Origin of the sequence: Pseudomonas sp. CFBP13509 (assembly GCF_005233485.1) — a bacterium.
In the GTDB taxonomy this organism is placed as follows: Bacteria; Pseudomonadota; Gammaproteobacteria; order Pseudomonadales; family Pseudomonadaceae; genus Aquipseudomonas; species Aquipseudomonas marginalis.
On record NZ_QGAA01000019.1, the window covers coordinates 1 to 111,431 of the forward strand.

103 protein-coding genes, 8 tRNA genes and 2 pseudogenes are annotated in these 111,431 nt (G+C 60.8%); 61 read left to right on the forward strand and 52 right to left on the reverse strand.

Going from position 1 to position 111,431, the window contains the following annotated elements; translation table 11 throughout:
* Positions 1–147 precede the first annotated feature (147 nt).
* Entirely contained in the window at positions 148–753 is a 606-nt protein-coding gene (locus tag PspCFBP13509_RS25215) for a TetR/AcrR family transcriptional regulator (protein WP_065924481.1), read from the reverse strand.
* Between the two features lie 291 nt (positions 754–1,044).
* Here PspCFBP13509_RS25215 and PspCFBP13509_RS25220 point away from each other — a divergent pair, with 291 nt between their 5' ends.
* Complete coding sequence (locus PspCFBP13509_RS25220) at positions 1,045–1,959, forward strand: DUF808 domain-containing protein (RefSeq protein ID WP_065924482.1); 915 nt, start codon at positions 1,045–1,047, stop codon at positions 1,957–1,959.
* Between the two features lie 55 nt (positions 1,960–2,014).
* Here the strand turns inward: PspCFBP13509_RS25220 and PspCFBP13509_RS25225 are convergent, their stop codons facing one another.
* Both PspCFBP13509_RS25225 and PspCFBP13509_RS25230 read right to left on the reverse strand, forming a co-directional pair.
* Complete coding sequence (locus PspCFBP13509_RS25225; protein ID WP_027607049.1) at positions 2,015–2,803, reverse strand: MlaA family lipoprotein; 789 nt, start codon at positions 2,801–2,803, stop codon at positions 2,015–2,017.
* Positions 2,796–4,094 (reverse strand): serine/threonine protein kinase, encoded by a 1,299-nt coding sequence (locus tag PspCFBP13509_RS25230; RefSeq protein WP_027607050.1) that lies wholly within the window; start codon positions 4,092–4,094, stop codon positions 2,796–2,798. The genes PspCFBP13509_RS25225 and PspCFBP13509_RS25230 overlap by 8 nt, the downstream gene beginning before the upstream one ends.
* 236 nt (positions 4,095–4,330) lie before the next feature.
* On the opposite strand from PspCFBP13509_RS25230, the gene PspCFBP13509_RS25235 reads away from it, so the two are divergent.
* Positions 4,331–4,699: a hypothetical protein gene (locus PspCFBP13509_RS25235; protein WP_065924484.1), complete on the forward strand. Its 369-nt coding sequence runs from the start codon at positions 4,331–4,333 to the stop codon at positions 4,697–4,699.
* A gap of 35 nt (positions 4,700–4,734) precedes the next feature.
* Here the strand turns inward: PspCFBP13509_RS25235 and PspCFBP13509_RS25240 are convergent, their stop codons facing one another.
* Positions 4,735–6,288, reverse strand: coding sequence for a glycoside hydrolase family 17 protein (locus tag PspCFBP13509_RS25240; protein ID WP_137212850.1), 1,554 nt, complete (start codon positions 6,286–6,288; stop codon positions 4,735–4,737).
* Positions 6,289–6,620: 332 nt separating this feature from the next.
* Here PspCFBP13509_RS25240 and PspCFBP13509_RS25250 point away from each other — a divergent pair, with 332 nt between their 5' ends.
* From PspCFBP13509_RS25250 to PspCFBP13509_RS25260, 3 genes are all read left to right on the forward strand, one after another.
* A complete protein-coding gene (locus PspCFBP13509_RS25250) occupies positions 6,621–7,472 on the forward strand; it encodes a glycine betaine ABC transporter substrate-binding protein (protein ID WP_027607053.1) in 852 nt (283 codons plus the stop codon).
* A 263-nt stretch (positions 7,473–7,735) separates the two neighbouring features.
* Positions 7,736–8,047, forward strand: coding sequence for a DUF485 domain-containing protein (locus PspCFBP13509_RS25255; RefSeq protein ID WP_024074297.1), 312 nt, complete (start codon positions 7,736–7,738; stop codon positions 8,045–8,047).
* Entirely contained in the window at positions 8,044–9,702 is a 1,659-nt protein-coding gene (locus PspCFBP13509_RS25260; protein WP_065924486.1) for a cation acetate symporter, read from the forward strand. Before PspCFBP13509_RS25255 ends, PspCFBP13509_RS25260 begins: the two co-directional genes overlap by 4 nt.
* 179 nt (positions 9,703–9,881) lie before the next feature.
* Here the strand turns inward: PspCFBP13509_RS25260 and gltA are convergent, their stop codons facing one another.
* Entirely contained in the window at positions 9,882–11,171 is a 1,290-nt protein-coding gene (gltA, locus tag PspCFBP13509_RS25265) for a citrate synthase (protein ID WP_003222994.1), read from the reverse strand.
* 365 nt (positions 11,172–11,536) lie between these two features.
* On the opposite strand from gltA, the gene sdhC reads away from it, so the two are divergent.
* The 11 genes from sdhC (at position 11,537) to PspCFBP13509_RS25320 (ending at position 25,527) form a co-directional block, all read left to right on the forward strand.
* Positions 11,537–11,911 carry a succinate dehydrogenase, cytochrome b556 subunit gene (sdhC, locus tag PspCFBP13509_RS25270; protein WP_003172804.1) on the forward strand — a complete coding sequence of 125 codons (375 nt, stop codon included), beginning with the start codon at positions 11,537–11,539 and terminating at the stop codon, positions 11,909–11,911.
* Complete coding sequence (sdhD, locus tag PspCFBP13509_RS25275) at positions 11,905–12,273, forward strand: succinate dehydrogenase, hydrophobic membrane anchor protein (protein ID WP_003172805.1); 369 nt, start codon at positions 11,905–11,907, stop codon at positions 12,271–12,273. The genes sdhC and sdhD overlap by 7 nt, the downstream gene beginning before the upstream one ends.
* A gap of 3 nt (positions 12,274–12,276) precedes the next feature.
* On the forward strand, positions 12,277–14,049 hold the full coding sequence (gene sdhA, locus PspCFBP13509_RS25280; RefSeq protein WP_065924487.1) for a succinate dehydrogenase flavoprotein subunit: 1,773 nt from the start codon (positions 12,277–12,279) through the stop codon (positions 14,047–14,049).
* A gap of 11 nt (positions 14,050–14,060) precedes the next feature.
* A complete protein-coding gene (locus PspCFBP13509_RS25285; RefSeq protein ID WP_003172807.1) occupies positions 14,061–14,765 on the forward strand; it encodes a succinate dehydrogenase iron-sulfur subunit in 705 nt (234 codons plus the stop codon).
* A 261-nt stretch (positions 14,766–15,026) separates the two neighbouring features.
* Positions 15,027–17,858, forward strand: coding sequence for a 2-oxoglutarate dehydrogenase E1 component (locus PspCFBP13509_RS25290; protein WP_065924488.1), 2,832 nt, complete (start codon positions 15,027–15,029; stop codon positions 17,856–17,858).
* A gap of 44 nt (positions 17,859–17,902) precedes the next feature.
* Positions 17,903–19,126 carry a 2-oxoglutarate dehydrogenase complex dihydrolipoyllysine-residue succinyltransferase gene (gene odhB / locus PspCFBP13509_RS25295; protein ID WP_065924489.1) on the forward strand — a complete coding sequence of 408 codons (1,224 nt, stop codon included), beginning with the start codon at positions 17,903–17,905 and terminating at the stop codon, positions 19,124–19,126.
* Positions 19,127–19,227: 101 nt separating this feature from the next.
* Positions 19,228–20,664, forward strand: a complete 1,437-nt coding sequence (gene lpdA, locus PspCFBP13509_RS25300) for a dihydrolipoyl dehydrogenase (protein WP_065924490.1) — start codon at positions 19,228–19,230, stop codon at positions 20,662–20,664.
* Positions 20,665–20,868: 204 nt separating this feature from the next.
* Positions 20,869–22,035, forward strand: coding sequence for an ADP-forming succinate--CoA ligase subunit beta (gene sucC / locus PspCFBP13509_RS25305; protein ID WP_003233235.1), 1,167 nt, complete (start codon positions 20,869–20,871; stop codon positions 22,033–22,035).
* A complete protein-coding gene (gene sucD, locus PspCFBP13509_RS25310) occupies positions 22,035–22,916 on the forward strand; it encodes a succinate--CoA ligase subunit alpha (RefSeq protein WP_003172813.1) in 882 nt (293 codons plus the stop codon). Before sucC ends, sucD begins: the two co-directional genes overlap by 1 nt.
* Positions 22,917–23,332: 416 nt before the next feature.
* Complete coding sequence (gene brnQ / locus PspCFBP13509_RS25315; RefSeq protein ID WP_065924491.1) at positions 23,333–24,646, forward strand: branched-chain amino acid transport system II carrier protein; 1,314 nt, start codon at positions 23,333–23,335, stop codon at positions 24,644–24,646.
* Positions 24,647–24,789: 143 nt separating this feature from the next.
* A complete protein-coding gene (locus PspCFBP13509_RS25320; protein WP_027607062.1) occupies positions 24,790–25,527 on the forward strand; it encodes a DUF599 domain-containing protein in 738 nt (245 codons plus the stop codon).
* A 96-nt stretch (positions 25,528–25,623) separates the two neighbouring features.
* On the opposite strand, the gene PspCFBP13509_RS25325 is transcribed toward PspCFBP13509_RS25320, so the two are convergent.
* On the reverse strand, positions 25,624–25,875 hold the full coding sequence (locus PspCFBP13509_RS25325; protein WP_010211724.1) for a hypothetical protein: 252 nt from the start codon (positions 25,873–25,875) through the stop codon (positions 25,624–25,626).
* 158 nt (positions 25,876–26,033) lie between these two features.
* Here PspCFBP13509_RS25325 and PspCFBP13509_RS25330 point away from each other — a divergent pair, with 158 nt between their 5' ends.
* From PspCFBP13509_RS25330 to PspCFBP13509_RS25350, 4 genes are all read left to right on the forward strand, one after another.
* Positions 26,034–26,510 carry a PaaI family thioesterase gene (locus tag PspCFBP13509_RS25330; RefSeq protein ID WP_137212851.1) on the forward strand — a complete coding sequence of 159 codons (477 nt, stop codon included), beginning with the start codon at positions 26,034–26,036 and terminating at the stop codon, positions 26,508–26,510.
* On the forward strand, positions 26,507–26,959 hold the full coding sequence (locus tag PspCFBP13509_RS25335) for a PaaI family thioesterase (RefSeq protein WP_065924493.1): 453 nt from the start codon (positions 26,507–26,509) through the stop codon (positions 26,957–26,959). The genes PspCFBP13509_RS25330 and PspCFBP13509_RS25335 overlap by 4 nt, the downstream gene beginning before the upstream one ends.
* Before the next feature lie 89 nt (positions 26,960–27,048).
* The gene (gene htpG, locus PspCFBP13509_RS25340) at positions 27,049–28,953 is read left to right on the forward strand and encodes a molecular chaperone HtpG (protein ID WP_137212852.1); all 1,905 of its coding nucleotides are present in this window, start codon (positions 27,049–27,051) and stop codon (positions 28,951–28,953) included.
* Between the two features lie 179 nt (positions 28,954–29,132).
* Entirely contained in the window at positions 29,133–29,861 is a 729-nt protein-coding gene (locus PspCFBP13509_RS25350; protein WP_065924495.1) for a dienelactone hydrolase family protein, read from the forward strand.
* 46 nt (positions 29,862–29,907) lie between these two features.
* Here PspCFBP13509_RS25350 and PspCFBP13509_RS25355 read toward each other — a convergent pair whose 3' ends face one another.
* Entirely contained in the window at positions 29,908–30,774 is an 867-nt protein-coding gene (locus tag PspCFBP13509_RS25355; RefSeq protein ID WP_137212854.1) for a pirin family protein, read from the reverse strand.
* A 64-nt stretch (positions 30,775–30,838) separates the two neighbouring features.
* Entirely contained in the window at positions 30,839–31,255 is a 417-nt protein-coding gene (locus PspCFBP13509_RS25360; RefSeq protein ID WP_065924497.1) for an OsmC family protein, read from the reverse strand.
* A gap of 141 nt (positions 31,256–31,396) precedes the next feature.
* On the opposite strand from PspCFBP13509_RS25360, the gene PspCFBP13509_RS25365 reads away from it, so the two are divergent.
* The gene (locus tag PspCFBP13509_RS25365; protein WP_065924498.1) at positions 31,397–32,419 is read left to right on the forward strand and encodes an amidohydrolase family protein; all 1,023 of its coding nucleotides are present in this window, start codon (positions 31,397–31,399) and stop codon (positions 32,417–32,419) included.
* Positions 32,420–32,524: 105 nt separating this feature from the next.
* Here PspCFBP13509_RS25365 and fabB read toward each other — a convergent pair whose 3' ends face one another.
* The 5 genes from fabB to PspCFBP13509_RS25390 all read right to left on the reverse strand — a co-directional run bounded on the left by fabB (position 32,525) and on the right by PspCFBP13509_RS25390 (position 39,471).
* A complete protein-coding gene (gene fabB / locus PspCFBP13509_RS25370) occupies positions 32,525–33,745 on the reverse strand; it encodes a beta-ketoacyl-ACP synthase I (protein ID WP_027607070.1) in 1,221 nt (406 codons plus the stop codon).
* Between the two features lie 11 nt (positions 33,746–33,756).
* Entirely contained in the window at positions 33,757–34,272 is a 516-nt protein-coding gene (fabA, locus tag PspCFBP13509_RS25375; protein ID WP_003210552.1) for a 3-hydroxyacyl-[acyl-carrier-protein] dehydratase FabA, read from the reverse strand.
* Between the two features lie 249 nt (positions 34,273–34,521).
* A complete protein-coding gene (locus tag PspCFBP13509_RS25380) occupies positions 34,522–36,423 on the reverse strand; it encodes an ATP-binding protein (RefSeq protein ID WP_137212855.1) in 1,902 nt (633 codons plus the stop codon).
* On the reverse strand, positions 36,420–37,349 hold the full coding sequence (locus PspCFBP13509_RS25385) for an ABC transporter substrate-binding protein (RefSeq protein ID WP_137212856.1): 930 nt from the start codon (positions 37,347–37,349) through the stop codon (positions 36,420–36,422). The genes PspCFBP13509_RS25380 and PspCFBP13509_RS25385 overlap by 4 nt, the downstream gene beginning before the upstream one ends.
* Before the next feature lies 1 nt (position 37,350).
* On the reverse strand, positions 37,351–39,471 hold the full coding sequence (locus PspCFBP13509_RS25390) for a TonB-dependent receptor plug domain-containing protein (RefSeq protein ID WP_330215542.1): 2,121 nt from the start codon (positions 39,469–39,471) through the stop codon (positions 37,351–37,353).
* Positions 39,472–39,666: 195 nt separating this feature from the next.
* On the opposite strand from PspCFBP13509_RS25390, the gene PspCFBP13509_RS25395 reads away from it, so the two are divergent.
* The 8 genes from PspCFBP13509_RS25395 to PspCFBP13509_RS25430 all read left to right on the forward strand — a co-directional run bounded on the left by PspCFBP13509_RS25395 (position 39,667) and on the right by PspCFBP13509_RS25430 (position 45,864).
* Positions 39,667–40,692 carry an NAD(P)H-dependent glycerol-3-phosphate dehydrogenase gene (locus PspCFBP13509_RS25395; protein ID WP_065924502.1) on the forward strand — a complete coding sequence of 342 codons (1,026 nt, stop codon included), beginning with the start codon at positions 39,667–39,669 and terminating at the stop codon, positions 40,690–40,692.
* Positions 40,693–40,702: 10 nt separating this feature from the next.
* Positions 40,703–41,050 (forward strand): DUF4389 domain-containing protein, encoded by a 348-nt coding sequence (locus PspCFBP13509_RS25400; protein WP_065939916.1) that lies wholly within the window; start codon positions 40,703–40,705, stop codon positions 41,048–41,050.
* On the forward strand, positions 41,047–41,496 hold the full coding sequence (sixA, locus tag PspCFBP13509_RS25405) for a phosphohistidine phosphatase SixA (RefSeq protein WP_065924504.1): 450 nt from the start codon (positions 41,047–41,049) through the stop codon (positions 41,494–41,496). The genes PspCFBP13509_RS25400 and sixA overlap by 4 nt, the downstream gene beginning before the upstream one ends.
* Positions 41,497–41,614: 118 nt before the next feature.
* A complete protein-coding gene (locus PspCFBP13509_RS25410; protein ID WP_065924505.1) occupies positions 41,615–42,058 on the forward strand; it encodes a hotdog fold thioesterase in 444 nt (147 codons plus the stop codon).
* Positions 42,059–42,155: 97 nt separating this feature from the next.
* Positions 42,156–42,959: an alpha/beta fold hydrolase gene (locus PspCFBP13509_RS25415; RefSeq protein ID WP_027607078.1), complete on the forward strand. Its 804-nt coding sequence runs from the start codon at positions 42,156–42,158 to the stop codon at positions 42,957–42,959.
* Positions 42,956–43,810: an alpha/beta hydrolase gene (locus PspCFBP13509_RS25420; protein WP_065924506.1), complete on the forward strand. Its 855-nt coding sequence runs from the start codon at positions 42,956–42,958 to the stop codon at positions 43,808–43,810. Before PspCFBP13509_RS25415 ends, PspCFBP13509_RS25420 begins: the two co-directional genes overlap by 4 nt.
* Positions 43,811–43,912: 102 nt before the next feature.
* A complete protein-coding gene (locus PspCFBP13509_RS25425) occupies positions 43,913–44,731 on the forward strand; it encodes a DUF4892 domain-containing protein (protein ID WP_065924507.1) in 819 nt (272 codons plus the stop codon).
* Between the two features lie 71 nt (positions 44,732–44,802).
* A complete protein-coding gene (locus tag PspCFBP13509_RS25430) occupies positions 44,803–45,864 on the forward strand; it encodes an AI-2E family transporter (RefSeq protein ID WP_065947278.1) in 1,062 nt (353 codons plus the stop codon).
* Here PspCFBP13509_RS25430 and PspCFBP13509_RS25435 read toward each other — a convergent pair.
* Together PspCFBP13509_RS25435 and PspCFBP13509_RS25440 are read right to left on the reverse strand one after the other, a co-directional pair.
* Positions 45,861–46,898, reverse strand: a complete 1,038-nt coding sequence (locus PspCFBP13509_RS25435) for a sensor histidine kinase (protein WP_065924509.1) — start codon at positions 46,896–46,898, stop codon at positions 45,861–45,863. The genes PspCFBP13509_RS25430 and PspCFBP13509_RS25435 overlap by 4 nt on opposite strands.
* On the reverse strand, positions 46,898–47,662 hold the full coding sequence (locus PspCFBP13509_RS25440; protein ID WP_065924552.1) for a response regulator: 765 nt from the start codon (positions 47,660–47,662) through the stop codon (positions 46,898–46,900). Before PspCFBP13509_RS25440 ends, PspCFBP13509_RS25435 begins: the two co-directional genes overlap by 1 nt.
* A gap of 259 nt (positions 47,663–47,921) precedes the next feature.
* On the opposite strand from PspCFBP13509_RS25440, the gene pyrF reads away from it, so the two are divergent.
* Positions 47,922–48,620 (forward strand): orotidine-5'-phosphate decarboxylase, encoded by a 699-nt coding sequence (gene pyrF, locus PspCFBP13509_RS25445; RefSeq protein WP_065947279.1) that lies wholly within the window; start codon positions 47,922–47,924, stop codon positions 48,618–48,620.
* A gap of 49 nt (positions 48,621–48,669) precedes the next feature.
* On the opposite strand, the gene PspCFBP13509_RS25450 is transcribed toward pyrF, so the two are convergent.
* Positions 48,670–49,677, reverse strand: coding sequence for an NADP-dependent oxidoreductase (locus tag PspCFBP13509_RS25450; protein ID WP_065947280.1), 1,008 nt, complete (start codon positions 49,675–49,677; stop codon positions 48,670–48,672).
* 228 nt (positions 49,678–49,905) lie between these two features.
* On the opposite strand from PspCFBP13509_RS25450, the gene PspCFBP13509_RS25455 reads away from it, so the two are divergent.
* The 4 genes and pseudogenes from PspCFBP13509_RS25455 (at position 49,906) to PspCFBP13509_RS32280 (ending at position 54,365) form a co-directional block, all read left to right on the forward strand.
* The gene (locus tag PspCFBP13509_RS25455; protein WP_065924512.1) at positions 49,906–50,667 is read left to right on the forward strand and encodes an SDR family oxidoreductase; all 762 of its coding nucleotides are present in this window, start codon (positions 49,906–49,908) and stop codon (positions 50,665–50,667) included.
* Positions 50,668–50,869: 202 nt separating this feature from the next.
* Positions 50,870–52,282: an aminotransferase-like domain-containing protein gene (locus PspCFBP13509_RS25460; RefSeq protein ID WP_065924513.1), complete on the forward strand. Its 1,413-nt coding sequence runs from the start codon at positions 50,870–50,872 to the stop codon at positions 52,280–52,282.
* 1,024 nt (positions 52,283–53,306) lie between these two features.
* A pseudogene (locus tag PspCFBP13509_RS32275) lies at positions 53,307–53,504 on the forward strand (HAMP domain-containing protein); the annotation flags it as partial.
* 18 nt (positions 53,505–53,522) lie between these two features.
* A complete protein-coding gene (locus PspCFBP13509_RS32280) occupies positions 53,523–54,365 on the forward strand; it encodes a methyl-accepting chemotaxis protein (protein ID WP_370671245.1) in 843 nt (280 codons plus the stop codon).
* A 36-nt stretch (positions 54,366–54,401) separates the two neighbouring features.
* On the opposite strand, the gene PspCFBP13509_RS25470 is transcribed toward PspCFBP13509_RS32280, so the two are convergent.
* On the reverse strand, positions 54,402–55,214 hold the full coding sequence (locus tag PspCFBP13509_RS25470) for an alpha/beta fold hydrolase (protein ID WP_137212858.1): 813 nt from the start codon (positions 55,212–55,214) through the stop codon (positions 54,402–54,404).
* 126 nt (positions 55,215–55,340) lie between these two features.
* Complete coding sequence (locus PspCFBP13509_RS25475) at positions 55,341–56,111, reverse strand: hypothetical protein (protein ID WP_027607090.1); 771 nt, start codon at positions 56,109–56,111, stop codon at positions 55,341–55,343.
* Between the two features lie 359 nt (positions 56,112–56,470).
* On the opposite strand from PspCFBP13509_RS25475, the gene PspCFBP13509_RS25480 reads away from it, so the two are divergent.
* From PspCFBP13509_RS25480 to PspCFBP13509_RS25500, 5 genes are all read left to right on the forward strand, one after another.
* Positions 56,471–56,546, forward strand: a tRNA-Glu gene (locus PspCFBP13509_RS25480).
* A gap of 3 nt (positions 56,547–56,549) precedes the next feature.
* A tRNA-Gly gene (locus PspCFBP13509_RS25485) sits at positions 56,550–56,625 on the forward strand.
* A 105-nt stretch (positions 56,626–56,730) separates the two neighbouring features.
* Positions 56,731–56,806 (forward strand) — tRNA-Glu (locus tag PspCFBP13509_RS25490).
* Between the two features lie 3 nt (positions 56,807–56,809).
* Positions 56,810–56,885 (forward strand) — tRNA-Gly (locus PspCFBP13509_RS25495).
* Between the two features lie 144 nt (positions 56,886–57,029).
* Positions 57,030–57,767: a hypothetical protein gene (locus tag PspCFBP13509_RS25500; protein WP_065924516.1), complete on the forward strand. Its 738-nt coding sequence runs from the start codon at positions 57,030–57,032 to the stop codon at positions 57,765–57,767.
* Positions 57,768–57,831: 64 nt separating this feature from the next.
* Here PspCFBP13509_RS25500 and PspCFBP13509_RS25505 read toward each other — a convergent pair whose 3' ends face one another.
* The gene (locus PspCFBP13509_RS25505) at positions 57,832–59,571 is read right to left on the reverse strand and encodes a dipeptidase (RefSeq protein WP_137212859.1); all 1,740 of its coding nucleotides are present in this window, start codon (positions 59,569–59,571) and stop codon (positions 57,832–57,834) included.
* A gap of 145 nt (positions 59,572–59,716) precedes the next feature.
* Entirely contained in the window at positions 59,717–60,343 is a 627-nt protein-coding gene (locus tag PspCFBP13509_RS25510; protein WP_065924517.1) for a hypothetical protein, read from the reverse strand.
* An 89-nt stretch (positions 60,344–60,432) separates the two neighbouring features.
* On the opposite strand from PspCFBP13509_RS25510, the gene PspCFBP13509_RS25515 reads away from it, so the two are divergent.
* Positions 60,433–61,365 carry a LysR family transcriptional regulator gene (locus PspCFBP13509_RS25515; protein ID WP_065924554.1) on the forward strand — a complete coding sequence of 311 codons (933 nt, stop codon included), beginning with the start codon at positions 60,433–60,435 and terminating at the stop codon, positions 61,363–61,365.
* 69 nt (positions 61,366–61,434) lie between these two features.
* On the opposite strand, the gene PspCFBP13509_RS25520 is transcribed toward PspCFBP13509_RS25515, so the two are convergent.
* Both PspCFBP13509_RS25520 and PspCFBP13509_RS25525 read right to left on the reverse strand, forming a co-directional pair.
* Positions 61,435–61,842, reverse strand: coding sequence for a PA2817 family protein (locus tag PspCFBP13509_RS25520; RefSeq protein ID WP_010567536.1), 408 nt, complete (start codon positions 61,840–61,842; stop codon positions 61,435–61,437).
* A gap of 75 nt (positions 61,843–61,917) precedes the next feature.
* Positions 61,918–64,365: an acyl-CoA dehydrogenase gene (locus PspCFBP13509_RS25525; protein ID WP_137212860.1), complete on the reverse strand. Its 2,448-nt coding sequence runs from the start codon at positions 64,363–64,365 to the stop codon at positions 61,918–61,920.
* 191 nt (positions 64,366–64,556) lie between these two features.
* Here PspCFBP13509_RS25525 and PspCFBP13509_RS25530 point away from each other — a divergent pair, with 191 nt between their 5' ends.
* The 4 genes from PspCFBP13509_RS25530 (at position 64,557) to PspCFBP13509_RS25545 (ending at position 67,733) form a co-directional block, all read left to right on the forward strand.
* A complete protein-coding gene (locus PspCFBP13509_RS25530; protein WP_065924519.1) occupies positions 64,557–65,216 on the forward strand; it encodes a transglutaminase-like domain-containing protein in 660 nt (219 codons plus the stop codon).
* A 56-nt stretch (positions 65,217–65,272) separates the two neighbouring features.
* Positions 65,273–65,890, forward strand: coding sequence for a glutathione S-transferase family protein (locus PspCFBP13509_RS25535; RefSeq protein WP_137212861.1), 618 nt, complete (start codon positions 65,273–65,275; stop codon positions 65,888–65,890).
* A 134-nt stretch (positions 65,891–66,024) separates the two neighbouring features.
* Complete coding sequence (locus PspCFBP13509_RS25540) at positions 66,025–66,957, forward strand: ABC transporter ATP-binding protein (protein ID WP_027607098.1); 933 nt, start codon at positions 66,025–66,027, stop codon at positions 66,955–66,957.
* A complete protein-coding gene (locus PspCFBP13509_RS25545; protein WP_012723134.1) occupies positions 66,954–67,733 on the forward strand; it encodes an ABC transporter permease in 780 nt (259 codons plus the stop codon). The genes PspCFBP13509_RS25540 and PspCFBP13509_RS25545 overlap by 4 nt, the downstream gene beginning before the upstream one ends.
* Before the next feature lie 128 nt (positions 67,734–67,861).
* On the opposite strand, the gene PspCFBP13509_RS25550 is transcribed toward PspCFBP13509_RS25545, so the two are convergent.
* Positions 67,862–68,401 carry a TetR/AcrR family transcriptional regulator gene (locus tag PspCFBP13509_RS25550; RefSeq protein ID WP_065924520.1) on the reverse strand — a complete coding sequence of 180 codons (540 nt, stop codon included), beginning with the start codon at positions 68,399–68,401 and terminating at the stop codon, positions 67,862–67,864.
* A 91-nt stretch (positions 68,402–68,492) separates the two neighbouring features.
* Between PspCFBP13509_RS25550 and PspCFBP13509_RS25555 the strand changes: the two genes are divergently transcribed.
* The 3 genes from PspCFBP13509_RS25555 to PspCFBP13509_RS25565 all read left to right on the forward strand — a co-directional run bounded on the left by PspCFBP13509_RS25555 (position 68,493) and on the right by PspCFBP13509_RS25565 (position 72,861).
* Complete coding sequence (locus PspCFBP13509_RS25555; protein ID WP_065947284.1) at positions 68,493–69,692, forward strand: MFS transporter; 1,200 nt, start codon at positions 68,493–68,495, stop codon at positions 69,690–69,692.
* Between the two features lie 88 nt (positions 69,693–69,780).
* The gene (locus PspCFBP13509_RS25560; RefSeq protein WP_137212862.1) at positions 69,781–70,929 is read left to right on the forward strand and encodes a TDT family transporter; all 1,149 of its coding nucleotides are present in this window, start codon (positions 69,781–69,783) and stop codon (positions 70,927–70,929) included.
* 57 nt (positions 70,930–70,986) lie between these two features.
* Entirely contained in the window at positions 70,987–72,861 is a 1,875-nt protein-coding gene (locus PspCFBP13509_RS25565; protein ID WP_065924523.1) for an MFS transporter, read from the forward strand.
* Between the two features lie 56 nt (positions 72,862–72,917).
* Here the strand turns inward: PspCFBP13509_RS25565 and sugE are convergent, their stop codons facing one another.
* From sugE to rdgC, 3 genes are all read right to left on the reverse strand, one after another.
* Positions 72,918–73,232 (reverse strand): quaternary ammonium compound efflux SMR transporter SugE, encoded by a 315-nt coding sequence (gene sugE, locus PspCFBP13509_RS25570; RefSeq protein WP_027607103.1) that lies wholly within the window; start codon positions 73,230–73,232, stop codon positions 72,918–72,920.
* 107 nt (positions 73,233–73,339) lie between these two features.
* The gene (locus tag PspCFBP13509_RS25575; RefSeq protein WP_065924524.1) at positions 73,340–74,305 is read right to left on the reverse strand and encodes a bile acid:sodium symporter family protein; all 966 of its coding nucleotides are present in this window, start codon (positions 74,303–74,305) and stop codon (positions 73,340–73,342) included.
* A gap of 91 nt (positions 74,306–74,396) precedes the next feature.
* The gene (gene rdgC, locus PspCFBP13509_RS25580) at positions 74,397–75,317 is read right to left on the reverse strand and encodes a recombination-associated protein RdgC (RefSeq protein WP_065939896.1); all 921 of its coding nucleotides are present in this window, start codon (positions 75,315–75,317) and stop codon (positions 74,397–74,399) included.
* 159 nt (positions 75,318–75,476) lie between these two features.
* Between rdgC and PspCFBP13509_RS25585 the strand changes: the two genes are divergently transcribed.
* The 4 genes from PspCFBP13509_RS25585 to PspCFBP13509_RS25600 all read left to right on the forward strand — a co-directional run bounded on the left by PspCFBP13509_RS25585 (position 75,477) and on the right by PspCFBP13509_RS25600 (position 75,996).
* Positions 75,477–75,552 (forward strand) — tRNA-Val (locus PspCFBP13509_RS25585).
* Positions 75,553–75,571: 19 nt separating this feature from the next.
* Positions 75,572–75,648, forward strand: a tRNA-Asp gene (locus PspCFBP13509_RS25590).
* 176 nt (positions 75,649–75,824) lie between these two features.
* Positions 75,825–75,900, forward strand: a tRNA-Val gene (locus tag PspCFBP13509_RS25595).
* A gap of 19 nt (positions 75,901–75,919) precedes the next feature.
* A tRNA-Asp gene (locus PspCFBP13509_RS25600) sits at positions 75,920–75,996 on the forward strand.
* 337 nt (positions 75,997–76,333) lie between these two features.
* Here the strand turns inward: PspCFBP13509_RS25600 and PspCFBP13509_RS25605 are convergent.
* Complete coding sequence (locus PspCFBP13509_RS25605) at positions 76,334–77,500, reverse strand: catalase family protein (RefSeq protein ID WP_065924526.1); 1,167 nt, start codon at positions 77,498–77,500, stop codon at positions 76,334–76,336.
* The gene (locus tag PspCFBP13509_RS25610) at positions 77,497–79,305 is read right to left on the reverse strand and encodes a di-heme-cytochrome C peroxidase (RefSeq protein WP_065924527.1); all 1,809 of its coding nucleotides are present in this window, start codon (positions 79,303–79,305) and stop codon (positions 77,497–77,499) included. The genes PspCFBP13509_RS25605 and PspCFBP13509_RS25610 overlap by 4 nt, the downstream gene beginning before the upstream one ends.
* Positions 79,306–79,563: 258 nt before the next feature.
* Between PspCFBP13509_RS25610 and PspCFBP13509_RS25615 the strand changes: the two genes are divergently transcribed.
* The 4 genes from PspCFBP13509_RS25615 (at position 79,564) to PspCFBP13509_RS25630 (ending at position 81,866) form a co-directional block, all read left to right on the forward strand.
* On the forward strand, positions 79,564–80,295 hold the full coding sequence (locus PspCFBP13509_RS25615; protein WP_012723274.1) for an FKBP-type peptidyl-prolyl cis-trans isomerase: 732 nt from the start codon (positions 79,564–79,566) through the stop codon (positions 80,293–80,295).
* A 312-nt stretch (positions 80,296–80,607) separates the two neighbouring features.
* Positions 80,608–81,066, forward strand: coding sequence for a YkvA family protein (locus tag PspCFBP13509_RS25620; RefSeq protein ID WP_027607108.1), 459 nt, complete (start codon positions 80,608–80,610; stop codon positions 81,064–81,066).
* Between the two features lie 93 nt (positions 81,067–81,159).
* Complete coding sequence (locus tag PspCFBP13509_RS25625; protein WP_065924556.1) at positions 81,160–81,498, forward strand: helix-turn-helix domain-containing protein; 339 nt, start codon at positions 81,160–81,162, stop codon at positions 81,496–81,498.
* A complete protein-coding gene (locus PspCFBP13509_RS25630; RefSeq protein ID WP_005786715.1) occupies positions 81,495–81,866 on the forward strand; it encodes a hypothetical protein in 372 nt (123 codons plus the stop codon). Before PspCFBP13509_RS25625 ends, PspCFBP13509_RS25630 begins: the two co-directional genes overlap by 4 nt.
* On the opposite strand, the gene PspCFBP13509_RS25635 is transcribed toward PspCFBP13509_RS25630, so the two are convergent.
* Positions 81,863–83,632, reverse strand: coding sequence for a bifunctional diguanylate cyclase/phosphodiesterase (locus PspCFBP13509_RS25635; RefSeq protein WP_043293707.1), 1,770 nt, complete (start codon positions 83,630–83,632; stop codon positions 81,863–81,865). The two genes, PspCFBP13509_RS25630 and PspCFBP13509_RS25635, sit on opposite strands and share 4 nt — an antisense overlap.
* Positions 83,633–83,750: 118 nt before the next feature.
* Positions 83,751–85,832, reverse strand: a complete 2,082-nt coding sequence (locus PspCFBP13509_RS25640) for a carboxy terminal-processing peptidase (protein WP_174562728.1) — start codon at positions 85,830–85,832, stop codon at positions 83,751–83,753.
* A 138-nt stretch (positions 85,833–85,970) separates the two neighbouring features.
* Between PspCFBP13509_RS25640 and PspCFBP13509_RS25645 the strand changes: the two genes are divergently transcribed.
* A complete protein-coding gene (locus tag PspCFBP13509_RS25645; RefSeq protein ID WP_065924529.1) occupies positions 85,971–86,933 on the forward strand; it encodes a zinc-binding dehydrogenase in 963 nt (320 codons plus the stop codon).
* Positions 86,934–87,030: 97 nt separating this feature from the next.
* On the opposite strand, the gene PspCFBP13509_RS25650 is transcribed toward PspCFBP13509_RS25645, so the two are convergent.
* The 6 genes from PspCFBP13509_RS25650 to PspCFBP13509_RS25675 all read right to left on the reverse strand — a co-directional run bounded on the left by PspCFBP13509_RS25650 (position 87,031) and on the right by PspCFBP13509_RS25675 (position 92,506).
* Positions 87,031–87,684: an HAD family hydrolase gene (locus PspCFBP13509_RS25650; RefSeq protein ID WP_027607113.1), complete on the reverse strand. Its 654-nt coding sequence runs from the start codon at positions 87,682–87,684 to the stop codon at positions 87,031–87,033.
* Between the two features lie 30 nt (positions 87,685–87,714).
* A complete protein-coding gene (locus PspCFBP13509_RS25655) occupies positions 87,715–88,704 on the reverse strand; it encodes an ABC transporter ATP-binding protein (protein WP_065924530.1) in 990 nt (329 codons plus the stop codon).
* Entirely contained in the window at positions 88,701–89,501 is an 801-nt protein-coding gene (locus tag PspCFBP13509_RS25660; RefSeq protein WP_065924531.1) for an ABC transporter permease, read from the reverse strand. Before PspCFBP13509_RS25660 ends, PspCFBP13509_RS25655 begins: the two co-directional genes overlap by 4 nt.
* Complete coding sequence (locus PspCFBP13509_RS25665) at positions 89,488–90,333, reverse strand: ABC transporter permease (RefSeq protein ID WP_027607116.1); 846 nt, start codon at positions 90,331–90,333, stop codon at positions 89,488–89,490. Before PspCFBP13509_RS25665 ends, PspCFBP13509_RS25660 begins: the two co-directional genes overlap by 14 nt.
* Positions 90,330–91,136, reverse strand: coding sequence for an alkaline phosphatase family protein (locus tag PspCFBP13509_RS25670; protein ID WP_137212863.1), 807 nt, complete (start codon positions 91,134–91,136; stop codon positions 90,330–90,332). Before PspCFBP13509_RS25670 ends, PspCFBP13509_RS25665 begins: the two co-directional genes overlap by 4 nt.
* 293 nt (positions 91,137–91,429) lie before the next feature.
* Positions 91,430–92,506 (reverse strand): ABC transporter substrate-binding protein, encoded by a 1,077-nt coding sequence (locus PspCFBP13509_RS25675; RefSeq protein WP_027607118.1) that lies wholly within the window; start codon positions 92,504–92,506, stop codon positions 91,430–91,432.
* Between the two features lie 347 nt (positions 92,507–92,853).
* Between PspCFBP13509_RS25675 and PspCFBP13509_RS25680 the strand changes: the two genes are divergently transcribed.
* Entirely contained in the window at positions 92,854–93,567 is a 714-nt protein-coding gene (locus PspCFBP13509_RS25680; RefSeq protein WP_065924533.1) for a UTRA domain-containing protein, read from the forward strand.
* A 108-nt stretch (positions 93,568–93,675) separates the two neighbouring features.
* Here the strand turns inward: PspCFBP13509_RS25680 and PspCFBP13509_RS25685 are convergent, their stop codons facing one another.
* The 10 genes and pseudogenes from PspCFBP13509_RS25685 to soxR all read right to left on the reverse strand — a co-directional run.
* Complete coding sequence (locus tag PspCFBP13509_RS25685; protein WP_074845087.1) at positions 93,676–94,599, reverse strand: metal ABC transporter solute-binding protein, Zn/Mn family; 924 nt, start codon at positions 94,597–94,599, stop codon at positions 93,676–93,678.
* Positions 94,599–95,498, reverse strand: coding sequence for a metal ABC transporter permease (locus tag PspCFBP13509_RS25690; RefSeq protein WP_027607121.1), 900 nt, complete (start codon positions 95,496–95,498; stop codon positions 94,599–94,601). Before PspCFBP13509_RS25690 ends, PspCFBP13509_RS25685 begins: the two co-directional genes overlap by 1 nt.
* Positions 95,495–96,241 carry a metal ABC transporter ATP-binding protein gene (locus PspCFBP13509_RS25695; RefSeq protein WP_027607122.1) on the reverse strand — a complete coding sequence of 249 codons (747 nt, stop codon included), beginning with the start codon at positions 96,239–96,241 and terminating at the stop codon, positions 95,495–95,497. Before PspCFBP13509_RS25695 ends, PspCFBP13509_RS25690 begins: the two co-directional genes overlap by 4 nt.
* Positions 96,238–97,158: a metal ABC transporter substrate-binding protein gene (locus PspCFBP13509_RS25700; RefSeq protein WP_065924535.1), complete on the reverse strand. Its 921-nt coding sequence runs from the start codon at positions 97,156–97,158 to the stop codon at positions 96,238–96,240. The genes PspCFBP13509_RS25695 and PspCFBP13509_RS25700 overlap by 4 nt, the downstream gene beginning before the upstream one ends.
* A 19-nt stretch (positions 97,159–97,177) precedes the next feature.
* Positions 97,178–97,738 carry a DUF6162 family protein gene (locus tag PspCFBP13509_RS25705; protein ID WP_137212864.1) on the reverse strand — a complete coding sequence of 187 codons (561 nt, stop codon included), beginning with the start codon at positions 97,736–97,738 and terminating at the stop codon, positions 97,178–97,180.
* Positions 97,735–98,058: a hypothetical protein gene (locus PspCFBP13509_RS25710; protein ID WP_065924537.1), complete on the reverse strand. Its 324-nt coding sequence runs from the start codon at positions 98,056–98,058 to the stop codon at positions 97,735–97,737. Before PspCFBP13509_RS25710 ends, PspCFBP13509_RS25705 begins: the two co-directional genes overlap by 4 nt.
* A complete protein-coding gene (locus tag PspCFBP13509_RS25715; RefSeq protein WP_137212865.1) occupies positions 98,055–98,594 on the reverse strand; it encodes a thiamine pyrophosphate-binding protein in 540 nt (179 codons plus the stop codon). Before PspCFBP13509_RS25715 ends, PspCFBP13509_RS25710 begins: the two co-directional genes overlap by 4 nt.
* Entirely contained in the window at positions 98,591–99,793 is a 1,203-nt protein-coding gene (locus tag PspCFBP13509_RS25720; protein ID WP_065924538.1) for a PepSY-associated TM helix domain-containing protein, read from the reverse strand. The genes PspCFBP13509_RS25715 and PspCFBP13509_RS25720 overlap by 4 nt, the downstream gene beginning before the upstream one ends.
* A 220-nt stretch (positions 99,794–100,013) precedes the next feature.
* Positions 100,014–100,472, reverse strand: coding sequence for a VOC family protein (locus PspCFBP13509_RS25725; RefSeq protein WP_074845093.1), 459 nt, complete (start codon positions 100,470–100,472; stop codon positions 100,014–100,016).
* Positions 100,473–100,567: 95 nt separating this feature from the next.
* Positions 100,568–101,002: pseudogene (soxR, locus tag PspCFBP13509_RS25730) on the reverse strand (redox-sensitive transcriptional activator SoxR); the annotation flags it as partial.
* 99 nt (positions 101,003–101,101) lie between these two features.
* On the opposite strand from soxR, the gene PspCFBP13509_RS25735 reads away from it, so the two are divergent.
* Positions 101,102–101,467 (forward strand): antibiotic biosynthesis monooxygenase, encoded by a 366-nt coding sequence (locus PspCFBP13509_RS25735; protein WP_065924540.1) that lies wholly within the window; start codon positions 101,102–101,104, stop codon positions 101,465–101,467.
* Here PspCFBP13509_RS25735 and PspCFBP13509_RS25740 read toward each other — a convergent pair.
* Genes PspCFBP13509_RS25740 through msuE form a run of 4 tightly spaced genes read right to left on the reverse strand, consistent with a single transcriptional unit; the run spans position 101,456 to position 105,527 of the window.
* Positions 101,456–102,559, reverse strand: coding sequence for a sigma-54 interaction domain-containing protein (locus tag PspCFBP13509_RS25740; RefSeq protein WP_065924541.1), 1,104 nt, complete (start codon positions 102,557–102,559; stop codon positions 101,456–101,458). The genes PspCFBP13509_RS25735 and PspCFBP13509_RS25740 overlap by 12 nt on opposite strands.
* A 12-nt stretch (positions 102,560–102,571) precedes the next feature.
* Positions 102,572–103,759: an acyl-CoA dehydrogenase family protein gene (locus PspCFBP13509_RS25745; protein ID WP_065924542.1), complete on the reverse strand. Its 1,188-nt coding sequence runs from the start codon at positions 103,757–103,759 to the stop codon at positions 102,572–102,574.
* A gap of 55 nt (positions 103,760–103,814) precedes the next feature.
* A complete protein-coding gene (ssuD, locus tag PspCFBP13509_RS25750; RefSeq protein WP_027607133.1) occupies positions 103,815–104,954 on the reverse strand; it encodes an FMNH2-dependent alkanesulfonate monooxygenase in 1,140 nt (379 codons plus the stop codon).
* A 9-nt stretch (positions 104,955–104,963) separates the two neighbouring features.
* Positions 104,964–105,527 carry an FMN reductase gene (gene msuE, locus PspCFBP13509_RS25755; protein ID WP_027607134.1) on the reverse strand — a complete coding sequence of 188 codons (564 nt, stop codon included), beginning with the start codon at positions 105,525–105,527 and terminating at the stop codon, positions 104,964–104,966.
* A 396-nt stretch (positions 105,528–105,923) separates the two neighbouring features.
* Here msuE and PspCFBP13509_RS25760 point away from each other — a divergent pair, with 396 nt between their 5' ends.
* From PspCFBP13509_RS25760 to PspCFBP13509_RS25770, 3 genes are all read left to right on the forward strand, one after another.
* Positions 105,924–106,193, forward strand: coding sequence for a hypothetical protein (locus PspCFBP13509_RS25760; protein ID WP_065924558.1), 270 nt, complete (start codon positions 105,924–105,926; stop codon positions 106,191–106,193).
* A 234-nt stretch (positions 106,194–106,427) separates the two neighbouring features.
* Positions 106,428–107,588 carry a cysteine desulfurase family protein gene (locus PspCFBP13509_RS25765; RefSeq protein WP_065924545.1) on the forward strand — a complete coding sequence of 387 codons (1,161 nt, stop codon included), beginning with the start codon at positions 106,428–106,430 and terminating at the stop codon, positions 107,586–107,588.
* Positions 107,589–107,627: 39 nt separating this feature from the next.
* Positions 107,628–109,436 carry an aminopeptidase P family protein gene (locus PspCFBP13509_RS25770; RefSeq protein WP_137212866.1) on the forward strand — a complete coding sequence of 603 codons (1,809 nt, stop codon included), beginning with the start codon at positions 107,628–107,630 and terminating at the stop codon, positions 109,434–109,436.
* A gap of 106 nt (positions 109,437–109,542) precedes the next feature.
* Here the strand turns inward: PspCFBP13509_RS25770 and PspCFBP13509_RS25775 are convergent, their stop codons facing one another.
* Positions 109,543–109,824 carry a hypothetical protein gene (locus PspCFBP13509_RS25775; protein ID WP_027607138.1) on the reverse strand — a complete coding sequence of 94 codons (282 nt, stop codon included), beginning with the start codon at positions 109,822–109,824 and terminating at the stop codon, positions 109,543–109,545.
* A 164-nt stretch (positions 109,825–109,988) separates the two neighbouring features.
* The gene (gene rhtA, locus PspCFBP13509_RS25780; RefSeq protein ID WP_137212867.1) at positions 109,989–110,876 is read right to left on the reverse strand and encodes a threonine/homoserine exporter RhtA; all 888 of its coding nucleotides are present in this window, start codon (positions 110,874–110,876) and stop codon (positions 109,989–109,991) included.
* Positions 110,877–111,431 lie beyond the last annotated feature (555 nt).

Genomic DNA, 111,431 nt, shown 5'->3' on the forward strand with positions numbered 1-111,431 from the left:
CGTAGCAGCTGTCGAGCCTTGGCGAGGCTGCGTCGGCGGTGTGTCAGACGCGCCGCAAACGCAGCCTCGCCAAGGCTCGACAGCTGCTACGCGTTATCCTACTGAAGTTGTGTAGATACTTATGCTCATCGGGGGCACCTCAGTGTGTCAGTCGGGTTCACAGCCCTTGAGCACCAACCGGATAATCGTCTGCGCCGCCGCTTCATAATCGGCCTCATCCAGCTTGGCTTTGCCGGTCACCGCGGAAATCTGCCAGTCGAAATCCGCATAGGTCTGCGTCGCCGCCCAGATGCTGAACATCAGGTGATGAGGGTCGATAGCTGCAATCAACCCGCGATCCACCCAGCTCTGGATGCAGTCGATATTGTGCTTGGCCTGGGCGTTGAGTTGTTGGACCTGCTCGGCACTCAGGTGCGGTGCGCCATGCATGATTTCGCTGGCGAACACCTTGGAGGCGAAGGGCAGGTCGCGGGAGATGCGGATTTTCGAGCGGATGTAGTTGCTCAGCACCGCTGAAGGCTCGCCCTCGGGGTTGAACGGCGTGGACGCCGCCAGGATCGGCTCGATAATGCTTTCGAGCACCTCGCGGTAGAGGTTGTCCTTGGACTTGAAGTAGTAATAGACGTTGGGCTTGGGCAGCCCGGCCTTGGCGGCGATGTCGCTGGTTTTGGTCGCGGCGAAGCCCTTGTCGGCAAACTCCTCGCTCGCCGCCCGCAGGATCTTTTCTTTGTTGCGCTCGCGAATGGTGCTCATAAAGTGCTCAGTCTCACAGATACTGTTTCTTTTTGACGGCGTCTGTTGCCGCCATTCTGCGTCGCCGCTCCTCCCCATAGCGAGCGATGAGTCGTCGCGGCTCCTTGCCTGACGACAACAGCCACTCGCCAAAAGAGAAACGTATCTATGAAACTGAGCACGGGGAGTTTCCTTGCCAGGACAGGCGGTTGCGCATGGTAGCACCGGCTATCCGCGGGCCTCAACAATGTGCCCGCAAAGCCCTGCGCCGCGTTATGCTCCGCCCATCCCTCTCTTAAGGAAGCCCGATTCATGGCAGGAAGCAGCTTGTTGGTGTTGATCGACGACATCGCCGCAGTACTCGATGACGTTGCCCTGATGACAAAAGTAGCGGCAAAAAAAACCGCCGGAGTGCTCGGCGATGACCTGGCGCTCAACGCCCAGCAGGTTTCCGGCGTGCGTGCCGAGCGGGAAATCCCGGTGGTATGGGCCGTTGCCAAGGGGTCCTTCATCAACAAGTTGATCCTGGTGCCCACTGCGCTGTTGATCAGCGCCTTTGCCCCTTGGGCCGTCACACCGTTGTTGATGCTCGGCGGCGCCTACCTGTGTTTCGAAGGCTTCGAGAAGCTCGCGCATAAATTCCTGCACAGCAAGGCTGAAGTCCAGGCCGACCATGCGCAGCTGGTTGAAGCGGTGGCTAACCCGGCTACTGATCTGGTGGCCTTTGAAAAGGACAAGATCAAAGGCGCTATTCGTACCGACTTCATCCTCTCTGCGGAAATCATCGCCATCACCCTCGGCACCGTGGCCGATGCGCCGTTGATGCAGCAAGTGATTGTCCTGTCGGGCATCGCCATCGTCATGACCATCGGCGTCTACGGGCTGGTGGCCGGTATCGTCAAGCTGGATGACCTGGGCCTGTGGCTTACCCAGAAGCCTGGCCAGATGGCTCGCAGTATCGGTGGCGGCATCCTGCGCGCGGCGCCGTACATGATGAAGAGCCTGTCGGTGATCGGCACGGCGGCGATGTTCATGGTCGGCGGTGGCATCCTTACCCATGGCGTGCCGGTGGTGCATCATTGGATCGAGGGTGTGAGCCAGAGCACAGGTGCATTGGCGTGGTTGATGCCGACGTTACTGAATGCGGTGGCGGGGATTATTGCCGGGGCGGTGGTATTGGCAGTGGTCAGCGTGGTGGGCAAGAGCTGGAAAGCGCTCAGGGCATAAATCGCCGCCACAAAAAAAGGCCATTCAATCGAATGGCCTTTTTTACGGGCGTTATTTACTCGGCAATCTGCAACTTGCGTGATTCCGTATAGATATACCGCACCTTCTCATACTCGAACGGCGAGTTCATCTGACCGTAGCGGAAGCTGGTCTGGTAGCGCTTGTCCACCGCACGCAGGGCCCAGATTTCCGGGTGGTTGGAGCTGACTTCGGAGACGTTGAGGAAGTTGATCTGGGACTCGGCGGTGTAGTCCACCAGCAAGCCGCCGGTGTCGCGCAGGTTCGACGGACCGAAGATCGGCAGTACCAGGTAGGCACCGCCGGGCACGCCGTAGAAGCCCAGGGTCTGGCCGAAGTCTTCGCTCTGGCGCGGCAGGCCCATGGCGGTCGCCGGGTCCCACAGGCCGGCGATGCCGACGGTGGTGTTGAGCAGCAGGCGCCCGGTGGTTTCCAGGGAACGGTGGCCCTTGAGTTGCAAGAGGCTGTTCAACAGGTTGGGCACGTCGCCCAGGTTGTTGAAGAAGTTGCTCACGCCGGTGCGCAGGAAGCTTGGCGTGACGTAGCGGTAACCGTCGACCACCGGCAGGAACACCCATTGGTCAAAGCGATAGTTGAAGTGGTACACGCGGCGGTTCCACGATTCGAGCGGGTCATACACGTTGAGGGCGTTGACCGACGAGCGTTCGAATTCACGCTGGTCCAGGCCTGGGTTGAACTTGAGTTTGCTCAACGGCTCCTTGAAACCGTCGGAGTCCATCACCACAGGCGCGTGAGCCTTGCTGTTGTCGGCATTGGCAACGCCTGCGCACATCAGGGCGGCAAGCAGCAGAAGATATTTAGCCACGGAAGAACTCCAGCATGGCGTCGGCGTTGACGCGGTAATTGAGGTTGCCGCAGTGGCCGCCCAAGGGGTAGACGGTCAAGCGATCGCCGAAGGTCTTGCGCAGGAAGCCGAGGTCGCCCGGGCCGAGGATCACGTCGTCGGCGTTGTGCATGACGGCGATTTTCGGGCTGGCGTGCAGGTAGTCCTTGAGGGCGTACAGGCTGACCTGGTCAACCAGTTGCAACAGGCTGCCGCCGTCGGAGCGGGCGCGCCACATCGGGATTACCTGTTCGGTGAGGTAGCAATCGAAGTCGCATTGCAGCGCACGCTTGAGGAACGGCGTGAGGCTGGTGCCTTCGCTGATCGGGTACTTCGGCGGGATGATCAGGCCGCGGCGGTTGATCAGGTCCGAAGTAAAGGCGATGTCGGCCGCCGAGAAGCGGAACGAGGTGCCGATCAGCATGGCCATCTGTTCGTTGGTCAGGTGCTGCTTGGATTGCTGGAAGTCGTAGAGCAGGGCGTCGTTGAGGTCGATGTAGCCCTTTTGCTGGAAGTAACGGGTCAGCTTGTTCAACACCAGTTCATAGAAGGTGGTGGTGTTGTTGATGCCCTTGACCTCGGTCTGTACCAGCTTGTCGAGGTTGGTGATCGAGGTGTAGAGGTTGACCGGCGGGTTGAGCAGCAGCACTTTCTTGAAGTTGAAGCTGCGGCGGGTCTCGTCGAGCTTGCTGACAAACGCCGCATCCAGCGCGCCGAGGCTGTAGCCGGTGAGGTAGAAGTCGGTCACCGGCAGCGAGGCATTCTGGGCACGCACGGCCTGCATCACGCGGTACATGTCTTCGGCATCTTCCTGGCTGATGCCGGGGGTGGCGAAGCGCGAAGCCGAGGCGATGAAGTCGAAGCTGGTGGGCGACGACAGTTGCACCACGTGGTAGCCGGCCTGGTAATACAGTTTTTTCAGGTATTCGTTGATGCTGCTGTCAAACCGCGCACCGGTGCCTGCGATCAGGAAGATCAGCGGCGCGGCGCGATCCTGCTTGGCGATGCGGTAAGTGAGTTTCTTCACTGCCCAGAAGTTGTCCGGCAGGCTGAACTCGCGCTCGGGGCGCATGTTCAGGGTGTAGTCGGACTGGTTGATCTCGTCATCGGTCGGCAATGTAGGCCGAAGGTCAGGCGGTGTGGTGGCGATGGTCGCTTCGAATGGGTTGGTCAAAGGGTAGCCATAGCTGGCTTGGTCGATATCGACGGCCAGTGCTGACGCACTCAAAAAAAGGCTGCCCAGTAAGGCAGCACAGCGCAAGGAACGGAGCATGACTTAATCCCTAAGAGGAAACGTGCTTAATGAAGTTCGCAGGCTATGACCACCGCGTTGCCACCGAAGTGCCAGCTCTCGGCACGAAAAGTCGGAAAATAACGTCGGAATCGGGGTAATAGTAGCGAGACGATACACTTTGCCATGCATTAGTGAACACTAATTGTGTGTACGCACCTTGCTAACGGCCGCCGGCGCATTAAGCTGAGCGCCGTTTTTGCCTATCGGAGTGCTCCATGTCCCGCCGCTTGCCGTTGATTTTGCTGCTTATTGCCCTGCCGTTATGGCTGGCTGCCAGTTATGGCGCGCGTTACGGCTTTATGGAAGATGGCCAGTGGGTCGGCATCTGTGCCGACGAGGCCAGCCGCTGGGAATGCCAGGTACGTTCGAACCTGGGTTTGATGATTCACTTCAAAGTGCTGGGCTGGGCCGCGCTGGTGACCTCGGTGCTGGCGTTTTTCGTGCCGGGCCGTGCGGGATGGGGCTTGGCGGTACTGGGGCTGGTGTTCGGGCTGCCGGCCCTGGCGTTGTACAACACCTCGTTTGCGGTGTTTGCGGTGGTGATTGCGGGGTTGCGGTTGGTCAGGCAGTCGCGGCGCGCCTGATAAGGCCAATCGGGGGCTTGCCCCCGATGGCGCTTTTAAGCCTTGCGCATCCGCAAGCACCGCCACAAAGCCGCAACCATTAACCCGCTTACCAATGCCCAACCCCATGCCTGCTGGTTCAGCAGACCTTCACGGTAAAGCTGTGGCGCGATGCCGGCCCCGATGATAAAGGTCAGCAAGGCAATCTCCCGGCGTGGCCCGGTCACCGGACGAACCAGGTACACCAACGCCGGCAGCAGCAGCGCCGCACTCGGGAAGCTGCGGTAGCGTGGGTCAAACACCAGTGCCAGCATCATCACGGCGCCCGCGAACCCGGCGATTGCCACCAGCCAGCCAGCACGGTGTTCCAGCCAGTTGAACAGGCGTTCGCGCCAGCCTTCACGGGCACTCAAGGCCAGTGCAGCGTGGGCCAGCACCAGCACGTTCAGCGCCACGAGCAAACCGGCCCATGCCCATTCATCGTTGAAGCGCGCAGTCACGCGGGTCAGTTCAGCCCAGGTGCCGATGGAACAGGCCGCCACTGCACCCAGCAGCGGCAGGGCCATCGCGGCACGAGTGCTGCGAACGCGGCCACCGAGCACCAGCGTGCCCAGCAGGATAATCCCGCCGACCCCCAGCCAGAGCGGCCAGTGCGGCACATTGGTCACCGGCCCGGCGAGGATGCCCTTGTCCTGGCGGTCGGCATCGAACAGGCCCCAGTAGCCGCCCACGGTACCTTCACTGGCGCGCTTCCACGGCTGGTCAAACGCTTCGATCAGGTTGTAGTGCCAGCCATTGGCTTCGGCCATGGCCACGAAACCGCGCATGAACCTGGCTTCATTGACCCGGCTTGGCACTGCGGTTTCGCGCTGGCGACCTTCGCTGGGCCAGCCGGTCTCGCCGATCAATATGTCCTTGGGCGCGAATTTGTTGCCAAAGGTCTGGCGTACATCGCCCACATGCTTGAGGGCCTGGTCGATGCCGGAGGGGTCATCTTCCCAGTAGGGCAGCAGGTGGATGGTCAGGAAGTCCACCGCCGGAGCGATTTCCGGGTGCTGCAGCCAAAACTCCCAGACGTCGGCGTAGGTGACCGGCTGCTTGATCTGGCTTTTGACTTTATGGATCAGCGTCACCAGCTGTTTGGCGGTGACTTCCTTGCGCAGCAGCGCTTCGTTGCCGACGATCACCGAGGTGACCACATCGGGGTTGGCGTTAGCCGAGGCGATCAGTTGGTCGACTTCTTTTTCGGTCGCGACCGGGTCGCTGCTGACCCAGGCGCCCGCCATCACCTTTAACCCATGCTTGCGCGCCAGGTCCGGCAAGGCTTCCAGGCCGGTCATGGAGTAGGTGCGGATGCATTCGAAGCGGGTGGCCAGCAGGGCCAGGTCGGCGTCCATGCGTGCGGGGCGCAGTGTGAACGGTTGGTCGAAGGGCGATTGGTCCTTGTCGAACGGTGTGTACGACGCACATTGCAGCTTGTGACTGGCACTGGCCACATCCGGCAGCACCACCGGGCGGCCGAGGCCATACCAGTAGCCGACAAGGGCCAGCAGGCCGAGGATCAAAGCGAAGCAATAGGGCAGGGCAGGGAAGCGGGCAGTGGCGGGCATGGTCGGCTTATCTGGGGGAGCAAAGGCGCGCATCTTACCCGGATTTGCGCTATCCCAGTGGGGCTGCATAATTTTGACATGCAAAGTTCAGGCGGGATCGTGGGGTTAAGTCCTACAAAAAGTCCTACTGGCGATGTGATGTCGTTTCTTGCTTGCATGAGGTCGCTGACAGAGCAGGTCGAAGGCTGCGGCAGGTTGATGATCGACGTGTCAGCACTCCACTGATGTCGCAGCAGCCGGATCGATGCGCGTGAAGGGGGCGCGGCGCACCACATAACAACAGGTTGACGTCGCTCGACATCCGTCGGGCGCAGCACTTTCGGGGAAGTACGATGAAGATGCGACGACTCTTGGGCGCAGCTGCCACTCTGGTAGTTGCGATGAGCTCCACACTGGCCAGCGCCGACAGCAAAACCCTGAGCATCGGTTATGTAGATGGTTGGTCCGACAGCGTTGCCACCACGCATGTGGCGGCAGAGGTGATCAGGGAAAAGCTCGGTTATGACGTCAAACTGCAAGCGGTCGCCACCGGGATCATGTGGCAGGGCGTGGCCACCGGCAAGCTCGATGCCATGCTCTCCGCCTGGCTGCCGGTAACCCATGGCGAGTATTGGACCAAGAACAAGGACAAGGTGGTCGACTACGGCCCCAACTTCAAGGATGCGAAGATCGGCTTGATCGTGCCGGAGTACGTCAAGGCCAAGTCCATCGAAGACCTCAAGACCGACACCACCTTCAAGAACAAGATCGTCGGCATCGACGCCGGTTCAGGCGTGATGCTCAAGACCGACGAAGCCATCAAGCAGTACGGCCTCGACTACAAACTGCAAGCCAGTTCGGGTGCGGCGATGATCGCCGAGCTGACCCGTGCCGAAGACAAACAGGAATCCATTGCGGTCACCGGCTGGGTGCCACACTGGATGTTCGCCAAGTGGAAACTGCGTTTCCTGGACGATCCAAAAGGGATTTATGGTGCTGCTGAAACCGTCAACAGCATCGGCAGCAAGGGCCTGGAGAAGAAAGCGCCGGAAGTCGCGGCGTTCCTGAAGAAATTCCAGTGGGCCTCCAAGGATGAGATCGGCGAAGTCATGCTCGCTATCCAGGAAGGCGCCAAGCCTGATGCAGCGGCCAAGGACTGGGTTGCCAAGCACCCTGAGCGCGTAGCCGAGTGGACCGGTAAATAACCCCCCCAATGCCTTGATACAACCCCTGTGGGAGGGGGCTTGCTCGCGATTGCGGTGTGTCAGTCGTCAATGATCTGACTGGTTCACCGCTATCGAGAGCAAGCCCCCTCCCACATTATTTTCGTCACCCGCAAATGTTTCTGCGCCCTCTCAATCCCTCGCTACACTCCGTCTAATACTAAGGTCGTCTGGAACCTGTTCCGCAGCCGCATACAGTGGATACGTTCCAATAATAAAAAAGCTGTGCTGCGAGGATAAAAACAATGAACGACAGCATTTACCTCTCGATTCAAAACAGCCCACGTTTCAAGGAGCTGGTGAGAAAAAGGGAAAGGTTCGCCTGGATTCTCTCGGCGATCATGCTAGGGCTGTACTCCGGCTTCATCCTGTTGATCGCCTACGGGCCACAAATACTGGGGGCCAAACTCAGCCCCGGCTCATCCATCACCTGGGGCATCCCCATCGGTGTCGGGCTGATTGTCTCGGCCTTTGTCCTCACCGGCATCTATGTGCGACGCGCCAACGGCGAATTCGACGACCTGAACAATGCGATTCTCAAGGAGGCTGCGCAATGATCCGTCGTCTATTGGCTGTATTCGGCGCTTCGGTCTTTGCACCCGCTGTTTGGGCGGCGGATGCATTGACCGGTGAAGTGCACAAACAACCGCTGAATATCGCAGCGATCCTGATGTTCGTGGCCTTTGTCGGCGCGACGTTGTGCATTACCTACTGGGCGTCCAAGCGCAACAAGTCGGCGGCCGACTACTATGCGGCCGGCGGCAAGATCACCGGTTTCCAGAACGGCCTGGCGATTGCCGGCGACTACATGTCGGCCGCATCCTTCCTGGGTATTTCCGCGCTGGTGTTCACTTCTGGCTACGACGGCCTGATCTACTCGATCGGCTTCCTGGTGGGCTGGCCGATCATTCTGTTCCTGATCGCCGAGCGCCTGCGTAACCTGGGCAAGTACACCTTTGCCGACGTGGCGTCCTATCGCCTCGGGCAAACCCAGATCCGCAGCCTGTCGGCCTGTGGTTCCCTGGTCGTGGTGGCGTTCTACCTGATCGCGCAAATGGTGGGGGCGGGCAAGCTGATCCAGCTACTGTTCGGCCTCGACTACCACGTGGCGGTGATCCTGGTCGGGATCCTGATGTGCATGTACGTGCTGTTCGGCGGCATGCTGGCGACCACTTGGGTGCAGATCATCAAGGCGGTGCTGTTGCTGTCCGGTGCCTCGTTCATGGCGCTGATGGTGATGAAGCACGTCAACTTCGACTTCAACATGCTGTTCTCCGAGGCGATCAAGGTTCACCCTAAAGGTGAAGCGATCATGAGCCCCGGCGGCCTGGTGAAAGACCCGATCTCCGCGTTCTCCCTGGGCCTGGCACTGATGTTCGGTACCGCCGGCCTGCCGCACATCCTGATGCGCTTCTTCACTGTAAGTGACGCCAAGGAAGCGCGTAAGAGCGTGCTATATGCCACGGGCTTCATCGGCTACTTCTACATCCTGACCTTTATCATCGGCTTCGGCGCGATCCTGCTGGTCAGCACCAACCCGGCGTTCAAGGATGCTGCAGGCGCCTTGCTGGGCGGTAACAACATGGCGGCGGTGCACCTGGCCAACGCGGTGGGCGGCAGCATCTTCCTGGGCTTCATCTCGGCTGTGGCCTTCGCCACCATCCTGGCAGTGGTTGCCGGCTTGACCCTGGCCGGTGCTTCGGCGGTGTCCCATGACCTGTACGCCAGCGTGATCAAGAAAGGCAAGGCCAACGAAAAGGATGAGATTCGCGTATCGAAGATCACCACTATCGCCCTGGCAGTGCTGGCGATTGGCCTGGGCATCCTGTTCGAAAGCCAGAACATCGCGTTCATGGTCGGCCTGGCGTTCTCGATTGCCGCCAGCTGTAACTTCCCGGTGTTGCTGCTTTCCATGTACTGGAAAAACCTCACCACCCGTGGCGCGATGATTGGCGGCTGGCTGGGCCTGATCAGTGCCGTTGGCCTGATGATCCTGGGTCCGACCATCTGGGTCTCGATCCTGCATCATGAAAAAGCCATCTTCCCGTACGAATACCCGGCGCTGTTCTCGATGATCATTGCGTTCATCGGTATCTGGTTCTTCTCCATCACCGACAAGTCGGCGGCGGCAGAGAAAGAGCGTGCGCTGTACTTCCCGCAGTTTGTGCGTTCGCAGACTGGCCTGGGGGCGAGTGGGGCGGTTAATCACTAAGGTTGTAGCTGGATAAAGAAATGCCCCGGTCGAAAGGCCGGGGTATTTTTTTGCCTGGGGTTTATGGGGGGCTGCTACTGGCCTCATCGGGGGCAAGCCGCCGATGGTGGTAGATCAGTCGACACAAATAAAAACGGCCTCCACTGAGGGAGGCCGTTTTCGGTGCTGCTGAAAGGTGCTTACTTGCGATCTTCCAGCTTGGTAATGTCACGCGACTCGTAGCCGGTGTACAGCTGGCGCGGGCGGCCAATCTTGTACGGGCTGGAGAGCATTTCTTTCCAGTGGGAGATCCAGCCCACGGTCCGTGCCAGGGCGAAGATCACGGTGAACATGCTGGTTGGAATGCCGATCGCCTTGAGGATGATCCCCGAGTAGAAGTCGACGTTCGGGTACAGCGAGCGTTCGATGAAGTACGGGTCGGTCAGGGCGATCTCTTCCAGGCGCATGGCCAGTTCGAGTTGCGGATCGTTGTTGATGCCCAGTTCCTTCAGCACTTCGTCGCAGGTCTGCTTCATGACGGTGGCGCGTGGGTCGCGGTTCTTGTAGACCCGGTGACCGAAGCCCATCAACTTGAACGGATCGTTCTTGTCCTTGGCCTTGGCAATGAACTTGTCGATGTTGGACACATCGCCGATTTCATCGAGCATGGTCAATACGGCTTCGTTCGCACCGCCGTGGGCAGGGCCCCACAGCGCGGCGATGCCGGCGGCGATACAGGCGAACGGGTTGGCACCCGAAGAGCCTGCCAGGCGCACGGTGGAGGTGGAGGCGTTTTGCTCGTGGTCGGCGTGGAGGATGAAGATCCGGTCCATTGCCTTGGCCAGCACCGGGCTGATCGGTTTGATCTCGCACGGGGTGTTGAACATCATGTGCAGGAAGTTTTCCGCGTACGTCAGGTCGTTGCGCGGGTACATCATGGGTTGGCCCATGGAGTACTTGTAAACCATTGCGGCCAGGGTCGGCATCTTGGCAACCAGGCGGATCGCGGAAATTTCGCGATGCTGCGGGTTATTGATGTCGAGGGAGTCGTGATAGAAGGCCGACAGGGCGCCGACCACGCCGCACATGACGGCCATCGGGTGGGCGTCGCGACGGAAGCCGTTGAAGAAGGTCTTCAACTGCTCGTGAACCATGGTGTGGTTCTTCACGGTGCTGACGAACTGGGCTTTTTGCTCGGCTGTTGGCAATTCGCCATTTAGCAGCAGGTAGCAGGTTTCCAGGTAGTCCGATTTTTCCGCCAGTTGCTCGATCGGGTAGCCCCGGTGCAGCAGGATGCCATTGTCGCCGTCGATATAGGTGATCTTCGACTCGCAAGAGGCGGTCGACATGAAGCCTGGGTCGAAAGTGAAACGGCCCGTGGCCGTCAGGCCCCGTACGTCGATAACATCGGGACCAACGGTGCCGGTTAAAATGGGCAGCTCGACGGGGGCTGCGCCCTCGATGATCAACTGCGCTTTTTTGTCAGCCATGTGGCCTCCTATTTATGCTTCAAATCATCAGACAGACCCCCCACGCAGGGCCCGCACCACTATAGTGAGATAAATTCAGATGTCAATTTGCCTAAAGTCTTGCCCCAGAAGGCTTTAACCGTACTTTTTCCTCGAAATTGCCCGCCATTTACGCCTTTTATCCCGCCAGCGCAATCCGCTATTAGGGTGAGGTGCGCGCGTTGTCATTAGTAACCTAACTGTCTATACTCGGCCACCGACCGCCAAGGGCTTTTGGGCTTGCTTTCATTGGGGGTCGCACTCCCTGGGTGGTGCTTACCTGACCAGTCGCACTCCCCAACAACTTTGCCCTGATTGTTAGGGGCTCTTCAGTGTGAAAAAAAGCCGTGAATAGCCAACGACCTGTAAACCTAGACCTAAGGACCATCAAACTCCCCATCACCGGCGTTACGTCGTTCCTGCACCGTGTTTCCGGCATCATCCTGTTCCTGGGCTTGGGCATCATGCTTTATGCATTGAGCAAATCCCTGGGTTCCGAGGAAGGATACGCCGAGGTGAAGGCATGCTTGACCAGCCCGCTGGCCAAGTTCGTAGCATGGGGCCTCCTGTCCGCTCTGCTGTATCACCTGGTAGCCGGTGTGCGCCACTTGATCATGGACATGGGCATCGGTGAGACGCTGGAAGGCGGCCGCCTGGGCTCGAAAATCATCATCGCCATTTCCGTGGTGCTGATCGTTCTGGCAGGAGTTTGGATATGGTAACCAGCGTTACGAACCTATCGCGTTCGGGCCTCTATGACTGGATGGCGCAGCGTGTGTCTGCGGTCGTTCTCGCGGCTTATTTCATTTTCCTGATCGGATACCTCGTCGCAAACCCGGGCATCGGCTACGAGCAATGGCACGGGCTGTTTTCCCACAATGCGATGCGAATCTTCAGCCTGCTGGCCCTTGTAGCCCTGGGCGCTCACGCCTGGGTCGGCATGTGGACCATCGCGACCGACTACCTGACGCCGATGGCGCTGGGCAAGTCCGCGACCGCAGTCCGTTTCCTCTTCCAGGCAGTATGCGGCGTCGCGATGTTCGCTTACTTCGTCTGGGGTGTGCAGATTCTTTGGGGTATCTGATTCATGGCTAACATTCCAACTATTTCCTTCGACGCCATCATCATTGGTGGCGGCGGTGCCGGCATGCGCGCAGCGCTGCAGCTGGCCCAGGGCGGTCACAAGACTGCCGTGATCACCAAGGTATTCCCGACGCGCTCCCACACCGTGTCGGCCCAGGGTGGCATCACCTGCGCCATCGCGTCCGCCGACCCGAACGATGACTGGCGCTGGCACATGTACGATACCGTCAAGGGTTCCGACTACATCGGTGACCAGGACGCTATCGAATACATGTGTCAGGAAGGCCCGGCCGCGGTGTTCGAGCTGGACCACATGGGCCTGCCGTTCTCCCGTACCGAACAAGGTCGTATCTACCAGCGTCCATTCGGCGGCCAGTCGAAGGACTACGGTAAAGGCGGCCAGGCTGCCCGTACCTGCGCTGCGTCCGACCGTACCGGTCACGCGCTGCTGCACACCCTTTATCAGGGCAACCTGAAAGCCGGCACCACGTTCCTGAACGAATACTACGCAGTGGATCTGGTGAAGAACGCCGACGGTGCATTCGTTGGCGTGATCGCCATCTGCATCGAAACCGGTGAAACCACCTACATCCGCGCCAAGGCTACCGTTCTGGCGACCGGCGGTGCAGGTCGTATCTACGCTTCCACCACCAATGCCCTGATCAACACCGGTGACGGCGTCGGCATGGCACTGCGTGCCGGCGTGCCGGTGCAGGACATCGAAATGTGGCAGTTCCACCCGACCGGCATCGCCGGCGCCGGTGTACTGGTCACCGAAGGTTGCCGTGGTGAAGGTGGTTACCTGATCAACAAGCACGGCGAGCGTTTCATGGAGCGTTATGCTCCGAACGCGAAAGACCTGGCGGGTCGTGACGTCGTTGCCCGTTCGATGGTCAAGGAAATCATCGCCGGTAACGGCTGTGGCCCGAATGGCGACCACGTACTGCTGAAGCTCGATCACCTGGGCGAAGAAGTGCTGCACAGCCGCCTGCCGGGTATCTGTGAGCTGTCCAAGACCTTTGCCCACGTTGACCCGGTTGTTGCTCCGGTTCCGGTTGTCCCAACCTGCCACTACATGATGGGCGGTGTTCCGACCAACATTCATGGCCAGGCGATCACCCAGAACGCCGAAGGCGTGGACGAGATCATCCACGGTCTGTTCGCGGTAGGCGAAGTGGCCTGCGTATCGGTACACGGTGCCAACCGTCTGGGCGGCAACTCGCTGCTCGACCTGGTGGTATTCGGCCGCGCGGCTGGCCTGCACCTGGAAAAAGCCCTGACCGACGGCATCGAATACGATGACGCCACCGACGCCAACATCGAGGCCGCCCTGTCGCGCCTGAACGCTCTGAACGAGCGCACTGATGGCGAAGACGTGGCAACCCTGCGTCGCGAGCTGCAAAGCTGCATGCAGAACTACTTCGGTGTATTCCGTACCGGCGAATACATGCAGAAGGGTATTGCCCAGCTGGCCGATCTGCGCAAGCGCATCGCCAACGTCAAGATCAACGATAAGAGCCAGGCGTTCAACACCGCTCGTATCGAAGCCCTTGAACTGCAAAACCTGCTGGAAGTGGCTGAAGCGACTGCGATCGCCGCCGAGGTTCGTAAGGAATCCCGTGGTGCCCACGCTCGTGAAGACTTTGAAGATCGCGATGACGAAAACTGGTTGTGCCACACCCTGTACTTCCCGGGTGACAAGCGCGTAACCAAGCGTGCCGTGAACTTCTCGCCGAAGACGGTTCCGACGTTTGAACCGAAGATTCGGACTTACTAAGGGTGGCTGCCATGTTGAAAGTCAGTGTTTATCGCTACAACCCTGATCAGGACGCTGCGCCGTTCATGCAGGAGTTCCAGGTCGATACCGGTGGTAAAGACCTGATGGTGCTGGATGTATTGGCACTGATCAAAGAGCAGGACGAGGGTTTCTCCTATCGTCGCTCTTGCCGTGAAGGTGTTTGCGGTTCCGACGGCATGAACATCAACGGCAAAAACGGCCTGGCGTGCATCACGCCGCTGTCCGCTGTTGTCAAAGGCAACAAGCTGATCGTTCGTCCTCTGCCAGGTTTGCCGGTTATCCGTGACCTGGTCGTCGATATGAGCATCTTCTACAAGCAATACGAGAAAGTTAAGCCGTTCCTGCAGAACGACACGCCGGCTCCGGCCATCGAGCGTCTGCAGTCCCCGGAAGAGCGTGAAAAGCTCGACGGTCTGTACGAGTGCATCCTGTGCGCCTGCTGCTCGACCTCGTGCCCGTCCTTCTGGTGGAACCCGGACAAGTTCCTGGGCCCAGCTGCCCTGCTGCAAGCGTATCGCTTCCTGGCAGACAGCCGTGACACCAAGACGTCCGAGCGCCTGGCTTCGCTGGATGACCCGTTCAGCGTATTCCGCTGCCGCGGGATCATGAACTGCGTCAACGTATGTCCCAAAGGCCTGAACCCGACTAAGGCCATTGGTCACATCCGTAACATGCTGCTGCAAAGCGGCGTGTAACTGACGTTGTAACAAGGCAGGACCGTTGTGCCCGTAAATGCTACGGCGCAGGCTTCAACCGGCGCCGTAGTTTTAACTTGAGCAGCGACTTACAAAGCCGCGGCTCTTATTTTGAAGAAATGAGACAAGCAGGGGCATTCGGGTTGGTACCCGAACTATCAGCGTGATCCTAAGTGGCTTGTTTTGGTCGCTGCACTTGGCCTTTTGCAAGCAAACTCGGTGTTTTCGCCGGTGGTGTCCCCAAATCGAGGGTGACCAAGCATGCAAGAAAGCGTGATGCAGCGCATGTGGAACAGCGGCTATCTTTCAGGTGGTAACGCTGCCTATGTGGAAGAGCTTTATGAGCTCTACCTGCACGACCCTAACGCTGTGCCAGAAGAATGGCGCACCAAATTTCAGACGTTGTCTTCAGACGGCAACGCTGCCACCGATGTATCGCACGCAACAATTCGCGATCAGTTCGTGCTGCTGGCAAAGAACCAGCGCCGCGCCCAGCCGGTTTCCGCCGGCAGCGTGAGCAGTGAGCACGAGAAGAAGCAAGTTGAAGTACTGCGACTGATCCAGGCCTACCGGATGCGTGGCCACCAGGCGGCCCAGCTTGACCCGCTGGGGCTCTGGCAGCGTCCTGCACCTGCAGACCTGTCGATCAATCATTACGGCTTGACCAATGCCGATCTTGATACGACCTTCCGTGCCGGCGACCTGTTCATCGGCAAAGAGGAAGCGAGCCTACGCGAAATTCACGAAGCGTTGCAGCAGACATATTGCCGCACCATCGGCGCCGAGTTCACGCACATCACCGATTCCGAGCAACGCCACTGGTTCCAGCATCGCCTGGAAGGCGTGCGTGGCCGTCCGGTATTGTCCGCCGACGTGCGCAGCCACCTGCTTGAGCGCGTGACCGCAGCCGAGGGCCTGGAAAAATACCTGGGTACCAAATACCCGGGCACCAAGCGTTTCGGCCTGGAAGGCGGCGAGAGCCTGATTCCGATGCTCGACGAGCTGATCCAGCGTTCCGGTTCCTACGGCACCAAGGAAATCGTGATCGGCATGGCCCACCGTGGTCGCCTGAACGTGTTGGTCAACACCTTCGGCAAGAACCCGCGTGAGCTGTTCGACGAGTTCGAAGGCAAGAAGAAGGTCGAGCTGGGTTCCGGTGACGTTAAATACCACCAGGGCTTCTCGTCCAACGTGATGACCACCGGCGGTGAAGTTCACCTGGCCATGGCGTTCAACCCATCCCACCTGGAAATCGTTTCTCCAGTGGTCGAGGGTTCGGTCCGTGCTCGCCAGGATCGTCGTAACGACACTACCGGTGAAAAGGTCCTGCCGATTTCCATCCACGGTGACGCGGCATTCGCCGGTCAAGGCGTGGTCCTGGAAACGTTCCAGATGTCGCAGACCCGCGGCTTCAAGACCGGCGGTACCGTTCACATCGTCATCAACAACCAGGTTGGCTTCACCATCAGCAACCCGTTGGATGCGCGTTCCACCGAGTACGCCACCGACGTTGCCAAGATGATCCAGGCGCCGATCCTCCATGTGAATGGCGATGATCCGGAAGCCGTGCTGTTCGTGACCCAACTGGCTGTCGACTACCGCATGCAGTTCAAGCGTGACGTGGTGATCGACCTGGTTTGCTACCGCCGTCGCGGTCACAACGAAGCCGACGAGCCAAGCGGCACCCAGCCGTTGATGTACCAGCAGATCACCAAGCAGCGCACCACCCGTGAGCTGTATGCCGAAAGCCTGACCAAGGCCGGTATCGTTGACGATGAACGGGTTCAGGCGAAGATCGATGAATACCGCAACGCGCTGGACAATGGTCTGCATGTCGTAAAAAGCCTGGTCAAGGAGCCGAACAAAGAGCTGTTCGTTGACTGGCGTCCGTACCTGGGTCACACCTGGACGGCGCGTCACGACACCTCGTTCGATCTGAAGACCCTGCAGGAACTGTCCGCCAAGCTGCTGGAAATCCCGGATGGCTTCGTGGTGCAGCGCCAGGTTGCGAAGATCTACGAAGACCGTCAGAAGATGCAAGCCGGCGGCCTGCCGATCAACTGGGGTTATGCCGAAACCATGGCGTACGCGACCCTGGCGTTCGAAGGTCACCCGATCCGCATGACCGGCCAGGACATCGGCCGTGGTACGTTCTCGCACCGTCACGCGGTACTGCACAACCAGAAAGACGCGGGCACCTACATCCCGCTGCAGAACCTGTACGAAGGCCAGCCGCGTTTCGACCTGTACGATTCGTTCCTGTCCGAAGAAGCCGTACTGGCGTTCGAATACGGTTACTCGACCACCACGCCGCAGGCGCTGGTGATCTGGGAAGCCCAGTTCGGCGACTTCGCCAACGGTGCCCAGGTGGTTATCGACCAGTTCATCACCAGCGGCGAGCACAAGTGGGGCCGTCTGTGCGGTCTGACCATGCTGCTGCCACACGGTTATGAAGGTCAGGGGCCGGAGCACTCCTCGGCCCGTCTGGAGCGTTACCTGCAGCTGTGCGCCGAGCACAACATCCAGGTGTGCGTGCCGACCACCCCGGCGCAGATCTACCACTTGCTGCGTCGCCAGGTGATCCGCCCGCTGCGCAAGCCGCTGGTAGTGCTGACCCCGAAATCGCTGCTGCGTCACAAATTGGCCATCTCGACCCTGGAAGATCTGGCGGATGGTTCGTTCCAGACCGTGATTCCAGAGATCGATACGCTGGACGCGGCCAAGGTCACTCGCCTGATCCTGTGCAGCGGCAAGGTCTACTACGACCTGCTGGAAAAACGCCGTGCCGAAGGCCGCGAAGACATCGCCATCGTGCGTATCGAGCAGCTTTACCCGTTCCCGGAAGATGACCTCATGGAGATCATCGCGCCTTACACCAACCTCACCAATGTGGTGTGGTGTCAGGAAGAACCGATGAACCAGGGCGCTTGGTACAGCAGCCAGCATCACCTGCGCCGCAGCATCGGTAACCACAACAAGGCCCTGGGCCTGGAATACGCCGGCCGTGATGCTTCCGCTGCACCTGCGTGTGGTTATGCGTCGATGCACGCCGAGCAGCAGGAAAAACTGCTGCAAGATGCTTTCACTGTTTAACGCCTTCGCGCTGACTGAAACCGAATTTTAAGGACCCACAGATAATGGCTATCGAAATCAAAGCCCCGTCATTCCCGGAATCGGTTGCCGATGGCACCGTTGCCACCTGGCACAAGAAACCAGGTGAGGCCGTCAAGCGTGACGACCTGATCGTCGACATCGAGACCGACAAAGTCGTGCTGGAAGTGTTGGCCGAAGCTGACGGCGTGCTGGGCGCAATCGTTGCCGAAGAGGGCGCTACAGTTCTGTCGAACCAGGTACTCGGCTCGATCGAAGAGGGCAGCGCTGCCGCTGCTCCTGCTGCCGCTGCTGCACCGGCCGCTGCCTCGGCACCTGCTGCCGCTCCGGCTGCGGGTGGCGAAGATCCAATCGCTGCACCGGCTGCTCGCCAGTTGGCCGAAGAAAACGGCATCAACCTGGCTTCCATCAAAGGCACCGGCAAAGACGGCCGTGTGACCAAGGAAGATGTGGTAGCTGCTGTTGAAGCCAAGAAAAACGCTCCGGCTGCCGCGCCTGCCAAGGCTGCTGCCCCGGCTGCCGCTGCGCCTGTGTTCGCTGCCGGCGACCGCACCGAGAAGCGTGTACCGATGACCCGCGTGCGTGCCACCGTGGCCAAGCGCCTGGTTGAAGCACAGTCGAACATGGCGATGCTGACCACTTTCAACGAAGTCGACATGACCGAAGTCATGGCCCTGCGTTCGAAGTACAAGGATCTGTTCGAGAAGTCCCACAACGGCGTGCGCCTGGGCTTCATGTCGTTCTTCGTGAAAGCGGCCACCGAAGCGCTGAAACGCTTCCCGGCAGTCAACGCTTCCATCGACGGCGGCGACATCGTTTACCACGGTTATGCAGACGTCGGCGTTGCCGTGTCCAGCGACCGTGGCCTGGTGGTTCCGGTCCTGCGTAACGCCGAACTGATGAGCCTGGCCGAAATCGAAGGCGGCATCGCCGGCTTCGGCAAGAAAGCCCGTGACGGCAAGCTGACCATCGACGAGATGACCGGTGGTACCTTCACCATCACCAACGGTGGTACCTTCGGTTCGATGATGTCGACGCCGATCGTTAACCCGCCACAAGCCGCGATCCTGGGCATGCACAACATCATCCAGCGTCCGATGGCCATCAACGGCCAAGTCGTGATCCGCCCAATGATGTACCTGGCGCTGTCTTACGATCACCGCCTGATCGATGGTAAAGAAGCCGTGACTTTCCTGGTGACCATCAAGAACCTGCTGGAAGACCCGGCTCGTCTGCTGCTGGATATCTGATAGAAGCAGCTGCAGGTCTCAAGTGACAGATTGCCGGATAAGGCAGTTGGGCTTGGGGCTTGCGGCTTGAAAGCTTGCTGCTAAATAGAGGAACTATTTTCATGTCGCAGAAATTTGACGTTGTAGTGATTGGTGCGGGTCCTGGCGGCTACGTTGCCGCCATCAAGGCCGCACAACTGGGCCTCTCGACTGCTTGCATTGAAAAATACACCGACAAGGAAGGCAAACTGGCACTGGGCGGTACTTGCCTGAACGTCGGTTGCATTCCTTCCAAGGCGCTGCTGGACAGCTCCTGGAAATTCCACGAAGCCCAGGACGGCTTCGCGATCCACGGCATCAACCATGCCGGCGTGACCATGGACGTGCCAGCAATGGTCGGCCGTAAAGCCAACATCGTTAAAGGCCTGACTTCCGGCGTTGCGACCTTGTTCAAGGCCAACGGCGTGACTTCCCTGCAAGGCCACGGCAAACTGCTGGCCGGCAAGAAAGTTGAAATCACCAAGCCGGACGGCTCGGTAGAAATCATCGAAGCCGAGAACGTGATCCTGGCCCCAGGTTCGCGTCCAATCGACATTCCACCGGCTCCGGTTGACCAGAACGTGATCGTTGATTCGACCGGCGCCCTGGAATTCCAGGCCGTGCCTAAGCGCCTGGGCGTGATCGGCGCTGGCGTCATCGGCCTGGAACTGGGTTCGGTCTGGTCCCGCCTGGGTTCCGAAGTGACCGTGCTGGAAGCCCTGGACACGTTCCTGCTGGCTGCCGACACCGCGGTGTCCAAAGAAGCGCTGAAAACCCTGACCAAACAAGGTCTGGACATCAAGCTGGGCGCTCGCGTGACCGGCTCTAAGGTCAATGGCGAAGAAGTCGTCGTGACCTACACCGACAAGGATGGCGAACAGACCATCACGTTCGACAAGCTGATCGTGGCCGTTGGTCGCCGTCCAGTGACCACCGACCTGCTGGCTTCCGACAGCGGCGTGAACATCGACGAGCGTGGCTTCATCCACGTTGACGATCACTGCGCTACCACCGTTCCGGGCGTCTACGCCATTGGCGACGTGGTTCGCGGCATGATGCTCGCGCACAAGGCTTCCGAAGAAGGCATCATGGTTGTCGAGCGCATCAAGGGTCACAAGACCCAGATGAACTACGACCTGATCCCATCGGTTATCTACACCCACCCGGAAATTGCATGGGTCGGCAAGAACGAACAGCAGTTGAAAGCTGAAGGCGTTGAAGTTAACGTCGGCACCTTCCCGTTCGCCGCTTCTGGCCGTGCCATGGCAGCCAACGACACCGGTGGTTTTGTCAAAGTCATCGCTGATGCCAAGACTGACCGCGTATTGGGCGTCCACGTGATTGGCCCAGGCGCAGCAGAACTGGTTCAGCAGGGCGCGATCGGTATGGAATTCGGCACCAGTGCCGAGGACATCGGCATGATGGTCTTCTCCCATCCGACCCTGTCCGAAGCGCTGCACGAAGCCGCGTTGGCAGTGAATGGCCATGCCATCCACATCGCCAACAAGAAGAAGCGCTAAGCGAGATAATAAGAAACCACGGCGGAGTTGCCCGTCGTGAGCCTTGCGCGCAAGACTCACCGCGGAATATCCGCTGGACGCAGTCTTGCGCAGCTTTACGGGCCTTGAGCCCCGCAAGTTGCGCAAGCAGCAGTCACAGGTGGCGCGGCACTCATAATGAGCGCAGCGCCGAATGCGCAGTACCTAACGAAGACGGTAAAAAGCATGAATCTTCACGAGTATCAGGGTAAGCAGCTGTTCGCTGAATACGGCCTGCCAGTTTCCAAGGGCTACGCAGTAGACACCCCGGAAGCAGCAGCAGAAGCTTGCGACAAAATCGGCGGCACCGAGTGGGTTGTCAAAGCCCAGGTCCACGCTGGTGGTCGCGGTAAAGCGGGCGGCGTTAAGCTGGTTCGCAGCAAAGAAGACGCCAAGGCCTTCGCACAGCAGTGGCTGGGCAAGCGTCTGGTGACTTACCAGACTGATGCCAATGGCCAGCCAGTCACCAAGATCCTGGTTGAATCGTGCACTGATATCGCTAAAGAGCTGTACCTGGGCGCTGTCGTTGACCGTTCGAGCCGTCGCATCGTGTTCATGGCTTCCACCGAAGGTGGCGTGGACATCGAGAAGATCGCTCACGAAACCCCAGAAAAAATTCTGAAAGCCACTATCGACCCACTGGTTGGCGCCCAGCCATTCCAGGGTCGCGAGCTGGCTTTCCAGCTGGGCCTGGAAGGCAAGCAAGTTGCCCAGTTCGCCAAGATCTTCGTAGGTCTGGCCAAACTGTTCCAGGATCACGATCTGGCCCTGCTGGAAGTGAACCCGCTGGTGATCAAGGCTGACGGCGATCTGCACTGCCTCGACGCCAAGATCAACATCGACGCCAACGCCATGTACCGTCAGCCTAAGCTGAAGACTTTCCACGATCCGTCGCAAGACGATCCGCGCGAAGCGCACGCTGCCAAGTTCGAACTGAACTACGTAGCCCTGGAAGGTAACATCGGTTGCATGGTCAACGGTGCCGGCCTGGCCATGGGTACCATGGACATCGTCAACCTGCATGGCGGCAAACCAGCCAACTTCCTCGACGTGGGCGGTGGTGCTACCAAGGAACGCGTAACCGAAGCCTTCAAGATCATCCTGTCCGACTCCAACGTCGCTGCAGTACTGGTCAACATCTTCGGCGGCATCGTTCGTTGCGACATGATTGCCGAAGGCATCATCGGCGCAGTGAAAGAAGTCGGCGTTAAAATCCCGGTTGTTGTTCGCCTTGAAGGCAACAACGCTGAACTGGGCGCTAAAGTACTGGCAGAAAGCGGTTTGAACATCATCGCGGCTACCAGCCTGACCGACGCTGCTCAACAAGTTGTCAAAGCTGCGGAGGGCAAATAATGAGCGTCCTGATCAATAAAGACACCAAAGTTATCTGCCAGGGTATTACCGGTTCGCAAGGTAGTTTCCACACCCAGCAAGCCATCGAATACGGCACCAAGATGGTTGGCGGCGTAACCCCGGGCAAAGGCGGCACCGAGCACCTGGGCCTGCCAGTGTTCAACACCGTGAAAGACGCTGTAGCTGCCACTGGCGCCACCGCCAGCGTGATCTACGTTCCAGCTCCTTTCTGCAAGGACTCGATCCTGGAAGCGGCATTCGGCGGCATCAAGCTGATCGTGTGCATCACCGAAGGCATTCCTACCCTGGACATGCTGGACGCTAAAGTTAAGTGCGACGAGCTGGGCGTAGTCCTGATCGGCCCTAACTGCCCAGGCGTGATCACTCCAGGCGAATGCAAGATCGGCATCATGCCAGGTCACATTCACTTGCCAGGTAAAGTCGGTATCGTTTCCCGTTCCGGCACCCTGACCTACGAAGCTGTGAAGCAAACTACTGACGCCGGTTTCGGTCAGTCGACTTGCGTCGGCATCGGCGGTGACCCGATCCCGGGCTCCAACTTCATCGATATCCTGAAGCTGTTCCAGGAAGACCCGAAGACCGAAGCGATCGTGATGATCGGTGAGATCGGCGGTTCGGCTGAAGAAGAAGCGGCTGCCTACATCAAGGCACACGTGACCAAGCCGGTTGTTTCCTACATCGCTGGTGTGACTGCCCCTGCGGGCAAGCGCATGGGCCATGCTGGCGCAATCATCTCTGGCGGCAAAGGCACTGCAGACGAGAAATTCGCTGCACTGCAAGACGCAGGCGTTAAAACCGTGCGTTCGCTGGCAGACATCGGCAAGGCCTTGGCCGAGCTGACCGGTTGGGCTGTCAAGTAAGCCTCGCGCTTAGCTGACGCTTTACCAGCAAAGGCCACCTTCGGGTGGCCTTTGTGCATTCTGCAGATTGTTGACGATTCAAATGTGGGAGGGGGCTTGCCCCGATTGCAGTGCATCAGCCAGCTGATGTGGGACTGACGCACCGCTATCGGGAGCAAGCCCCCTCCCACAATTTTGTTTGTATTGCCAAATTAAGTATGAAAACGCGACATCGAGATGTCGCTTATCGGACAGTGCGCCCCGCAACAGTGCGTTTGTCAGGCTAATTCTGTACCCTAGCCGCCTCTTTATGCGTCCGCCTCCCAAAAGGAAGCTGCGCGCTAGACCGGTCGGTGCCCATAAGGGCCGGCAGCATTTCCCTCATCCATAGGGAATCCCTCTCTAAATTCCGATTCAGTAGTGTGGTATTTCCTCAAATGAAAGTGTTGAAAAGCCAGGACATCCTGGCGTTGGGCTTCATGACCTTCGCCCTGTTCGTGGGCGCCGGCAACATCATCTTCCCGCCTATCGTTGGTTTGCAGTCCGGGCCTCATGTCTGGATGGCGGCGCTGGGCTTCCTGATCACCGCCGTTGGCCTGCCGGTGGTCACCGTGATCGCCCTGGCCAAGGTCGGTGGCGGCATGGACGCGCTGAGCAGCCCGATCGGCAAGATCGCCGGTGGCCTGCTCGCGGCGGCGGCGTATCTGGCGGTAGGGCCGCTGTTCGCCACCCCGCGTACCGCGACCGTGTCGTTTGAAGTGGGCCTGGCGCCGCTGACCGGCGAAAGCCCGCTGGCGCTGTTCCTCTACAGCTCGGTGTATTTCCTGGTGGTGTTCTTTGTCTCCCTGTACCCAGGCCGACTGCTGGACACCGTGGGTCGCTTCCTGGCGCCGCTGAAGATCATCGCCCTGGCCATCCTCGGCATTGCCGCGTTTGCCCTGCCGGCAGGTGAGGTGGGTGTCGCCACCCCGGAATACGTCGCCGCACCGTTTTCCCAGGGCTTTATCAATGGCTACCTGACCATGGATACCCTGGGGGCGCTGGTGTTTGGCATTGTGATCGTCAATGCGATCCGTTCCCGTGGTGTCGAATCGCCCAAGCTGATCACCCGCTACGCGATCATTGCCGGGTTGATTGCCGGCGTCGGTTTGGCGCTGGTGTATGTCAGCCTGTTCCGCCTCGGGTCGGGCAGCCATGAAGTCGCTGCCGGCGCTGCCAATGGCGCCGCAGTGCTGCACGCTTATGTTCAGCACACCTTCGGTTCCCTGGGCAGTGGGTTCCTGGCTGTATTGATCTCCCTGGCATGCCTGGTCACTGCCGTCGGCCTGACCTGCGCATGTGCCGAGTACTTCAGCAAAATCCTGCCGCTGTCCTACAAGACCCTGGTAGTGATCCTGGCGCTGTTCTCGCTGTTCGTGTCGAACCTTGGCCTGACCAAGCTGATTGCGTTCTCGATCCCGGTACTCACCGCGATCTACCCGCCGTGCATCGTGCTGGTGGCCTTGAGCTTCTGCAAAGACTTCTGGCAGGAACAGGGCCGTATCGTCGGGCCGGTGATGCTGGTGTCGTTCATCTTTGGTTGCATCGACGCGCTCAAGGGCGCAGGCCTGGCAGGCTGGATGCCTTCGCAGCTGGCGAACCTGCCGCTGAGCGAGCAAGGCCTGGCGTGGCTGGTGCCGTCGGTGATGACGCTGGTTGTGGCGGTCGTCATTGATCGCATGCTGGGTAAGCGCAGCGAAGCCATCGCATAACAAGCGGGTTTCATGCAGTACGGAAATGCCTCGTATCAATCGATACGGGGCATTTTTTTTGAGCGCAAGGCAGTGTCTTTTTCTTTGCGCTAACGTCGAACAGACGCAAAAAGTTTCTCAATCTTCTTTCTGCAAGGACCCGCATGTCGTTCGTCGAAGCCAATCAGATCCACCTGCTTGCCGCCCTCTGGTTCATCCTGTGCTGGGGCGGCTACACCCGTTATGCCACCTGGAAAGCCCGAGACACCGCGTGCCTGGCCAGCGTGCTGCATTTGTATCGCGAGGACTGGATGCGCCGCATGCTGCTGCGTGACAACCGCATCGCCGATGCCAGCGTGATCGGCAACCTGGAGCGTAATGCCTCATTCTTCGCCTCCAGCACCTTGATCATCCTCGCCGGCATTCTCACGGTGCTGGGGGCTTCCGAGCGGGCGGTGTCATTGCTGGCGGACATACCCATGGTGCAGCAGGCCTCCCAGGGCATGTCGGAGATCAAGCTGCTCTGCCTGGCGCTGGTCTTCGTGTATGCCTTCTTCACCTTCAGTTGGTGCATGCGCCAGTACAACTTTGCCGCGGTGCTGGTCGGGTCGGCACCGATGATCGGTGAACGGCATGTGTCGGAGCAGGAGCGCAAGGCGTTTGCCCTGCGTGCGGCGCGGGTGATCTCCATGGCCGCCAACCAGTTCAACTTTGGCCTGCGTTCTTATTACTTCGGCATGACCATGCTGGCGTGGTTCGTCAGCCCCTGGTTGTTCATGTTGATGAGTGCCGGGGTGGTGTTTGTGTTGTATCGCCGGGAGTTTCATTCCGACGTACTGCAAGTGATGGTGTATACGCAGACGGATACACCGATGCCTGAGCCCGCCAAAGAGGAGATTTAATGCGTGACGCGCTGAGTTAAAACAACAGGCAAAGTAAAGCCCGCTCTATAAGCGGGCTTTCTTTTTATTGCAGCGAAGCTATTTCATGCAGCGGTATCAGGAACCGGTGGCAGGAGTAGCTGGTGCTGCTTCTTTTGCGGCGGCTTCGTTCGATTCAGCCTGAGCTTTGGCAGCATCGGCGTTTTCTTTCGCAGCGTCGTTCACTTTATCCTGAGCTTTCGCCATGTCTTTTTGAGCTTGCTCAGAATGCGCTGCGGCATCTTGGGCTTTGTCTTCGGATTTCTTGTCGCAAGCAGCGAGACCGAGGGCAGCGGCCAACATCATGGAAATAGCTAAAGTCTTACGCATGGGGTGTTTCTCCTTAGTGAAGATATCTACTGGCCTTTCGAGCATGGCCGTTCAGCATTAGTTCCTTTTATTCCACAGATATATAAACAACGACCTCAAAGGAACTTTCGCCCGCACCGTCTATTTCGCCCATCAACACTAATAAGAGTCTGCAACGAATGACCGAAAATCCCTTGTTAGAGCGCGCGACGCGCTTTGTCTCGGCCTTGCGCCATTGTCAGGTGCTGGGTATCAGCGTTCATCATGCCAGCGAGGAGGGCATCACGTTGGCCATGCCTTACGCCCCGCAGTTGGTGGGTGACCCCCAGACCGGCGTGATCCATGGTGGCGCTTTGATATCCTTGATGGACACTGCCTGCGGCATGGCCACCCTGTGTGTCCTGCCGGAGTTCGAGGTGTGCCCGACCCTGGACCTGCGTGTCGACTATATGCATCCCGCCGAGCCGCATAAGCCGGTATATGGTTTCGCCCAATGCTACCGGGTGACCACCGATGTGATCTTCACCCGTGGTTTTGCCTACCAGGACGATCCGCAACAACCCATCGCCCATGTGGTGGGCACTTTCATGCGCATGGGCAAGCGTCTCAAGGGCACCCACGGGTTGGCGCGCGCGATCAAGGGAGAGCAGGCATGACCCATCGATTCAAGACCCGCCTGGAACAGGCTCATCAGCGCGGCAACTACGAGGCGCTGCTGGACCTGATCCCCTACGCCAAACTGATCGGTATCGAATGCACCCGGCTGGGGGATGAATTGCTGTTTCGCCTGCCGGCCCACAAGGACAATATTGGTAACCCCATATTGCCGGCGCTTCACGGCGGGGTGATTGCCGGCTTCATGGAACTGGCAGCGGCGTTGCACCTGCTGGTGTTTACCGGAGCGCCGGGCCTCCCGAAAATCATCGATTTCTCCCTCGATTACCTGCGCGCCGGCCAGTTTCGCGACACTTACGCCAAATGCCAGGTATGGCGCCAGGGCCGACGGGTGGCGAATGTGGCGATCACCGCCTGGCAAACCACCGCCGCCGAGCCCATCGCCACCGCCCGTGCGCATTTCAAGATCGAGGACGTGGTCCGCCCTTGAAATCCTGCTCTTAGCCCCCAACTTTGATGACAACCCGCCGCCAACCCTTCAGGGCGCGGCCACTGCCATCCAATTGGAGTTTGATGACCATGAGTGTGGAAACTCAAAAGGAAACCCTGGGCTTCCAGACCGAGGTGAAGCAACTGCTGCACCTCATGATCCATTCGCTGTATTCCAACAAGGAAATCTTCCTTCGCGAATTGATCTCGAACGCCTCTGACGCTGTCGACAAATTACGTTTCGAAGCCCTGTCCAAGCCTGAACTGCTGGAAGGCGGCGCGGAACTGAAAATCCGTGTGAGCTTCGACAAAGACGCCAATACCGTCACCCTCGAAGATAACGGTATCGGCATGAGCCGTGACGATGCGATCACCCACCTGGGGACCATCGCCAAATCCGGCACCGCCGACTTCATGAAAAACCTGTCTGGCGACCAGAAGAAAGATTCGCACCTGATCGGCCAGTTCGGTGTGGGCTTCTACTCGGCCTTCATCGTGGCCGACAAGGTTGAAGTGTTCAGCCGTCGTGCCGGCCTTGACGCCAGCGAAGGCGTGCACTGGGCTTCCAAGGGCGAGGGCGAATTTGAAATCGCCACCATCGACAAGGCTGACCGTGGTACCCGCATCGTCCTGCACCTCAAATCCGGTGAAGACGAGTTCGCCGACGGCTGGCGCCTGCGCAATATCATCAAGAAGTACTCCGACCATATTGCCTTGCCGATCGAGCTGCCGAAAGAACAAGCGGCTGCCGAAGGTGAAGAGAAGCCTGCCCAGGAATGGGAAACCGTCAACCGCGCCAGTGCCCTGTGGACCCGTCCGCGTACCGAGATCAAGGACGAGGAATACCAGGAGTTCTACAAGCATATCGGCCACGACTACGAAAACCCGCTGAGCTGGAGCCATAACAAGGTCGAAGGCAAGCTGGAATACAGCTCGCTGCTCTACGTGCCGGCCCGTGCGCCGTTCGACCTGTACCAGCGTGAAGCGCCAAAAGGCCTGAAGCTCTACGTGCAGCGCGTGTTCGTGATGGACCAGGCGGAGTCGTTCCTGCCGCTGTACCTGCGCTTTATCAAGGGTGTGGTCGACTCCAATGACCTGTCGCTGAACGTGTCGCGGGAAATCCTGCAAAAAGACCCGATCATCGATTCCATGAAGTCGGCGCTGACCAAGCGCGTACTCGACATGCTGGAAAAACTGGCGAAGAACGAGCCAGAGCAATACAAGGGTTTCTGGAAAAACTTCGGCCAGGTCATGAAAGAAGGCCCGGCGGAAGATTTTGCCAACAAGGAAAAAATCGCCGGTCTGCTGCGCTTTGCTTCCACCCAGGGCGAAGAGGGCGAGCAGGTGGTGTCCCTGGCCGAGTACCTGGCACGTGCCAAGGAAGGCCAGGACAAGATTTACTACCTGACCGGCGAAACCTACGCACAGGTCAAGAACAGCCCGCACCTGGAAGTCTTCCGTAAGAAAGGCATCGAAGTGCTGCTGCTGACCGACCGTATCGATGAGTGGCTGATGAGCTACCTCAACGAGTTCGACGGCAAATCCTTTGTCGACGTGGCCCGTGGCGACCTGGACCTGGGTAACCTGGACTCCGAGGAAGAGAAGAAAGAAGCCGAGGAGGTCGCCAAGGCCAAAGAAGGCCTGGTTGAGCGGATCAAGGCGTCCCTGGGCGATGCCGTCAGCGAAGTGCGGGTTTCCCACCGTCTGACCGATTCCCCGGCGATCCTGGCCATCGGCGAGCAGGACCTGGGCATGCAGATGCGCCAGATCCTCGAAGCCAGCGGCCAGAAGGTCCCGGACTCCAAGCCGATCTTCGAATTCAACCCGGCTCACCCGTTGATCGAGAAACTCGACGGCGAGCAGAGCGAAGAGCGCTTTGGCGACCTGTCCCACATCCTTTTCGACCAGGCGGCCCTGGCCGCTGGCGACAGCCTCAAGGACCCGGCCGCCTACGTGCGCCGACTGAACAAGCTGTTGGTTGAACTGTCGGTTTGATACCGTTGTAGAAAAACCCGCTTCGGCGGGTTTTTTCGTTTGTAGGAGCGAGCTTGCTCGCGAAAAAACTGCGGGCGGCGCTGGGTGTCAGGTTGCCCGCGTGATCGTTGAGGTTCTTCGCGAGCAAGCTCGCACCTACAGCCTATTTCCGTTCTAGTGATCTTCAACTGGAGAAAATGATGAGCCAAGTCACTGTGCGTTCCGTGGTCTATCAGATTGATGGCCAGTCTTATGAAAGCCGCCTGGCGTTCGATGCCAGCCAAAAGAACCCGCTGCCCGGCCTGCTGATGGCGCCGAACTGGATGGGGGTGAGTGCGGGTGCCGAGGAGATCGCCAAGAGCGTTGCCGCCAAGGGCTACGTGGTGCTGATCGCCGACCTCTACGGGCAAACCGTGCGCCCGTCGAATGGCGATGAAGCCGGCGCCGCAATGATGCCGTTGAAGAATGATCGCCCGTTGCTGAACAAACGCATGCAGGCTGCCCTTGAGCAGCTGCAGGGCCAGACCGAAGCGGCAGTGGACACCTCGAAGCTGGCCACCTTTGGTTTCTGCTTCGGCGGTTGCTGCTCCCTGGAGCTGGCACGTACCGGTGCGCCATTGAAGGCTGCCGTATCGTTCCACGGCACCCTCGACACGCCGAACCCGGCAGACGCGAAAAACATCAAGGGTCCAGTGCTGGTACTGCACGGTGCTTCCGACCCGTTGGTGCCGAAAGAGCAACTGCCGGCGTTCGAAGATGAAATGAACGCGGCCGGCGTGGATTGGCAATTGCTGAGTTACGGCGGTGCGGTGCATTCCTTCACTGACCCGGATGCCAATGTGCCGGGCAAGATGATGTATGACGCCAAGACCGCTGCACGGGCGTTCCGGTCGATGCATAACTTGCTGGATGAAGTGTTCAAGGGCTGAATCTTCAGCGCCTGTTCCGGCGTCATCGGGGGCTTGCCCCCGATAGCTATCTCACCGGCAACTCAATTCTTTCAGTTTCACCCGGCACCGTCGGCCAATCCCCAGCGGCCCAGCGCTGCCTGGCCTGCTCGATCTTCAACGGATCGCTCGCGACAAAATTCCAATTGATCCGCCGTGGCCCATCCAGCGGTGCTCCGCCAAACACCACCAACTGGCAATCGCTCTCGGCGAACAGGGTCATTGCCTGCCCGGCCGGCAATACCACCAGGCTGTGCACCTCAAGCCGCTCACCCTCCAACTGGGCTTCACCCTCCAGCACATACACCGCGCGTTCCTCGTGCTCGTCAGGAATCAGCAGGGTCGTGGCCGTTTGCATGTGTACATCTGCATACAACGTAGGCGACAGCACCGGCACCGGTGATTTGAGGCAGAAGCCACTGCCGGCGATCAGGCGAATCCGCACGCCCAGATTGTCACTCACCGGCAGGCTCGCTGCAGGGTGATGGCTGTAGTGTCCCGGCCCCGCTTCGTGGTCCTTGGGCGACGCCAGCCACACTTGCAGGCCATGCATGCTGAAACCGTGGGCCTTGAGTGCCTCGGGTGTGCGCTCGACATGGGCGATTGCACCGCCTGCAGTCATCCAGCTGACATCGCCGGCCTCTACCACTTGATCCGACCCCAGGCTGTCCTTGTGCTGCAGTGCGCCTTTGAACAGATAGGTGAGGGTGGACAGGCCGATATGCGGGTGCTGGCGGATGTTCATGCCGCTGCCCGGTGCATAGCGGGTCGGCAGCATATGGTCGAAAAACACAAAGGGCCCGACGCTGCGACATTCCCGCGAGGGCAGCGGGCGCAGGATCGGCTGGCCTTCGACATCTTCGGGGCGTGGGCGGATCACGGTGAGGGTGGTCATGGTGCGTCCCAGTCTGAGCGGGTTGTAGGGTAATGAGCATAACCCGCTCGACGGGAGGTTGCCGCTATTGGCTGAACGCGCCTTCAGAGAGGCGGGTTTCGATGGTGACCTCGGCGGTGGTCATCAGCTTGTGTACCGGGCAGCGATCGGCCACACGGTGCAGCTCGTCGCGCTGTTCGTCGGTGAGTACGCCCTTGAGCGTCAGCTTGACGTTGAGCCTGTATTTGCCCTTTTGCTCTTCGCTGGCGTCGTGGGTGACTTCCACGGTCACGCCGGTCAGGGGGATGTCTTTTTTCTGGGCATAGAGCTTGACGGTCAGCGCCTTGCACGATGCCAGCGCGGCGTCGAAGTAATCGTGGGGGGAGGGCGCCGAGTCGTCACCACCCAGGCTCTTGGGCAGGTCGGTAAACAGCTCGTGGTTATTGATATTGACGCTGTGGCGGAAGTTGTCGGCGTTCAGCGTATTGACGGTAACAGGCATGGCAAACCTCACGGGTTGGCAGAAGGAAGGTCATGCAGTTATAGAGCATGCTGGCACGGGGGTGTTCCACATTTTTTTGCCGGCTGAACCCCGGTACGACACGCAAGGTCTACCGGTATTCGCCCTTATCGAGGTTATACCGTGCCCTGGACCCGCTTGAGTCTCGCCCTGTTGCTCGCCGCCAACAGTCTTGCCGCGCAGGCTCGCGACTATGCCTACAGCGATGCCCACCTGCATTACGTGGATTTCTTCCAGGAAACGGCGGGGATGGACACGTTGCTCAAGGCGATGGCAGAAAATCGCATCGAGCATGTCATGATTTCCGGCATTCCCGTCGCAAAGAAATGGCACGAAGACGAGCCCAAGCGCCCGCGCTACTACACCGGTGATGACGCTGATGCCTATTGGTACAGCGCCACGGACGTGATTGTTGCCGCAGCGGTAAATAAACTGACACCTGAACAGCGCCAGCACTTTCATCCATTTCTGTCCGGCTTCAACCCCAATGACAAGAATTCGGATGCCCATATCCAGCGCATGCTCGACCTCAACCCGGGGCTGTGGCAGGGCATCGGTGAAGTGTTTACCCGTCACGACGACCTTACCGCCCTCACATCGGGGGATACCCCGCGCGCCAACAACGAGGCCATGACGCGTATCTATCACCTGGCGGCGGAAAACGACTTGCCGGTGATGCTGCACTCCAACATCACCTCCAAGCGCGAGCGTAACCCGCTGTACCTCGCCGAAGTGGAAGAGCCGCTGCGCAACCACCCGCACACCCGCTTTATCTGGGCTCACGCCGGCACCAGCAAGGAAATTCACCGCCACCAGGTGCAAATGGACTTTTTGCTACCCACCTTGAACCGTATGCTCGAGGCTTACCCCAACCTGTATATCGACCTGTCCTGGAGCATGCTCACGCCGTACTTGCTGGATGATGGGGGCAAGCCTCGGCCGGAGTGGGTAACGCTGGTGGAGCGCTTCCCGGAGCGCTTTATGCTGGGTTCGGATGTCGTCGGGCGTTTCAACAAGCTGGGTGAGGAAATGCACCGCTTTGATGTCTTCCTGGATGCATTGCCTGAAGACGTTGCCCGCAAAGTGGCGAGGGACAACTTCCTGGCCATCCTGCCTAAACCTCGCGGCGATGAGGGTGCGCGTTGATATTGCGTTTTCGTCTCACGCAAATGCGGTTGCGGTCTCAAATCCCGTCGCCCATAAAAAAGCCCCGAACCAGTCGGGGCTTTTCATGTGATCAACCTGCGGGGCTCACTTACCCTGCCAGCGTTTCAGCACCAGGGTGGCGTTAGTGCCACCGAAGCCGAAGCTGTTGCTCATCACGGTGTCGACTTTGACGTTTTCAACCGTCTTGGTCAGGATCGGCATATCGGCGACGACCGGGTCGATCTCGTCGATGTTGGCCGAACCGGCCATGAAGTTGCCTTCCATCATCAGCAGGCAGTAGATCGCTTCGTGAACGCCGGCGGCGCCCAGGGAGTGACCCGACAGGCTCTTGGTGGAGCTGATGGCTGGGGCTTTGTCGCCGAATACCGCGCGTACACCTTCCATTTCCTTGGCGTCGCCGACCGGAGTCGAGGTGCCGTGGGTGTTCAGGTAGTCGATCGGGGTATCCACGGTGGACATGGCCATCTGCATGCAACGGATGGCGCCTTCACCGCTTGGCGCAACCATGTCGTAGCCATCGGAAGTGGCGCCGTAGCCGACGATTTCCGCGTAGATCTTGGCGCCACGGGCCAGGGCGTGCTCCAGCTCCTCGACCACCACCATGCCGCCACCGCCGGCGATGACGAAACCGTCACGCTTGGCATCGTAGGCGCGGGAGGCCTTTTCCGGGGTTTCGTTGTACTGGGTGGACAGGGCGCCCATGGCGTCGAACAGGAACGACTGGCTCCAATGTTCTTCTTCGCCGCCGCCGGCGAACACGATGTCCTGCTTGCCCAGTTGGATCTGCTCGACGGCGGTACCGATGCAGTGTGCACTGGTGGCGCATGCGGAGGAGATCGAGTAGTTCACGCCCTTGATCTGGAACGGCGTGGCCAGGCAGGCCGAAACGGTGCTGCCCATGGTCCGCGTGACACGGTACGGGCCAACGCGCTTCACGCCTTTTTCGCGCAGGATGTCCAGCGCTTCCATCTGGTTGAGGGTCGATGCGCCGCCGGAGCCGGCGATCAGGCCGGTGCGTACGTTCGATACCTGGTCTTCGCTCAGGCCGGAGTCGGCGATGGCGTCTTTCATGGCCAGGTAGGCATAGGCGGCAGCGTGGCCCACGAAGCGATAGATCTTGCGATCGATCAGTTCTTCGAGGGGCAGGTCGATGGAGCCGGAAACCTGGCTACGCAGACCCATTTCGGCATATTCCGGGTTGAAGCGGATGCCAGGGCGACTTGCACGCAGGTTAGCGGTGACGGTCTCTTTGTCATTGCCCAGGCAAGAAACGATGCCCAGACCAGTGATAACGACGCGGCGCATGCGGATAACCCTTAAAAGTTGTCAGTGGAAGTAAATACGCCGACCCGAAGGCCTTCGGCAGTATAGATCTCGCGACCGTCGACAGTCACCGAACCGTCGGCGATGGCCAGGTTCAGCTTGCCCTTGAGGACGCGCTTGATTTGAATGTTGTAGGTGACTTTCTTGGCGGTCGGCAGGACCTGGCCGAAGAACTTCACTTCGCCCGAACCCAGGGCGCGGCCACGGCCTGGCAGGCCTTGCCAGCCCAGGTAGAAGCCGACCAGTTGCCACATGGCGTCGAGGCCCAGGCAGCCAGGCATGACAGGGTCACCTTCGAAGTGACAGGCGAAGAACCACAGGTCCGGGGTGATATCCAGCTCGGCGACCAATTCACCTTTGCCGTACTTGCCACCCTCTTCGCTGATATGGGTGATGCGATCCACCATCAGCATGTTCGGGGCGGGCAGTTGCGCGTTACCTGGGCCGAACAGCTCACCGCGACTGCAGCGCAGCAGGTCTTCCCGAGTAAAGGCGTTTTGTTTGGTCATGCGAGCTCCTCAATAATCCCATGCGGCAGGGTAGGGCAAATCTTCCCGAACCGAATGAAGCGTTCATGCCTCATGTCGGCAGCCTACACATAGACTATTGCGTTGTAGTGAAAGTCACAGCGGCAAGGTACTGAATGTACACTTGTTCACTGAAATTTTAAACCGAGCCTGTTTATGGGCCCGTTCGGGTGCCTAAGACTGCCGCACTTTCGTCTTTCACGCCAGTCGGAGTTGGCTAGTGGCGCGCCGCTATTGCACCCAGCGCTGCAGGATTTGCTGCAGATCCGTGCGTTTGAACGGCTTGGCCAGGTAATCGTTCATTCCAGCCGCAAGGCAGGCTTCCCGGTCGCCCTGCAATGCGTTGGCCGTCAGGGCGATGATCGGCAGGTCGGCGCAGCCGGGCAGTTGGCGAATCTGCCGGGTGGCTTCATAACCGTCGATCAAGGGCAGGCGACAATCCATCAGGATCGCGGTGAATATCAGGCTCTCGGCACTGCGGATCGCCTCGGCGCCATCGGTGGCCAGGCTGACTTCAAAGCCCAGGCTGCGCAGCATGGCTTCGACCACGGCGCGGTTGACCGGATTGTCCTCCACCAGCAACACATGGCGACCCTCGCCGGCGCTGTGCTTGCCCTCGGCATCCAGGGCGATCGACGGCTGGCTGTGGGGGTCGATGGCCAGCGGGATCTCCAGGGTAAACACCGAGCCACGGCCTTCTTCGCTCTGCGCGCGCAGCGTGCCACCCATGCGTTCGGCCAGGGTACGGGCGATGGGCAGCCCGAGACCGGTACCGCCGTAACGTCTTGAAATGGAACTGTCGGCCTGCTGGAACGCATCGAACATCAATTCCAGGCGCTCGGCGGAAATCCCGATGCCGCTGTCACGCACGGTGCAGGTGAACCACACCAACTCATGGTCGAGCACCTGCCAATGGGGCTCGACGCTGACGGTGCCGTATTCGGTGAACTTCAAGGCATTGCCGATCAGGTTCACCAGGATCTGGCGGATCCGCGTCGGATCGCCCTGTACCCGCAGTGCGTCCATGCCGGGCGGGATCGGCAGCTTGAGCGCCAGCCCGCGCTGCTGGGCGCTGTGCTGGAAGGCCTGGGCGCAACTGTTGATCAGGTCGGCCAGGTTGAAGGGGATATGTTCCAGCTCCAGGGCCGCGCGTTCGATGCGCGAGAAGTCGAGAATGTCGTTGATCACCTTGAGCAAATGCTCGGTGGATTCGGAGGCCAGCGCCGCGTATTCGGTCTGTTCCTCGGTCATGTCGGTGGTTTCCAGCAGTTGTAGCATGCCCAGTACACCGTTCATCGGCGTGCGCAGTTCGTGGCTCATCATGGCCAGGAAGTCTGACTTGGCGTTGTTGGCCCGTTCGGCCTCTTCGCGGGTCTGGATCAACTGGGCCATGGCCTGCTGTTGTTCGCGGCTGGCCTGGTTGAGGCCTTCGGCGAGGTTGTTGATATGCCGCGACAGGTCGCCCAGCTCCGAGTCATCCACAATCGGCAGCGGCGTCTTGTAGTCGCCCTGCTGGATGGCCTTGACCGCATTGCCCATGGCGCTGATCGGTTGCGACAGGCTCGCCGCCAGGCGCCGGGCGAGCAGGAACGTAAACAGCAGGGCGAACAGCGCGAGGATACCGGCCTTGAACAGGATCTCCTGCTGGCGCTGGCTGAAGGCGTCATTGGACATGCCGACGATCACCCGGCCCAGATAGTCCGCGCGGGGGGCCTTGGGTTCGTTAAGGTTGTCCTGGAAAAAGTCGTTGCCCAACTGGATATGCTGCAGGCGGATCGGCGCCTGGAACACTTTGACCGACAGCGCGCGGTCGTGTTTCTCCGCGGGTTGCTCGACGTACACCAGGATATTTTCGCTGCTGTCCTGAATCTCCAGGAAGCGCACATGGGGCGTGGCCAGCGTGGCGCGCAGCAGGCTGTCGAGCACATCGTTGTTGCCCGAGATCACCCCATATTCGGTGGCGGGTGCCAGTTGGTTGGCGATCAATTGGCCGGTGTGGTCCAGTTCCTGGCGCAGGTCCTGGATACGCACGAAGGTGAAGAAGCTGATCAACAGCAACGTCAGCAACAGCGCCGGGCCCAGGGTTATGAGCTGGGTGCGGGTATTGATGTCCCAACGACGACGCAAGGTCATGGGCGTTTTTCTCCTTCGGCCATTCGGGCGGCGACGCTGGCTTCGTCCACCTGTTCGATGCCCAGTGAGCGTGCGACCTGCGCGTTGCCCACGACTTTGAAGTGGTCGGGGTACAGCGCGCGTGGCCAAGCGGCCGGCGGCTGGTCGAGCAAACGATCGAGTACCGCCAGCCAATCGTCCTGGTCGCTGTAGGTGCTGGCGAGGCTGCCGGCGCGCACAAACCCTGCATTGGGCCCGAACAGCGGCAATTGCTGGGCGTAGCTGCTCAGCAGCAGGTTTTTAGCGGTCTTCGGGTTGTACAGCTGCGGGTCATCGAGGCCGAGCAGCACGTCGCTGTTCCTGAACAGGGTTTGCAGCGGGCGACTGTCGTTAGTGTTGTCCCAGCGCTGCGGCACGATCTCCAACTCCAGGGCCGCCGCGTGCTGGCGCAATTCGGGCAGCAGGAATTCACTGTCGGTGCCGTAGAGCACACCGATGCGCCGTGCCTGGGGCAGGACGCTGCTGATCAGGCGCAGCTGCCGCTCCAGCGGCGGGTCGCTCCACAACAGGCTGACCCGCGCGTGCCGTGAGGCCTCCGGGCGCTGATGGGCTTGTAGCCGACTGATGCGCAGTACCAGCGTCGGCGGCCCTTGGGTATCCCGCAGGCGCCAGTCGAGGCCGGGCAGGTCGAGCAGGATCAGGCGCGTGCCGGCGGGCAGGTGGCTGGGTGCCGGCAAGGCCGCAAGGGACGTGAAGGTGACGCGGTCTTCGGGGCGTTGCCGGGCCAGCGCCTGGGTAAAGGCCTGCACCCCGGCGCCGTCTTCGGCGGCGGTCAGCAGGATCTCGGCGCTCCACGCCGGTGCGCACAGCAACAGGCCGGCCAGCAGCCCGGCAAGTCGCCGCAACTTATAGATAAAGAAGGAGGTCATCCGTGACGAGTCGCCCATCTCAGAACTCCAGCTCCGCGCTGAAGTAGAGTACGTGACGATGGTCGTAAGTGTTGTCGGCCCAGGTGGTGGGCTGGTTATCGAGGCGTTGTTGCAACATGCCGGCCAGCTCCACGTTGGCTTTGCCCAGGGCAATGCGCTTGGCCACCCGCAGGTCGACCCGTTCGAAACGATATTGGTTGAGTGCGTCGTCGCCATAGTAGAACAGCGCGCTGGACCAACCTTGGCCCCATTCGCGCAACCAGCCGGCCGAGCCACTGTTACGCGCGGTCTGTGCTTTGTCCAGTGGGTTGCTGGTGGTGGCGTCGACATACGCGTAAGTCAGCCGCAGGCGGTCGGCGTTGCTCACGCGCCAGTCGAACTGGGACTCGGCGCCGGTGAAGCGTGAGCTGTTGGCGTTGCTGGCAATGTACTGGTTATTGCGCAGCGGCGAGCTGATCATGTCGGTGATTTCGTCGTAGAACACCTTCACGTCCATGTTCAGCCCGATGTCGGCAAAGAAGCCGTTGTAGCCCAGTTCCCGCGAGCGCATCAGTTCTTTGTCGAGGTTGCCCGGGCCCCGCGTCTTCACGAAGTACTGTCCGGAACTCTGCCCATAGGTCGGTGAGCTGAGGTTGGTGACGCGGTAGCTCCAGTTGACATTGTTCTCGAACATGTCCGGCGAACGGATGGCTTCCGAGTACACCGCGCGCAAGCCGTGGCGCGGGTTGATCAAATAGTTGACCGCCACCCTTGGCGTCAGCGAATGGCCGCTCAGGTGCGTGTCTTCGAACATGGCGCCGCCTTGCAGCAGCCAATGTTCACTGGCGCGCCATTCCAACTGGCCGAACAGGCGCCAGGTGGTGTCGTCCAGGGTGCCGTTGAAGTAGGTATCGGAGTCGGCGCGGTCGTAGCGGTAATTCATGCCGCTGACCAGGCGCAGGCTGTCGGACAGGCTGAGGGTGTCCTGGATTTCCACATCGTAGCGGCTTTCGCGGGTGCTCTGGTCGATGTCGCCGCATACGCTCTGGTTGGCGCCGTTGCGCCACTGGTCCAGTACCTGGTTGGCCAAGGCTTGTTCGGCGGCGCTGCCCGGTGGCGCGGTGCCCTGGCTGTAGGTGTCCATATGCCGGGCCAGCCGTTCGGCATAGTTGGGGTTGAGCTGCCACAACTGGGTCAGCTCGGGGCTGAACGAGACCTTGGCGTCACAGGCCTTCCAGATTTGCCGGCGGTCCCACTGCTGGGCCGAGCCTTGGATATACAGGCTGTGGTCTGGGTTGAAATCAAAGTTCCAGCGCAGGGAACCGGCGTAGTCCTTGGCCGTGACATCGGAATTGTCGCCGCCCTCGGTAATCCCGGCGAATACGGGGGTGTAGGTGTAAGGGCGCTGGTTGGTGCCTTCCTTGGCATTCAGTTGCCAGTCGATACTCTGTTGCGCGTTCAAGGTCTGGCTCACTGCCAGGCTGAAGCGGTTGAGGCGACGGCCGTCTCGGCGGTCGGCGCCAACGGCATCGCTGTCAAAGCCATCGTCCTGTTGCCCGGACAGCGACAGGCGCAGATCGCCGGTTTCCCAGCCCACGCCCTGGCTGGCATAAAAGTCATTGATACCGCGCTCACCGCGAATCACCTTCACCCGTGAGCCATGGCTGTTGGCCGGTGAGCGCGTGAGGATATTGACCACCGCCATCAAGGCATTCGCCCCGTAGCTGACGGTGTTGGGGCCGCGGAAGACCTCGATGCGCTCGATGTCTTCCATCGCCACCGGAATGTCGCTCCAGTCCACCGTGGCCAGGCCGGCGCGGTACACCGAACGCCCGTCGATCAACACCTGCATGCGTCGCGCATCGCTGGCGCTGGTGCCGTGGTAGTTCACCGCCGCCTGGTTGCCGGTGGTGTAGCCGACCATCATCCCCGGCACCAGGCGCAGCAGCTCGCTGATATCCCTTGCGCCGCTGGCCTTGATCAACTCGCTGTCGATCACGGTCATGCTGCCCGGCACGGCGGCGGCCGATTGCTTGAGGCGCGTGGCGGTCAAGACCTGCGGCAGCGGCTGGCTGTCGAGGAACAGGTCGTCAGCCAGCGCAGGTGCACTGCACAACAGCATAAGCAGTAGAGATGAACGGGAAGGAGGGCCCAAATACACGACATGGCCTTGATAGTGACGGATAGCCGCCCATGTTAACCGAGGCGAGGCTATTTGCCAGTCGCCGCCCTTGCAATTCCGTCCCACAGGCATGGCATTTCCCGACAGGCCCACGATTTGATACGGGGGCTGGCCGCAAGCGGGTCGCCCCGTATAATGCCGCCATCGCCACTGGTATGGATTAACGGATTGCATATGACTGAACAGCGCCCTATTGCGGTCCTGGGAGGCGGAAGTTTTGGTACCGCCGTGGCTAACCTGCTGGCCGAGAACGGTCATGCGGTGCGCCAGTGGATGCGCGATCCCGAGCAGGCCGAGGCCATTCGCGTACACCGCGAAAACCCGCGTTACCTTAAAGGCATCAAGATTCATCCGGCGGTCGAGCCGGTCACCGACCTGTTGGCCACCCTGGCGGACTGCGACCTGTGCTTTGTTGCGCTGCCTTCCAGCGCCTTGCGCGCGGTGCTGGCGCCCCATGCCGAGCGCCTGGCGGGCAAGCTGCTGGTCAGCCTGACCAAGGGCATCGAGGCGCAGACCTTCAAGTTGATGAGCGAAATCCTCGCCGAGATCGCCCCCCAGGCGCGCATTGGCGTGCTGTCCGGGCCGAACCTGGCGCGGGAAGTCGCCGAGCACGCGCTGACCGCCACGGTGATCGCCAGCGAGGATGAGGCGTTGTGCGAGCGCGTCCAGGCGGTGCTGCATGGCCGGACCTTCCGCGTGTACGCCAGTGGCGACCGCTTTGGCGTGGAACTGGGCGGGGCGCTGAAAAACGTCTACGCGATCATCGCCGGCATGGCGGTGGCGCTGGGCATGGGCGAAAACACCAAGAGCATGCTGATTACCCGTGCCCTGGCGGAAATGACCCGCTTCGCGGTGAACCAGGGCGCCAACCCCATGACCTTCCTGGGCCTGGCCGGCGTGGGCGACTTGATCGTCACCTGCTCGTCGCCGAAAAGCCGCAACTACCAGGTGGGTTTCGCCCTGGGCCAGGGCCTGAGCCTGGAAGACGCCGTGACGCGCCTGGGTGAAGTGGCCGAAGGGGTCAACACCCTCAAGGTGCTCAAGGCCAAGGCCCAGGAAGTCGGCGTGTACATGCCGCTGGTCGCCGGGCTGCACGCGATCCTGTTTGAAGGGCGCACCTTGAACCAGGTCATCGAGTTGCTGATGCGGGCCGAGCCCAAAACCGACGTCGACTTTATTTCCACCAGTGGTTTCAACTGAGGAACGCGCCATGAACGATCCAAAAGCAGCCCCCAAGTACGAGTCCATTGTCCTGCGCATCCTGTGGATGCTGGTGTTTGCCCTGGTGTGGCAGGTGGCGCAGTTCCTGCTCGGCGCATTGGTGGTGGTGCAGTTGATCTACCGCCTGGTCTACAGCGCGCCGAACCTGGGCCTGATGAACTTCGGCGACAGCCTCAGCCAGTTCCTTGCCCAGATCGGCCGCTTTGGCAGCTTCCACACCGAGCAGAAGCCCTGGCCGTTCGCCGACTGGCCAACCCCGCGCGCTCCCGAGGGCGAAGCCGCCCACAGCGTGCCGCCGGCGCCGCACCCGGTGCGGGATGAGGAGCCGAAGCTATGAAGGTGTGGGTCTTGCGTCACGGTGAGGCCGAGGCGCATGCCCGCACGGATGCCGAGCGCAACCTCACCGAACATGGCCGCGCCGAGGTGTTGCGCAGTGCGGCGCACCTGATCGGCCAGCCGCTCAGCGCGATCATTGCCAGCCCGTACGTGCGCGCGCAGCAGACGGCACAGCTGGTGCGGGACGCGTTGGGTTTTGCGCCGGACATCCGCACGGTGCCTTGGCTCACGCCGGAGGGCAATCCGCTGGAGGTCCTGAGCAAGCTCGACAGTGATGACAACGTGCTGCTGGTCAGTCATCAGCCCCTGGTCGGCAGCTTGATCAGTTTTCTGCAGCATGGCCATCAGCGCCAGCCGCAGCCGATGTCCACCGCCAGCCTGGCAGAGCTTGAGGGCGACTTCCCGCTGGCGGGGTTGATGAGCCTGGTCAGCGTGAAGAATCCGTAGGCTACCGCCAGGCCACAGAGGATCGGGTCTTATGTCCGTCGCTTTTCGTTGGAGCGAGCGCAGCGAGGCAGTTGTGTGGCAGGATTAGGGCCGTAATAAAACCAATAAGGACAATTCCATGAGCTTGTGGCGCACCCAACCGAATATCGAGCAACTCAATGCCGGCCAGAAAAACACCATCGGTGAACTGCTGGACATCCGTTTTGAAAGCTTCGACGAGGAATCCCTCACCGCCAGCATGGTGGTCGACCACCGCACTCACCAGCCCTACGGCCTGCTGCATGGCGGTGCGTCGGTGGTTCTGGCCGAGAGCGTCGGCTCCGTGGCGGCCTATTTGTGCATCGACCCGAGCAAGTTCTATTGCGTGGGCCTGGAGGTCAACGCCAATCACCTGCGCGGTGTGCGCAGCGGGCGGGTGACGGCGGTGGCCAAGGCGATCCATATCGGCCGCACCACCCAGGTCTGGGACATTCGCCTGACCACCGATGACGGCAAGTGCAACTGTGTCTCACGGCTGACCATGGCCGTGGTGCCTTTGGGCGAAACCCCTCCGGCGCGATAGGTGTGGCGTGAGTGTCATCATTCCTGGCAGTTACAGTCATTGCTGTGGGGCTTGGGCCTGGTGACAATCAATCTCGGTTTTTGCAGATGGATCCGCTATGTCGCAGCACGTGTTTTTTGCCCACGCCAATGGCTTCCCCTCGGCCACCTACGGCAAGCTGTTTGCCGCCCTGGCCCCGGAGTATGCGGTGGCTCACTTGCCGCAACACGGTCACGACCCCAGGTTTCCAGTGGACGATAACTGGCAGAACCTGGTGGACGAGTTGATCCATCATCTGGAGCAGCAACCGCAGCCCGTCTGGGGCGTGGGCCACTCCCTGGGTGGCGTGCTGCATTTGCACGCGGCCCTGCGCTGCCCGCAGCTGTATCGCGGGGTAGTGATGCTCGATTCGCCGGTATTGACCCGCGCCGACCGTTGGGTGATCCGCGCCGCCAAGCGCTTCGGTTTTATCGACCGCCTCACGCCGGCCGGCCGTACCCTGGGCCGTCGTGAGGAATTCAGCGACCTGGACGCCGCGCGCAGCTACTTCGCCGGCAAGACCCTGTTCCGAGGCTTCGACCCGGAATGCTTCGACGCCTACCTGCAACACGGCCTGTACCAGGCGGGTGATCGCCTGCGCCTGCGTTTCGACCCGGCCACCGAAATCAGCATCTACCGGGGCGTGCCCCACACCAGTCCCGGCCAGGTGCGCCAATTGAAAGTGCCGCTGGCGGTGGTGCGCGGTCGCCAGAGCCGCGTGGTGATGCGTCACCACGCCAGCGGCGTCGACCGTCTGCCCATGGGCGAAATGCTCACCATGCCCGGCGGCCATATGTTTCCCCTCGAACGCCCCCAGGACACCGCGACCTTGATCAAGACCCTGTTCGCCCGCTGGGAAGCCCGGGAGCGCAGCTGCGCATGAGCACACCCGTCGAAGAGGTTCGCCTGAGCCTGCCGCACATTGAGTTGGCGGCCCATCTGTTTGGCCCCGAGGACGGTTTGCCGGTGATCGCCCTGCATGGCTGGCTGGACAATGCCAACAGCTTTGCACGCCTGGCGCCGAAGCTTGCGGGTTTGCGTATCGTGGCGCTGGACATGGCCGGCCATGGGCATTCGGCGCATCGTCCTACAGGTGCCGGTTATGCCTTGTGGGATTACGTCCACGACGTGCTGCACGTTGCCGAGCAACTTGGCTGGAAACGTTTTGCATTACTCGGCCACTCCCTCGGCGCCATCGTGTCCCTGGTGCTGGCCGGTGCCTTGCCGGAACGGGTGACGCACCTGGGTTTGATTGACGGCGTGATCCCGCCCACGGCCAGCGGTGAGAACGCCGCCGAGCGCCTGGGCATGGCCTTGCAGGCGCAATTGAACCTGCAGGATAAGCGCAAGCCGGTCTACACCACCCTCGACCGGGCGGTTGAGGCGCGTATGAAAGGTTTGGTCGCCGTGAGCCGTGAAGCCGCAGAACTGCTGGCCCAGCGCGGTTTGATGCCGGTGCCGGGCGGTTATACCTGGCGCTCGGACAGTCGCCTGACCCTGGCATCGCCGATGCGCCTGACCGATGAGCAGGCGATGGCTTTCGTGCGCCGCGTGGGTTGCCCTACGCAGTTGGTGGTCGCCGCCGATGGCATGTTGGCGAAACATCCCGAATTGCTTTCCCAGCTACCCTTTACGGTAACCACGTTGCCGGGTGGCCATCATTTACACCTGAATGATGAGCCTGGTGCGGTCCTTGTTGCAGACTGTTTCAATCGGTTCTTCTCCGCGCCTTGACTTGGGGCGGTCAACTGCCGAGGCTGGGCGGATTGAAAGGGAGTCAACCATGAACCAACTCAACACTGCTGCGACCTCCGATGGCCAGGGCTCACCGATCCGATGAGCCTGCGTAAAGGATGTATACGTGCCCTCGGACTGTGCTGTTTCAGCCCCTTGGTGTTCGCCGCCGATGTGCCGGGAAGCCAGGACCTGCCTGCCGTGGCCCGTCAGGTCGACGCACAGATCGTCGATTACCGTCCCGCTGAAGAAAAGGAACGCATCTACCCCATGGGGGCGATCCGCAAGATCAGTGGCCAGTTGCGTTATGAGGGCCAGGCCACCGCCCGTGGGCAAGCCACAGCGATTACCTACGAGCTGCCTGCCGAACACACCTCCAGTGCTGCGTTCACGTCGACGCGCGAAGCGTTGCAGGCCAACGGCGCGCAGTTGTTGTTCTGGTGCCAGGCCCGCGATTGCGGTGAAAGCAGCCTGTGGGCCAACGAAGTGTTCGGTAATGCCAAGCTGGTAGGTGCCGACGGCCAGCAGGAATACCTGCTGCTGCGTCTCGCCGCCCCGCAGGAAAACTCCCTGGTGGCCATCTACGGCATCACCCGAGGCAACCGTCGTGCCTACCTGCATGTGGAGCAGTTGGATGCCGGCGCACCGCTGGGCGACCTGCTGCCCACCTCGGCCACCTTGTTGCGCGAGCTGAAAAGCACCGGTGAGCTGGATTTCCCCGCGCTTGGCGGCGACCCCGACGACACCTGGCTGACCCTGATTTCCCGGGGCTTGAACCTCGATACGACCTTGCGCGTCAGCCTGACCGGCCCGAAAGCCGAAGCCTGGCGCCAGGCTTTGGTCGACAAAGGCGTGCGCGCCGCGCGCCTGGAAACCGGCAGCACTGAAACCAAAGGCCTGCACCTGCATCTGATACGCTGACCGCAACAGGGCGAACGGACCCGTGCCGTTCGCCTAAGCTCTCTTCCTACAGCCTTTTCTAGAGATACCCCATGCTCAATAACGATCGCCTGCTGGTGCAAATCCTGCTGCTGGTGCTGTTTGGTGCCAGCTTCTGGGTGATGGCGCCGTTCTGGTCGGCGCTGTTCTGGGGGGCGGTGCTGGCGTTTGCCAGTTGGCCGCTGATGGTGCTGCTGACCCGCGCGCTGGGTGGCCGTGAATCCCTGGCCGCCGGCATCCTGACCCTGGGCTGGATGTTGCTGGTGGCGGTGCCGCTGGTATGGCTGGGGTTCAATCTCGCGGACCATGTGCGCGATGCCGTGGCGTTGATCAAGGATATTCAGGTCGATGGGCTGCCCGAGGCGCCAGCCTGGTTGGGGGCGATTCCCTTTGTGGGGGAACGCCTGGTCGGCATGTGGAACAGCATCGACGAGCAGGGCGCGGCGCTGATGGTCAGCCTCAAGCCGTACCTGGGGCAGGTGGGCAATTGGCTGTTGGCGCGCAGTGCGCAGATCGGCGGCGGCATCCTCGAACTGACCCTGAGCCTGGTGTTCGTGTTCTTTTTTTATCGTGATGGGCCGCGTCTGGCGATGTTCGTGCATCGCTTGCTGGAACGACTGATCGGTGACCGTGCCGGTTACTACATCGAACTGGTGGCCGGTACGGTGCAGCGGGTGGTCAACGGTGTGATCGGCACTGCCGCCGCCCAGGCCCTGCTGGCACTGATCGGCTTCCTGATCGCCGGCGTGCCGGGTGCGTTGGTGCTGGGGATCGTGACGTTCCTGCTCAGCCTGATCCCGATGGGCCCGCCGCTGGTATGGATCCCGGCCACGGCCTGGCTGGCGTGGAAAGGCGACTACACCTATGCGGTGTTCCTTGGCGTGTGGGGGACGTTCATCATCAGCGGCGTGGACAACGTGCTCAAGCCCTACCTGATCAGCCGTGGCGGCAACCTGCCGCTGGTGATCGTGTTGCTCGGGGTCTTCGGCGGCTTGATTGCCTTTGGCTTTATCGGCCTGTTTATCGGCCCGACCCTGCTGGCCGTGGCCTACAGCCTGCTGATGGATTGGAGCGCAACCCAGGCCCAGGTTCGGCGTGAAGACAAGCCCCTTTAAGCCCTGGGCAACCACATCACGGCGGTCAAGCCGCCGCCTGGGGTCTCTTCCAGGCTCAGGCGGCCGCCCAGGCGCTCCGCGGCTTCCTTGGAAATGGTCATGCCCAGGCCAACGCCGCCGGAATTGCGGTTACGCGAGCCTTCCAGCCGATAGAACGGCTCGAACACCGCCTCACGCTTATCGGGCGCAATCCCCGGCCCGTGGTCGATCACACGGATGACCAGCGCTTCGCGGCTGTCCTCCAGCTCCACGCGGGCGGTGCCGGCATAACGCAAGGCGTTGTCGATCAGGTTGTTGAGGCATGAGCGCAGGGCCATCGGTTGCACCTGCAAGGGCAGGCAGCTGCCCGCACATTGCACATCGGAGCCTTGGTCCTGGGCGTTTTCACTCATGGACTCCACCAGCGCCTGCACATCCAGCCAATGCCGGGTTTCACTGGTGCGCTGTTCGTGCAGGTAGCTCAGGGTGGCGTCGAGCATGTCGATCATGTCGTTCAGGTCCTGGCGCATCTGGCCCTGCAGCCGGGTGTCCTCGATCTGCTCCAGGCGCAGCTTGAGGCGTGACAGCGGGGTGCGCAGGTCATGGGAGACGGCGCCGAGCATGCGCGCGCGTTGGCTGACCTGCTCGCGAATACGCCTTTGCATCAGGTTGAAGGTCGAGGCGGCCTGCCGTGCTTCCCTCGGGCCGGATTCATCGAGGGGTGGGCTGTCGAGGTCCAGGCTCAAGCGTTCCGCCGCTTCACTCAGGCGCTGTATCGGCCGGCTCAGCAGTTTGGCACCGTACCAGGCCGCGATAATCAACGAGACGAATTGAAAGGTCAGGGGCACCACCGGGCCGCCAAACCAGGGGCGTGGGTGCTTGTCGCGCATCGGCGCCAGGGTCCCGTCCGGCTGCTCGATAAATCGCTCAGGAGGGGGCGGCGGCGGTTGGCCGTAGTGGTGAAACCAGAAGAACGCCAGCCCATGGGCCAGCACAATCGCCACCAGTAACACGCCGAACAGCCGACCGAACAGCGTGTTGAAGGGCGCGCGCATCAGCCAATATCCCGGGCGTCGAACAGGTAGCCTTCGCCGCGCACGGTCTTGATCAACTGCGGTGCCTTGGGGTCATCCCCGAGTTTTTGCCGCAGGCGTGACACCAGCAAGTCGATACTGCGATCAAAGGCCTCTATCGAGCGGCCACGGGCGGCATCAAGCAGCTGCTCACGGCTCAGCACCCGGCGCGGGCGTTCGATAAACACCCACAACAGGCGGAATTCCGCGTTGGACAGCGGCACCACCAGGCCATCGTCGGCCACCAATTGACGCAACACGCTGTTGAGGCGCCAGTTGTCGAAGCGGATATTCGCGCGCTGTTCGGTGCGGTCATCGCGTACCCGGCGCAGGATGGTCTGGATGCGAGCTACCAGTTCACGGGGTTCGAAGGGCTTGGACATATAGTCGTCGGCCCCCAGTTCCAGGCCGATGATGCGGTCGGTGGGCTCGCAGCGGGCGGTGAGCATCAGGATCGGGATATCCGATTCGGCGCGCAGCCAGCGGCACAGGGTCAGGCCGTCTTCCCCCGGCAGCATCAGGTCGAGTACCACCACATCATAGGTTTCGGCTTGCATGGCCAGGCGCATCGCGGCGCCGTCGGTCACGCCGGTGGCGAGGATATTGAAGCGTGCCAGGTAGTCGATCAGCAATTCGCGGATCGGCACATCGTCGTCGACGATCAGCGCACGGGTGTTCCAGCGCTTGTCATCGGCGACCACCGCGCCTTTTTGCTCGTCGTTTACGGGGACGGAAGGGGTATGCATAGTGCGATCATCTGCCTGGTTGTTACGGTCAGCATAGGCGCCCAGCCCCATGGCTGGTAGTGCTGGTCGGTGGGTCGTGCGGGCGAGGCTAGCGGCAGGGAGTGTTGTGGGCATGTCATGAATGTATCAGCTTTGAAATAATCATCTGGAATGCCTGGCTGATGGCGGTTGGTCAGTATTTACCGATCATCGGATCCCGCAACGGCGCTGCTTGCGCTACAATCCGCGCCGATTTCGACTTGCCTGAGAGCCCATTCCAATGTCCGCCTGCCAGACTCCTATCATCGTCGCCCTGGATTACCCCACCCGTGACGCCGCACTGAAGCTGGCTGACCAGTTGGACCCCAGGCTTTGCCGGGTCAAGGTCGGCAAGGAACTGTTCACCAGCTGCGCCGCGGAAATCGTCGGCACCCTGCGTGACAAAGGCTTCGAGGTGTTCCTCGACCTGAAATTCCACGACATCCCCAACACCACCGCCATGGCGGTCAAGGCTGCGGCCGAGATGGGCGTGTGGATGGTCAACGTACACTGCTCCGGCGGCCTGCGCATGATGACCGCCTGCCGCGAAGTGCTGGAACAGCGCAGCGGCCCCAAGCCGTTGCTGATCGGCGTGACCGTGCTGACCAGCATGGAGCGCGAGGACCTGGCGGGCATTGGCCTGGATATCGAGCCTCAGGAGCAGGTGCTGCGCCTGGCCGCCCTGGCGCAGAAAGCCGGCCTTGATGGCCTGGTGTGCTCGGCGCTGGAAGCCCAGGCCTTGAAAACTGCCCATCCGTCGTTGCAATTGGTGACCCCGGGGATTCGCCCTGCGGGCAGTGCCCAGGACGACCAGCGCCGCATCCTGACCCCGCGCCAGGCACTGGACGCGGGTTCCGACTACCTGGTGATCGGTCGTCCGATCAGCCAGGCGGCGGATCCGGCCAAGGCGTTGGCGGCGGTAGTCGCCGAGATCGCCTGATCGATGCGCGTTCCCACGTTCGCGTGGGAACGCGCGGATCTGCCGTGTATCAGCTGACCTTGAGCACCAATTTGCCAAAGTTTTCGCCGTTGAACAGCTTCATCAGCGTCTCCGGGAACGTCTCCAGCCCCTCGACGATATCCTCCTTGCTCTTGAGCTTGCCCTGGGCCATCCAGCCGGCCATTTCCTGCCCGGCGGCGGCAAAGTTCGCCGCGTGATCCATCACCACAAAGCCTTCCATCCTTGCGCGGTTGACCAGCAGTGAGAGGTAGTTGGCCGGGCCTTTCACCGCTTCCTTGTTGTTGTACTGGCTGATGGCCCCGCAAATCACCACGCGGGCTTTCAACGCCAGCCGACTGAGCACCGCGTCAAGAATGTCGCCGCCGACGTTATCGAAATACACATCCACGCCTTTAGGGCACTCGCGCTTCAGGGCGGCGGGCACGTCTTCGTTCTTGTAGTCGATGGCGGCGTCGAAGCCCAGCTCATCCACCAGGAACTTGCACTTGTCGGCGCCGCCGGCAATGCCGACCACGCGGCAGCCTTTGAGCTTGGCGATCTGCCCGGCAATGCTGCCCACGGCACCGGCCGCGCCGGAGATCACCACGGTTTCACCGGCCTTGGGCGCGCCGGTGTCCAGCAGTGCGAAGTAGGCGGTCATGCCGGTCATGCCCAGCGCAGACAGGTAGCGGGGCAGGGGCGCCAGATTGGGGTCGACCTTGTAGAAGCCGCGCGGTTCGCCCAGGAAGTAATCCTGCACGCCCAGGGCGCCATTCACGTAGTCCCCGACGGCGAATTTCGGGTTATTCGAGGCAATCACCTTGCCTACACCCAGCGCGCGCATGACCTCGCCGAGGCCTACGGGCGGAATGTAGGACTTGCCTTCATTCATCCAGCCACGCATGGCCGGGTCGAGGGACAGGTATTCGTTGTGCACCAGCACCTGCCCGTCCCCGGGCGTGCCCACCGGCACGACCTGGTAAGTGAAGGTTTCCCGCGTGGCCGCGCCGACCGGGCGTTTGGCGAGCAGGAATTGGCGGTTGGTCTGGGCGGTCATGGCAAGGACTCTTTAGAAGTGAAGCATGATTGATAGACCTTGGACGGCCCGGGGGCAAGGTCAGCCTAGGGTGCGAATGCTCATCGATAGGTGCCATTGATAGTGAGCCCGGTTGCCTTATCACTATGACTCATGCAGCACTAACCGGACTTCTGATAGTGCTGACGTGTGCGTCTGGGCGTTGGCTAGACTCGTGCCACTGCCATTAATCCCAATAGGACATCCTCCATGAGCATGACGTTTTCCGGCCAGGTCGCCCTGGTGACTGGCGCCGCCGCCGGTATTGGTCGCGCCACTGCGCTGGCGTTCGCCGCCGAAGGCTTGAAGGTCGTGGTCGCCGACCTGGACGTAGCTGGCGGCGAGGGTACGGTCGCGCTGATCCACCAGGCCGGGGGCGAGGCGCTGTTCGTGCGCTGCAACGTCACCCAGGAGGCGGATGTGCAGCAGTTGATGGCACAGACCATCGGCGCCTATGGTCGCCTGGACTATGCGTTCAATAACGCCGGCATCGAGATCGAGAAGGGCAGGCTGGCGGACGGCAGCCTGGATGAGTTCGACGCGATCATGGGCGTCAACGTCAAGGGTGTTTGGTTGTGCATGAAGTACCAGTTGCCGCTGCTGCTGGCCCAGGGCGGTGGGGCGATCGTCAACACCGCGTCGGTGGCGGGGTTGGGCGCGGCGCCGAAGATGAGTATCTACGCGGCCTCAAAGCACGCGGTGATCGGCCTGACCAAGTCGGCAGCCATCGAGTACGCGAAGAAGAAAATCCGCGTCAACGCCGTCTGCCCGGCGGTGATCGATACCGATATGTTCCGGCGCGCCTATGAAGCCGACCCCCGCAAGGCCGAATTCGCCGCCGCCATGCACCCGGTCGGGCGTATCGGCAAGGTGGAGGAAATCGCCAGCGCAGTGCTGTACCTGTGCAGCGATGGAGCGGCGTTCACCACCGGCCACGCCTTGGCCGTGGACGGTGGCGCGACGGCTATCTAGGACCTGGCGCCGGCCCCTTGTTCGAAAACGTCTGGGCGCGCGTGGGGCTTTTCCAAAGCTGGCAAAACGCTGTGACCGAATATGTGTCAGTAGGTAAATAAGTCAATAAAATCAATAATTTAATAAATTTATGCGGCCGGCAACCTGCTGCTTCTGTGCTTAACTCTCCGGGTTGATAACAGACAGTTGAAGTGAGTGGCTCATGGATTTAGGGATTGATCGACAGGCCCTTGTACCGGTAGTGCAGCAAATCGTCAGTGCAGTGGTGCAATGGATTCGCAAGGACGGCGTGAGCCCCGGAACGCGCTTGCCGTCCGTCCGCCAGTTGGCCCTGGATAACCTGCTCAGCCAATCCAGCGTGATCGAAGCATTCGAACGGATGGTCGCCCAAGGGGTGCTGGCGCCCCGGCAGGGCTCGGGATTTGTGGTGGCCCAGCCGGCTGCCTGCCACGAAGGCAATTGGTATGAGGGGGCGGAGCGCGAGTGGGGCGCCTTTGCCGACAATCCGTTGGGCGAGTTGAAGCTGGGCTGTGGCTGGTTGCCCGATGCCTGGCGCGAAAGCGATGACATCAGTTACGCGATTCGTGAAGTCACCCGCACCGACACGGCCGGCCTGTTCAACTACAGCACCCCTCTGGGTCTGCCTGCGCTGCGCGAGCAACTGCTCAAGCGCCTGACCCAGATTCACATCGCCACCAGCCTGGAGCGCATCCTGACCACCGCAGGTGCCAGCCATGCCCAGGACCTGCTGATACGTACGCTGCTCAAGGCCGGCGACAGCGTGGTGGTCGAAACCCCCGGGTATGCCAACCTCTATCGGCAGCTGGCGTTCCAGGGCGTGCAACTGCTGGAAGTACCGCGTACCCGAGGGGGCCCCGACCTCCCGGCGCTTGAAGCGCTGCTGCAGCACCATCATCCCAAGTGCCTGTTCATCCACAGCCTCTATCACAATCCCACGGGCACCAGCCTGTGCCGGCTGGTGGCCGAGCGCTTGCTGGAACTGGCACACCGCAAGAACTTCCTGATCATCGAGGAAGATGTCTACGGCGATCTGCAACAGGCCAGTTGCACGCGGCTTTCTGCATTGCCCCATGATGATCGGGTGATCTACGTCGCGAGTTTTTCCAAGACCCTGAGCAGCGCCTTGCGCGTGGGCTACCTCTGCGCCAGCAGCGCAATCATCACGCAACTGGCCAGCCTCAAGACCTTGAGCGGCTTCGGCACCTCCCGGTTTGCTGAAGCGGTGGTCGCCACGTTGCTGGCCAATGGCACGTATCGCAAGTGGGTGCAGCGCCTGCGCAAGCGGTTGAGCAGTGAAATGGCCGTGACCCTGCAAGTGCTGGAGGACGAAGAGTGGGAGGTGTTCGCCGTACCCACCGGCGGTATGTTCCTGTGGGCACGCCCGGGGACGGCGCAGCCTTCGCGGTTGCAGGCGTGCGCCCGGCAGTTGGGGGTGTTGTTGTCGCCCGGGGCGTTGTTCAGTCCCACCGGCGGGCACAGTGAGTGGCTACGCCTTAATGTCGCCTATGCTACTGATCAACGTGCCTTGGCGTTGTTCCGTGCGATGGGGCCCGCCAGATCGACCTCGACCATTCTGAAAACGACGAGTGTGTAGCTTTTTGCCATTATTGTGGCGCCAGTGCCTTGTGCTCAGTGCCTTTTGATTGCGAATCTCGTTGCTTGTCCATCGGACTTGATGGCGTCCGCCATTGCAAGAGGATTCAAGTGCAATGATTTCAGGCGTGCAACGACGTTTCGCCAACCTGGGTATGGCGAAAAAACTGGGCTTGGGCTTCACCCTGGTGCTGCTGCTGACGGCGTTGGTCGCGGCTATCGGCGTGTGGTCCCTGCAAACCGTTGGCCAGCGTTTTGAAGGCCTCAAAGCCATGTCGTCGCTCAACAGCGGCTTGCTCAAGGTGCGCCTGATCGAACAGGACTACGCGCTGCACGCCGACCCCAAGGCCGTCGACGCCTTGCATGAAAGTCTCGATGCCCTGGCGGCCCAGGCGGCCGGCCTCAAGGCCCAGTCTGCGGCGAATGTGCCGGTGATGGCCGAGGTCGAGCAGGCTCTGGCAGCCTACCGGAAGGCGTTCGATGAGTTCGTCGAGCTGACGCAGACCAAGGATCTGGCGCTGGAAATGGCCAGTTGGTCGGTGTCCAGCGTGGCGAATAACCTGGATGTATTGCAGGCCGGGCTGGCGGACGACGGCGCCTATGGCCTCAAGGAAAGCCAAGGTAAGGAGGGGGCCGAGTTTATCGAGCAGGCAGGCCAGATCAGTCAGGTTTCCCGCTTGATGTTGCAGGCCATGAACGAAGCCCATGTGCGCCTGGACCAGAGCCGCAAGGCGGATGCTGACGACGCCGAGCAAGGCAAGATCGAGCAGGCCGACCAGGCCCTGGCCCAGGTCGAGCAATTGAAAACGTCGGTCAAGGACCCTGGTTATCAGACGGTGCTCAACGAAGTTTCCGGGCATATCGCCGCCTTCAGCGAAAAGCTGGGGGAATACACCGGCCTGCTGGCCCAGGAAAAAGTCGTCTACAAACAACTGCATGATCGAGCTGACCAAGTCGTCAGCCGGGTCAACCAGGCCTATGACGCTGAAGACCTGTCGATGCAGGCGCAACTGAAGAAAAGCGCGATGTTGATCATTGGCTCATCGGCCCTGGCCTTGCTGGTGGGGTTGATTGCGGCCTGGGTGATTACCCGCTTGATTGTCGCGCCGCTGCGCAGTGTGATCGCGGTAGCCCGACAGATTGCCGCCGGGGATCTGAGCGGGCGCATGGAGGTCAGCCGCCGTGATGAAATCGGCCAGTTGATGCAGGCGATGCAACAGATGGGCGGCGGCCTTAGCCAGATGGTCAGCGGCCTGCAGGCCGGTATCGAACAATTGGCCAGCTCGGCGCAGTCGCTGTCCAGCGTGACCGAGCAGACCAATGTCGAGGTCAGCAGCCAGAAGGAAGAAACCGAGCAGGTCGCTACCGCGATGAACCAGATGACCGCCACCGTGCACGATGTGGCACGCAACGCCGAGCAGGCCGCACAAGCCGCGCAGACGGCGGATGAAAAAGTCGACAGCGGCCAGCAGGTGGTGCGCCAGAGTTTGCAGCGTATCGAATTGTTGGCCACGTCCAGTACACGCGCGAGCACCAGCATCGAGAGCCTCAGTGCCGAAATCCAGAATATCGGCACCGTGCTGAGCGTGATCAAAAGCGTCGCCGAACAGACCAACCTGCTGGCCCTGAACGCAGCCATCGAAGCCGCCCGCGCAGGCGAACAGGGCCGGGGTTTTGCGGTGGTGGCCGATGAAGTACGGGCACTGGCCAAGCGCACCCAGCAGTCGACCGAAGAAATCGAGCGGCTGGTCAGTACCTTGCGCAGCGCGGCGCAATCATCGGTGCAGCAGATCCAGCAAAGTGGCGAACTGGTCAAGCTGGCGGTCAGCGATGCGCTGGAAACCGAAAGTGCCCTGGGCAGCATTGCGGTAGCGGTGTCGTTGATCCAGCAGATGAACCAGCAGATTGCCGCTGCGGCTGAGGAGCAGAGCTCGGTGGCCGAAGAGATCAACCGTAGTGTCACCAGTATTCGTGCGAGTGCCGATCAATCGGCGTTGAGCATGCAGGGCAATGCGGCGTCGAGCATCCAGCTGGCGCAGTTGGGGGCGGAGCTCAAGGGGATGGTGGGGCACTTCCGCCTTTGATCGCCGCCCCGAGGCGGCGATCAAAAGGGAGGGCGATCAGGCGTGGTTGGCGAGGAAGGTCAGCAGCGCTTCGTTGACGAAATCCGGGTTCTCCCGGCTGGAGATATGCCCGGCGTCTGGAATCAGGATCAGGGCACAGCCAATCAGTTCGGCCATTTCCTCGGATTCGGCGGGTGGCCGAGGCTTGTCCTGTTCGCCACACATCACCAATGTGGTATCGGCGTCCAGCCGCGGTAGTTGCTCCAGTACATCTTCGCGGCTGAAGATCAATCGACCCAGGGGGACGATGCTGTGCAGCAGGCGTTGCCGGGGAAAGTCCTGCAGTGACTTGCGAAAATCCTGGTAGAGCGCCGATTCGCGGTCGATGTCGGGGCGAAAGAAGATCGGCGCGATCACATCCAGCAACGGCTCAGGAATGGCGCCGGCATCTTCAATCATCTTGAACAACGAGAAGTAATACTGGCGCGTGGCCTCTGGCTCGGCACCGAGGTAGGTGTCCATCAGCACCAGGCTGTTGATCCGCTCGGGGGCCTGCAATGCCAGGCGTGCGCCCCACATGCCGCCCACCGACAGGCCTGCCAGGTTGATCTGTGCGATCTCCAAATGGTCAAGCAGGGCCAGGACCTGGCGCGCAAGGTCGTCGAGGGTGTGGGTGGGGGCGGGGAGTTGGCCCGATTCGCCGTGGCCCCACAGTTCGGGCACGATGACCCGGTACTGTTGTGACAGGGCTTCGATCTGCGGGGCCCACATGTTGCGGTCCCACAGGTAGCTTGAGCCGAGCAGGACGACAGGGCCGGTGCCCTGGTCGACGTAATGCAGCGGTTGTCCATCAATGACGGCGATAGGCATAGCGGGCCTCTGACTTCACGGAGTGAGGGGCACTTTTTTACGCTAGTCGGGGGCGGGGCGATAGATGCAAATTGATGGCATGTTGGGGCGAGCGGGCAGCCCGCTCACCCCAGGGGAGTGGGCAGATCAGTCGTAGATGACTTTCTTTTTCCACTCGGCATCGGCGTCGACTTCTTTCATGCCTTCGGTCAATTCGTTGACTTCCTCCGCCGCCTGTTTGCTGTTAGCCAGCACGGTCGAGTTGGCGCGGGCCAGTTGACCTTCCAGCAATTGCAGCTGTGCACTGTAGAGCACCGGTTCAGGCTGCTTGCGCAGGTACTGCACGCCACGCTCGAAGGCCAGGCGCGCCTGGCCAGGCTGGCCCTGCTGCAAGGCGTGCTGGCCGAGGTTGTTGAAGAACTCTATGTGCAACAGCACCAGGATATGACGGATTTCCTTGATCCAGTGCTTGGCTTCGTTGGTCGGCAGGAACCCGTCCTGGGCGGCGCGGGTGACCTGGCCATGCAGGGCTTCCAGCAGGAAGCGCACGTCCTTGGCCTTGGCTTCGGTCTGGATCGGCGCCGGCGGGTTGTTCACCGGGATGGACTCGCCCTGGGCCACCAGCGTGTTCAGCTCGGTGATACGGGCCTTGAGCGGTGCACTGGTCTTGTTGAGGTTCAACAGGCGCTGATTGACGTTGAGCTCCAGGCGGGCCAATAACAGCTTGAGCGCCGGGGTCATCAGTTGGCCAGGGAAGGTCTCGGTGATCTCACCGCAACGGCGCAGGCGATCATTAAGCTCGATCTCGGTGCGCTTCTTTTCCAGCTTGTTGTTTTCCACCACGTGGTTCATGTAGCCAATGGCGATCAGTATTACGATCCCGGCAATTACCAGCAGGGTGATCATGAGTGGTGTCACCGGTGTGACCTCTTTGATAGGGTTTACAGTGGAGTGTAGTGACTGGGCTTGTCGACGGATAGGACTGATCGACCAGTTACCCAGGTAGTTCTTCTATATAAGTAGCCGCTCCCTGCGTAGATGCACATTGCCATCACTTGCTGGAACGAACTATAGCGCCTTGTCGGACGCCAGAATATAGGCGTCAAGGCCTGGACGGGCAGAATGCCCCGCGCGGGCCGGTAAACACGGGCGAAGTCATTGATTTAAATAAATTTATCCTTGGGGGTTGACGACCTTTCAATCCATCCATAGAATGCGCGCCACTTACAGCGTAAAGCACACAGCGAAACGCGGTAGGGAGTGAATGTTGTACGTGTGTCCCCTTCGTCTAGTGGCCTAGGACACCGCCCTTTCACGGCGGTAACAGGGGTTCGAGTCCCCTAGGGGACGCCATATGCGGGAATAGCTCAGTTGGTAGAGCACGACCTTGCCAAGGTCGGGGTCGCGAGTTCGAGTCTCGTTTCCCGCTCCAATTTACAAGCAGTGTGGCTTTCGGGCGGCACTGAGTGAAACCAGGACCAAGTCTTCGGACGAGGCCTCTGGGCACTGAAATACACACCATGTGTTTCAGTAGCGTGTCCCCTTCGTCTAGTGGCCTAGGACACCGCCCTTTCACGGCGGTAACAGGGGTTCGAGTCCCCTAGGGGACGCCATTTGCGGGAATAGCTCAGTTGGTAGAGCACGACCTTGCCAAGGTCGGGGTCGCGAGTTCGAGTCTCGTTTCCCGCTCCATATTCAACAAAAACGCCGATCAGTGATGATCGGCGTTTTTGTTTGTGCGTTATTTGTTCATCTGCCTGAACCTGTCATCTTCCTGACTCAGTTCCTGGCGTGTTCGAGATATAGTCTGGCGTTTGAGTTCAAGGAGCACGCGTGATGGCAGAAACTTCTCAATCGTCCGGTGAAACCAAGGTCGCCCCATTGGGTATCAGCGCCTTGGAAAAAGCATGGGATTTCCATTGGGCAATGCGCTTTGTCAGCGTTGTGCTGTTTCTCGATATCGCTTTGCTAATCCGTACCCGGACGCCCTTGGTGGAGTGGACGACCAGCAGCGATGCATTGCTCGCTGACTTGGGGTTCCTGGCGGTCACCGCGGCCTCTTTTGCGCTGGTGGTGTCTTTCGTTCTGCCGCTGTTGACGGAAATCGTTCGTGGGATCGGCACAAGGTTGCGAATGGCCTTTCCAAAGCTCTTGGGTGATGCCTATACACCTCCTTCAAGGGGGATCGGTTATGTGTGGGCCAACGACCTTCTGGACCTGGCACTGAAGGAAAACAGTGATTTCCTGCTTAGCTGGTATCAGCGGCATGTGCAGTTGCGAGAACAGCACCGGTTGATGATGAACAAAGTCGCGCACTTGGTGTTTGGTTGTTTGGTGCTGTCCGTCGTGGATTGGGCGGTGCCATATTTTGGATTCGGCACTGGTTCGCTGATTTTCTCGGCCATGCATGTACTGGGTGATACGGGGCTGTTTCTGGCCAGCATGGTCGTGGTAGCGGGCGGGGTAATGTTGGCGTCGGCATGGTTTGCCATCGAGTCTTCCCTGTATATCTACTACCCACCCCTGGACATGTTGCAGCGGGAGCAGGAGCGCAAGCGATACCAGGGCGCATGAAGAACCTGAGTAAAAATGCCGATCATCACTGATCGGCGTTTTTTTGCGCACACTTCAATCGCTGTCAGAGCTTCGGCAACTGTCCGATACGCCCCATCATTTCGGTGACGATCTGCAGATCCAGCAAGAACTGGTCGACCGTCTTGAACTCATTGTCGGTGTGCCCGGTGTATTTCACTTCCGGCCGCGCCAGGCCGAATTGCACGCCATTGGGCAGTTCATGCACGGACGTCGCGCCGGCCGAGGTGCCGAATTTGTGCTCCATACCGAGGTTTTCGCTGGCCACGGCCAACAAGGCCTTCACCCACTCACCTTCCGGGTTGCGGTACATCGATTCGGCGACCGAGTAGGTGAAGTCCACGTTGACCTTGGTTTGCTTGTCCCAGGCGCTCAACTTGTCGGAAATCTCGGCTTTCAGTTTCTCCGGCGATTTGCCCTTTGGTACACGCAGGTTCACCGCCAGCTTGAAGGCTTTGTCATCCAGGCCGACAAAGGTCAGCGAGGTGGTCAGCGGCCCCATGAAATCATCGGAGAAACCCACGCCCAATTTGCCGCCCAGATAATCCAGACCCCAGTTGTCCGAGGCATAACGGGCCGCGTCGGTGATGTGGTTGTGCTTGAGGGCGATCTTGCCGTCGATGCTGTGGATCAGCTCCAGCATGCGCGACACCGGGTTGATACCGGATTCGGGCTCGGAGGAGTGCGCGGAAACCCCGGTCACTGTCAGCTTGACCTCTTTGCCAACCACCTTGGCTGTTACTTCGAAGTCACCGCCGTTGCGTTTGGCATACTCCGTACCGGCTTTTTGCAGGCTGGCGGCCAGTTCGGCAGGCGTGTCGCTGATCAACGTGGCAACCGAGGCCGAGGGAATCTGGTTGGTGGCCATGCCGCCGGTCATAGCGATGATTTCCGCGCCTTGGCCTTCCCCTTTGCGGCGCGGGAAGGTGGCCATGACAGTGCCATAACCTTTTTCGGCAATCACCACCGGGTAGCCGCCATCCAGCGCCAGGTTGTACTGCGGCGTCGGGTTGCGTTCGAAGTAATAGGGGATCGCGTCGCCGGAAGTTTCTTCGGTGGTGTCCACCAGCAGCTTGAAATTGCGCGCCAGCGGCAACTTCTCTTCCTTGATCACCTTCATGGCGTACATCGCCACCACGATGCCGTTTTTGTCATCCTCGGTGCCACGGCCATACATGCGGTCGCCGATCAGCGTGACCTTGAACGGGTCGAGCCTGGTGCCGTCTTTCAACACCCAGTTCTCCGGCGTCACCGGCACCACGTCGGCGTGGGCGTGGATACCCACCACTTCGTCGCCGTTGCCTTCCAGGGAAATCTCGTACACGCGGTTGTCGACGTTGCGGAAGTTCAGGTTGAAGGTCTTGGCCAGGGCCTGGATCTTGGCGGCAATCCGGATGAATTCCGGATTTTTGTACTGCGGCATGCCGTCCACGTTGAAGGTCGGAATTTCCACCAGTTCGCGCAAGGTATCGAGGGCGGCTTTGCCGTATTTCACTCGGGTGTAAATACCCAAAAGGCGATGGATTTCGTTCTGCTGGTCGGCGGTCAGGGTTTTGTTATCGAGGAAGGCACCGATCGCCGGGCCTACGTCGTTGGCCTTGCCCAGGTCGCCTTTGGCCAGGGTGCCGAGGAAACCACGGAAATCCGTGACCGACGTTTCGCTGAAGCTCGTCAGGATCGCCGTGCTTTGCTCTGGGGTGATGTTGGCAAAGGCAGGTGTGGTCATCACCGAAAGGCCGGCCGCGAACAGGGTGGCAGCCGCTAATTGCTTGAGTCGAAAGTGCATGGTCAGGGGCATTCCTTTGCAAAGGGAAATGGGGGATTCCTGATCAATATGTCAGAAATATTTCGACACACTACCACTGCCAAGGTGTGCCCGGGAGACCACTGGGAGGCTTATCTAAAAACTCGATAGCACCCGACTCTGCTCTCTAGTCCAGGCTGTAACGCACCGACAACGCACCCTTTTTCTCCGAAAGCGCCAGGATCGTTACCTGACCCAACTCGCCCAGCGTTTGCACATGGGTACCGCCGCAAGCGTAGGTGGGCAGATCACCGAAGCCCACTTCGCGGGTGCCGTCGTCCAGGGCCATATGGCGCGGGTAGTCGGCGGCGATCCATTGGTTGATCTGCTGTTGAATGATCTCGGCGTCCATGGCTTGCGCGGTTTCGCCACGGATAAAAGTGATCTTGCCTTCACCTGGCCAGTGGTGCGCCTTGATCGGCATCCAACCCAGGGTTTCGCCAGCGTTGCCGATCAAATGCCCGGCGGAGTGCAGGCGGGTGTGCAGGGCGCGGCGTGGTTCGTCGACCCGCGCGGTGATGGGGCCCGGTTCCACCGGTTGGTTGACATAGTGCACCACGCGATCGGTTTCCTGGGTGACTCGCAGCACCTGGCTGTCGCCCAGCCAGCCGGTATCGAACGGCTGGCCACCGCCTTGGGGATGGAAAATCGTCGACTGCAAAACGACCGCAAACTGGCCCTCGCAGGGGGTGCAACTGAGTACTTCAAGCTCGGCGGTCAGGTGGTCATGGGTGAAAAACAGGCGCTCGGTCATTTTCTACATCCGCATCAGGGTTCTGCGGGCAGTATAAATAGTGCCTGGATAGGTGATAATCCGCTCAAATATCAATGGACCTGTGCGTCATGAGCATCAATCTTCCTTTGCCGCTGCTGGGCGAAATGGCGATTTTCGTCAAGGTAGTAGAGACCGGCAGCTTCTCCGAAGCGGCGCGGCAGTTGAGTGTTTCGCCGTCGGCGGTAAGCCGCAGTATTTCGCGCCTGGAAAAGGCCCTGTCCACCCGTTTGCTGCAACGCACCACGCGCAAATTGCGCCTGAGTGAAGCCGGTGAGGAGGTTTTCAAGCGCTGCCAGGAAATGGTCAGCGCGGCGCGCTCAGTGATGGAAATCAGCGGCCAGTTCACCCACGAGGCCGAGGGCCTGGTGCGGGTCAGTGTGCCGAAGGCGGTGGGGCGGTTTGTGGTGCACCCGCATATGCCGGAGTTCCTGCGGCGTTATCCCAGGGTGGATGTGCAATTGATCCTCGAGGACCGGCATGTGGACCTGATCGATGACAATGTCGACCTCAGCATCCGCATCACCGACAGCCCGCCGCCGGGCCTGGTGGGGCGGCAGTTATTGCCGATTGAGCATTTACTCTGTGCCACGCCGCAGTATCTAGCCGAGCATGGTGCGCCGGAGCATCCCCATGATTTGCTGGCGCACAGTTGCATCTATCTCGGTGAAACCCCGGGGGATTCACGCTGGAAATTCCGCCAGGGCGGCAAGGCGGTGACGGTCGGCGTGCGTGGACGTTATGCGGCGAACCACACCGGCGTTCGGCTGGATGCGGTGTTGCAGCACGTGGGAATTGGCAGCTTGCCGTATTTCACCGCGCGGCATGCGTTGGAGGAGGGGCGGTTGGTACAGGTGCTGCCCGGGTGGGACTTTATTGCGTCCTACCATGGCGAAGCGTGGTTGTTGCATTCGCCCACGCGTTACCTGCCGCCGAAGCTTCGGGTGTTTATCGATTATCTGGTGGAGTGCATGGCGAGGGAGCCGACATTGCGCCGGCGATAGGCGCACGGTCGAAAATGTGGGAGGAGGGCTTGCTCCCTCCCGCATTCAGTTATGCAGTGTCTTGAACAATCAGTGTTTGCTTTGGTCCTGCGGCATGGCCAGCAGTTGCTTTTCCTGGTTCCAGTCGAAGGGTTCGTCGTTTTGTTCGGCTTCAAAGCGACGCTCTTCCAGGGCCTGGTACAGGTCCAGTTCTTCGTCGGGCATGAAGTGCAGGCAATCGCCGCCGAAGAACCACAGCAGGTCGCGCGGGACCAGGTGGGCGATCTGCGGGTAGCGCAGGATGACCTGGCTCATCAGGTCCTGGCCCAGGTACTGGCTTTCGATCGGGTCGATCGGCAGCAGGGCGCGCAGTTCGTCGAAGCGCTCCAGGAACAGGGTGTGGCTTTCCTCGGGCACCTGTTCGGCTTCGCCGACGGCAACCAGGATGCTGCGCAGGTGGTCGAGCAAGACGAGATGATCGGCAACGACGTTGGACACGAGATAAGTCCTCTAAAGCAAAAACGGGCGCGAGAGTATATGCCTCTCGCGCCCGTTTTTATATGACCGCCGGACTCAGCGGACTTTACCTTCAGCGTGTACCAGCTCTTCCTTGCTGAAATCATCCACGTCGATCACCTTGCGCCGTGCCGCTTCGGCGTCGCGCAAGCTCTGCGCTTCCGCCGGTTGCAGCACACCGGCGTGCAGGGCGGCATCGATCGCATGTTCGCCGGCAGCGGGTTTGACCTGGCCACTTTTGAGCGCGGTGTGCAGTTTTTTCTGCAATGGATGGCTGGCACCCAATAGATCGTAGGCGTGTTGCAGAGCGCCCACTGGATCTTCTGCCGATTGTGGGCGGTAGCAGCCGGCCAGCAATTCTTCCAGGGTCGGGTCGCCTTTGGCGCGGCCAATCACCGCGGCCACTTCGGCATCCAGCGCATCGGACGGACCGGTATGGCGACGCCCGAACGGGAATACAATCACCCGCAGCAGGCAGCCCAGCACTTTATTCGGGAAGTTGCTCAGCAGCTCATCCAACGCACGCTCGGACTCGCCGAGGCTTTCTTCCATGGCCCAGGCGAACAGCGGTTCCAAGTGATCCGGCGAATCCAGGTCGTGGTAACGCTTGAGTGCCGCCGACGCCAGGTACATATGGCTTAGCACGTCACCGAGGCGTGCCGACAGGCGTTCGCGGCGTTTCAACTCGCCACCCAGCAGCATCATGCTCAGGTCCGCCAGCAGCGCGAACGCGGCAGCCTGGCGGTTCAATGCGCGGAAATAACCCTGGCTCAAACGGTTGCCCGGGGCTTTCTCGAAGTGCCCCACGCCGAGGTTCAGCACCAGGGTGCTGGCGGCATTGCTCACGGCAAAACCAATGTGTTGCATCAGCAGCCCGTCGAACTCCTTCAGCGCCTGATCGTGGTCCTCACGCCCGGCCAGCGCCATTTCCTTGAGCACGAACGGATGGCAGCGGATGGCACCCTGGCCGAAGATCATCAGGTTGCGCGAGAGGATGTTCGCGCCTTCCACGGTGATGAAGATCGGCGCGCCCTGCCAGCTGCGGCCCAGGTAGTTGTTCGGGCCCATGATGATGCCCTTGCCGCCATGTACGTCCATGGCGTGGCTGATGCACTCGCGGCCGCGTTCGGTCAGGTGGTACTTGAGGATCGCCGACAGCACCGAGGGTTTTTCCCCAAGGTCCACGGCATTGGCGGTGAGCATGCGTGCGCTGTCCATCAGCCAGGCGTTGCCGCCGATGCGCGCCAGGGCTTCCTGAATACCTTCGAAGGCTGACAGCGGTACGTTGAACTGCTCGCGCACCTGGGCGTACTGGCCGGTGACCAGGCTGGTGAACTTGGCGGCGCCGGTACCCACGGCGGGCAGGGAGATCGAACGGCCGACCGACAGGCAGTTCATCAGCATCATCCAGCCTTTGCCGAGCATTTCCTGGCCGCCGATGAGGTATTCCAAGGGGATGAACACGTCCTTGCCGTAGTTCGGACCGTTCATGAACGCGGCGCCGAGGGGCAGGTGGCGACGGCCGATTTCCACACCGGGGGTGTCGGTAGGGATCAGTGCGAGGCTGATGCCCAGGTCTTCTTCTTCACCCAGCAGGTGGTCTGGATCGTGGGCCTTGAAGGCCAGGCCCAGCAGGGTCGCGACCGGGCCAAGGGTGATGTAGCGTTTTTCCCAGTTCAGGCGCAGGCCGAGGGTTTCCTTGCCTTCCCATTCGCCTTTGCAGATCACCCCCGTGTCAGGCATGGCGCCGGCATCGGAGCCCGCCAGCGGGCCGGTGAGGGCGAAGCAGGGGATGTCATCGCCACGCGCCAGGCGTGGCAGGTAGTGGTTGCGTTGTTCGTCGGTGCCGTAATGCAACAGCAATTCGGCCGGGCCGAGGGAGTTGGGCACCATCACTGTGGAGGCCAGGTCGCCGCTGCGGGTGGCGAGTTTCATCGCGACCTGGGAGTGGGCATAAGCGGAGAAGCCCTTGCCGCCATATTCCTTGGGAATGATCAGGGCGAAGAAACCGTGGGTCTTGATGTGCTCCCACGCTGCCGGCGGCAGGTCCATGGCCTGGCCGATTTCCCAGTCGCTGACCATGGCGCAGAGTTCTTCGGTGGGACCGTCGATAAAGGCCTGTTCTTCCTCGGTCAGTTGCACCTTGGGGTAGGCCAGCAGCTTGTCCCAGTCGGGACGACCGCTGAACAGTTCGCCGTCCCACCACACGGTGCCGGCGTCGATGGCGTCGCGCTCGGTCTCGGACATCGGCGGCAAGACTTTCTGGAACCAGCTGAACAGCGGCTTGGTGAAGTATTGGCGGCGCAGGTCCGGCAGCAGCAAGGGCGCGGCCACCACAGCGATCAATACCCAGAAAATCAGCAGCAGCCAACCCGGTGCATGGCTCCAGGCGCCCATCGCCAGCAGGTAAACGGCGACCACGCCCAGGGCGGGCAGGGGGGCGACGCGGCGATGTGCCAGGTAGGCAATGCCGACCACCAGAACCAGTATCCACAACAACAGCATATTCAATCCTCCGTGAAACCAGGGGCGAAACCACCAGGGAGCTTAGTCGGCATCCGAACAAGCGGGGTGATCAGGGTGTTACAAGTTGTACTGGGAACACCTGGCATCAGGCGCCGACATTTGGCCGAATCGTCGTTATCTCCGTGGCGGACCTGTCGTTAAACTCCAGGCTTCCTTCGGAGATCAAGCTCATGGATACGTATCTGAGTCCCAGCCGCTTCATCGATAGTGACCACCCTGCGGTGGTGGAGTTCGCCGAAAAACACCGCGGCTCCAGCGCGAATTTACGTGACCAGGCGGTCAGTCTCTATTACGCCGTGCGTGAGGCGATTCGCTATAACCCCTACACCTTCAGCCGCGATCCCGCCACCTTGAATGCCAGCTTCGCCCTGGCCGCCGGCGAAAGCTATTGCGTGCCCAAGGCCACCTTGCTCGCCGCCTGCGCCCGTCACTGCGGCATCCCGGCGCGCATCGGTCTTGCGGATGTGCGCAATCACCTGTCGACACCGCGCCTGATCGCGTTGCTCAAAAGCGATGTGTTTGCCATGCATGGCTACACCGAGCTTTACCTGGACGGCCGCTGGGTCAAGGCGACGCCGGCGTTCAACCGCCAACTCTGTGAGGTGTTCGACGTACCACCACTGGACTTCGACGGGATCAGCGACAGCGTATTCCATGCATTCAACCGCCAGGGGCAGCGCTCGATGGAGTACGTGGTGGACCATGGGCAGTTTCCCGATGTGCCCGAGGATTTCTTCTTCGCCCATCTGGAGAAATGTTACCCACACCTGTTTGCTGAACAGATGCCGATCTTGTCGGGCGACTTGCCGAGCGATTTGAGCCGCGGGTGAACCGGCGTATGCTGCTGCGTTCATCCAGCCATGTTCATCAACAAAAAGGCGCGGTCATGCTGAAGATCTGGGGTCGTAAAAATTCATCAAACGTCAGGAAAGCACTGTGGTGCGCCGAGGAACTCGGCCTGGACTATGAGGCAATTGATGCGGGCGGGGCTTTTGGCGTGGTAGACACGCCGCAATACCGGGCATTGAACCCGAATGGCCGCGTGCCGATGATCGAGGATGGCGACTTTGTGTTGTGGGAGTCCAACACCATCGTGCGCTACCTCTGCGCCAAGCACGCGTCGGCGTTCTACCCGAGCGACCTGCAGGCGCGTGCCAGCGCCGAGAAATGGATGGACTGGACCACCTCGACCCTCGCCGAGCCGTTCAAGGCCGTGTTCTGGGGCGTTGTGCGCACCCCGGCGCAGAAGCAGGACTGGGACAGCATCAACGCCGGGCGTCAGGCCTGTATCGATGCACTGAGCACCGTGAACAATGCATTGGCCGAGCAGCCTTACCTGTCGGGCGACACCTTCGGCGTAGGTGATATTCCCCTCGGCTGCTTTATCTACGCCTGGTTCGAGATGCCCATCGAACGCCCTGCGATGCCCAACCTAGAGGCCTGGTACCAGCGTCTGCAACAGCGCCCGGCCTACCGCAAGGCGGTCATGACCGCGTTGACTTAATACTGACTATTAATACAGGTGACTGTACTTGTGCGGCGCGGGCAAGCACCATGCCTGTCATGCGCCGCCGTTGAACTACCTGCGCTGCGCCCTCATCTACTCTTTCTATTCCCTTCTTTGGTGCGTATTCCGATATGAGTTCCGCTCTGTCCATCCGGCAGCTAACCAAAACCTACGGCAACGGTTTCCAGGCCCTGAGTGGTATCGATCTGGACGTTGCCGAAGGTGACTTCTTCGCCTTGCTCGGCCCCAACGGCGCCGGCAAATCCACCACCATCGGTATCCTCTCCACTCTGGTCAACAAGACCAGCGGCACGGTGAATATCTTCGGCCACGACCTGGACAAATCCCCGGCGGCGCTCAAGCGCTCCATCGGTGTGGTGCCCCAGGAATTCAACTTCAACCAGTTCGAAAAGACTTTCGACATTGTCGTGACCCAGGCTGGCTACTACGGCATCCCGGCGAAAGTTGCCAAGGAGCGCGCCGAGCAATACCTGACCCAGTTGGGCCTGTGGGACAAGCGCGACGTGCCGTCCCGCTCGCTGTCCGGCGGCATGAAGCGTCGCCTGATGATTGCCCGCGCACTGGTGCATGAACCGCGCCTGTTGATCCTCGATGAGCCCACCGCCGGCGTGGACATCGAACTGCGTCGTTCGATGTGGACCTTCCTCACCGAGCTGAACGAGAAGGGCATCACCATCATCCTCACCACCCATTACCTGGAGGAGGCTGAGCAGCTGTGCCGCAACATCGGCATCATCGACCACGGCACCATCGTCGAGAACACCAGCATGCGTAACCTGCTGGGCCAACTGCATGTGGAAACCTTCCTGCTCGACCTGAAGAACAACCTGTCGGCACCGCCGCAACTGCTCGGCTACCCCAGCCGCCTGGTGGACAGCCACACCCTGGAAGTCCAGGTGGATAAAGCCATGGGCATCACTGCGTTGTTCACCCAGTTGGCGGCGCAGAACATCGACGTGCTGAGCCTGCGTAATAAAACCAATCGCCTTGAGGAGTTGTTCGTGTCCCTGGTGGAGAAAAATCTGACGAAGGTGGCGGTATGAGTTCTGAGCTGCAACCCAACCTCGTCGCACTGCAGACCATCGTCTACCGCGAAGTGAAGCGCTTTACCCGGATCTGGCCGCAGACCCTGCTGCCGCCGGCGATCACCATGGTGTTGTACTTTGTGATCTTCGGTAACCTGATCGGCCGGCAGATCGGCGACATGGGTGGTTTCACCTATATGGAGTACATCGTGCCGGGCCTGATCATGATGTCGGTGATCACCAACTCCTACGGCAACGTGGTCTCCAGTTTCTTCGGCAGTAAGTTCCAGCGCTCCATCGAAGAGCTGATGGTCTCGCCGGTGTCGCCGCATACCATTTTGATCGGCTACACCCTGGGTGGCGTACTGCGCGGCTTGATGGTGGGCGTGATCGTGACGCTGCTATCACTGTTCTTCACCCACCTGCAGGTGCATCACCTCGGCGTCACCATTCTGGTGGTGGTGCTGACGGCGACCATCTTCTCGCTGCTGGGGTTTATCAACGCCGTGTTTGCACGCAACTTCGATGACATCTCGATCATCCCGACTTTCGTGCTGACGCCGCTGACCTACCTGGGCGGGGTCTTCTACTCCATCACCTTGCTGCCGCCGTTCTGGCAGACCGTGTCGCTGGCCAACCCGGTGCTGCACATGGTCAACGCCTTCCGCTACGGCATCCTGGGCGTGTCGGATATCAAGATCAGCGTGGCGATCACCTTCATGCTGGTGGCGACTGTGGTGTTGTATATCGGTTGCGCCAAGCTGCTGGTGAGCGGGCGCGGGATGCGTACCTGATAAAACGCGGTCAAAAAATGTGGGAGGGGGCTTGCTCCCGATTGCGATGTGTCAGCTACAGATAAGCTGACTGACATACCGCTATCGGGAGCAAGCCCCCTCCCACATTTGGTTTTTGTGTCAGGTCTTCAGGCTTTCAGTGCCAGCTCGATCAGCGCGTGCAGCTCTTCAACCGTCAGCGGCGCGCTTGAGAACAGAATACGAAACACCGTCGGCGCTGCCAGCAGATTGATCAAGTGGTCCACGCTCGGTGGCGACTGGTGCGGATAACGGTCGACAATCGCCTGCAGCTGCCCACTCAAGATGCTCACGCAGTAGCCCGGCGTCCCCCTGCATTGCAGGTCGCGCATCATGTTGCGGCCCGGCTCCGAACTCATCTCATCCAGGTATTGCTCGGCCCACGCCCGCAAGTCGCCACGCAGGCTGCCGGTGTTGGCGGGCTCGCTGTCGGGGCGCATACGCGCCAGGGCCACATCCGCCAGCAGCACCGAGAGGTCGCCCCAGCGCCGATAGATGGTCGAGGGCGTTACGCCTGCGCGCGCGGCAATCATCGGCACCGTGACACTGGAGCGCTCATGGGTTTCGAGCAATTCACGCACGGCCGAATGGACCGATTCCTGTACCCGGGCACTGCGGCCCCCCGGGCGGAGGCCTTCTTTTATCGCCATGCGTGTGACCTTAACACAAAGAATTTGCTTTAAGCGCCGGCGAGTAGCACACTCCGCAAAAGCAAAAAATTAGCTTTAGCGGAGCGTGCCCATGTCCAGCCTCACTTCTCATCGTTCCAGCCTGGTGTTCCTCGCGGTCACGTTGCTGACGTTTCTCGCCGCTTCCAGTGCGCCGACTCCGTTGTATCACCTGTACCAGGAGGGTCTGCATTTTTCGGCGGGCACGCTCACGCTGATCTTTGGCGTGTACGCCTTGAGCCTGTTGGCGGCGCTGTTGACCGTGGGCTCGCTGTCGGACCACCTGGGACGCAGGCCAGTGATTTTTACGGCGTTGGTCCTGAATATGTTGGCGATGCTGCTGTTTATCAATGAAGACAGCGTGGCCTGGCTGATCGCTGCGCGTACCGTACAGGGGTTTGCCACCGGCATGGCCACGGCGGTGCTGGGCGCGGCCTTGCTCGACACCGACCGCCAGCAGGGCCCGCTGGTCAACAGCGTGGCACCGCTGCTGGGCATGGCGTGCGGTGCGATGGGCAGCAGCGTGCTGGCGGAGTTCGCGCCACTGCCGACGCAGTTGATCTACTGGACGCTGCTGGCGCTGATGCTGATGCAGGCGCTGTATGTGTGGCGCCTGCCGGAAACCGTTGATCGTATTCCCGGTGCACTGGCCTCCCTGCGCCCCACGCTGCATGTGCCGCCCCAGGCGCGTCGCGCGTTGTGGCTGTCATTGCCGGTGGACGTGGCGGTGTGGGCGATGGGGGGCTTTTACCTGTCCCTGGCGCCGTCGCTGGTACGGGCGGCGACAGGCTCTACATCGAACCTTATCGGTGGCGGCCTGGTGGCGGTGCTGACGTTGAGTGGCGCGCTGATGATCTTCACCCTGCGCAATCGCCCGGCCAGCAAGGTGCTGCGCCTGGGCGCGACGCTGCTGGCGGTGGGGGTGGCGCTGATCCTTACTGCGGTGCACAGCGCCAGCCTGCCGCTGTTTTTTATCGCCACATTGATCGCCGGCAGCGGCTTCGGCGCCGGCTTTCTCGGCGCATTGCGCAGTGTGGTGCCGCTGGCTTTGCCCCATGAACGGGCAGGCTTGATGTCGGCATTCTATGTGCTGAGTTATTTGGCGTTCTGCTTACCTTCGCTGCTGGCGGGCAACCTGATTCGCAGCTTTGGCCTGATCGTCACCACCGACGGTTACGGCGCTGTACTGATCCTGCTGGCCCTCGGGGCGTTGGTCGCCTTGCTGCTGCAGGATTCGGCAAAATCCAAGGCGGCCTGCATATCTGTAAAGTAGATAACAGTTAGAGATATTACCCGTTATATAGATAATCGATCAGGTTCTACCATGGCCTCAACCTCATGCGAGGAAGAGGATTGCCATCATGAACTGCTCGACGACCATCAGCTACAAACCCTTCAGTCACCTGACCCGGCCTCGGGAAGTGATTCGCCAATTCACCCCCAACTGGTTCGCCGCGACCATGGGCACCGGTGTGCTGGCGCTGGCCCTGGCGCAATGGCCGGTCAACCTGCCAGGTGTGCAGGCCATTGCCGAAGCACTGTGGTGGTTCACCATTGGTCTGTTCATTCTGTTCAGTGCCCTGTATACCGCGCGCTGGGTGATGTTTTTCCACGAGGCGCGGCGGATTTTCGGGCACTCCACGGTCTCGATGTTCTTCGGCACCATCCCCATGGGCCTGGCGACCATTCTCAATGGCTTGCTGCTGTTTGGCCTGCCGCGTTGGGGCGCCGATGTGATTGCGTTGGCCGAAGCCCTGTGGTGGCTGGATGTGGCGATGGCCCTGGCCTGCGGTGTGCTGATTCCCTTCATGATGTTCACCCGCCAGGAACACAGCATCGATCAGATGACTGCGGTCTGGTTGCTGCCGGTGGTGGCGGCCGAAGTCGCCGCAGCCAGCGGCGGCTTGCTCGCGCCGCACCTGGCGGACGCTCATTCGCAACTGGTGATGCTGGTGACCAGCTACGTGTTGTGGGCGTTTTCCCTGCCGGTGGCGTTCAGCATCCTGACCATCCTGATGTTGCGCATGGCCCTGCACAAACTGCCCCACGCCAACATGGCGGCGTCGAGCTGGCTGGCGCTGGGCCCGATCGGTACCGGTGCCCTGGGCATGTTGTTGCTGGGCGGCGATGCTCCGGCGATCTTTGCCGCCAATGGCTTGTCCGGCGTGGGTGAAATAGCCAATGGGCTCGGCCTGGTCGCAGGCATCACCCTGTGGGGCTTCGGCTTGTGGTGGATGCTGATCGCGGTATTGATCACCCTGCGTTACCTGCGCGGCGGTATCCCGTTCAACCTCGGTTGGTGGGGCTTTACCTTCCCATTGGGGGTGTACGCCCTGGCCACGCTGAAGTTGGCGAGCCTGCTGCACCTGGGCTTCTTCAGCGCCTTCGGTAGCCTGCTGGTGGTGGGGTTGGCGCTGATGTGGCTGATCGTGGCCAAGCGCACCGTGCAGGGCGCCTATAAGGGAGAGCTTTTTGTTTCGCCGTGCATTGCAGGACTAGGGAATAAGTAAGCGGAGTTAGGTAAAGTCGTGGCCTGATAACTATTAGGCCACGCAGGAACACGGACGATGAGCCACCCCTCACAATTCACCTTGCTGCGCACACGGCGCTTCCTGCCGTTTTTCATCACCCAGTTGCTGGGCGCTTTCAACGACAACATCTTCAAGCAATCGCTGATCCTGGCGATTCTCTACAAGCTCACCATCGACGGTGACCGCAGCATTTGGGTCAACCTGTGCGCCTTGCTGTTTATCCTGCCGTTCTTCCTGTTTTCGGCGCTGGCCGGGCAGTTTGGCGAAAAATTCAACAAGGATGCGTTGATCCGTGCGATCAAGATCGGCGAGATCGTGATCATGGCCGTCGGTGCCACAGGCTTCCTGTTCAACCATTTGGAATTGATGCTGCTGGCGTTGTTTGCCATGGGTACCCATTCGGCGCTGTTCGGTCCGGTGAAGTACTCGATCATGCCCCAGGCCCTGCACGAAGATGAGCTGGTAGGTGGCAACGGCCTGGTGGAGATGGGTACGTTCCTGGCCATCCTGGCCGGCACCATTGGCGCCGGTATCATGATGTCGTCCACCCATTACGCGCCGATCGTGGCGGTGGCGATTGTCGGCGTGGCGGTGCTGGGTTACCTGGCCAGCCGCAGCATTCCACGGGCGGCCGCATCCACGCCGCAACTGCGCCTGGATTGGAATATCTTCACCCAGTCCTGGGCCACGCTGCGCATGGGCCTGGGGCAGACGCCCGCGGTGTCGCGCTCGATTGTCGGTAACTCGTGGTTCTGGTTTGTCGGCGCGATCTACCTGACGCAGATCCCGGCCTACGCCAAGGAATGGTTGTACGGCGATGAAACCGTGGTGACCCTGATCCTCACGGTGTTCTCGGTGGGCATCGCCCTGGGCTCGATGCTCTGCGAAAAACTCTCCGGGCGTAAGGTGGAAATCGGCCTGGTACCGTTTGGCTCGTTCGGCCTGACGGTGTTCGGCCTGCTGCTGTGGTGGCATTCCGGCGGTTTCCCGCAGAACGTCCAGGCCAACGATTGGCTCGCGGTGCTCAGCTACGGCCAAGCCTGGTGGGTGTTGTTCGATATCCTTGGCCTGGGTGTGTTCGGCGGCTTCTATATCGTGCCGCTGTACGCGCTGATCCAGTCGCGTACCGCCGAGAACGAGCGGGCGCGGGTGATCGCCGCCAACAACATTCTCAATGCGCTGTTCATGGTGGTATCGGCGATCGTGTCGATCCTGCTGCTGAGCGTGGCCAAGCTGTCGATCCCGGAGTTGTTCTTGGTGGTGTCGCTGCTCAACATCGCGGTCAACGCCTACATCTTCAAGATCGTCCCCGAGTTCACCATGCGCTTCATGATCTGGCTGCTCAGCCACTCCATGTACCGCGTGGAGCATCGCAACCTCGACCTGATCCCGGACGAAGGCGCAGCGTTGCTGGTGTGCAATCACGTGTCGTTTGTCGATGCGTTGTTGATCGGTGGCGCGGTGCGTCGGCCGATTCGCTTTGTCATGTACTACAAGATCTACCGTTTGCCGGTGCTGAACTTTATCTTCCGCACCGCCGGGGCGATTCCGATTGCCGGGCGCAATGAAGATATCCAGATCTACGAAAAGGCCTTCACGCGCATTGCCCAGTACCTGAAGGACGGGGAGTTGGTGTGTATCTTCCCGGAAGGCAAATTGACGGCGGATGGCGAGATGAATGAGTTCCGTGGTGGGGTGACGCGCATCCTGGAAGAGACACCGGTGCCGGTGATTCCGATGGCGTTGCAGGGGCTGTGGGGGAGTTTCTTCAGCCGCGATCCGCACAAGGGCTTCTTTCATCGGATCTGGTCGCGGGTGGTATTGGTGGCGGGTGAGCCTGTTGCCGTGGGGGCGGCTACGCCTGCGCAGTTGCAGGCGGTGGTGGGTGTTTTGCGGGGGAGTGTCAGGTAGTTCTGTGCTGGATGTTCCGGACTCATCGGGGGCTTGCCCCCGATGGCGGTAGCGGCCTAAGCGCTGATCTTAAGCCCAACAAGCCCGCAAATGATCAACGCCACACTGGCCAATCGAAACAACGCCATGGACTCCCCGAACAGGACAATCCCGGCAATCACGGTGCCCACCGCACCCACGCCGGTCCAGATGGCATAGGCGGTGCCCAGGGGCAGTTCTTTCATGGCCAGCCCCAGCAGGCCGAGGCTGATGGCCATGGCTGCAATCGTCAGGGCCGTGGGCAGTGGCTTGCTGAAACCGTCGGTGTACTTCAGGCCGACGGCCCAGCCGACTTCGAACAAGCCGGCAAAAAACAGAATGATCCAGGACATGATGACCTCGCTTCCATAGGCGGGGTCGTCCCCGGATTGTGCGCCTCGACAGCGTCGCGAGGTCGTCCCCGCGAAGCTCGGTAGAGTGCCGAAAATTGATCATGCGATCAAGTTTGCGGCGTGTTCTCCATTACGCGGCGGTCTTCCTTCTCGCTCATGCGGCGGAAATACGTTGACAGCAATGCCCCGGAAATATTGTGCCAGACACTGAACAACGCACTGGGCACTGCTGCCAACGGCGAAAAGTGCGCACTGGCCAAGGCGGCGCCCAGCCCTGAGTTCTGCATGCCCACTTCCAGCGCCAACGACTTGCGTTGGGCCAATGGCAACTTGAACACGCGGCCGGTGAAGTAGCCCAGCAGGTAGCCGAAGCTGTTGTGCAGCATCACCACAGCCATGATCAGCAGGCCCGATTCGGCAATTTTCGCCTGGCTGGCAGCCACTACCGCGGCGACGATGATCACAATGCTGACCACCGACACCAGGGGCAGCACGTCCACCGCATGGCGGACCCGCTCGCCGAGCACGCGTTGCGCGACCACGCCGAGCACGATCGGCAGCAGCACCACTTGCAGGATCGACCAGAACAACTCCATGAACGACACCGGCAACCAGGCCGAGGCCAACAGCCAGATCAGCGCCGGGGTGAGCAGCGGGGCGAGGAGGGTGGTGACGGCAGCGATGGCCACCGACAGCGCCAGGTCGCCACGGGCCAGCCAGGTCATCACGTTGGAGGAGGTGCCGCTTGGGCAGCAACCGACCAGGATCACGCCGACGGCAATTTCCGGCGGCAGGTGAAAGGCCTGGCACAGCAGCCAGGCCACCCCCGGCATGATCACGAAATGCGCGACCACGCCCAGAGCCACGCGCCACGGGTGGCGAGCGACTTCGGCGAAGTCTTCAAGTTTGAGGGTCAGCCCCATGCCGAACATCACCAGGCCCAGCAGCGGGACGATGGCGCTTTTCAGGCCGATGAACCAGCTGGGCTCGAGGAACGCGACAACGGCGAAGATCAACACCCAGTAGGCGAAGGTATTGCCGACGAAGCGGCTCAAGGCGGCGAGTGCGCGCATGGGGGTGTCCTTGTTATTAGATTCTTGAAGTGCAAATGCGATCAAATGTGTGAGGGGCAATTCCCCTCCCACAATTTGATCTTCAAACGGCTTAGATACCTTGCGGGGTTTCTTCGCCGCCAAGGGCTTCGATCAGCGCCGGCAGGAAGTCACCGAAGGTCAGCATCATCAGCGTGAAGCTGGCGTCCAGTTGACCCAGGGCCTCTTCACCACCGTCCTGTTCCGCCTGGTCTTGCAGCAGGTCTTCGAACTTCAGGCGCTTGACGGTCATCTTGTCGTCGAGCATGAAGGACAGCTTGTCCTGCCAGGCCAGGGACAATTGGGTCACGACTTTGCCGGTGGTCAGGTGCAACTGGATTTCTTCGCCGGTCAGGTCCTGGCGCTTGCAACGCACAATGCCGCCGTCTTCGTGGGTGTCGCGCAGTTCGCATTCGTCGAGGACGAAGAAGTCAGCGGCCGGTTTCTGGGTGGTGACCCAGTCGGTCATGATGGCCGTGGGCGCGGTCTTCACGGTGAGTGGGCGAACCGGCAGGGTGCCGATCACTTCCCGCAGGGTGGAGAGCAGGTCTTCGGCGCGTTTCGGGCTGGCGGAGTTCACCAGGATCAGGCCCTGTTTCGGCGCGATGGCGGCAAAGGTCGACGAACGACGAATAAAGGCGCGGGGCAGGAAGGCCTGGATGATTTCATCCTTGATCTGGTCGCGTTCCTTTTTATAGACCTTGCGCATTTGCTCGGCTTCGATCTCTTCGACTTTCTCTTTCAGTGCGTCACGCACCACGCTACCCGGCAGGATGCGTTCTTCCTTGCGGGCGGCGATCAGCAGGAAGTCACCGCTGACGTGAACCAGGGGAGCGTCCTCGCCTTTACCGAAAGGCGCGACGAAACCGTAGGTGGTCAACTCCTGGCTTGCACAAGGGCGCGCCAGTTTGGTGGCCATGGCCGCTTCCAACGCCTCGGCATCAACAGGCAGATCTTGGGTCAGGCGATAGATAAGCAGGTTCTTGAACCACATGGGGTGAGTCTCTCCTTTATACAAAGGGGGGCATTATTCTCTTGATAGCGCCCCAGGCCAACCCTGCCTAAGCCATTGGAAGGCCTCAAAAAAAAGATTTAAGAAAGTGCTTGCCAGACCCAAGGTCGCTCCGTAGAATGCGCGCCACACCGAGACGAAGGGTGATTAGCTCAGCTGGGAGAGCATCTGCCTTACAAGCAGAGGGTCGGCGGTTCGATCCCGTCATCACCCACCATTCGCTTCATGTGTTACGCGCAGCGGTAGTTCAGTCGGTTAGAATACCGGCCTGTCACGCCGGGGGTCGCGGGTTCGAGTCCCGTCCGCTGCGCCATATTCGGTAGCCTGGAACGCTGAACGCCAGGTCACCACAGAAAGCCCGCCTGATCGCGGGCTTTTTGCTGTCTGGAATATGGAAAAAAATCGTACGATGAACTTTTTTTGAATAAATTGCATTTAAATCAAGACATTACGATTTTTTGGTGTATGATGCGCCCACACCGAAACGAAGGGTGATTAGCTCAGCTGGGAGAGCATCTGCCTTACAAGCAGAGGGTCGGCGGTTCGATCCCGTCATCACCCACCATTCGCTTCACGTGTTACGCGCAGCGGTAGTTCAGTCGGTTAGAATACCGGCCTGTCACGCCGGGGGTCGCGGGTTCGAGTCCCGTCCGCTGCGCCATATTCGGTCACCTGGCCCACTGAACGCCAGGTCACCACAGAAATCCCGCTCATTGAGCGGGTTTTTTTTGCCTGCGATTTGACCTTTCTGCGCCTTGCCTTTGCGCTGACGCTACCTGACCTTTTTCTTGCGTGGCTGGCGCGTGGTCAAGTGCTCGAAGCAAAAAGACGCAGTGCCGAACACGGCTATTATGGTCAGGACGATCATGCCTAGGGTTGAGCTTTCCACGATGGGCTTCCTACGTGATGGAGTAGGCGTCCACGGTAGAGTTACGGCGAAAGCGCCTCAATAGACCCGACGCAATCCTTACGACGCCGGGCCCATTGTTACGCAGTCTTTACGGGGCGTTGCGGCTGTGGCGGTAATCGCTGACCGCTTCATACACCGCCTTGCGCAAGCGATTGATGCCACCGATGGGCCGATGCTCGGCTACGCCAAACCATGGGTTGAACGACTGGTTGTCGCACGCCAGGTTCTGCTCGGGCGTATCGAAATCCTGGGCCGGGATCCGCACCTTGGCTACGCTCTCGTAGGGCGCATCGCTCTCCTTCCACTCGATGCTGGTGTCTTCGATCGGCATGAATTTCTGCGGGTTCTGCCGCTGGATCTGCAACACGAAACATGCCGGCACGCGGTCGGTGGACAGCTGCTGGCTCAAGGCACTGCGCAGGAAGTTCGGCAGGTCCTGGTTCTGCTTGGGCAGGGCGTATTCCGGGCAGCTCTGTGGGTCGGGCGCCACACGGAACTTGGCATTGGCCGCGCCGAACTTGTAGGGCGATACCGAAAAATAGGTGGTCTGTGTCGGGCTGGCCGGTGCGGGTGCCAGGGTTGCCAGGGCGATAAACAGGTGACGCACCTGCCAACTGCGCGGGTCGGCCTTGGGGAAGAACGCCAGGACTTTCTTGCCATCCGCCTGGGCGCCGATGTTCTGCGCGTACTCCGCCACATCGCTGACAAAGAAATTCGGGTGGCTGAACATCACGAAGTCCTGTTCCGTGCGGGCCTGCTGGTCGGCGAGCAATTGTTTGCCCGGCACATCCAACAGCTTGAGCGCCATGCCCCGGGCATCGCGGATGCTGTCGAACTGCGGGTAGGCGTTGCCGTTGGACAAGCGCATCATGGCCTGCCAGGTCTTGCCTGGTTCGGCAAATACGCCCTGGCGCAACGCCGGGTCGAGATCGGCCAGCACACTGACTTCGGCTTTCACGCAACCATGGGCCTTGGCGTGGGCATCGCGCAGGTAGCGCGTGCCTTCGCGATGCTGGTCAACGATGCGCACGGCGGTCTGGATAATGCCCTGGGTCATTGCCGCTTCACCCGCAGGGATCTGCTCGTCCGGCGACACCGGTCCGCTGTGCTGCCAGGCAAACCAGGCCGTGCTCGCCAGCCAGCCGAGCAGGCCGAGGCCCACCAGCCACAACAGGGTCTTGCCGAGAAACCGGCCAAGGCCCAGCCACAGGCGGGCGAGCAGGGAAGGTTGGTCGTATCGAGATCGGATCATCATGGCAGTTGTTGCTCCAGCGGGCCGCCCAGCACTTTGAGGTATTCCAGCAGTGCCCAGCGTTCCTGCGGCAGCAAGCTGCGGCCGATAACGCCATTGCCACGCTTGCCGGCACGGAATTCGTGGCCGCTGTTGTGGTTGCCGGTGAGTTTGGTATCGAACAGGAAGGCATTCTTGAACGCTGCGGTCTCAAAGCCCAGGTGACGCGGGTCGTAGTTGAAGGTGCCTTTATAGAAGGTGGTGCTGCGTTCATCCTGAGGCGAGAGCAACTGGTAGATCGTCGGCACCGAGCCGTTGTGCAGGAACGGCGGGGTCGCCCACACACCGGCCAGCGGGCGGGCCTTGTAGGCACGCAACTCGCGCACGCCAATGGGCAGGCCGTAGCCATCCAGGCGCGGGCGCTCGGCCGCGGTGACGCCGGCGGCGCGGTAGGCGTGATCTTCGACGAAGGCGGTGACGTAGGCCAGGCCCTTGGCCACGGACATTTTCTTCAGGTCCAGCGGCTCGGTGGGGGTGGGGTGCAGTTCGACATTGAGCTTGGCCAGTTCCGCCGGGTCCCACTGCAGGGCACTGAGGTCATAGCGCTGGTCGGCAATGTTGCTGGCGGTGCCGGGGTCGGTGCCGATGTACTCCACCGGCAGCATTTTCAGCTGCTGCACCGGGCGGCCATTTTCCTCGGTGACGGCCGGTACATGGCAGCCGGCGCAGTTCTCGGCGAACAGCGCGCGGCCCTGGGCGGCGAGGGGCTTGTCGACGGGGCCGAACAAGTCCTCGGGCCAGGTCGGTGGTTTGAGGCGTTGCAGGGTTTCTTCGATCCGGTTGAGGTCACGCACCCTGACGCTCGACGGGTAGCGCGCATCGCCCTGAAGCGGTTGGCCGGCGGCGTCGAAAAAGCTCAATGTCGCGCCTACACCGAGGGCTTCACCGATATTGCGCGCCATGGGTTGCTGGGCCGAGCCGTTCCATTGCACCCAGTCGAAGGTCCAGATGTCCCACAGCTGCGGGTAGTCCACCGGCGCATTGGCGACGCGGTAGTTGTCTGGCGAAATGGCATCGCCAAAGCTGGCATTGGCGATTCGGCCAAAGGCGTCGGTGCGGCCTGGTCCCTCTTCGGTGGGGTAGAGGCCGCGGTGGGTGTCGTTCCAGGCGACCTTGAGGAACTGGTTCAGCGACTGTTTGAAGTCCTCGCGCAACTGGCTGTGCTCGGCGTCGTAGCGATCCCCCAGCACCTGGCGGGCAAACCGCTCGAATTTCCAGGGGTTGTAGTAGGTGGCGGCGAGGCTGGCGACCAGGGCCTGGCCGAAACTGCCACCGCGCAAGGTGGGTACGCTGGAAGGCAGTACGTGTTGGGCCGAGCCGCCGTCGATACGCAGGGCCTGGCCCTTGAAGTGTAATTCGCCGGTATGGCAGGCGGCGCAGGTAATATCCAGGTACTCGACGTTGCTGTCGGCGTTTTTGTGCCGGGCGAAGCCCACGGGCAGGTTGCCGGGGTTTTGCGTGGTGGGTACCTGCTTGGGGTCCACCAGGAAACCGAAGCGCGCCAGGTACTCCGGCGTGGCAAAACGCCGCTCGGAGAACGGCAGTTCCAGGGCGGTGAACCAGTTGTAGTGCAGGCCTTTTACTTGGGTGCCCTGGGGCGTGAAGTAATAGGTCTGGCGGTCGGCGGCACTCCATTGGTCCTGGTAGCGCACCTGTTCCACCGGCACGTAGTCGGGCAGCCTGGGGTTGACGGTGTAGTACAGCACCACGGCCAGGATCAGGCCCAGCGCGATGAGTATCAGCAGTAAAACACGGGAAAAAATGCGCAAGATGGCTATCCTTGTCTCGGCCTTGTCGAGTGGTCGCGTTGTTATGCCACTACGCCACGGGTGCGGCAAGTGGCCATGAGTCAGATGAGAGGCGGTCCCGCGATCCGTCGCGGGCTCCCATAATGAATGAAAATGCTTTTAAACACGTGAACTTATCGGAAGTTTCCTGCTCACATGCCGGTAGCCATTGGTCGTGGCCGCCTGATAAGCTCGCGACTTTATTCGAATGCCCTTTTGGCGCATGAACAAGGAAATAGCATGAAACAGCATCGGTTGGCGGCGGCGGTGGCCCTGGTTAGCCTGGTACTTGCGGGTTGTGATTCGCAGACCAGCGTAGAGCTGAAAACCCCGGCGCAGAAAGCTTCCTACGGCATCGGCCTGAACATGGGCAAAAGCCTTGCCCAGGAAGGCATGGATGACCTGGATTCCAAAGCGGTAGCCCAAGGCATCGAAGATGCCGTCGGCAAGAAAGAGCAGAAGCTCAAAGACGACGAACTGGTTGAAGCGTTTGCCGCACTGCAGAAGCGTGCTGAAGAACGCATGACCAAAATGAGCGAAGAGTCGGCAGCCGCCGGCAAGAAATTCCTCGAAGACAACGCCAAGAAAGACGGCGTAGTCACCACCGCTTCCGGCCTGCAGTACAAGATCACCAAGAAAGCCGACGGCCCACAGCCTAAGCCAACTGACGTGGTGACTGTTCACTACACCGGCAAGCTCACCAACGGCACCACCTTTGACAGCTCCGTGGATCGCGGCAGCCCGATTGACCTGCCGGTCAGCGGCGTGATTCCTGGCTGGGTCGAAGGCCTGCAACTGATGCACGTAGGCGAGAAGGTCGAGTTGTACATCCCGTCCGACCTGGCCTACGGCGCCCAGAGTCCGAGCCCGGCAATCCCGGCAAACTCGGTGCTGGTATTCGACCTGGAACTGCTGGCCATCAAGGACCCAGCCAAGGCTGAAGCCCCTGCTGCACCTGCCGCCAAGAAGTAATCGGCGCTTGAACACGCAACGCCCCGTCTTGACGGGGCGTTGTTGTTTTCGGGGTTTTCAAAATCAGTACCTGTAGACATCCGATCGAACGCCCGTACGCTGTAACAGTCTGATGTAAGACTCGAGTACGGGTATCGGCACATCTGCGCCAAGTCAATGAATTCTTGGGTTTTTTTGATGTGCGCAAAAAACGCCCGATCTGACTGGAAGCCTTGTAGACCGTGGCTTTCAGCCGGTAAAACAGGCTCTGTTCACAAGGTTATCCACAATTTGTGTGGATAACCTTTCTGTTTGATGGAACTGGAGTGACAGATGAAACCACCCTTCAATTTCACCCGTTTCCTGCCCATGGCGGCACGCTTGCTGGGCCGTGGACGTTTGCCGACCCTGCTGTTCGCTGTCGCCGCCAAAGGCTCCAGCCAGGGCAACCGCCTGGGTAAGCTCAAGGATGATCTCAAGCTGCTTCAATCCCTGTGCCTGGCCTACTGGCGTGGCGAGTACCGAGCCATCAGCCCCAAGGCGCTGATCTCTGTGGTGGCGGGGTTGATGTATTTCCTCAGCCCGATTGATGCGATCCCGGACTTTATCCCCATGTTCGGCATGCTCGACGACATCGCCGTACTGGCGTGGGTCATGAAGACCCTGGAAGGTGAACTGAGCGCGTTTCGCGCCTGGCGTGACGCACAGCGCCCGGAAAAACTCGCGGTGGTTGAGCGTTTGCCTGCCACCCCGGCCTTGCTGGCCAAGGAAAACCCGCAAAAAAACGGATGACGTGGCTATCCCCCTGCGACCTTTGTGGCTGTTAGGATTACACTCCTAAGGAAAGAGCTTACTCAGTAAGTGCAGTTATCCTACGGGGCGGTCATGGATATTCAGATAATTTCACGCAATGGCGAACCCGAGTACGCGGTGTTGCCATGGGATCAGTACCAGGCGCTGCTAAAAGCCGCCGGTCAGCAACAGCCTTCACCGACGCCTTCTCCTACTGCACACGCCGCACCTGACCAGGATTTGCGCCCGCTCGCAGACCTGCGCGGCTTGCGTGAAGCCAAGGGCCTGGCGATTGAAGCGTTGGCCCGCACCGTGGGCATCAGCCCCTCGTATCTAGGATTGATCGAAAGTGGTGAACGTCAGCCGGATGCCGCAATCCGCCGCAGCCTGGCCTGGGAATTAGGCGTTGCAGGTTGGAGGGATGAATCTTGAGCCTACGTATCAGTCGTCAACATTGGGATGGGTTACTTAACGAACTGGACCAGGCGCGCCGCCAGCGCCATCTGCTGACCTACCGAGCACTGTTGGAGCGCCTGCAATTTCCGACGCCGGCGATGCAAACCCTGGCCGCTGCCTTGGAGCACCTGGCGGCGCTGGACGCCAAGGCCGAGCAACCGTTGCGCAGCTCCCTGGTGATCAGCCAGGGCGCCAGCCGCCTGCCGCGTACCGGGTTCTTTGAGTGTGTGGAGCGCCTGGGGCGTTTCAGCGGGCCGTCCGATGGTGTGGCCGCCGCCTCCTGGCATGCCTCGGAAGTGGTGCGGGTGTTCGAATACGAGTATCCGGAGTCTGCCGAGGCTTAAAGTGCCTGGGGCAACATGTCCATGCTGTCGATCACATGGATGCTGTAGCCGGTCATATCCTTGGCATGGTGCTTGGCCTGCGAGGCCAGTTCCGCCAACTGGCTGGCATCGAGTTGTCCACAGGCCTGTGGATACAAATGCACCACCCCGATCGACAGTGACAGCAACGCAAACTCCTGGCGTACGCCCTGGCGGTTCAGCGCCACGAAGCAGCCGGCGTCGAGGTGCTCGGCGCGGTAGAAGCGCCTGCACTGGGTATGGAAATCGTCCAGTAGCTGGTTGAGCCGCTTGCGCCAATCCTGTGGCCCCAATACCAGCAGAAAGTCATCGCCACCGATGTGCCCGACAAAGTCGCGGCTGGGGTCGACCCGGTCGTTCAGGCACTGCGCCAGGCACAGCAACACCTCATCCCCACGTCCGTAGCCGTAGATGTCGTTGAACGGCTTGAAGCTGTCGATATCCACGTAGCAGATCACCGATTCTCGCTGTTGCTGCAACAGTCGCGTCAGGCACTGCTGGATCGGCACGTTGCCGGGCAGCAGGGTCAGCGGGTTGGCATAGCGCGCCTGCTGGATTTTCAGTTCGGTGATCAGCTTGAGTACATCGATTACCCGGCCCAGGCCGAGGTAATCGCCATTGAGGGTGATGATGAAATCTTCTTCGATACGTTGCCGTGCGCGGCTGGTCAGCAGGCGGCTGACCTGTTGCAGCGACTGGCTCAACTCTACCGCCAGAAAATCCGTACTCATCAGCCGGCTGATGGGCTTGCGCGCAAACAGGTCGGTGGCAAACGGCTTGAGCAGCGCATCGGAGAGTGAATGCCGGTGCACGATCCCCACCGGGTGGCCGCGTCCATCCAGAACCGCCAGGGAGTTAAGGTTGGCCTGGCGGCGGAACGCCTCCAACACCTGGGCGGTGGCGGTGTCCTGATCGACCGCCGGTTGTTCGCTGAGCAGGGCGCTGAGGTCGCCGGCTTCTTCGCTGAGGGCCACATTGGCCTGGTCGGGCTTGGGCAGCATCTGGCGCGCTTCCTGTGGCGGCTGCTCCTGTGGACGGCAGAGCAGGTAACCCTGGACCAGGTCGACGCCCATCTCGGTCAATACCGCCAGCTCTTCCGGCAATTCGATGCCCTCGGCGATCACCTGGGCCCGTGAGGCCCTGGCGATCTGCAGGATAGAGCCGACAAACTCACGCTTGAGCGCATCCTGATGGATACCGTCGATAAAGTGGCGGTCGATCTTCACGTAATCCGGGCGCAGCTCCGACCACAAGCGCAGGCTGGAATAGCCGGCACCCAAGTCATCCAAGGCAATCGAAAAGCCCATGTTGCGGTAATGGTGCAGGGCGGTTTGCAGCAGGTCGAAATCGTCGGTGGGGGTCTGCTCGGTGAGTTCGATCACCACCTGGCTCGGCGGAATGCCGAAGTCGCGCAGCAATTGCAGGGTGCGGCCCGGTTGATGAGCGGTCTCCATCAAGGATTCGGGCGAGACATTCAGGAACAGCTTGCCCGGCAGCTTTTGCTCGCTGAAGCGGCGGCATGCGCTTTCGCGGCAGGCCATTTCCAGTTCGCTGAGGCGACCGGCATGGCGCGCCACCGAGAACAGCGCGATGGGGGAGTGCAGCGGGCTGTTCGACGGGCCGCGGCTGAGGGCTTCGTAGCCAAGGATGCGCCGTTCTGACAGGCAGATGATCGGTTGGAACAGGCTGTGCAAACTGCCTTGAGCCAGGATAGAGCCCAATGCACTCAGCTGTTCGGTCATAGTCATGGCGATCTCGATCGAAAAAAAAGGACCGTGGGCGTTACGCCGACGGTCCTTCATTTCACGACAGAATGATGTCTATATGATGACACTCCAGGGAGCGATCACATTAAATCGCCATCATTTACTGCTTGGCCACCTGTTTGGTGATTTTCAGGTAGTCCAGCAGGATCCGGCCGCTCTCGGCCAGGTAAGCGTCGTCTTCCGGCTTGGTTTTATCCGCTTCGGTCGGCAGCGCATCCTCGTCTTCTTTCTTCAGCTCCTTGAGGGGTTCTTCGCCCTTGGCCTTGCGGCGGATGTTTTCCAAGGCGAGTTGCTTGTTTTCGATGTCGGAGTGCTGTGCACGACGGTCCACTTCATTGAGGCTGACGGTTTTTTCTTCCATCAACTTCTTGGCCAGGGCCAGCTTGTCGCGGATGAACACAAACTCGGCATCCTTGGCGGAGCGGGTATCGTGGTCAGCCTTCAACTGCGCGAGGAACGGCTTGAACGGGTCCGAGGCCGGCTTGATCGCAGGACGGATGGTGTCCCACGGCATGGCTTCCGGCAGGGCGCTTTCGCCGATTTCCTTGGTGTCGATGATCGACGGGAAATCGATGTCCGGCAGTACGCCCTGATGCTGGGTGCTCTGCCCGGAAACCCGGTAGAACTTGGCCAGCGTCAGCTTGAGCTCGCCATGGTTCAGCGGCTGGATGGTCTGCACGGTGCCTTTGCCGAAGGTCTGGCCGCCGATGATCAACGCGCGGTGGTAGTCCTGCATGGCGCCGGCGAAAATCTCCGAAGCCGAAGCCGACAGACGGTTGACCAGCAACGCCATCGGGCCTTTGTAGAAGGCACCCGGGTTCTCGTCTTCGAGCACGTCGACACGGCCATCAGCGTTGCGTACCAACACGGTCGGGCCCTTGTCGATAAACAGGCTGGTCAGCTCGGTGGCTTCCTGCAGGGAACCGCCGCCGTTGTTGCGCAGGTCGATGACCACGCCGTCGACTTTTTCCTTCTGCAGCTCGGTAAGGATTTTCTTCACGTCGCGGGTGGTGGACTTGTAGTCCGGGTCACCGGCACGGAAGGCCTTGAAGTCCAGGTAGAAGGCCGGGATTTCAATCACCCCCAGCTTGTAGTCCTTGCCATCCTGCTTGAGGTTGAGGACTTTCTTCTGCACGGCCTGGTCTTCGAGCTTCACCGCTTCACGGGTGATGGACACGATCTTGCTGGTCTGGTCGTTCGGTGCATTGGTGTGCGGAATCACTTCCAGGCGCACCACGCTGCCTTTCGGCCCACGGATCAGCTTGACCACTTCGTCCAGGCGCCAACCGACCACATCGACCATCTCTTTGTCGGCCTGGGCCACACCGATGATCTTGTCGGCAGGCGCAACCTGCTTGGTCTTGTCTGCCGGACCGGCCGGCACCAGGCGCACGATCTTCACCTGGTCATTGTCGCTTTGCAGGACGGCACCGATGCCTTCCAGGGACAGACTCATGTTGATATCGAAGTTTTCCGCGTTATCTGGCGACAGATAATTGGTGTGCGGATCGTAGGACATCGCGAAGGTGTTGATGTAGGCCTGGAAGATATCTTCGGCACGGGTCTGGTCCAGGCGTGCCAGTTGATTCTTGTAGCGCTTGGTCAACAGTTCCTGGATGGCCTTGGGCTCTTTGCCGGCGATCTTCAGGCGCAGCACTTCGTCCTTGACGCGTTTGCGCCAGAGGTCGTCGAGGGCGGCGGTGCTGGTCAGCCAAGGCGCGTCCTTGCGGTCCACCAGAAGGGTTTCCTTCTGGGTGAAGTCGAGCTTGTCGACACCCTTGTCCAACTCACCCAGGGCGAAGTCCAGACGCGCTTTCACGCGATCCAGGTAGCGCTTGTAGATGGTGAAGCCGGGCTGCAGGTCGCCGCTCTTGAGGAAGTCGTCGAACTGCGTCTTCCACTTGTCGAACTCAGCGATATCGCTGGCCAGGAAGTAGCTGCGCGACGGGTCCAGCAGCTTGAGGTAGCTGTCATAGATGATCACCGAGCGCGCGTCGTCCAGCGGCGGCTTGCTGTAGTGATGACGCTTGAGCAACTCGACGACGTTAAGGCTGGCAATCACCTCATCGCGGTCCGGCTGAAGGTTGTCCCAGCTGTTGGCTGCGAACGTATTGGTCGACATCGACGCGAAGCCGATACCAATGAAAAGAGCGAGGGCGGTGCTGGGGAACAGATGCTTCATGCTGATTCGACGCGGGGGCAATTGATAACGCATATTAGGCCGTCTTTGAAGTTGCCGGTTCCATAGGGGCCGGTCGCATAATGCAAAAAGCCCGGCGCTACTGCTACGGGCTCAGTCCAGACTCACTATGGAGGCACTGTGAAAGCATTGCAAGGCGTTGAAGGTCATGTGGAGTGGTTGGACGAACCAAGTCCTACATGTGATGTAGGCCAAGTTCGCATTCGTGTGGCGGCTGCGGGCCTTAATCGCGCCGATTTATTGCAGCGTGCAGGGCTCTATCCGCCACCGCCTGGCGCCAGTGCCGTACTGGGACTTGAGTGTTCCGGGGTGATCAGTGAAGTGGGCCCGGGTTCGTCCTGGCAGGTGGGCGATCGCGTCTGTGCGTTGCTGGCCGGTGGCGGCATGGCCGAAGAAGTGGTGGTGGATGCACGTCATGTGCTGCCGGTGCCGGAAGGTTTGTCGCTGATTGAAGCGGCGGCGCTGCCGGAGGTGTACAGCACTGCGTGGCTCAATCTGTTCCAACTGGCGGGCCTCAAGCCCGGTGAGAAAGTGTTGCTGCACGCCGGCGCCAGTGGCGTGGGCTCGGCGGCCATCCAGCTGTGCAAGGCATTTGGCAGCCCGTGCTGGGTCAGCGTCGGCTCGGCGCAGCGCCTGGCCTACTGTGAAGACCTGGGCGCCCAGGGCGGCGTAGTACGCACTGACGGTATCGAAGGGCTGCGGGATTTCGGGCCATTCGATGTGATCCTCGATCCGGTCGGCGGCAACTACGCCGCGCTGGACCTCAAGCTGCTGGCGCTGGACGGTCGCTGGGTGTTGATCGGCTTGATGGGCGGCCGCGAGGCGCAACTGGACCTGGCCCAGGTGCTGGCCAAGCGTGTGCAACTGCTGGGTTCGACCCTGCGCAGCCGTGACGATCAGTTCAAGGCCGACCTGTTCAGCGACCTGAGCCAGCATGTATGGCCGTTGTTTGCCGAAGGTCGCCTGAGCCCGCAATTGGCCAGGACGTTCCCGATCAAGGATGCCGAGGCGGCGTTTGCGGAGCTGGCGACTAACCAGATCGCCGGGAAGCTGGTGTTGGTAATTGACGAGAGCCTGACCTGATCCCGGATTGGAATAGGGTCGATGTAGGAGGGGGCAAGTCGAATCGTCGCACCGCCCCTCCCACCTTTGATTGGATTTCAAGTCGGGATAGGCGGTCTCAGACCCAGTGGTGGATTGGCCAGCCGGATTTTTCGGCGTGGGCGCGCAACACCGGGTCCGGGTTCACCACCTGCGGGTGCTCCACCTTCAGCAACAACGGCAAGTCATTGCGCGAATCCGAATAGAAATACGCGCCGTCCAGCGATTCACCTTCCTGTTCCAGCCATTCCAGCAAGCGCGTGATCTTGCCTTCGCGGTAGGTCAGTACCCCCACGGTACGGCCGCTGTACACGCCATGACTCACTTCCAGCTCAATCCCCAGCACCTCATCAATGCCGATACGCGCCGCAATCGGTTTCACCAGGTGGGTCCCCGAGGCGGAGATTACCAGGATCCGGTCGCCATTCGCCCGATGGCGGGCGATGGTCCTGGTGGCGTCGCTGTAGATCAGCGGTTCAATCACATCCTCGACCCAGGGCTCCACCAGGTGCTCGATTTCCTCCGGGGTGCGGCCGATCATCGGTTCCAGGCTGAAGTCCATGAAGTCTTCCATGGCCAGCTCGCCGCGGCTGTAGGCGTCCATCAGCTCGTTGTTCCTGCCCATGAACGACGCCGGGTCGACCCAGCCCAGGCGCCCCATCTGTTCGCTCCAGAGGGTGGCGCAGTCGCCATGGATCAGGGTGTCGTCCAAATCAAAAATTACCAATGCCATCCGTTACGCTCTCTCAAGATTCACTGCTGCTCAGGCTACTTCACACAGCGCACTGGGGTCGATGGAAAGTGCCAGGCGCTGGCCGTCCGGGTGCAGATCGTCCGCCGAGCGGTTGAGCACGTCCACCACCAATTCCACGCCACGGGCTTCGATGCGGTAGCGAATCACGTTGCCCAGCAGGCTGTGGCTGCGCACCAGCGCGTCGAGTTCGCCGCTGCGGCTCAGTTCGATGGCCTCCGGGCGAATCGCGATGCGCCCGCTGATCGGGCGTTGCAGCAGTTGGCTGGCCTTGTCGGCGTCCAGCAGGTTGTAGTTGCCGATGAAACCGGCGGCGAATACATCCACCGGTGCGGTGTAGAGGGTCTCGGCATCGCCGCTTTGCACGATCTTGCCCTGGTTCATCAGGAAGATCCGGTCCGACATGGTCAGGGCTTCTTCCTGGTCATGGGTCACGAAGATCGTGGTCAACCCCAGTTCGCGCTGGATCTGGCGGATCTGTTCGCGCAGGTGCTTGCGAATCCGTGCATCCAGCGCCGACAGCGGCTCATCCAGCAGCAACAGGCGCGGGCGGGTGACCAGGGAGCGGGCCAGGGCCACCCGCTGGCACTGGCCGCCGGACATCTGGTGCGGGTAGCGGCCGGCCAGGTCCTTGAGTTCCACCAGTTGCAGCACTTCCTGCACGCGCTTGTGGCTGTCATCGGCGTTGACCTTTTGCATGCGCAGGCCGAAGGCGACGTTCTGTTCCACGGTCATGTTGGGGAACAGCGCATAGCTCTGGAACACCATGCCGATGTTGCGTTTCTGTGGGCTCAGCGGAACGATGTCCTGGCCGTCCAGCAGGATTTTCCCACTGTCCACTGCGGTCAGGCCGGCGATGCAGCGCAGCAGGGTGGACTTGCCGCAACCGGATGGGCCGAGCAGGGTGACGAACTCACCCTTGGCGATTTCGCAGTTGATGTCACTGAACACCGGGGTGCCGGCGTAGCCTTTTTGCAGATGTTGGACGCTGACGAAGCTCATTGGCTTTTGTCCTTGTTCAAGGTATTGGCGGCCCAGGTCAGCACCAGCACAAAGAAGAAATAGGAAATCACGACGGCGCTGGTGAAGTGGCCGCTGCTGTTGCGCATGTTGTTCAGGTACACCTGCAGGGTCTCGTAGCGGGTACCCACGAGGATATTGGCGAACACGAACTCACCGAACAGGAACGAGAACGACAGCAGCAGCGCCACCATCAGGCCTTTGCGCAGGTTGGGCAGCACCACGAAGAGCGCGGCCTGCCAGGTGCTGGCGCCGAGCAGTTGCGAGGCGTCCATCAGGTCGCGCAGGTTGATGGCTTGCAGGTTGTTGGTGATCGCCCGGTACATGAATGGCAGCGCCACGGTGAAGTAGCAGCCGATCAGGATCCACGGCGTGCCCACCATCGCCAACGGCCCGGAACCGTACAGTTGCAGAAGGCCCACCGACGACACCACCGGCGGTACCGCGAAGGGCAGCAGGATCAGGATGTTCATCAAGGCGTCGAGCCTGGGAAAGTGGTAATGCACCACGAACAACAGCGGCAGAATCAACACCACCGACAGGATCAACGCACCCACGCACACCAGCAACGATTGCCCGAAGGCCATCAGGAAGCGTGGGTCGCTCCACAGCTGCACATACCACTTCACCGTGAAGCCCGCCGGCAGAATGGTTGCCGACCAACTGCTCGCAATGGAGTAGACGAACGTGCCGATCAGCGGCAGCACCAGGATCGCGAACAACAGGTACACCACCACGCGGTGGTAGAGGGAGGCCGGGCCGGCTTCAGCGCGAGACATGGTAGCTCCTCTTGAGCAGCAGTTGATGGACCACGGTGACCACGGTCATCAGCGCAACCAGCACCACGGCCAGTGCGCTGGCCATGTTTGGATCGAGGGATACATCCCCCGACACGAGGCCGGCGATACGAATCGGCAGCACGTTGAAGTTCCCGGTGGTCAGGGCGTAGACCGTCGCGTAGGCACCCAGGGCATTGGCCAGCAGGATCACGAACGTGCCCAGTAGCGCCGGGGTGAGCACCGGCAAGCCGATATGCCGCCAGAACTGCCAGCCATTGGCGCCGAGCAGGGCGGCTGACTCACGCCAGTCTTCACGCAGTGCGTCGAAGGCTGGGTAGAGCAGCAGCACGCCGAGGGGAATCTGGAAGTAGGTATAGAGGATGATCAAGCCGGTCTTGGAATACAGGTTGAAGTCCTGAATGATCCCGGCCTGCTTGAGCATGATGGTGATGCTGCCATTGAACCCCAGCAGAATGATGAACGCGAAGGCCAGGGGCACGCCGGCAAAGTTGCTGGTCATGTTGGCGAAGGCGGTGACGAAGTTGCGCAGCGGCGAATCCACCCGGCGCAGGGAGTAACTGCCCAGCGTGGCGATGATGATGCCGAAGATGCTTGAGTAGAAGCTGATCTCCAGGCTGAACTGGATGGCTTGCAGGTAGAACTTCGAACTGAAGATGCGCGTGAAGTTGTCCAGGCCCCAGCCAGTGTCTTCGGTCTGCAGGCTATTGATCAGCACCCATACCAGCGGGGCGATTTCGAACACGATAAAGAACAGCGCGAAAGGCACCAGGCACAGGAGTGCCAGCCATTTGCCACGGGATATTGAACTCACTTCAGTAACTCCCGGCACACAGGTTTGTCGTGGGGTACGCCCAGCAGTTCGCAGACGGTGCCGCACAGCTCGGTTTGTTTCGGTGCGGCGTGGGTGTCCAGGCTGAAGGCATCGCCGAGCACGAACAGCGGCACTTCCCGTTCTTCCGGCAGTAGGCCGTTGTGGGAGCGGTCGTTGTTCATACCGTGGTCGGCGGTCACCAGCACCTGGTAACCGGCATCGAGCCAGGCTTGCAGGTAGTCGGCCAGGATGATGTCGGCCGAGCGTGCGCTGTTGCGGTACTGCGGCGTGTCGAGGCCGTGTTTGTGGCCGGCGTCGTCGATGTTCATCGGGTGCACCACCATGAAGTCCGGCGCGTGCTTGAGCCGCAGGCTGTCGGCGTCGGCGAACAGGTGGGAATCGGGGTAGTGGTCATTCCAGTAGAAATGCCCGTGCTGGATCGCCAGCGTCTTGTCGTCGGTATGACGATCCCGTGCGGCGAGAAAGGGCGTGCGGTTATACAACTCGCTGACCCAATGGTAAGCCGCCGCTGCGGTGGTAAGGCCGGCGTCGGTGGCGTAATGGAAAATGCTGCGCTGGTTGGACAGGCGCGAGACATTGTTGTGCACGATACCGCTGTGGATCGGTGGCACGCCGGTGAGGATGCATTCGTACAGCGGGCGGGACAGGGCGGGCAGTTCACATTCCAGCTTGTAGAGGGCCGCGCGTCCTGCGCCGACATAGGCCTGCAAGTGTCCCATGGCGTGCCGGGCAACCTCGAAGTTCAGGCCGTCGAGCACGACAAGGATGACAGTGTGCTTCATGGGGGAGAGCGCTCCGCAGCAATAGACTTGACTCACTTCCCCTGGAGGAGCGAGGTCAAAAGTGTGGGAGGGGGCAAGCCCTAATGCCAGTCAGTTAAGCGTACATCGCCTCCTGTAGGAGCGAGCTTGCTCGCGAAAAACGTCAACGATAACGCGTGCTTCCTGAATGAACGCGGCGCCTGTGAGTTTTTCGCGAGCAAGCTCGCTCCTACAAAAAGCCTTAACTGACTGGCATTAGGGCAAGCCCCCTCCCACATTGGATCTCCAGTGGATTTCCAATGTGGGCGACAGGCTTACTTCATTTCTACGATGACCTGCTCGTTCCACAACTGTGGCAGCTTCTTGGAAGTCGCTTCCCACGCATCGGCATCCTTGATCGGCTGCGGGTTGGCCTTGGTGTACTGCTCGCCCGGGATCAGGTTCTTGGCGATGTCGGCCGGCAGCTTCAGGTCGGTTTCGGCACGGATCGGACGTGCGTTGCCACGGGCCAGGTTGAGTTGGCCGGCGTCGCTGAAGATGTATTCGCGGGTCAGCTTGGCGGCGTTCGGGTGCTTGGCGTATTTGTTGATGATGGTGGTATAGCCGGATTTCACCGAACCGTCCGATGGGATCAGCACCACGTAGTCATCCGGGTTGGCCATCTTGGCTTTGTAGCTCAGGCCGTTGAAGTCCCAGACGATACCCACTTCGACTTCGCCTTTTTCCATGGTGGCGATGGTCGGGTTGGACAGGCCGAGGCGACCTTGCTGGGCGATCTTGGTGAAGAATTGCAGGCCGGGGGCGATGTTCTTTTCATCGCCTTTATTGGCGATGGCGGCGGCGAGTACGGCGTTGGAGGCCTGGGCCGCAGTGCTCACGTCACCCACCGAGACTTTGTATTTGCCGGTTTGCAGGTCCGCCCAACTGGTAGGGACTTCGGAACCGTGCAGCAGCTTCTTGTTGACGATGAACGCGATGGTGCCGGTGTAGGCCAGGGCCCAATGACCGTCCTTGTCTTTCGCCCAATCCGGCACCGAAGCCCAGTTGGACGGTTTGTACGGCTGGGTGACTTCCTGCTTCACCGCGATCGGGCCGAAGGCCGCGCCTACGTCGCCGATGTCGGCGCTGGCGTTGTCTTTTTCGGCCTTGAACTTGGCGATTTCCTGGGCCGAACTCATGTCGGTGTCGATGTGCTTGAGGCCGTAGGTCTTGGCCAGGTCTTCCCAGGTGCCTTTCCAGTTGGCCCAGTCATCGGGCATGCCGACGCTGTTGACGGCACCTTCCGCCTTCGCGGCGGCTTCCAAGGTTTTTAGATCGGTATCAGCGGCCATGGCGGCGGTGCACATGGCAATGGTCGAGCCTAACAGTGATGCCAGGAAAAGCTGTTTCATCCGAAGCTCCTTTGGGCGTTTTCAACGCGGCGGTGTTTTCTACGGTGTTGTTGGTCTAGGTCAGAGCAATACCTGAGCCAATCTAGACGCGATGGATGACAGTTTCATGTCGATGTCGTTTTCATAGCCTTGATGTCGCTCGGCGCAGACTTAGCGTAGACCATGCTCAAATGCCCGCAGCGACTGGACTTGGCCGATGTATTGCAGGGTGTGGTGCAGGGACGGGGCAGGGACTGTCATCTGTCGGTCATCAGGAGTGCCTAGGCTGGCAAGAAGTCATGCAAGCCCACTTATGCAGCGGTTTGTGCACCTGAACAGTGCTGGTCTAGTCCAGATAGGTAACATTGATGCGTGATGAGGCAATCAAGGCGGTGACATCCATCGGGCTGGCGCTGCAAGAGCAGATCGACCACGGCCTGTTGCCGCCTGCAAGCAAGCTGCCCGCCGAGCGCAAGCTCAGCGAGTTGTTTGGTACCACTCGAATTACCGTGCGGGAAGCCTTGTTACAACTGGAGGCTCAAGGGCAGATTTATCGCGAGGAGCGTCGTGGCTGGTTTGTCTCGCCGCCTCGGCTGGCCTACAACCTGATGCAGCGCAGCCACTTTCACGCCATGGTCAACGACCAGGGGCGGGTGGCATCCACCGAAGTGATCAGTGCGCGGCTGCAGCCGGCCTCGGCCGCGGTGTGTGCGTGGTTGCAGCTGCCGGCGTTGTCCAGGGTGATCCAGATTTGCCGGGGACGGCGGATTGACGGGCGGCTGGTGTTGTATGTGGAGCACTACCTGAACCCGCAGTATTTCCCGGGGATTCTTGAGTGCGACCTGAATCAGTCGATGACCGAGTTGTATGCGCGCAAGTACGACTTGCATTACGGGCGGGTGCGCTTCGAGATCGTGCCGACCTCATTGCCTGTGGAAGCGGCGGCGGCATTGCGCGTGTCGGTGGGCAGCCCGGGCTTGCGGATCGCCCGGGTCAATTATGACCAGCACCAGCGCTTGATCGACTGCGACCTGGAATTCTGGCGGCATGATGCGATTCATGTCGGCGTCGATGTGGTGTGATCGGGGGGCTTCCTGTAGGAGCGAGCTTGCTCGCGAAAGATGTCAAGGATGACGCGGGAGACCTGGCTCCCCGCAACGCCCTCAAGTTTTTCGCGAGCAAGCTCGCTCCTACAGTGAGTGCACCGTGAGTGCCTTGATCACCTGGTCCACATTGGTTTCCAGCTCCGATACCGGGTCCGCGCCGTCGACGTTCAACACCAGCAGCGTTGAACCGCCTGCCGTGATGGCGGCTTTCACTGCATCACTCGGCTGGCGATGATGCAGCACCACGGCCACGTCGTTGTCCTTCAGCTCGGCACTGAGCTTCTGTAACGCCTCAGGCGTCCAATCGGCGTCGGGCCGGGCATCGGTGCTGAGCAGTTCCAGATTCAAACTGCTGATCAGATAGGCAAAGTGATCGCTCAAACTGACCACGCTCAGGTTGTCCGCCTTGGCCAGTCGCGCCTCGCTGTCGGCGCTGAGCTTGAGCAGGCGTTGCTTGAGGGCGGCCAGGTTGGCGTCGATCTTCGCCTTGGCGCCCGGTGCCAGGCGGCTCAGGTCGGCGGCCAGGACATCGGCCATGCGCCCCAGGTTGTTGCTCGATTGCCACGGCTGGCTGTTCAAGCCATCGGCGACGCCAGGTTGCACGGCGATGCCCGGCAGGCCGCCATCCACCGGGCGTGCCGCATCGATTTCGACGATGCGGATATTGCTGCGCCGTGCCACGGGGTAGAGCGGGTCATCGGCCCACAGCGAGCGCACGCCGATGGCGGCGTCGGCGTCCTGGGCCAGGCTGTTCAGTGCCGGCGCGCCACGGCCGGTGAAGTACGACACCTGCCGCGAGCCCGGCAGGTTGGCCGGCGCGGCGCGCTCGAGCTGCACGTCGGTGCCCTTGAGCAGCACCTGCGCCAGGCCATAGGTGATCGGCAGCGAGGCCAGGACTTTGACCGGTTTGGCCGCGTGAGCAGCAGGTTTACCCACGTCGGCCGCCATCAGCGGCGTGGTGATCAGGCAAGCGATGGCCAGGGCCAGAGGTTGAAGAACGGAGCGCATTATCCAAGGTTCCCTTTAAGGCTGGGCACGGTGCCCCGCGCGACGGCGGCAAGGGCGAAAGCGATACCGGCCATCAGGATGATCGCGGCACCGGAGGGGATGGGCAGGTCGAAGATGATCGGCAACAGGATCCCGCACAGGGTGCTGACGGTGGCGATCACCACCGAGATCCAGAAGAAGCCTTTGAGCGACTGGCTCAGCAGGCGTGCCGCTGCAGCCGGGATCACCAGCAGCGCGCCCACCAGGATGGCGCCGATGACCTTGACTGCCGCCACGGTGATCAGCGTCACCAGGATCACGAACAGGTAGTCCAGGGTCTTCACCGCCACACCACGCACCGCCGCCAATTGCGGGTTGAAGCTGGCGAGCATGATGCGGTTGTACAGCGGCAGCGCGAGGGCCATCACCAGGGCGCCGACAATCGCCAGTACCAGCAAATCGTTGCCGTTGACCGTCAGCACCGAGCCGAACAGCACGTTTTCGAGGATATGCACGTTGATCTTGCCCGCCAGGATCAGCAGCAGGCTGGCGCCCAATGCCAAGGACACCGACAGGAACACGCCGATCAAGGTATCCGGCGCCAGGCCGGTGCGGTTGCGCAAGTAGTTGAGCAGGATGCCGAACAACAGGCAGTAACCGAACAGGCTGCCATAGGGCCCGGTGTAGGGCTCACCCAGGAGGATGCCCACGGCCACGCCGGTCAGTGCGGCATGGCCGACCGCTTCGGAGAAAAACGCAAAGCGCTTGACCACCACCAGCGTGCCCAGGCCGCCCAGCACCGGGCCGATCAGCAGGCCGGCGAGCAGGGCGTTGACCACAAAACCATAGGCCAGTGCCTCCGGCAGGTAACCGGACGAGGCCCAGCCCTGGACCATCAGGCGAAACGCTTCATAACTCATGGCGCCGGGCTCCGAGGATGGGTAGAGAACAGGGTCAGCAGGCGCTCCGGGGTCAGCGCCTCTTTCGGCGTGGCGTCGAACAGCAGGCGGCGGTTCAGGCCGGTGACGCGGTCGGCCAGGCGGCCCACGGCTTCCAGGTCGTGCTCGATCCACAGCACGGTGATCCCGGCCAGGCGCCAGTCATTGAGCAGGCGTTCGAACACCTGGATACCGGCCTCATCGAGGGCCGACATCGGTTCATCCAGTACCAGCAGTTGCGGCGCCGGAATCAACCCTTGGGCCAACAACACACGCTGGCGCTCACCGCCGGACAGCGCGCCCATGCGCCGCTTGCGCTTGTCCTGCATGCCGACCCGTTCCAGCGCCTCGCCAATCGCGGCGGCGTAATGTTTGGACAAACCCAGGAACGCCGGGCGCCGCTGGCACATGGCGGCCATGAAATCGTCGACCGTCATCGGCAGGCCCCGGTCGAACTCCAGCGCCTGGGGCACATAGCCGATGGTGCCGGGCGTGCCCGGCCACTGCAGGCTCAGTTGCCCCTGATGCGGTGTTTGCCCCAGCAGGGTCTTGATCAGCGAGCTTTTGCCGCCGCCATTCGGCCCCACCAGCGCATGGATGCTGCCCGGCTGCACCTGGAAGCTCACGCCGTCGAGGATCACGGTGCGGCCCAGGGTCAGGGACACCTGGTCGAAGTCGAGGGTCGGGCCGACGCTGGCGACCTTAAGTTGCTGCGCTGCGGTCATGCCCCCGACTCCTGAATCGCCCGCACCACGGTGTTGAGGTTGCCGGTCATTTCCACTTCGTATTTTTCAGCGCTGTATTCGCCGTAGGAAATATGCGACAGCGGGTACAGCTTGACCCCGGATTCACGCTGGATGGTGTCGACGTAAGTGGACGGGAAATCCATCTCCGAGAAGATCACCTTCACGTCCAGGGCGCGCAGTTCGTCGATGGTCTTCTTCAACTGGCTGGGGCTCGGCTCGATCCCGTGGGCCGGCTCGACCACGGCCGTGACTTCCAGGCCGAACTCGCGCAGCAGGTAATCGTAGGCCGCGTGCACGGTGGCGACGCGCAGGTCCGGGTTGGGTGCGCCGGTCAACTTGGCCAGGGCATCGGCGCGCATCTGCCGCAGGCGTTTGCCGTAGGCGCGGGCGTTCTGGGTGTAGGTCTTGGCGTTGTCCGGGTCGAGCTTGCCCAGCTCGCGGGCGATGTTGTTGACCTGGGCAATCGACGCACTGATCGACAGGAAGGTGTGCGGGTTGACCACCTTGCCGGCACCGCGCGCGGCGTTGCCGGTGGCCGCCAGCAGCGGCACGTTGGCGTTGGCTTCGATCACCGGAATGTCCGGGCGCTCGCTGGTGGCGATCATGCGGTCGGCGAAATCGTCATGGCCGACGCCGTTGAGCACGATCACATCCAGGGTGCCGATGCGCTTGATGTCTTCGGCACGTGGCTCGTAGGCGTGGGGGTTGAAGCCGGCCGGGATCAGTGGCACCACTTCGGCCTTGTCGCCGACGATATTGGCCACGTAGCTGTAATAAGGGTGCAGGGTGATGCCGATACGCAGGCGTTTGGCGGCCTCGGCATTCGCGAGGGGAGCGAGTATCAGGCTGAACAGGCCAACCAGAAACACGCGCAACAGGGGCGATGAAATAGACATGGGCAATCGGTCTTCTCGTTCAGTGACGGTGCTGGCGGGTGACGCCGGCGTCGAATTGCGCGACCACCTGCTGCCAGCCGGCTGCGATCAGCGCCTGGTCAGTGAGGTCGGAGGGGGCGGCCAGGTGTGTGCTGCGGTTGAGCCAGATATCCGGCTCGCTGCCCTGTACGCGCATCAGCAGTGAACCGCTGGTGGGCGGCGTCTGGCTCAGTCCCAAGTAGGCCGAGTTCCCCAACAACTGCCAGCGATGGTCGCCGCGGCTGACCGAACTGGCGTCCTGGGCAAAGGGCGCGAAGCCTTCTTCGGCCAGTTGCTCGGGGGTGGGCAGGGCGCTTTGCTCCTGCTGCAGCAAGTGGATTTCATCCAGCGTGACCCGCAGGTCGGCGTAGATGCCTTGTTCGGCGGCGCTCAGGTCGCGGCGGGCATCCAGTTGATGGCGGGGCAGCGCCGCGACTGCCTGGGTTTCACCATGCAGCGCCACCACCGTACCGGCCACCGCGAGGATGATCAGGCACAGCAGCAGCACGTAGAGGGTTTCGTGGCCGGCACCGGCGGGGCGAACAACCTGTGTCGTACTCATTGAGGCTGGATATCCGCTTGGTCGATTTCCACTACGTGACCGGGGCCTGCATCAAACAGCACGTAGAACTCGGCGGACGGCTTCTTGAAGGTCAGGGTGGAGTCCTGGCCGAGCTTGCCGGGCACCAGGATGGTTTCGTCATAGCCGATCACATCCAGGGTCACGCCGGGGGCACCGCTGCCGTCGGAGAAACCGCCTTTGCACTGGATCTGCTCGCCGGGGATTTCCTTGCATTCGCACATTGGGTTGTGGGCAAGGACGGTGGTACTGAAACCGGCGCACAGCAACAGCGCGGCGCGGGACAGGCGCTTGAACGTCATGGTTTGACTCCTTGCTTGTTCAGCCAGGCAATGGTGGCAGGCGAGGCCTGGCTCAGCGGGATGGAACCCTGGTGCATGGTGCCGTCCCAGCCTTCCATGGTGACCCACAGTTCGGCATCGACGGGGGTACGTTCCGGCACGGGCAGGCCCGCACCCATGCGGTACGGGGTGCCGAAGAAGATCACCCCGGCGGCACGCAGGCTGCGCGGCTTGCCGATGCGCAGGTAGGTGGCCTTGACCTGGTCGGCGCAGGTGGCGCAGAGGGCGGCGTTGAAGAACTTCATCGGGCCGGCCGGGTCGGGGCGCGGGCCTTCATTGCGGAATTCGGCCAGCGTGAGGCTCCAGGGTCCGACCTGTACGTCCCCGGCCACCCGCTCGCCGATGCCGGTGTCGCCGCGAAACAGCGCGGCATCGGCGAAGTACTTGGGCATGAAGCCCAGCGGTACCAGCAACAGCAGGACGTTGATGTGGAAACGCCATTTCAGCCAGAAGGCCCGCAACAGCGAAGGCGGGGTAGCGTTGGCGGAATTGCTCATGGCTTGGCCTCCGAGGTTTCAGCCTGCATGGCCGGAATGGGTGCCGGCGCACGTTGTGTCTTGGCTTCGCGCTTGAGAGCGTTGAGGGTGGCCAGGGCCGTGCGCTTGGTCCAGATCAACAGGCCGCTCAAGACCATCATGCTCAGCACCAGGCCGAAGAACGCCCAGATCAGCTTGATCCAGATGCCACCGAAGTCGCCGGTGTGCAGGGGGCGCATGGATTCGGTGACGAACTCCAGCTTGGTGCGGTCGGACAGCAGGTGCGACGAGGCGATTTCACCGTCATATGGGTTGATCTGAGCGGTCTGGAACATCAGCGGGTACCAGCCCCGCCCGCCGATTTGCAGGTGGCTGTAGGCATTGAGCGGCAGGCTCACGAAGCTCGCCTCCAGCCCCGGGATACGTTGGGTGGCGATCGCGATCGCCTCATCCACGGGAATCATCGGCGCAGGCACGCCGGGGGCTGAGGTTGGGACTTTTTCGCGGGCGATCACCGGGACGATGGGCTCGCTGGAGATGGAGATCTGGTTGTCACCCAGGATTGCCTGGATCAGGAACCAAGTGCCAGTGATGGAAATCACCGCAATAAACCAGATCGACCAGATACCGCTCAGGCGGTGGAAGTCGCCCCAGAAAATCCGCGCGCCGTGGCGGATACGCAGGGTCGGCTTGAAAAAACCTTTCCAGAAGCGCTTGTACACCACCAGGCCGGTGACCAGTGAGGCCAGCAACGGCAAGCCGAGCAGCGACACCAGGTACCAGCCCCAGCTGAAGCCATTGGTAAACGGCACCAGCCACCAGCCGTGCAGGGCGCGGGTGAACTGACGGAAGTTGAACGACGGGCTGATGCCTTGGATCGCCCCGGTGTACGGATTGACGTAGACCTCTACCGAGCGCCCGTCCGGGTAGCTGAGGTCGACACTCAGGGCAAAGTGCGATTCATCCGGACGACTGAGAGACTGCACGATGACCTGGGGTTCGGCCCGCTTGATGGCGCTGATCACCTGGTCGTAGCTCAGCGGCTCGGCATCATCCGACGGCTTGCTCGCACGGATGTCCGGATTGGCCAGCCACACGATTTCCTGGCTGACCACCGCCAGGGTGCCGGTGACGCAGACAATCAGTACAAAGAACCAGATGGGCAAGGCCAGCCAGCTATGGACGAGAAACCAGAGTTTTGAGCGTGACTTCTTCGACATGTGAAAGAGGGTCTTGATCAGGGGAGGGCGAGGGAGGCCCGGAAAAGGCCAGTCGTAGCTTTTGCTGACGCGACAGGCTGTATCTAAGTTAAGACGGATGAGAATGAGAAATCCCCAAGGTGGATATGAAAGAAAATGTTTCAGGTTCACATCCAGCGGGTTTTTACGGCGTGGGGGTATTCATGAAGTGGGGTAGGAGCCGGCGAACCGGCCCCGATGCTCAGCCTTGCTTGAACATTTCCATGGCGCGCTGACGGATCTGTTCTTCGCTGAGGTCTTCCTTGCGGGTGGCGAGGTACCAAAGGTGACCGTATGGATCCTTCACGCTGCCCGAACGGTCGCCATAGAACCGGTCCTCTGGTTCGGACACCACGCTGGCGCCCGCTGCGACGGCTTGTTTGAACTGTGCGTCTACGTCGTTCACGTACAGATGCAAGGCGACACTGGTGCTTTCAGTCGGATTGCTCAGGGACATCTGATCGCAGGGCGTGCCCAGCATGATCGCCGAATCACCAATGCGCAGCTCGGCATGGCCGACCCTGCCATCGGGCATGTCCAGGCGCATGATCTGGGTGGCGCCGAAGGCTTTTTTGTAAAACTCGATAGCCTCTGAGGCTTTGTCGATGCCCATATAGGGCGTGACACTGTGATAACCCTCGGGAATGGGTTTAACGCTCATTTCGTTCTCCTTGATTGTGGTTGTGGAGGCACGGCCTCTTCACTATAGGCCACGCCCATCAAGGGCTCCGAGGGCCCCGACGAGGGGGGGCAGCCGGGCTCCAGCAATTGCGCCCCCGGCCCGCGCCCACCGAGCTGGTCATCCGGGTTGCGCAACGGGCACGCGTCCAGCGACAAGCATCCACACCCAATACAACCGGTGAGTTTGTCCCGCAGCAGCATCAGCTTATGGATGCGCTCATCGAGGTCTTCCCGCCACAGCGCGGACAACCGCTCCCAATCCTGAGCGTTGGGCGTGCGTCCTTCCGGCAACGTCTGCAACGCCTCGCCAATCGTTGCCAGTGGAATTCCCAGGCGTTGGGCGATCTTGATCACCACCACCCGGCGCAGTACATCCCGTGGATAGCGTCGTTGATTGCCGGCATTGCGATGACTCTTGATCAGCCCCTTGGTTTCGTAGAAGTGCAGGGCCGTAACAGCTACACCGCTACGGGCTGCCAGTTGGCCGACGGTGAGCTCTTTGGTAACCATAAACACTCCAATTAAGCGCTTGACCTTGACTTAACTAGAGGTTTTACCCTGCGTGGTATCGAATCACAAGATTCTGCCTACAGAGAAAGGGGAGTGTTCATGCAGGTATCAGAGAAAAATCGCAGTTTCACTCAACTGATCGAGTTTCATATCGAACCCCAGCAACAAGTGGCGCTGGTGGCGGCCTTGTCCACCCAAAGTGAACGCCTGGCCCAGGGCCATGGCGGCTTTATCAACGCGAGTGTGCAGGTCAGCGAAGACGGGCGGCGGGTGCTCAATTACCTGCAATGGCGCTCCCGCGAGGACGGCGAAGCGGCGTTCCAATGCTTTGAGCACGGCGAGGAAGATTTCTGGACGCTGATTCGCGCCCACCAGGCCACGGCCGTGACCTTCGGTTCGTTCCAGGTACTGCGCAGTTTCGAGCGCAGCCATGACAACGCGTTGCACTGTCGCCTAAATGGATAGGTGCAGCATGCGCTCGCCCTGCACGTTTTCCCCCGGCCGGCGCTTGTTCACCGCCAACTCGCCGATCTTGATCAGGCGCGTGCGCGTGACGTTGCGGCTCAGGCCCAGCAAGTTGGCGGTGTGCACCTGGTTGTAATGGCTGAAGCGGTAGGCGGCGCGCAATAGCGCGTCTTCGACCTTTTCGTGCAGGGCGCCGGCCTGTTCTTCGAAGAGCTTTTGAAACGCGCGCTCCAGCAAGGCCTCGGCGCTGTTGTCGGTGCCGTGCTGACTGTCGTCCTGGCGCTCGATGCGCATGTTCGACAGGCGCAGGTCGTCGCGTTCGATCACGCCGTTACGGCAGATCAGCAGGGTGTGGTGAATCACGTTTTCCAGCTCGCGGATGTTGCCCGGCCAGCTGTAGCTCTTTAGCTTGTGTTCGGCCTCGCGGCTGATGGTGATCGGGCCGTAGCCCAGGCGCTGGCTGTAGGCTTCGATAAAATGCCGGGTCAGCGGCAGGATATCGCCGGGGCGCTCGCGCAGGGGGCTGAGCTCGAGGCTGACGACGTCTAGGCGATAGTAGAGGTCTTCGCGGAAATGCCCGGCGTTGATGGCCTTTTCCAGTTGCACGTTGGTGGCGGCCAGTACGCGCACATCGATCGGAATGCTCTTACGCGACCCCAGGCGCACCACTTCGCGTTCCTGTAGGACGCGCAGCAGCTTGACCTGGATGGGCATCGGCAAATCGCCGATTTCATCGAGGAACAAGGTGCCACCATCTGCCTCTTCGAACCAGCCGGCCTTGGCGCTGAGGGCGCCGGTAAACGCGCCTTTTTCATGGCCGAACAGCTCGGCTTCCACCAGGGACTCGGAGAACGCGCCGCAGTTAACCGCCACGAACGGCCGGTTGCGCCGCGCGCTGAGGTTGTGGATGTGGCGCGCCACCAGCTCTTTACCGGTACCGGTCTCGCCGATGATCAGCACGCTGGCTTCGCTGGGCGCCACTTGCTGGATATGGTCGAGCAGCGCCCTGGATTTCGGGTCTTCGAAGACCTGGGCCGTGGCGCGGATCGACGTCGCAAGGGCGGGCGAGGGCGGTAAGGTTAGAAGCTGCATGGGCACCTCTTTTTATGAGTAAAACGTCGGAATCGGCAGGGATTGGTTCAACGCCCAGTCCCCCAGTTCGTGGAGCTTGTAATCCACCGGGTCGTGCAGGGTTTGTGTGCGCAGGTTGCGCCAATGACGATCCAGGCGCAGGGATGCGTGGGTGGAGCGCGCGCCGGTGACTTCAAACAGGCGGCTGCACAGGTCCAGGCCTTGGCGGGTGGCGGCGACCTTGGCGGTCGCAATGGCAATCGCCAGTTGACCGCGTTCGTTTTCGCTGAGGTTGGGGCCTTTTGCCCATGCCTGGTCGAGCAGCTCGGCAGCGCGTTCCACCAACAGGCGCACACCCTCCAGGGCCACCCAGAATTCGCCGTAGTGATGCAGTACGTAAGGGTCCTGGCGCACGTCTTCGGTTGAGGACTTGTGCCAGGAACGGGTCTCGGTGAGCGTGTAGTTGCGCGCTTCTTCGAAGGCGCCTTCGGCGATGCCGAGGAACATATGGGTGAAGGTCAACTGGGCGATCAGCGGGCGCAGGCAGGCAAAAGGCGTGCTCAGCGGGCCCGGGTCGAGCAGCAATTCCGACTCCTCGACGCGCACCCGTTCGAAGCTGGCGCTGCCGCTGTCGGTCTGGCGCTGGCCGATATTGTTCCAGTCGTTGTGCAGGGTGATGCCGCTGCGCCCGCTGGGGATGGCGGCGATCAGCAGCTTGCCGCCGGCGCTTTCATCCACCGCCGAGGCAATCAGCATTTCCGAGTCGCTGGCGCCGGAGCAGAAGCTCTTTTTGCCGGAGAACTCGCGCCAGCCGCCGAAGTCCTTGACCACGGTGCGTGTGTCCAATGGGTTGAGGGCATTGCCCCAGAACCAGTTTTTGCGCGCGGTCTGTTCGAACCAGGGTTGCCATTGGTCCGGCCGCGAGAACAGGCGCACGGTGGCGAGCATCAGGTGGTGGAAGCCGAAGACGTGGGCAATGGAGCTGTCGACCTTGGCGAACTCGCGCACGATGGCCAGGGTGTCACTCCAGCGGGCGCCGAGGCCGCCGTATTGGGTGGGAATGCTCAGGGCCAGCAGGCCGCTTTGGCGCAGGGCGTCACGTTCGGTCTTGGGGGTGCCACCGCGCTCGTCGCGTTCGACGGCGGTGAGGGCGAATTCGGCGGCCAGCAGTCTGGCGGTCTGCAACGGTGATGGCAGGACGCTGTGGGGTTTGGCTGTCACGGGGTTTCCTCTTTATAAGCGGGAACGACCAATGCCGCTCCCGCCGCTGCGCCGATCAGGCCTTGGCTGGCAGAACATCGTTGGCAATCATTTCGCCGAACGGGCCAGTGAGGTTGGTGATGCCGCGTCCGGCCAGGCTGGCATAGGGTTCCGGCAGCAGCGGGAACACCAGCTCGGCAAAGCGATAGGCTTCTTCCAGGTGCGGGTAGCCGGAGAAGATGAAGCTTTCGATGCCCAGGTCGGCGTATTCCTTGATGCGCTCGGCTACTTGCCGGGGGTTGCCCACCAGCGCGGTACCGGCACCGCCGCGTACCAGGCCGACACCGGCCCACAGGTTGGGGGCGATTTCCAGGTTGTCGCGGCGCCCGTCATGCAAGGCCGCCATGCGGCGCTGGCCTTCGGAATCAAAGCGCGAGAAGGATTTTTGTGCGGCGGCGATAGTTTCGTCGCTGATGTGCTCGATCAGCTTGTCGGCGGCTTTCCACGCGTCCTCTTCGGTCTCGCGCACGATCACGTGCAGACGAATGCCGAACTTCACCGTACGCCCGTGGCGGGCAGCGCGTTCACGCACATCCGCGAGTTTTTCGGCGACGGCGGCGGGCGGTTCGCCCCAGGTCAGGTACACATCCACCTGTTCGGCGGCGAGGTCGTGGGCGGCATCCGAGGAACCGCCGAAATATAACGGTGGATAAGGCTTTTGCACCGGTGGGTAAAGCGCCTTGGCGTTCTGCACTCGCAGATGTTTGCCTTCGAAGTCCACTGATTCGCCCTGCAATACGCGGCGCCAAATTTGCAGGAATTCGTCGGAGACTTCGTAGCGTTCGCTGTGGTCGAGGAAGCTGCCGTCGCCGCGGTTCTCGTCGGGATCACCGCCGGTGACCACATTGATCAGCAGGCGACCGTTGGACAGGCGATCCAGGGTCGCCGCCATACGCGCAGAAACGGTCGGCGAGATGATACCCGGGCGAATCGCCACCAGATAACGCAGGCGCTCGGTCAGCGGCACCAGTGCCGAGGCGATGACCCAGGAGTCTTCGCACGAGCGGCCGGTAGGAATTAACACGCCGTGGTAACCCAGGCTGTCAGCCGCCTGCGCGACTTGCTTCAGATAATTGAGGGTGACCGGCCGTGCACCTTGGGTGGTGCCCAGGTAATGACCGTCGCCATGTGTTGGCAGAAACCAGAAAACATCCATGACCAATCCTTAAGCGATTTTCAGCAGAGAGGGGGAGTGCGCTGCAAACAACGGCGCTGCGCGTTCTGCCGCAAGGCGTATACGGCCCTTCAAGGGCTCACTGGTTATTTGGTAATCGGTGAAGTCGGCCTCGGTGGCGTACACCCCGATCGGCAGGGTCAGGGCCTGGAAGAAGCTGAACAGCGGACGCAGTTGGTGATCGAGAACCAGCGCGTGGCGCTCGCTGCCGCCGGTGGCTGCGAGTAATACCGGTGTGTCGATCAGGGCGTTGAGGCCAACCAGGTCAAACAGATGCTTGAGCAGGCCAGGGTAGGAACCGCGATAGACCGGTGCGGCGACGATCAGCAGGTCGGCCTGTTCGATGGCCACCAGTTGGGCTTCGACCTCGGCGGGCAACTCATCCCGTGACAGCGCACCACCGAGTGGCCGGGCAATGTCGCCCAGCTCGATCAGGGTGGTCTGGATCGGCAGCAAGGTCGCCAATTCAGCCAGTACGGCTTGGGTCAGCACGAGGGTGCGGGACGGGCGCCAGGTTCCGCCGGAGAGGGCAACGACATTCAGGGGACGGGTCATGAACAGTTCCTTTATCAACAGTGGTTCATAGCAGGTGGAGTGCAACCTGTTGAGCAAGAGCTGTACCAACGGGTGCAGGCCTTGATTGGCGTGGGTTGCAGGTTCACTGCTGAAAAATGCTGCTGTTGTCTGACTGGTGATTTGTTGAATGGCTGTTGCCTGGCAAACAGTTGCGTGGCGAACAGCGCAGGTTCTGTGCAAGTCATTTATAGAGGGATACAGTTATTCCGTAAATGAACGTATTTCCATATTTATAGACCATAAAGAAATATAGCGTTTCCTATCGAGGGTGCCTTGGTGGTCGATAGCGACTATCACGGACGGTGATTTTTCACTGCGCAACGGCGGGAGTAGCCTGTGTTCATTGACTTGAAACCTTCTTTGCAGGGCTACCCCATGAACCGATTTCTCGCTGTTTGCTTAGTGATTGTCAGCGCCGTACTCGCCGGCTGTGCGAGCCATCCATCGCCAGAATTGCGTCCCTACACGGCCGAAGAGAGCAAGCAACTGGCCCTGGAAGCGCTGAGCCGTCGTGGCTTGTCGTTTGATGAATATCAACAGCAGCGCGCCGCACTGACCGGCCAGCCACAGAAGCCCTTCGGATTTGATCGCCAGGGCGAAATGAACGCCGAGCGCAACGTGGTTTTGCATGGTCGTCCCAGTTGAGTCGGCACTGCACAGCAAAAAGCCCGAGGCTTCCCTTGAAGGAACCTCGGGCTTTTTGTTTGCCATGGCACGACTTCAGCCTGTTAAGCTGAATTTCAGGAGCGTTCCTACGCACATTTACTTAAAATTGTCCTTCTTTAATGGCATTCGATCCGGTAAACCTGACGACCTCTGTTCCGGCCGATGCCCCTGAGACGCTGCTCTCGGGAACCTGCTCTGCGAGTCTTGACTGTCATGAATAAACGTCCGCTGTATTTCGACTACGCCGCTACCACCCCGGTGGACGAACGCGTCATCCAGGTGATGGTCGAATGTCTTGGCTTCAATGCCAATTTCGGCAACCCCGCGTCCAGTTCCCATGCGTTCGGCCAAGCGGCCCGGCAAACGGTTGAACAGGCGCGTCGCCAGGTGGCCGAGCTGGTCGGCGCACAACCTGAGCAGATCGTCTGGACCTCCGGTGCTACTGAGTCCAACAACCTCGCGATCAAGGGCGTTGCCCAGGCGCGTGGCGTGGCGGGCGGGCATATCATCACCAGCCAGATTGAACACAAGGCCACGCTGGACACCGCGCGGCAGCTTCAGGAAGCCGGTGTGGCCGTGACTTACCTGGTGCCGGACGCCGACGGATTGATCAGCGCCGAGGCCGTCAGCGAAGCATTGCGTGAGGACACCTTTCTGGTATCGCTGATGCTGGTGAATAACGAACTGGGCACCCTCAATGACATCCCCGCCATCGGCGCACGTGTGCGTGAGCATGGCGCGTTGTTGCATGTCGACGCGGCGCAGGGCGCGGGCAAGGTGGCGATCGACCTGGCGCAGTGGCCGGTGGATTTGATGTCGTTTTCCGCGCACAAGCTGTATGGCCCCAAGGGTATTGGCGCGCTGTATGTCGGACCCCGGGCGCAACAGAAAGTGTCGGCACAGATTCACGGCGGCGGTCACGAGGGTGGCTTGCGCTCCGGTACCCTGGCCACCCATCAGATTGCAGGCATGGGCGCGGCGTTCGCCCTGGCGGCGGCGTCTTTTGCGCAGGAGAAGGCTGTCATTATGACCTTGCGTCAGCGCCTGCTGGAGCAGTTGGATACGCTCGGTGGCGTGCGCCTCAATGGCAGCCCTGCGCAGCGCATTCCTCACACCCTCAGCCTTACGTTCAGCGAAGGTGAATTCAACGCTGCTGCGTTGAGCGCGGGCATCGCCTTTTCGGCGACCTCGGCGTGCAACTCCGCCAGCAATGCGCCTTCCCACGTGCTGCTTGCGTTGGGCCTTGACGCACGTTCTGCCGGCCGCACCATACGTTTGAGCCTGGGCCGGTTTACCACCGAGCAGGACATCGACCAGGCCGTGCAATTGATCAAGGCCGCACTGGCCAGCGCACCGGCGTTCTGGGCCGTCTGATTTTCACATAACAATTATTAGTGGTTAGCAGGAGACACAATGAGTACGCAGCCCTTGACCCATGGAACGGTTCCCCAGCGCCTGGCGCATACCCGCGAACTGATGCGCCGCGAGAGCATTCACGCCCTGCTGGTGCCGTCGGCTGATCCGCATTTGTCCGAATACCTGCCGGGTTACTGGCAGGGGCGCCAATGGTTGTCGGGGTTCCATGGTTCGGTAGGCACGCTGATTGTCACTGCGGATTTCGCCGGTGTCTGGGCCGATAGCCGTTACTGGGAACAGGCGACCAAGGAGCTCAAGGGCAGTGGCATTGAGTTGGTCAAGCTGCAACCGGGTCAGCCCGGGCCGCTGGAGTGGCTGGCCGAGCAGACGCCGGAAGGCGGTGTGGTGGCGGTGGACGGTGCGGTGATGGCTGTCGCGTCGGCGCGCACCTTGGGCGCCAGGCTGGCAGAGCGCGGCGCGCGCCTGCGGACCGATATCGACGTACTCGATGCAGTTTGGAAAGACCGTCCGAGCCTGCCGAGCCAGCCGATCTATCCGCATCTGCCACCGCAAGCGACCGTGAGCCGTGGCGATAAACTTGCCGCACTGCGCGCGAGTTTGAAAGAGAAGGGCGCCGACTGGCACTTCATCGCCACCCTGGATGACATCGCCTGGCTGTTCAACCTGCGCGGTGGCGATGTTTCGTTTAATCCGGTGTTTGTTTCGTTTGCGTTGATCAATCAACAACAGGCCACGTTGTTTGTGGCGCTGAGTAAAGTCGACGCTGACCTGCGTGCGGTGCTTGCGCAGGATGGTGTGACGTTGCGCGACTACAGCGACGTGGCGGATGCACTGCGTGCGGTGCCATCGGGCGCCAGCATGCAGGTTGACCCTGCCCGCGTTACTGCCGGTCTGCTGGAAAACCTGGATGCCGGCGTCAAGCTGATCGAAGGGCTGAACCCGACCACGCTGGCCAAATCCCGCAAGAGCCTGGCGGACGCGGAGCACATCCGCCGCGCCATGGAACAGGACGGCGCGGCGCTGTGTGAATTCTTCGCCTGGCTGGACAGTGCGCTCGGTCGTGAACGCATCACTGAATTGACCATCGATGAACACCTGACGGCTGCGCGCACCCGTCGCCCCGATTATGTGTCGCTGAGTTTCAATACCATCGCGGCATTCAATGCCAACGGGGCCATGCCGCATTACCACGCTACCGAAGAAGAACATGCGGTGATCGAAGGCGATGGCTTGCTGCTGATCGATTCGGGTGGCCAGTATTTGGGCGGCACTACGGATATCACGCGGATGGTGCCTATCGGTACGCCGAGTGACGAACAGAAACGTGACTGCACCCGTGTGCTGAAGGGCGTGATTGCCCTGTCCCGTGCGCATTTCCCCAAGGGGATTTTGTCGCCGCTGCTGGATTCCATTGCCCGCGCGCCGATCTGGGCTGAAGGCGTGGACTACGGCCACGGTACCGGGCACGGCGTAGGTTATTTCCTCAATGTGCATGAGGGCCCACAAGTGATTGCCTACCAGGCCGCCACTGCGCCGCAAACCGCGATGCAGCCAGGGATGATCACCTCCATCGAGCCGGGCACCTACCGCCCTGGCCGCTGGGGTGTGCGTATCGAGAACCTGGTATTGAACCGCGAGGCAGGCAAGACCGAGTTTGGTGAGTTCCTCTCGTTTGAAACCCTGACCTTGTGCCCGATCGACACCCGTTGCCTGGAGCCGTCGCTGCTCACCGCGGATGAGCGCGAGTGGTTCAATGCGTACCACGCCGAGGTGCGTGAACGCCTGAGCCCGCTGCTCAGCGGTGCTGCGTTGGCGTGGTTGCATGTGCGCACGACGGCTATTTGACCTGGTGCAAAATCAGGCGCTGCAATAATTCAGTTGCAGCGCCGCGAAGGGGCGGCGTTGTATCAGGCATGTGTATGAGCAGTCGCTGGTGACTGCTCGGAGCAGATCACTTGCAGATGACGATCATGCTGCGGCTGGTATAGCCGGCAGGGTTTAGGCCGAAGGGGTAATCCCCTGGCTCCTCGGAATTGTCACCGGACTTGGCGATAACCCGGTAGCCCTTGGCGCCACAAGAGTTGGTTGCACTGGTGTAGCACTGGTCCCAGGAAGAAGACAGGCCGGAACAGTTGATATGCAGCCCTTTTTTGCCGCGTTTTACTTCTGTCTTGGTAGTCGCGGCACAGCCAGCAATAGCCACGACCATTAACAGTATCAAAATTCGCTTCATTCCTATCCTTAATAGCCACTTCATAATGCTTGAAGCCGGCTCTACTCGCTCTCGAGTGTAGCGTTCGTGCTGTCCTTGTCGAAAAACTCCATGAATGACATTCGTTTGCAGTTTAAACATGGCCTAAATACGCAGCAAATACCAGAGCAACTTTCACTGATGATTCAATCCGCCGGAACCAGCGGCTTGGAGTCATTGCGCATCGTCAGTGTCGCGCCTACCGAGGCCATGATAATGCAACTTATGGCCAGCCATTGCGGTAGGGATAGGTGCTCCTGCAGGAAGAAAAGTCCTGAGAGTGCGCCGAAAGCAGGCTCAATGCTCATCAGTGTTCCGAAGGTGCGGGCGGGGAGGCGCGTCAGCGCTACCATCTCCAGGGTGTAGGGAAGTGCCGTTGACAGGATCGCGACACCGATGGCGACCGGAATCAATGCCGGGGTCAGTAAGGCGGTGCCGGCATGGACGATACCGATGGGCGCCACAAACAGGGCAGCGATCATTACGCCGAGGGCGGCGGTCTGGACGCCGTTGTCGTTGCCTGCTTTCTGTCCGAACAGAATGTAGAGTGCCCAGCAAGCCCCCGCCCCCAAAGCATAGGTCGCGCCGACCAGGTCGATTCCGCTGCTGGCTTCCCCCATGGGAATCAACAGGAGCAGGCCGATGATCGCCAGTGCTATCCACAGGAAGTCTACCGTTCGGCGCGACGCATAGATCGCGACGGCGAGCGGTCCGGTGAATTCCAGGGCTACGGCAATGCCCAAGGGAACGCTGCGCAAGGACATATAGAAGAGGAAATTCATGCCGCCCAAGGCCATGCCGTAAACGACCACGGTGCGCAGGGATTTTGCGGTCAGCCTGGCGCGCCATGGTCGGAGGATGAGCAACATGATTACGCTGGCGAAGATCAGGCGCAGGGTTGTGGTGCCCTGGGCGCCGACAATCGGGAACATGCTCTTGGCCAGTGAGGCTCCGGACTGGATGGAGGCCATGGCGATCAACAGCAGGCCGACAGGAAACAATGCCGAGGCCAAGCTGCGGGGGGAGGTGGTCATTGGGGCGTTCGTCCGAGGTCATAGTCGAGAATCAGGGGCCGCTATGATGCTTAATCGTTCGGCTTTGAGCAATATATTGCTCAATTCGACAGCGAGACCTTCTCTATATAGAGGGATTTGAAGGTTGGCAGGCACTTTGATAGAAAAACCAAATTAAGTGTTGACGGCAGATCCTGGAAGTCTATAATTTGCCCCACTTCCGGCGCAGTCGAAACGTAAAACTCCTTGGTAAACAAAGAGTTATGCAGAATAAGGCAGCGGATTGCTTCAGTTCATCGAGGCCCAGAAGAAGTTGGTAGGGTCGTGTTGTTTGACGCTATTAACGATTCGATCTTCTCGGTCGAAAGCGGAGAAAAAGAGGTGTTGACAGCAGCGTGTAACGCTGTAGAATTCGCCTCCCGCTGATGAGAGATCGGAAGCGCAAGTGGTTGAAGTTGTTAAGGATTCCTTGAAAACTTCTTAAAATAATCACTTGACAGCAAATGAGGCTGCTGTAGAATGCGCGCCTCGGTTGAGACGAAAGCTCTTAACCAACCGCTCTTTAACAACTGAATC

Bases quoted from the DNA above. Each gene is read 5' to 3' on its own strand.
- PspCFBP13509_RS25215 (WP_065924481.1), bottom strand. From the start codon at position 753: ATGAGCACCATTCGCGAGCGCAACAAAGAAAAGATCCTGCGGGCGGCG.
- PspCFBP13509_RS25220 (WP_065924482.1), top strand. From the start codon at position 1,045: ATGGCAGGAAGCAGCTTGTTGGTGTTGATCGACGACATCGCCGCAGTA.
- PspCFBP13509_RS25230 (WP_027607050.1), bottom strand. From the start codon at position 4,094: ATGCTCCGTTCCTTGCGCTGTGCTGCCTTACTGGGCAGCCTTTTTTTG.
- PspCFBP13509_RS25235 (WP_065924484.1), top strand. From the start codon at position 4,331: ATGTCCCGCCGCTTGCCGTTGATTTTGCTGCTTATTGCCCTGCCGTTA.
- PspCFBP13509_RS25240 (WP_137212850.1), bottom strand. From the start codon at position 6,288: ATGCCCGCCACTGCCCGCTTCCCTGCCCTGCCCTATTGCTTCGCTTTG.
- PspCFBP13509_RS25250 (WP_027607053.1), top strand. From the start codon at position 6,621: ATGAAGATGCGACGACTCTTGGGCGCAGCTGCCACTCTGGTAGTTGCG.
- PspCFBP13509_RS25255 (WP_024074297.1), top strand. From the start codon at position 7,736: ATGAACGACAGCATTTACCTCTCGATTCAAAACAGCCCACGTTTCAAG.
- PspCFBP13509_RS25260 (WP_065924486.1), top strand. From the start codon at position 8,044: ATGATCCGTCGTCTATTGGCTGTATTCGGCGCTTCGGTCTTTGCACCC.
- gltA (WP_003222994.1), bottom strand. From the start codon at position 11,171: ATGGCTGACAAAAAAGCGCAGTTGATCATCGAGGGCGCAGCCCCCGTC.
- sdhD (WP_003172805.1), top strand. From the start codon at position 11,905: ATGGTAACCAGCGTTACGAACCTATCGCGTTCGGGCCTCTATGACTGG.
- sdhA (WP_065924487.1), top strand. From the start codon at position 12,277: ATGGCTAACATTCCAACTATTTCCTTCGACGCCATCATCATTGGTGGC.
- PspCFBP13509_RS25285 (WP_003172807.1), top strand. From the start codon at position 14,061: ATGTTGAAAGTCAGTGTTTATCGCTACAACCCTGATCAGGACGCTGCG.
- PspCFBP13509_RS25290 (WP_065924488.1), top strand. From the start codon at position 15,027: ATGCAAGAAAGCGTGATGCAGCGCATGTGGAACAGCGGCTATCTTTCA.
- odhB (WP_065924489.1), top strand. From the start codon at position 17,903: ATGGCTATCGAAATCAAAGCCCCGTCATTCCCGGAATCGGTTGCCGAT.
- lpdA (WP_065924490.1), top strand. From the start codon at position 19,228: ATGTCGCAGAAATTTGACGTTGTAGTGATTGGTGCGGGTCCTGGCGGC.
- sucC (WP_003233235.1), top strand. From the start codon at position 20,869: ATGAATCTTCACGAGTATCAGGGTAAGCAGCTGTTCGCTGAATACGGC.
- sucD (WP_003172813.1), top strand. From the start codon at position 22,035: ATGAGCGTCCTGATCAATAAAGACACCAAAGTTATCTGCCAGGGTATT.
- brnQ (WP_065924491.1), top strand. From the start codon at position 23,333: ATGAAAGTGTTGAAAAGCCAGGACATCCTGGCGTTGGGCTTCATGACC.
- PspCFBP13509_RS25320 (WP_027607062.1), top strand. From the start codon at position 24,790: ATGTCGTTCGTCGAAGCCAATCAGATCCACCTGCTTGCCGCCCTCTGG.
- PspCFBP13509_RS25325 (WP_010211724.1), bottom strand. From the start codon at position 25,875: ATGCGTAAGACTTTAGCTATTTCCATGATGTTGGCCGCTGCCCTCGGT.
- PspCFBP13509_RS25330 (WP_137212851.1), top strand. From the start codon at position 26,034: ATGACCGAAAATCCCTTGTTAGAGCGCGCGACGCGCTTTGTCTCGGCC.
- PspCFBP13509_RS25335 (WP_065924493.1), top strand. From the start codon at position 26,507: ATGACCCATCGATTCAAGACCCGCCTGGAACAGGCTCATCAGCGCGGC.
- htpG (WP_137212852.1), top strand. From the start codon at position 27,049: ATGAGTGTGGAAACTCAAAAGGAAACCCTGGGCTTCCAGACCGAGGTG.
- PspCFBP13509_RS25350 (WP_065924495.1), top strand. From the start codon at position 29,133: ATGAGCCAAGTCACTGTGCGTTCCGTGGTCTATCAGATTGATGGCCAG.
- PspCFBP13509_RS25355 (WP_137212854.1), bottom strand. From the start codon at position 30,774: ATGACCACCCTCACCGTGATCCGCCCACGCCCCGAAGATGTCGAAGGC.
- PspCFBP13509_RS25360 (WP_065924497.1), bottom strand. From the start codon at position 31,255: ATGCCTGTTACCGTCAATACGCTGAACGCCGACAACTTCCGCCACAGC.
- fabB (WP_027607070.1), bottom strand. From the start codon at position 33,745: ATGCGCCGCGTCGTTATCACTGGTCTGGGCATCGTTTCTTGCCTGGGC.
- fabA (WP_003210552.1), bottom strand. From the start codon at position 34,272: ATGACCAAACAAAACGCCTTTACTCGGGAAGACCTGCTGCGCTGCAGT.
- PspCFBP13509_RS25380 (WP_137212855.1), bottom strand. From the start codon at position 36,423: ATGACCTTGCGTCGTCGTTGGGACATCAATACCCGCACCCAGCTCATA.
- PspCFBP13509_RS25385 (WP_137212856.1), bottom strand. From the start codon at position 37,349: ATGGGCGACTCGTCACGGATGACCTCCTTCTTTATCTATAAGTTGCGG.
- PspCFBP13509_RS25395 (WP_065924502.1), top strand. From the start codon at position 39,667: ATGACTGAACAGCGCCCTATTGCGGTCCTGGGAGGCGGAAGTTTTGGT.
- PspCFBP13509_RS25400 (WP_065939916.1), top strand. From the start codon at position 40,703: ATGAACGATCCAAAAGCAGCCCCCAAGTACGAGTCCATTGTCCTGCGC.
- sixA (WP_065924504.1), top strand. From the start codon at position 41,047: ATGAAGGTGTGGGTCTTGCGTCACGGTGAGGCCGAGGCGCATGCCCGC.
- PspCFBP13509_RS25410 (WP_065924505.1), top strand. From the start codon at position 41,615: ATGAGCTTGTGGCGCACCCAACCGAATATCGAGCAACTCAATGCCGGC.
- PspCFBP13509_RS25415 (WP_027607078.1), top strand. From the start codon at position 42,156: ATGTCGCAGCACGTGTTTTTTGCCCACGCCAATGGCTTCCCCTCGGCC.
- PspCFBP13509_RS25420 (WP_065924506.1), top strand. From the start codon at position 42,956: ATGAGCACACCCGTCGAAGAGGTTCGCCTGAGCCTGCCGCACATTGAG.
- PspCFBP13509_RS25425 (WP_065924507.1), top strand. From the start codon at position 43,913: ATGAGCCTGCGTAAAGGATGTATACGTGCCCTCGGACTGTGCTGTTTC.
- PspCFBP13509_RS25430 (WP_065947278.1), top strand. From the start codon at position 44,803: ATGCTCAATAACGATCGCCTGCTGGTGCAAATCCTGCTGCTGGTGCTG.
- PspCFBP13509_RS25435 (WP_065924509.1), bottom strand. From the start codon at position 46,898: ATGCGCGCGCCCTTCAACACGCTGTTCGGTCGGCTGTTCGGCGTGTTA.
- PspCFBP13509_RS25440 (WP_065924552.1), bottom strand. From the start codon at position 47,662: ATGCATACCCCTTCCGTCCCCGTAAACGACGAGCAAAAAGGCGCGGTG.
- pyrF (WP_065947279.1), top strand. From the start codon at position 47,922: ATGTCCGCCTGCCAGACTCCTATCATCGTCGCCCTGGATTACCCCACC.
- PspCFBP13509_RS25450 (WP_065947280.1), bottom strand. From the start codon at position 49,677: ATGACCGCCCAGACCAACCGCCAATTCCTGCTCGCCAAACGCCCGGTC.
- PspCFBP13509_RS25455 (WP_065924512.1), top strand. From the start codon at position 49,906: ATGAGCATGACGTTTTCCGGCCAGGTCGCCCTGGTGACTGGCGCCGCC.
- PspCFBP13509_RS25460 (WP_065924513.1), top strand. From the start codon at position 50,870: ATGGATTTAGGGATTGATCGACAGGCCCTTGTACCGGTAGTGCAGCAA.
- PspCFBP13509_RS32280 (WP_370671245.1), top strand. From the start codon at position 53,523: ATGGTCAGCGGCCTGCAGGCCGGTATCGAACAATTGGCCAGCTCGGCG.
- PspCFBP13509_RS25470 (WP_137212858.1), bottom strand. From the start codon at position 55,214: ATGCCTATCGCCGTCATTGATGGACAACCGCTGCATTACGTCGACCAG.
- PspCFBP13509_RS25500 (WP_065924516.1), top strand. From the start codon at position 57,030: ATGGCAGAAACTTCTCAATCGTCCGGTGAAACCAAGGTCGCCCCATTG.
- PspCFBP13509_RS25505 (WP_137212859.1), bottom strand. From the start codon at position 59,571: ATGCACTTTCGACTCAAGCAATTAGCGGCTGCCACCCTGTTCGCGGCC.
- PspCFBP13509_RS25510 (WP_065924517.1), bottom strand. From the start codon at position 60,343: ATGACCGAGCGCCTGTTTTTCACCCATGACCACCTGACCGCCGAGCTT.
- PspCFBP13509_RS25515 (WP_065924554.1), top strand. From the start codon at position 60,433: ATGAGCATCAATCTTCCTTTGCCGCTGCTGGGCGAAATGGCGATTTTC.
- PspCFBP13509_RS25525 (WP_137212860.1), bottom strand. From the start codon at position 64,365: ATGCTGTTGTTGTGGATACTGGTTCTGGTGGTCGGCATTGCCTACCTG.
- PspCFBP13509_RS25530 (WP_065924519.1), top strand. From the start codon at position 64,557: ATGGATACGTATCTGAGTCCCAGCCGCTTCATCGATAGTGACCACCCT.
- PspCFBP13509_RS25535 (WP_137212861.1), top strand. From the start codon at position 65,273: ATGCTGAAGATCTGGGGTCGTAAAAATTCATCAAACGTCAGGAAAGCA.
- PspCFBP13509_RS25540 (WP_027607098.1), top strand. From the start codon at position 66,025: ATGAGTTCCGCTCTGTCCATCCGGCAGCTAACCAAAACCTACGGCAAC.
- PspCFBP13509_RS25545 (WP_012723134.1), top strand. From the start codon at position 66,954: ATGAGTTCTGAGCTGCAACCCAACCTCGTCGCACTGCAGACCATCGTC.
- PspCFBP13509_RS25550 (WP_065924520.1), bottom strand. From the start codon at position 68,401: ATGGCGATAAAAGAAGGCCTCCGCCCGGGGGGCCGCAGTGCCCGGGTA.
- PspCFBP13509_RS25555 (WP_065947284.1), top strand. From the start codon at position 68,493: ATGTCCAGCCTCACTTCTCATCGTTCCAGCCTGGTGTTCCTCGCGGTC.
- PspCFBP13509_RS25560 (WP_137212862.1), top strand. From the start codon at position 69,781: ATGAACTGCTCGACGACCATCAGCTACAAACCCTTCAGTCACCTGACC.
- PspCFBP13509_RS25565 (WP_065924523.1), top strand. From the start codon at position 70,987: ATGAGCCACCCCTCACAATTCACCTTGCTGCGCACACGGCGCTTCCTG.
- sugE (WP_027607103.1), bottom strand. From the start codon at position 73,232: ATGTCCTGGATCATTCTGTTTTTTGCCGGCTTGTTCGAAGTCGGCTGG.
- PspCFBP13509_RS25575 (WP_065924524.1), bottom strand. From the start codon at position 74,305: ATGCGCGCACTCGCCGCCTTGAGCCGCTTCGTCGGCAATACCTTCGCC.
- rdgC (WP_065939896.1), bottom strand. From the start codon at position 75,317: ATGTGGTTCAAGAACCTGCTTATCTATCGCCTGACCCAAGATCTGCCT.
- PspCFBP13509_RS25605 (WP_065924526.1), bottom strand. From the start codon at position 77,500: ATGATGATCCGATCTCGATACGACCAACCTTCCCTGCTCGCCCGCCTG.
- PspCFBP13509_RS25615 (WP_012723274.1), top strand. From the start codon at position 79,564: ATGAAACAGCATCGGTTGGCGGCGGCGGTGGCCCTGGTTAGCCTGGTA.
- PspCFBP13509_RS25620 (WP_027607108.1), top strand. From the start codon at position 80,608: ATGAAACCACCCTTCAATTTCACCCGTTTCCTGCCCATGGCGGCACGC.
- PspCFBP13509_RS25625 (WP_065924556.1), top strand. From the start codon at position 81,160: ATGGATATTCAGATAATTTCACGCAATGGCGAACCCGAGTACGCGGTG.
- PspCFBP13509_RS25635 (WP_043293707.1), bottom strand. From the start codon at position 83,632: ATGACTATGACCGAACAGCTGAGTGCATTGGGCTCTATCCTGGCTCAA.
- PspCFBP13509_RS25640 (WP_174562728.1), bottom strand. From the start codon at position 85,832: ATGAAGCATCTGTTCCCCAGCACCGCCCTCGCTCTTTTCATTGGTATC.
- PspCFBP13509_RS25650 (WP_027607113.1), bottom strand. From the start codon at position 87,684: ATGGCATTGGTAATTTTTGATTTGGACGACACCCTGATCCATGGCGAC.
- PspCFBP13509_RS25655 (WP_065924530.1), bottom strand. From the start codon at position 88,704: ATGAGCTTCGTCAGCGTCCAACATCTGCAAAAAGGCTACGCCGGCACC.
- PspCFBP13509_RS25660 (WP_065924531.1), bottom strand. From the start codon at position 89,501: ATGTCTCGCGCTGAAGCCGGCCCGGCCTCCCTCTACCACCGCGTGGTG.
- PspCFBP13509_RS25670 (WP_137212863.1), bottom strand. From the start codon at position 91,136: ATGAAGCACACTGTCATCCTTGTCGTGCTCGACGGCCTGAACTTCGAG.
- PspCFBP13509_RS25675 (WP_027607118.1), bottom strand. From the start codon at position 92,506: ATGAAACAGCTTTTCCTGGCATCACTGTTAGGCTCGACCATTGCCATG.
- PspCFBP13509_RS25680 (WP_065924533.1), top strand. From the start codon at position 92,854: ATGCGTGATGAGGCAATCAAGGCGGTGACATCCATCGGGCTGGCGCTG.
- PspCFBP13509_RS25685 (WP_074845087.1), bottom strand. From the start codon at position 94,599: ATGCGCTCCGTTCTTCAACCTCTGGCCCTGGCCATCGCTTGCCTGATC.
- PspCFBP13509_RS25690 (WP_027607121.1), bottom strand. From the start codon at position 95,498: ATGAGTTATGAAGCGTTTCGCCTGATGGTCCAGGGCTGGGCCTCGTCC.
- PspCFBP13509_RS25695 (WP_027607122.1), bottom strand. From the start codon at position 96,241: ATGACCGCAGCGCAGCAACTTAAGGTCGCCAGCGTCGGCCCGACCCTC.
- PspCFBP13509_RS25700 (WP_065924535.1), bottom strand. From the start codon at position 97,158: ATGTCTATTTCATCGCCCCTGTTGCGCGTGTTTCTGGTTGGCCTGTTC.
- PspCFBP13509_RS25705 (WP_137212864.1), bottom strand. From the start codon at position 97,738: ATGAGTACGACACAGGTTGTTCGCCCCGCCGGTGCCGGCCACGAAACC.
- PspCFBP13509_RS25710 (WP_065924537.1), bottom strand. From the start codon at position 98,058: ATGACGTTCAAGCGCCTGTCCCGCGCCGCGCTGTTGCTGTGCGCCGGT.
- PspCFBP13509_RS25715 (WP_137212865.1), bottom strand. From the start codon at position 98,594: ATGAGCAATTCCGCCAACGCTACCCCGCCTTCGCTGTTGCGGGCCTTC.
- PspCFBP13509_RS25720 (WP_065924538.1), bottom strand. From the start codon at position 99,793: ATGTCGAAGAAGTCACGCTCAAAACTCTGGTTTCTCGTCCATAGCTGG.
- PspCFBP13509_RS25725 (WP_074845093.1), bottom strand. From the start codon at position 100,472: ATGAGCGTTAAACCCATTCCCGAGGGTTATCACAGTGTCACGCCCTAT.
- PspCFBP13509_RS25735 (WP_065924540.1), top strand. From the start codon at position 101,102: ATGCAGGTATCAGAGAAAAATCGCAGTTTCACTCAACTGATCGAGTTT.
- PspCFBP13509_RS25740 (WP_065924541.1), bottom strand. From the start codon at position 102,559: ATGCAGCTTCTAACCTTACCGCCCTCGCCCGCCCTTGCGACGTCGATC.
- ssuD (WP_027607133.1), bottom strand. From the start codon at position 104,954: ATGGATGTTTTCTGGTTTCTGCCAACACATGGCGACGGTCATTACCTG.
- msuE (WP_027607134.1), bottom strand. From the start codon at position 105,527: ATGACCCGTCCCCTGAATGTCGTTGCCCTCTCCGGCGGAACCTGGCGC.
- PspCFBP13509_RS25760 (WP_065924558.1), top strand. From the start codon at position 105,924: ATGAACCGATTTCTCGCTGTTTGCTTAGTGATTGTCAGCGCCGTACTC.
- PspCFBP13509_RS25765 (WP_065924545.1), top strand. From the start codon at position 106,428: ATGAATAAACGTCCGCTGTATTTCGACTACGCCGCTACCACCCCGGTG.
- PspCFBP13509_RS25770 (WP_137212866.1), top strand. From the start codon at position 107,628: ATGAGTACGCAGCCCTTGACCCATGGAACGGTTCCCCAGCGCCTGGCG.
- PspCFBP13509_RS25775 (WP_027607138.1), bottom strand. From the start codon at position 109,824: ATGAAGCGAATTTTGATACTGTTAATGGTCGTGGCTATTGCTGGCTGT.
- rhtA (WP_137212867.1), bottom strand. From the start codon at position 110,876: ATGACCACCTCCCCCCGCAGCTTGGCCTCGGCATTGTTTCCTGTCGGC.